Raw genomic sequence first — 114278 nt, 5'->3', positions numbered from 1 at the left:
ATACAGCAAGCGCTATTCGCATTCGTACATGGATGCGCTGCCTGATTTCGTGAAGCTCGCCGAAGCGTACGGCCATGTCGGCATGCGGATCGAAAAGACTTCGGATGTGGAGCCGGCGCTGAAGGAAGCGCTGCGCCTGAAGGACCGCACCGTGTTTCTCGACTTCCAGACCGATCCGACCGAAAACGTCTGGCCGATGGTACAGGCCGGCAAGGGCATCACCGAGATGCTGCTCGGATCGGAAGATCTGTAACGGCGCGACGCGCGCCCGGCCCGAGGCGGCCGCCTTCACGAAGGGCGGTGCGGCACGCGGCGGCGCGCGGCGCGAGTGAATCGACACGGCACATTCTGGAAGAAGCGAACATGAGACACATCATTTCCGTCCTGCTGGAGAACGAACCGGGCGCGCTGTCGCGCGTGGTCGGTCTGTTTTCCGCACGCGGCTACAACATCGAAACCTTGACGGTGGCGCCGACCGAAGACCAATCGCTGTCGCGGCTCACCATCGTTTCCATCGGCTCCGACGACGTGATCGAACAGATCACGAAGCATCTGAACCGCCTGATCGAGGTGGTGAAAGTGGTGGACCTGACCGACGGTGCACACATCGAACGCGAGCTGATGCTGATCAAGGTACGTGCAGTGGGCAAGGAGCGCGAAGAAATGAAGCGGATGGCGGACATTTTCCGCGGCCGCATCATCGACGTGACCGAAAAGACCTACACGATCGAATTGACGGGCGCGAGCGACAAGCTCGACGCATTCATCCAGGGGCTGGACGCGGGCGCGATCCTAGAGACCGTGCGCACCGGCAGCTCCGGCATCGGACGCGGCGAGCGCATCCTGAAGGTGTGATGCCAGACAGGCACGCCGGGTGCGCCGTCATGTCCCGGCCCGCAGTACTCCATTTGAACGAATTGTTGAATTTTTGAATTAGCGAAGGAACCCATCATGAACGTTTTCTACGACAAAGACGCTGACCTCTCCCTCATCAAGGGCAAGCAAGTCACGATCATCGGCTACGGCTCGCAAGGCCATGCACACGCGCTGAACCTGAAGGACAGCGGCGTGAACGTGACGGTCGGCCTGCGCAAGGGCGGCGCGTCGTGGAGCAAGGCCGAAAACGCCGGCCTGTCGGTCAAGGAAGTCGCGGAAGCGGTGAAGGGCGCCGACGTCGTGATGATGCTGCTGCCGGACGAGCAGATCGCCGACGTGTACGCGAAGGAAGTGCACGAGAACATCAAGCAGGGTTCGGCACTGGCATTCGCACACGGCTTCAACGTCCACTACGGCGCGGTGATCCCGCGCGCCGACCTGGACGTGATCATGATCGCGCCGAAGGCACCGGGCCACACCGTGCGCGGCACGTACTCGCAAGGTGGCGGCGTGCCGCACCTGATCGCGGTTGCGCAGAACAAGTCGGGCGCGGCACGCGACATCGCGCTGTCGTACGCGGCGGCGAACGGCGGCGGCCGTGCGGGCATCATCGAAACCAACTTCCGTGAAGAAACCGAAACCGACCTGTTCGGCGAGCAGGCCGTGCTGTGCGGCGGTACCGTCGAGCTGATCAAGGCAGGTTTCGAGACGCTGGTCGAAGCGGGCTACGCGCCGGAAATGGCGTACTTCGAGTGCCTGCACGAACTGAAGCTGATCGTCGACCTGATCTACGAAGGCGGCATCGCGAACATGAACTACTCGATCTCGAACAACGCCGAGTACGGCGAGTACGTGACGGGTCCGCGTATCGTCACGGAAGAGACGAAGAAGGCGATGAAGCAGTGCCTGACCGACATCCAGACGGGCGAGTACGCGAAGAGCTTCATCCTCGAGAACAAGGCAGGCGCGCCGACGCTGCAGTCGCGCCGCCGCCTGACGGCCGAGCACCAGATCGAGCAGGTCGGTGCGAAGCTGCGCGCGATGATGCCGTGGATCGCGAAGAACAAGCTCGTCGACCAGACGAAGAACTAAGCACCGCGTGCTGTTCCGGCCCTTCGAGTGGAGGGTCGGCATCAAAAAGCCGTCCGAAGGCAGCAGTGCCCCGGGCGGCTTTTGTTATGCTACGGGCTTTGCAATTCACCGAACACAGAACGAATCCATGAACTATCCTCATCCGATCATCGCGCGCGAAGGCTGGCCGTTCATCGCGATTGCAGCCGTCATCGCGTTGTTGATCCATGCCGTCGGGGGCTTCGGCTTCGCGTGGCCGTTCTGGCTGCTGCTCGTCTTCGTCGTCCAGTTCTTCCGCGATCCGCAGCGCCCGATTCCGGCGCAGCCGAACGCGGTGCTGTGCCCGGCGGACGGCCGCATCGTCGCGGTCGAGACCGCGCAGGACCCGTACGCGAACCGCGAAGCGCTGAAGATCAGCGTGTTCATGAATGTCTTCAACGTCCATTCGCAGCGTTCGCCGGTCGACGGCGCGATCTCCAAGGTCGAATACTTCCCGGGCGCGTTCCTGAACGCGGCGATCGACAAGGCGTCGACCGAGAACGAACGCAATGCGGTCGTGATCCAGACGGCGAGCGGCAAGACCGTGACCGCCGTGCAGATCGCAGGCCTCGTCGCACGCCGGATTCTCTGCTACGTGCGCGCCGGCGAGCCGCTGTCGCGCGGCCAGCGTTACGGTTTCATCCGCTTCGGTTCGCGCGTCGACGTGTACCTGCCGCTCGGCAGCCGCGCGAAGGTGTCGATCGGCGAGAAGGTCTACGCGTCGTCGACGATCCTCGCCGAACTCGAACAGTAAGCGGCGAGGCGCACGATGGCCGCATTCAAACCGCGTCGGCCGCGCAACGGCGCCGGCCAGACGCCACGCCCGTTCCGCCGCAACAAGGTGATGGCGTCCGATCAGGCACCGCTCGAGAGCCGCCGCGCCGCGCGCCAGCGGTTCCTGAAGACGCGCGGCATCTACCTGCTGCCGAACGCGTTTACGACCGCCGCGCTGTTCTGCGGCTTCTTCGCGGTCGTGCAGGCGATGAACGTCCGCTTCGAGATCGCCGCGATCGCGATTTTCGTCGCGATGGTGCTCGATGGCATGGACGGGCGCGTCGCGCGCATGACGCACACGCAGAGCGCGTTCGGCGAGCAGTTCGACAGCCTGTCGGACATGGTTTCGTTCGGCGTCGCGCCCGCGCTCGTGATGTACGAGTGGGTGCTGAAGGATCTCGGCCGCTGGGGCTGGCTCGCCGCGTTCGTCTACTGCTCGGGCGCCGCGCTGCGCCTCGCGCGCTTCAACACGAACATCGGCGTGGTCGACAAGCGCTTCTTTCAGGGGCTGCCGAGCCCGGCCGCCGCCGCGCTGATCGCCGGCTTCGTGTGGCTCGCCACCGACAACCGCGTGCCGATGAAGCTCGGCTGGCTGCCGTGGGTCGCGTTCGTGCTGACGATCTATGCGGGCGTGACGATGGTGTCGAATGCGCCGTTCTACAGCGGCAAGGCGCTCGACGTGCGTCACCGCGTGCCGTTCGCGGCGATCCTGCTGGTCGTCGTCGCGTTCGTGCTGGTGTCGTCCGACCCGCCGTTGATGCTGTTCTGCCTGTTCGTGCTGTACGGGCTGTCCGGCTACGTGTTCTGGGCCTACATGGCCATCCGCGGGCGCGCGAATCCGGCGCGCTCGTCGCAGCGCGATCACTGACGCGCGTTTTTTTGCCCGGAAACGGCGGCCTGCGGGCCGCCGTTTTCATGTGTCCCCGGTTCGAGCCGGGCCGCCGGAAACCCGGGCGCCGTCCGATTGCGCACCCAGCGGAATGCCGCTATAGTCACCGGCATGACCGCATCGTCCCGCCTCTCCCTCCTTCTAGCCGGCGCGCCGCTACGTGCGCTAGCTTCGGCGCGCCTGCCGCGCTGACCGTTCCCGCCCTCCGTCAAGCCTCGTCTGTTGTTGAGCGTCGCCAGCGGTGGCGCGATCTCGTTACGTTTGACTTCCGTATAAAAAGCCCTGGAGCCCCCCATGACAGACAAGCTGATCATTTTCGATACGACGTTGCGCGACGGCGAACAATCGCCCGGCGCGTCGATGACGAAGGAAGAGAAAATCCGCATCGCGAAGCATCTCGAGCGGATGAAGGTCGACGTGATCGAGGCCGGCTTCGCGGCCAGCTCGAACGGCGATTTCGACGCGATCCACACGATCGCCGGTCTCGTGAAGGACAGCACGATCTGCTCGCTGGCGCGCGCCAACGACAAGGACATCCAGCGTGCAGCCGATGCGCTGAAGCCGGCCGAAAGCTTCCGGATTCACACGTTCATCGCGACGTCGCCGCTGCACATGGAAAAGAAGCTGCGGATGACGCCCGACCAGGTGTTCGAGCAGGCGCGCCTCGCGGTGCGCTTCGCGCGCAAGTTCACCGACAACGTCGAATTCTCGCCGGAAGACGGCAGCCGCTCCGACATGGATTTCCTCTGCCGCGTGCTGGAAGCCGTGATCGCAGAAGGCGCGACGACGATCAACATCGCCGACACGGTCGGCTACGGCGTGCCGGAGCTGTACGGCAACCTCGTGAAGACGCTGCGCGAGCGCATTCCGAACTCGGACAAGGCGATCTTCTCGGTGCACTGCCACAACGACCTCGGGATGGCGGTGGCGAACTCGCTCGCCGGCGTGAAGATCGGCGGTGCGCGTCAGGTCGAATGCACGATCAACGGTCTCGGCGAGCGCGCGGGCAACACGTCGCTCGAAGAAATCGTGATGGCCGTGAAGACGCGCAAGGACTACTTCGGTCTCGACGTCGGTGTCGACACGTCGCAGATCGTGCCGACGTCGAAGCTCGTGTCGCAGATCACCGGTTTCGTCGTGCAGCCGAACAAGGCGGTGGTCGGCGCGAACGCGTTCGCGCACGCGTCGGGCATCCACCAGGACGGCGTGCTGAAGGCGCGCGACACCTACGAGATCATGCGCGCGGAAGACGTGGGCTGGACCGCGAACAAGATCGTGCTCGGCAAGCTGTCGGGCCGTAATGCGTTCAAGCAGCGCCTGCAGGAGCTCGGCGTGTCGCTCGACAGCGAGACCGAACTGAACACCGCGTTCATGCGCTTCAAGGATCTGGCCGACCGCAAGGCCGAGATCTTCGACGAGGACATCATCGCGATCGTGTCCGAGGAATCGGCGTTCGCGCACGAGCAGGAGCACTTCAAGTTCGTGTCGCTGTCGCAGCACTCGGAAACGGGCGAGCAGCCGCACGCGAAGGTCGTGTTCGGGGTCGAAGGCAAGGAAGTGACCGGCGAGGCGCGCGGCAACGGTCCGGTCGATGCGACGTTCAATGCGATCGAGAGCGAAGTCGGCAGCGGTTCCGAGCTGCTGCTGTACTCGGTGAACGCGATCACGACCGGTACGCAGGCGCAGGGCGAAGTGACCGTCCGGCTGTCGAAGAGCGGGCGGATCGTCAACGGCGTCGGCACCGATCCGGACATCGTCGCCGCATCCGCGAAGGCGTACATCTCCGCGCTGAACAAGCTGCATTCGAAGGACGACAAGCTCAACCCGCAGCGCTCGTAAGCGCCGCGCGCCGCGCAGTAACGAAACGCCCCGTGCGGCCTTGCGCCGCCGGGGCGTTTTTTCATTCGGCGCTCATCCGCCGCTCATTCGGCGGCCGGTGCACGGAACAGCCACCGGCGCGTAGCGGGGCGCGGCGCCGGGCTGCGTCGGCGGAACTCGACCGCGATCCCGCGCCGCGGCGCATCGGCGACGAACGCGTCGAGCAGTTCGAGTACGTCGTGATCGATGTAGTCGGCGCGCGTCGCGTCGATGATCACCGCCGCGCGGTCCGGAATGTGCCGCAGGTGATGCTTCACCTGCACCTTGCCGAGAAACGACACGTCCTTGCGGAACGACAGCAGGAAGTGGTCGTCGTGCTGCGCGAGCGTGACGGGGCTCTTCAGGTTCGCGACGGCGACGGCCAGCACGCTGCATGCGAGGCCCAGCGCGATGCCGAACAGCAGGTCGACCGAGAGCACGCCGATGATCGTCGCGGCGAACGGCACGAAGGCGGCCGGCCCCTGTTTCATCACCGAGCGGAACAGCGCCGGTTTCGCGAGCTTGAAGCCGGTGTGGATCAGGATCGCGGCCAGGCTCGCGAGCGGGATCAGGTTGATCAGGCCGGTGAGCGCGAACACGCTCGCGAGCAGCAGCATCCCGTGCACGATCGCCGACATCCGGCTTTGCGCGCCCGCATGGACGTTCACCGAGCTGCGCACGATCACCGACGTGATCGGCAGCCCGCCGACCGCACCCGCGACCAGATTGCCGACGCCCTGGGCCTTGAGTTCGCGATCGGGCTGGGTCGGCCGGCGCTTCGGGTCGATCTGCTCGACCGCTTCGAGGCTCAGCAGCGTTTCGAGGCTGGCGACGACCGCGAGCGTGATCGCGACGCGCCACACGTCCGGATTGACGAGCTGCGCGAAGTTCGGGCCCAGCTCCGCATGCTTGAGCGACGCCGCGAAGGCCGCGAACGAGCCGAGTTCGGGCAGCGTCACGCGATGGGCGGCACCCGGCGCGACCGACGGTGCGACGGCGCTCAGCACGAGCGTGGCGCCGATGCCGAGCACGACCACCGCGAGCGGCGCCGGCACGGCGCGCACCAGTGCGAAGCGGCGCAGCGCGGGCGTGTCCCATGCGACCAGCAGCGCGAGCGAGGCGAGCGCGACGGCCGTCGCGGCCCACGCGACCGGCAGGCCCGGCCAGTTCGCAAACGATTGCGCGGCCGCGCCGCCGATCCCGAACGCGAACGGAATCTGCTTCACGATCAGCAGCAGGCCGATCGCGGCGAGCATGCCCTTGATGACGGGCGACGGCACATACGCGGCGAAGCGGCCGGCGCGCAGCATGCCGAATCCGAACTGCAGCACGCCGGACAGCAGGACCGCGAGCAGGAACGCGGAGAAGCTGCCGAGTTGCGCGATCCCTTCGACGACGATCACGACGAGGCCGGCGGCCGGCCCGCTGACGGACAACGACGAGCCGCTCAGCAGCGCGACGACGATGCCGCCGACGATGCCCGACACGAGCCCGGCGAACGGTTCGACGCCGGAGGCGTTGGCGATGCCGAGACAGAGCGGCAGCGCGACGAGAAAGACGACGACGCCGGCGACGATGTCGCGCGGCAGGGTGGACAGGCGCGGGTTCAGTTTCATGGTTGGGGCGATTTCATTGGCGTTGGGGCGGGGATGAATCAGCCGAGCGCGGCGGCGATTGCGGCCGGCGCCGGTTCGACGTCGGCGGACTGCGCCGCGTAGCCGGAATCGAGTTCCAGCAGGCGGCCGTCGGCGAGCGAAAAGATCCAGCCGTGCACGAGCGGCGGCCGTTCGCGGCCGCGCACGATCGGCGATGCGCGCAGCAGTCGTACTTGCTCGAGTACGTTCAGCTCGGCGAGGCGGTCGGCGGCGGCCGTGTCGTCTAGCCCGTCGAGCGTGTCGCGATGGCGGCGCGCGAGTGCGCAGAGCGGCGCGATGCGGCGCGCGACGTGCGGCAGGTCGGACGGCGGCGGCAGCAGCGACGCGCGCACGCCGCCGCACCCGTAGTGCCCGCACACGATCACGTGATCGACCTTCAGCACGCGCACCGCGTACTCGAGCACGCTGGCGGAATTGTCGTCATCGGGATGGAACAGGTTCGCGATGTTGCGATGGACGAACAGTTCGCCGGGCGCGCAATGCGTGATGGTTTCGGCCGGCACGCGGCTGTCGGCGCAGCCGATCCACAGCACGCGCGGGTTCTGGCCGCGCGCGAGCGCGTCGAAGAAGCCGGGCGTGTGTTCGCGCGTTTCGCGGGCCCAGGCGATGTTGGCAACCAGCATGCTCTTGGGGCGATTCATGAGGACTCCTTTTTGATAAAACCAAACGAATCTCGGTGGAAATGACGCGATGTTATGCTTTCTAAATTGAAAGGTTCGATTTCGACTGATATTAGGGGTATGCCCTAGCGCTTCGGGTATGCTGAAACAAATTGTTTCAAATTGGCTTCGCGCAGTGCATTGCATGCACCAATTCGCCGCATGACATGCATCGCGCATGCCTGTTTCCGCGCGCAGGCCCGCATGACGGGGATGTCAGCGGAATGCCATCGGCAAGTTAACGATCGGAAAAGATTTCCGTCGTATTCGCCGAACGATTGGAAAATCGGAAAAAAGGAAAATGGCCATTCACGCAATGATGTGTGAATGGCCATCGTGATAATTGCGTGTAAATGCGTAATGGGTCAGAACAGGTTGCGGCGATCGGGGTCATGCAGCGGGTCCGGCGTTTTCTGCGTGATGCGCAGGATGCCCTGCGGATCGAAGTAGAAGCTGTACATCATGTACCAGACGTTGTCCTCGAGATACCGGTAGGTCCACACCTCGCGCTTCATCAGCGGGAAGTAGGACGTCTCGACGGGGCGTCCGAAGTTGACGAGCACGTCGGTCTTCGTCCATTTGCCGATCTCCGCGCGATAGAACTCGCTCGGCTGCAGCACCTGGCGCACGTTGACGATCTTGTGGGCCGCGTCGACGTCGGCCGCGACGGTGATTTCGCCCATCGGCTGGGTCGGCCACATCAGGCGCTTGCCGCCGCCGGGCAGGTCGTAGATCTCGCGCGGCGGGCCCATGCGAGCGACGATCGCCGACTCGTCCTGGCCGGCCTGGTATTGCTGCCACGGTTGCGCGCAACCGGCCAGCAGCGCGGCGGCGCCGGCGGCCAGCACCGGCAGGTGCGCGGAAATGCGAATGCGCATGGGATTCTCCAGAACACGGAAACAGGTCCCGTTTTATCACGGACGGCGCGTGCTCGCGCGCCGTCCGGAAAAAATCGGTGCGGATCGCCGGCGCGCTCGCGCTTGCGGGCGGCGGGGGCGCCGGCCTATGATCCGCGCTTCTCGGGCAGATTGAAGGGCAGGTGGCCGATGCAGGGGTGGAAGCGGTGCGCGCTCGCGTTGAGCGCGGGGTGGATGCTGGTGTCGTCCGCGTTTGCCGGCGGCGAGCCGGTGCGGATCGCGCTGATCGAAGGGATGTCGGGCCCGTTCGCGAATGCGGGCGCGGCGGTCGAGCGCAACCTGCGCTTCGGCGTCGAGCAGGTCAACGCCGCGGGCGGCGTGAAACTGCGCGACGGCGCGCATCCGCTCGAACTGGTGGTGCTCGACAGCAAGGGCAGCCCCGAGGAGGCGCTCGTGCAGCTGCGCGCGGCCGCGGACCGCCATGTCGGGTTCGTCACGCAGGGCAACAGCTCGGCCGTCGCGGCCGCGCTCGTCGCGGCGCTCGACAAGCTGAACGCGCGCGATCCGGACAACCGGTTGCTGTTCCTCAACTATTCGGCCGACGATCCGGCGCTGACCGGCGCGCGCTGCAGTTTCTGGCATTTCCGTTTCGATGCGCATGCGGGCATGCGGATGGCCGCACTCGCGGACGTGATGGCGCGCGATCGCGCGCTGCGCAAGGTGTACCTGCTGAACCAGGACTACAGCTTCGGCCACGACGTCAGCACGCTGGCGCGCCAGGCGCTGGCCGCGCGGCGCCCGGACGTGACGATCGCGGGCGACGAATTCCACCCGATCGGCCGGATCAAGGATTTCTCGCCGTACATCGCGAAGATCCGCGCGAGCGGCGCCGACGCCGTCGTGACCGGCAACTGGGGCAACGATCTCACGTTGCTCGTGAAGGCGGCGCGCGAGCAGGGGCTGAACACAACGTTCTACACGTTCTACGGCAACAGCCTCGGCGCGCCGGCGGCACTCGGCGATGCCGGTGTCGGGCGGGTCGTGGCCGTGGCGGACTGGCACCCGAACGCGGGCGGCGCGAAATCCGACGCGTTCTACCGTGCGTTCCGGAACCGTTTTCCGGCCGCGCAGGACGACTATCCGGTGCGGCGGATGAGCCTGATGGTCGAAATGCTGGCCGCGGCGATGAACCGCGCGGGTTCGGCCGACCCCGTCGCGGTCGCGCGTGCGCTCGAGGGCCTGTCGTTCGACGACGGCTTCCACGCGTCGCGGATGCGCGCGCAGGATCATCAGCTGATCCAGCCCCTTTACGTGATGGAGATGGACAAGGTCGGCACGCCGGGCGTGCGCTTCGACAACGAAGGGTCGGGCTACGGCTTCCGCACGGTGCTCGCGGTGCCGGCGCGGCGCACGGAGATGCCGTCCACGTGCTCGATGACGCGCCCGTGACAGGGGCGGCAAGAACGGCGCGGAGTTGTGCTACAATGCGCGCCGGTTGTAAGTCACGGCACGGCCATTCTTCCGTGTCCGCCTGTTCAGTTAGCAAGTAGGAATCAAAGGAAATCACATGTCTGTTGCAGATATCAAGAAGTCGGAAGTCGTTGCTCAGTTCGCCCGCGGTACCAACGACACGGGGTCGCCCGAAGTCCAGGTCGCACTGCTGACCGCACGTATCGTCGAACTGACGGGTCACTTCAAGACCCACGCGAAGGATCACCACAGCCGCCGCGGCCTGCTGCGCATGGTGAGCCGCCGCCGCAAGCTGCTCGACTACCTCAAGGGCAAGGATGCCGACCGTTACCGCGCACTGATCGAGAAGCTGGGTCTGCGTAAGTAATCGAGGCGATTGCCGCCAGCAAGATGCCTGTGTCAGTCCGCTGATACAGGCATTTTGTTTTTGCGCGGTGCGTAGCGTCACACGCACCGCAGGCTGTCCGGCACGTACGTGCGGGGCCGCCGCAACGACTGATACCGGGGTGGGGTTTGTGTCATTCCAGCGCGACGCTGCACGAGCGCTGCGCTGGAATGGCATAAAAAACACACCTTGCTCCGGGTGATTCGGTCGGGACGCCGCCGCGCGGGATGGCCGGCGCGGCGAATGAAATGCATGAATTCAAAGGAGCAACCATGTCCATGTTCAACAAGGTCGTGAAGGAATTCCAGTGGGGCCAGCACAAGGTGCGCCTCGAAACCGGTGAAGTCGCCCGCCAGGCAAGCGGCGCCGTGATCGTCGACGTCGAAGACACCGTCGTGCTGGCAACCGTCGTCGGCGCGAAGTCGGCGAAGCCGGGCCAGGATTTCTTCCCGCTGACCGTCGACTACCTCGAGAAGACCTATTCGGCCGGCAAGATCCCGGGCGGCTTCTTCCGCCGTGAAGGCCGTCCGTCCGAGCACGAGACGCTGACGTCGCGCCTGATCGACCGTCCGCTGCGCCCGCTGTTCCCGGAAGGCTTCTACAACGAAGTCCAGGTCGTGATCCACGTGCTGTCCGTGAACCCGGAAATCCCGGCGGACATCCCCGCGCTGATCGGCGCATCGGCTGCGCTCGCCGTGTCGGGCCTGCCGTTCAACGGCCCGGTCGGTGCCGCGCGCGTGGCGTACATCGACAACGCGTACGTGCTGAACCCGACGCGTGACCAGATCAAGGCATCGAGCCTCGACCTCGTCGTCGCCGGTACGGAACGTGCGGTGCTGATGGTCGAGTCGGAAGCCGACCAGCTGTCGGAAGAGGTGATGCTGGGCGCCGTGGTGTTCGGCCACGAGCAGATGCAGGTCGCGATCGACGCGATCCACGAACTGGTGCGCGAAGGCGGCAAGCCCGAGTGGGACTGGCAGCCGGCGCCGAAGAACGAAGCGCTGATCGCGCGCGTGACCGAGCTGGCGCAGAACGACCTGCTCGCCGCTTACCAGCTGCGCGACAAGCAGGCGCGTTCGGCGAAGCTGAAGGAAGTGTACGCAGCGACGTCGGCGAAGCTCGAGGAAGACGCGCTGGCGGCCGGTACGGCTGCGGCTGACAAGGCCACTGTCGGCAACGTGCTGTTCGACATCGAAGCGAAGATCGTCCGTTCGCAGATCCTGAACGGCGAGCCGCGTATCGACGGCCGAGACACGCGCACCGTGCGCCCGATCGAGATCCGCACCGGCGTGCTGCCGCGTACCCACGGCTCGGCGCTGTTCACGCGCGGCGAGACGCAGGCGCTGGTTGTCGCGACGCTCGGCACGAAGGGTGACGAGCAGATCATCGACGCGCTCGAAGGCGAATACCGCGAGCGCTTCATGCTCCACTACAACATGCCCCCGTTCGCGACCGGCGAAACGGGCCGCGTCGGTTCGCCGAAGCGCCGCGAAATCGGCCACGGCCGCCTCGCGAAGCGCGCACTGGTCAAGTGCCTGCCGAGCGCCGACGAATTCGGCTACTCGATCCGCGTCGTGTCGGAAATCACCGAGTCGAACGGTTCGTCGTCGATGGCATCGGTGTGCGGCGGCTGCCTCGCGCTGATGGACGCCGGCGTGCCGATGAAGGCACACGTCGCGGGTATCGCGATGGGCCTGATCCTCGAAGGCAACAAGTTCGCGGTGCTGACCGACATCCTCGGCGACGAAGATCACCTCGGCGACATGGACTTCAAGGTGGCCGGCACGGAGCAGGGCGTGACGGCGCTGCAGATGGACATCAAGATCCAGGGCATCACGAAGGAAATCATGCAGGTCGCGCTCGCGCAGGCGAAGGAAGGCCGCATGCACATCCTCGGCAAGATGACGTCGGCGGTTTCGGGTGCGAACACGCAGCTGTCGGAGTTCGCGCCGCGCATGATCACGATCAAGATCAACCCGGAAAAGATCCGCGACGTGATCGGCAAGGGCGGTTCGGTGATCCGCGCGCTGACGGAAGAAACCGGCACGACGATCGACATCTCGGACGACGGCGTCGTGACGATTGCAAGCACGAGCAGCGAGGGCATGGCCGAAGCGAAGAAGCGTATCGAGAACATCACGGCGGAAATCGAAGTCGGCCAGGTGTACGAAGGCACGGTTCTGAAGCTGCTCGATTTCGGTGCGATCGTGAACCTGATTCCGGGCAAGGACGGTCTGCTGCACATCTCGGAAATCGTCAACGAGCGTGTGAAGGACATCAACGACTACCTGAAGGAAGGCCAGCAAGTGAAGGTCAAGGTCATCCAGACGGACGAAAAGGGTCGCGTGCGTCTGTCGGCGAAGGCGCTGCTGAATGAAGCAGCGGCGACGTCGCAGTCGGACACGCCGCCGCAGCAGTAAGCGGACAGGCGTGAAAACGGCCGGCAGTGCGAAAGCGTGCCGGCCGTTTTTTCTGTAGCATCGTTGTGCGGCGCAGCAGCGCCGGCCGGGCGCCCGTGCCCCGTGCGGGCGCGCCATCCGATCCCGATTCCGATCCTGGAGCGACCATCACCATGAAAGCCATCGAAATCACCGAATTCGGTGCCCCCGACGTGCTGAAGCTTGCGGAGCGTCCGCGCCCCGAACCGAAGCGCGGCGAAGTGCTGATCAAGGTGGCGGCTTCCGGCGTGAACCGGCCCGACGTATTCCAGCGCAAGGGTGCCTATGCGCCGCCGCCGGGCGCGTCGGATCTGCCGGGCCTCGAGGTGGCGGGCGAGATCGTCGGCGGCGATCTGTCCGACACCGCGCACAATCCGTTCGGGCTGAAGCTCGGCGATCGCGTGTGCGCGCTGCTCGCGGGCGGCGGCTATGCCGAGTATGCGGTCGCACCGCTGCCGCAATGCCTGCCGGTGCCCGACGGGCTTACCGATATCGAGGCCGCGTCGCTGCCCGAAACGTTTTTCACCGTGTGGAGCAACGTGTTCGACCGTGCGCAGCTCGGCGCGGGCGAGGGTGGCGGCCAAGAGACGCTGCTCGTGCAGGGCGGCTCGAGCGGCATCGGCGTGACCGCGATCCAGATCGCGCATGCGCTCGGCTTTCGCGTGTTCGCGACGGCCGGTACCGCCGACAAGTGCCGCGCGTGCGAGGCGCTCGGCGCCGAGCGTGCGATCAACTACAAGACGGAAGACTTCGTCGAGGTCGTGAAGTCGCTGACGCACGATCGCGGCGTCGACGTGATCCTCGACATGGTGGCGGGCTCGTACGTGCCGCGCGAACTGTCCGCGCTCGCGGATGGCGGCCGTCTCGTGCTGATCGCGCTGCTCGGCGGCGCGAAGGCCGACGTCAACCTGAGCGAGATCCTGCGCCGCCGGCTGACGATCACCGGTTCGACGCTGCGCCCGCGTCCGGTCGAATTCAAGGCGCAGATCGCCGCGCAACTGAAGGCGCGCGTGTGGCCGCTGCTCGCCGACGGCCGCATCAAGCCGGTGATCTATCGCGTATTGCCGGCCGCGGAGGCGGCGCAGGCGCATGCGCTGATGGAAAGCAGCGAGCACACCGGCAAGATCGTGCTCGATTGGGGTACGAACGCCTGATGCCCGTGCGGCCGGGCTTGACATGCGCGGTTTGACCGGTTCAAGCCGCGCGCAGTAAAATCGCCGGTTTGCTTCACCAGATCAAACCAGACGGCCGGTTTTCCGGCGCGTCAATGACCAAGCGGTGACGAGACAGACACGATGTCGAAACAAAGAACGAAGCGTGTGATCGGCAACTGGAAGATGCACGGCCGACTGGCCGGCAACCAGACGTTGCTGAACGAAGTGGTGCAGGGCGTGGGCGCGGTGGCGGCCGAAACGTCGGTCGGCGTGTGCGTGCCGTTCCCGTATCTCGCGCAGGTTCAGGCGCAGCTCGACGGCGGCCGTGTCGCCTGGGGTGCGCAGGACGTGTCGGCGCACGAGCAGGGTGCATTTACCGGCGAAGTCGCGGCTGCGATGGTCGCGGAATTTGGCGCACGCTATGCGATCGTCGGCCACTCGGAGCGGCGCGCGTATCACGGCGAGCGCAACGAGACGGTCGCGGCGAAGACGCAGCGCGCGCTCGCGGCGGGGCTCACGCCTGTCGTGTGCGTCGGCGAGACGCTCGACGAGCGCGAAGCGGGTGCGACCGAGCAGGTGGTCGGTGCGCAGCTCGACGCGGTGCTGGCCGTGTTGACCGCACAAGAGGCTGCGCGCATCGTCGTCGCGTACGAGCCGGTCTGGGCGATCGGCACGGGCAAGAGCGCGACGTCGGCGCAGGCGCAGGACGTGCACGCGTTCCTGCGTGCGCGTCTCGCGGCAAAGGGTGCGGCGGACGTGTCCGTGCTGTACGGCGGCAGTGTGAAGCCGGACAACGCGGAAGAGCTGTTCGCGCAGCCGGACATCGACGGTGGCCTGATCGGCGGCGCGTCGCTGAAGGCGGAAGATTTCCTGGCGATCTGCCGGGCCGCGCGCTGAGCGGTCCGCGATCGAATTGAACCATGACGGCGGCCGGTCGGTCCGGTCGCCCGATCCAATCGGGTGGGTGTGATGCTGTTATTCAAGACGCTGATTATTGTGGTGCAGGTGCTGTCTGCACTCGGTGTGATTGGTCTCGTGCTGCTGCAGCACGGCAAGGGTGCCGACATGGGTGCTGCGTTCGGCAGCGGCGCGTCGGGCAGCCTGTTCGGTGCAACGGGCTCGGCGAACTTCCTGTCGCGCACGACGGGCATTCTCGCGACGATCTTCTTCGTCGCGACGCTCGCGCTCACGTACCTCGGTTCGTACAAGTCCACGCCGTCGGCAGGCGTGTTGGGCGCGGTCGCGACCGCGCCGGCATCGGCGCCTGCAGCGTCGGCGCCGGCCGTCGCGGCATCCGCTGCCGCAGGGTCGGCCGCGAGCGCGCCGGGCCAGGATGTCCCGAAATAAAAAGTTAATTTTTTCGCGTTTGTGCGTTGAACAAATCTGGAACTCGGGTTAGAATTTAATTCTTGAAGCGATTCGCGGGAAACAAGCAACACGACCCGAGTTGCATGCAGTGCCGACGTGGTGAAATTGGTAGACACGCTATCTTGAGGGGGTAGTGGCGAAAGCTGTGCGAGTTCGAGTCTCGCCGTCGGCACCAAAGTTACTCAATGCCAGCCGCTTCTAGTGGCTGGCATTTTTCATTTCTGGGGTGTGCTTGCGGTTGTCTTGCGATCGCCTGCACTCCGAAATGATTCCTTCCGCCGGATAGTGGTATTCTCCGGACGCTCAGAACCAACCGATAGAGGATTGCCTTGAACCTCGCAGCCTATTACCCCGTCTTGTTGTTCCTCCTCGTGGGCACTGGTTTAGGTATAGCGCTGGTCAGCATCGGCAAGCTCCTTGGTCCCAACAAGCCGGACGTCGAGAAGAACGCACCGTACGAGTGCGGCTTCGAAGCCTTTGAAGACGCCCGGATGAAATTCGACGTCCGGTACTACCTCGTCGCCATCCTGTTCATCATCTTCGATCTCGAAACCGCATTCCTGTTTCCGTGGGGCGTCGCGCTCCGGGACATCGGCTGGCCGGGTTTCATCGCAATGATGATTTTTCTGCTCGAATTCCTGCTGGGCTTTGCCTATATCTGGAAGAAAGGCGGCCTCGACTGGGAGTGATGGGTTTAATCGCCGGTTTGCATGGGCGGCCACGCTCGGTCGCTCGTCTGGAGTGGAAAGCAAATGAGTATCGAAGGGGTCTTGAAGGAAGGGTTTGTCACCACGACGGCTGACAAGCTGATCAACTGGACGCGTACCGGCTCGCTGTGGCCGATGACGTTCGGGCTCGCATGTTGCGCCGTCGAGATGATGCATGCGGGCGCGGCCCGTTACGATCTGGACCGGTTCGGCGTGGTGTTCCGCCCGAGCCCGCGTCAGTCGGACGTGATGATCGTGGCCGGCACGCTGTGCAACAAGATGGCGCCTGCGCTGCGCCGCGTGTACGACCAGATGGCCGAGCCGCGCTGGGTGATCTCGATGGGGTCGTGTGCGAACGGCGGCGGCTACTACCACTACTCGTACTCGGTGGTTCGCGGCTGCGACCGGATCGTGCCGGTCGACGTCTACGTGCCGGGCTGTCCGCCCACGGCCGAGGCGCTGGTCTACGGCGTGATCCAGCTGCAGGCGAAGATCCGCCGCACCAATACCATCGCCCGTCAATAAAGCCCCGAGCGTCCCCTCAATATGGCAAGCAAAATCGAGACCCTCAAGGCAAACCTCGAAGCCGCGCTCGGCGCGCGCGTGGTGAGCCTCACCGAAGCGATCGGTGAACTGACGCTCGTCGTGAAGGCGAGCGATTACCTCGAAGTCGCAAAGACGCTGCGTGACGATCCGAAGCTCCGTTTCGAGCAGCTGATCGACCTGTGCGGCGTCGACTACCAGACCTTCGGCGACGGCGCCTACGACGGTCCGCGCTTCGCGGCCGTATCGCACCTGCTGTCGGTCACGAACAACTGGCGCCTGCGCCTGCGCACGTTCGCGCCGGACGACGACCTGCCGATCGTGGCGTCGCTGGTCGACATCTGGACCTCCGCGAACTGGTACGAGCGCGAAGCGTTCGACCTGTACGGCATCGTGTTCGAAGGCCACCCCGACCTGCGCCGCATCCTCACCGACTACGGCTTCATCGGTCACCCGTTCCGCAAGGACTTCCCGGTATCGGGCTATGTCGAAATGCGTTACGACCCGGAAGAGAAGCGGGTGGTGTACCAGCCGGTGACGATCGAGCCGCGCGAAATCACGCCGCGCGTGATCCGCGAGGATCGCTATGGCGGTCTGAAACATTAAGGGGGCGTCATGGCAGAAATCAAGAACTACACGCTCAACTTCGGCCCGCAGCACCCGGCAGCGCACGGCGTGCTGCGCCTCGTGCTCGAGCTCGACGGCGAAGTCATCCAGCGCGCCGATCCGCACATCGGCCTGCTGCACCGCGCGACGGAAAAGCTCGCGGAATCCAAAACGTTCATCCAGTCCGTGCCGTACATGGACCGTCTCGACTACGTGTCGATGATGGTCAACGAGCACGGCTACGTGCTCGCGATCGAAAAGCTGCTCGGCATCGAAGTGCCGGAGCGCGCGCAGTACATCCGCGTGCTGTTCGACGAGATCACGCGCGTGCTGAACCACCTGATGTGGATCGGCGCGCACGCGCTCGACGTCGGCGCGATGGCCGTGTTCCTGTACGCATTCCGCGAACGCGAAGACCTGATGGACGTGTACGAAGCGGTGTCCGGCGCCCGGATGCACGCGGCGTACTATCGTCCGGGCGGCGTCTACCGCGATCTGCCTGACGCGATGCCGCAATACAAGGCGTCGAAGATTCGCAACGAGAAGGCGCTCGCGAAGATGAACGAAGCGCGCAGCGGCTCGGTGCTCGACTTCATCGACGATTTCTTCACGCGCTTCCCGAAGTGCGTCGACGAATACGAAACGCTGCTGACCGACAACCGGATCTGGAAGCAGCGCCTGGTCGGGATCGGCGTGGTCAGCCCGGAACGCGCGCTGCAGATGGGCCTGACGGGCCCGATGCTGCGCGGCTCGGGCATCGCGTGGGATCTGCGCAAGAAGCAGCCGTACGAAGTGTACGACCGCATGGATTTCGATGTGCCGGTCGGCGTGAACGGCGACTGCTACGACCGCTATCTGGTGCGCGTCGAAGAAATGCGCCAGTCGGTCCGCATCGCGAAACAGTGTATTGAGTGGCTTCGCAAGAATCCGGGCCCGGTGATGACGGACAATCACAAGGTTGCCCCTCCGTCGCGCGTCGGCATGAAGACCAACATGGAAGACTTGATTCACCACTTCAAGCTCTTCACTGAAGGTTTCCATGTGCCGGAAGGCGAAGCATACGCGGCGGTCGAGCATCCGAAGGGCGAGTTCGGCATCTACCTCGTGTCCGACGGCGCCAACAAGCCGTACCGCCTCAAGATTCGCGCACCGGGTTTCGCGCACCTGGCGTCGCTCGACGAAATGGCGCGCGGTCACATGATCGCCGACGCCGTCACGATCATCGGTACGCAGGACATCGTGTTCGGCGAAATCGATCGTTAATGGTTGCGCCGCCCGCGCGAGCGGGCGGCGAGCGGTAAGTCACACGCGATGCGCGCTGAACCGGCGCGGCTTCGCAAGCTGTCAACAGAGTGAGCGCCAGGTCTGCCGTCCATGCACCCCAGTGTGCGGCAGGTTGTTCGTTCGGTAGGAATTGAAAGAGTCGTGTCTGAAAATGATCTCAGCTGAAGGCCTGAAGGAAATCGATCGAGCGTTGACGAAGTATCCCGCCGATCAGAAACAGTCCGCCGTGATGTCGGCGTTGGCCGTTGCTCAGGAAGAGCACGGCTGGCTGTCGCCCGAACTGATGCAGTTCGTTGCGGACTATCTCGGCATGCCGGCCGTTGCCGTGCAGGAAGTCGCGACGTTCTACACGATGTACGAGCTCAAACCGGTCGGCAAGCACAAGATCACGCTCTGTACGAACCTGCCGTGCCAGCTTGGCCCGCACGGTGGTGCGGAGGCGACCGCCGACTACCTGAAACAGAAGCTGGGCATCGGCTTCGGCGAAACCACGCCCGACGGCAAGTTCACGCTGAAGGAAGGCGAATGCATGGGCTCGTGCGGCGATGCGCCGGTGCTGCTGGTGAACAATCACAGAATGTGCAGCTTCATGAGCCGCGACAAGATCGACCAGCTGCTTGAGGAGCTCTCGAAATGACGTCCCTCCACGACCGTCACATCAAACCGCTGATCCTCGCTGGTCTGAACGGCGAGAACTGGCATCTCGAAGATTACGTTGCGCGCGGCGGCTACAAGCAGCTGCGCCGCATTCTCGAAGAAAAGATTCCGCCCGAGCAGGTGATCGCCGACGTGAAGGCGTCGGGCCTGCGTGGCCGCGGCGGTGCGGGTTTCCCGACCGGCCTGAAGTGGAGCTTCATGCCGCGCCAGTTCCCGGGGCAGAAGTACCTCGTCTGCAACTCGGACGAAGGCGAGCCGGGCACGTTCAAGGATCGCGACATCCTGCGCTGGAACCCGCATGCGCTGATCGAAGGCATGGCCATCGGCGCGTACGCGATGGGCATCACCGTCGGCTACAACTACATCCACGGCGAAATCTTCGAAGTGTATCGACGCTTCGAAGCCGCGCTCGATGAAGCGCGCGCGGCCGGGTTCCTCGGCGACAACATCATGGGCTCGGAATTCTCGTTCCAGTTGCACGCGCACCACGGTTACGGCGCGTACATCTGCGGCGAGGAAACGGCGCTGCTCGAATCGCTCGAAGGCAAGAAGGGCCAGCCGCGCTTCAAGCCGCCGTTCCCGGCGAGCTTCGGCGTGTACGGCAAGCCGACCACGATCAACAACACCGAGACGTTCGCCGCGGTGCCGTTCCTGCTGTCCATCGGGCCGCAGAATTACCTCGAGATCGGCAAGCCGAACAACGGCGGCACGAAGATCTTCTCGGTGTCGGGCGACGTCGAGCGTCCGGGCAACTACGAAGTGCCGCTCGGCACGCCGTTCGCGACGCTGATGGAGCTCGCCGGCGGGATGCGCGGCGGCAAGAAGATCAAGGCCGTGATTCCGGGCGGTTCGTCGGCGCCGGTGATCCCGGGCGACATCATGATGCAGACGGATCTCGACTACGATTCGATCGCGAAGGCGGGTTCGATGCTCGGCTCCGGCGCGGTGATCGTGATGGACGAGACGCGTTGCATGGTGCGCTCGCTGCTGCGCCTGTCGTACTTCTACTACGAGGAATCGTGCGGCCAGTGCACGCCGTGCCGTGAAGGCACCGGCTGGCTGTATCGCGTCGTGAACCGTATCGAGCATGGCGAAGGCCGCCAGGAAGATCTGGACCTGCTGAACTCGGTTGCCGAGAACATCATGGGCCGCACGATCTGCGCGCTCGGCGATGCGGCGGCGATGCCGGTGCGCGGGATGCTCAAGCACTACTGGGACGAATTCGCGTACCACGTCGAACACAAGCACTGCATGGTCGGCGGCCACGCGCACGCGGCGGCAGCCTGAAGCGGACCCGGTTGCGGAATTTGAGCGCACGGTCGGGCGAAGGCGCGAACGGGCGGAAATAGGTTAAGGACCATTCACCATCATGGTTGAACTTGAAATAGACGGCAAGAAGGTCGAGGTGCCCGAAGGCAGCATGGTGATCCAGGCTGCGCACAAGGCGGATACGTACATTCCTCACTTCTGCTATCACAAGAAACTGTCGGTTGCGGCCAACTGCCGGATGTGTCTCGTCGAAGTCGAGAAGATGCCGAAGGCCGTACCTGCCTGCGCGACCCCCGTGTCGGCCGGCATGATCGTCCACACGCAGTCCGACAAGGCCGTGAAGGCGCAGCAGTCGGTGATGGAATTCCTCCTCATCAATCACCCGCTCGACTGCCCGATCTGCGATCAGGGCGGCGAATGCCAGCTGCAGGATCTGGCGGTCGGCTACGGCAAGTCGTCGTCGCGCTACTCGGAAGAAAAGCGCGTGGTGTTCCACAAGAACGTGGGCCCGCTGATCTCGATGGAAGAAATGTCGCGCTGCATCCACTGCACGCGCTGCGTCCGCTTCGGCCAGGAAATCGCCGGCGTGATGGAGTTCGGCATGCTGGGCCGCGGCGAGCATTCGGAAATCACGACGTTCGTCGGCAAGACGGTCGATTCCGAACTGTCGGGCAACATGATCGACCTGTGCCCGGTCGGCGCGCTGACCAGCAAGCCGTTCCGCTACAGCGCCCGGACGTGGGAACTGTCGCGCCGCAAGTCGGTGAGTCCGCACGATTCCGTCGGCGCGAACCTCGTCGTGCAGGTGAAGAACAACCGCGTGATGCGCGTGCTGCCGTTCGAGAACGAATCCATCAACGAATGCTGGATCTCGGACAAGGACCGCTTCTCGTACGAAGGCCTCAACAGCGAAGAGCGCCTGACGAAGCCGATGCTGAAGCAGGGTGGCCAGTGGATCGAAACCGACTGGCAGACCGCGCTCGAATACGTCGCGAAGGGCCTGAAGGGCATCGCCGCGGATCACGGCGCGAACGCGCTGGCGATGCTCGCGAGCGCGCACAGCACCGCCGAAGAGCTGTTCCTCGTGAAGCAGCTCGCGAACGAACTGAAGACGCCGAACGTCGACTTCCGTCTGCGTCAGCAGGATTTCTCGGCGCCGGTCGACGGCGCACCGTGGCTCGGCATGCCGATCGCCGACCTGTCGAACGTGGATGCCGCGTTCGTCGTCGGTTCGTTCCTGCGCCGCGACCACCCGCTGTTCGCCGCCCGACTGCGTCAGGCCGCGAAGAACGGCGCGAAGCTGCATTTCCTGCACGCGACCGGTGACGACGCACTGATCCCGACCGCGCAGCGTATTGTTGCCGCGCCGTCGGCATGGCTCGACCAACTGGCGGGCATCGCCGCGGCCGTCGCGCAACTGCGCGGCGTCGCGCTGCCCGACACGCTCGCGGGCGTCACCGCATCGCCGGCCGCACAGGCTGTCGCGCAGTCGCTCGCGAACGGCGAACGCCGCGCGGTGCTGCTCGGCAACGTCGCGGTCCGTCATCCGGAATTCGCGAAGCTGCACGCGGTCGCCAAGTGGATCGCCGACAACACCGGCGCCACGTTCGGCTTCCTGACCGAAGCGGCGAACACGGTCGGCGCGCACGTCGTCGGCGCACTGCCGGGCGAAGGCGGCCTGAACGCACGCGAAGCGTTCGCGCAGCCGCGCAAGGGCTACGTGCTGCTGAACGTCGAACCGGAATTCGACACGGCCGATCCGGCGCAGGCGCTTGCCGCGCTGAACCAGGCCGAAATGGTCGTCGTGATGTCGCCGTTCAAGCACGGCCTCGACTACGCCGACGTGCTGCTGCCGGTTGCGCCGTTCACCGAAACGGCCGGCACGTACGTGAATGCGGAAGGCACCGTGCAGAGCTTCAACGGCGTCGTGCGCCCGCTCGGCGACACGCGTCCGGGCTGGAAGGTGCTGCGCGTGCTCGGCAGCCTGCTCGGCCTGCCGAACTTCGAATACGAGACCGCGGAAGAAGTGCGTCTCGCCGCGCTCGGCGACGCCGGCGTCGCGAACCGCCTGTCGAACCAGACGTCGGTCGCGCCGGCGCGCGCCGCCGCGAATGCCGCGAACGGCGGCTTCGAGCGCCTGGCCGATGTGCCGATCTATCACGCCGACGCGCTCGTGCGCCGCGCAGGTGCGCTGCACCTGACGGCCGCCGCGAAGGCGGCGAATGCCGCGGCACTGCCGGCCGCGCTGTTCGACAAGCTGGGCTTGAAGGAAGGCGACGCGGTGCGCGTGCGCCAGGGCGAGCGTGCGGTGCAGTTGCCGGCCGTGCGCGACGCGAATCTTGCGGAGACCGTCGTTCGCGTGTCGGCGGCGACGCCTGCCGGCGCAGCGCTCGGCAGCCTGTCCGGTGAACTGGTGGTGGAGAAGGCGTAAATGAGCTTGTTCGATACGATCAACGCGGGCGGGTCCCAGCTTCTCGGCGTCGCATGGCCGACGGTGTGGGCCATCGTGCGCATCCTCGTCGTCTCCGTCGTCATCCTGCTGTGCGTCGCGTACCTGATTCTGTGGGAACGCAAGCTGATCGGCTGGATGCACGTGCGTCTCGGCCCGAACCGCGTCGGCCCCGGCGGCCTGCTGCAGCCGATCGCCGACGTGCTGAAGCTGCTGCTGAAGGAAGTCATTCAGCCGAGCGCCGCCAGCCGCTGGCTGTACCTGATCGCGCCGGTGATGACCGTCGTGCCGGCGTTCGCCGTATGGGCCGTGATCCCGTTCCAGGCCGAAGCGGTCCTCGCGAACGTGAACGCGGGCCTGCTGTACGCGATGGCGATCTCATCGATCGGCGTGTACGCGGTGATTCTCGCGGGCTGGGCATCGAACTCGAAGTACGCGTTCCTCGGCGCGATGCGCGCCGCGGCACAGATGGTGTCGTACGAAATCTCGATGGGCTTCGCGCTGGTGCTGGTGCTGATGACGGCCGGCAGCCTGAACCTGTCGGAAATCGTCGGTTCGCAACAGCACGGCTTCTTCGCGGGCCACGGCGTGAACTTCCTGTCGTGGAACTGGCTGCCGCTGCTGCCAGCGTTCGTCGTGTACTTCATCTCGGGTATCGCCGAAACGAACCGCCACCCGTTCGACGTGGTGGAAGGGGAGTCGGAAATCGTTGCCGGTCACATGATCGATTACTCGGGTATGGCGTTCGCGCTGTTCTTCCTCGCCGAGTACATCAACATGATCGTGATCTCGGCGCTGGCTGCGACGCTGTTCCTCGGTGGCTGGGATGCACCGTTCGAATTCCTGTCGTTCATCCCGGGCATCTTCTGGCTGGTGCTGAAGGTCTTCGCACTGCTGTCGGTGTTCATCTGGGTCCGCGCGACGTTCCCGCGCTACCGTTACGACCAGATCATGCGTCTGGGCTGGAAGGTGTTCCTGCCCGTCACGGTGATCTGGGTGGTCGTGGTCGGCTTCTGGATGATGTCGCCGCTGAACATCTGGGTGAAGTAAAGATCGGACGAAATCATGACGGCTATCCAACACTTCTTTAAGACCTTCTTCCTGACCGAGCTGCTGAAGGGGCTCGCGCTGACCGGGCGTTACACGTTCAAGCGCAAGTTCACCGTGCAGTTCCCGGAAGAGAAGACCCCGATCTCGCCGCGTTTTCGCGGGCTGCATGCACTGCGCCGCTATGAAAACGGCGAAGAGCGCTGCATCGCGTGCAAGCTGTGCGAGGCCGTGTGCCCCGCGCTGGCGATCACGATCGAATCGGAAACGCGCGCGGACAATACGCGCCGCACGACGCGCTACGACATCGACCTGACGAAGTGCATCTTCTGCGGTTTCTGCGAAGAAAGCTGCCCGGTCGATTCGATCGTCGAGACGCAGATTCTCGAGTACCACGGCGAAAAGCGCGGCGATCTGTATTTCACGAAGGAAATGCTGCTCGCGGTGGGCGATCGTTACGAGAAGGACATCGCCGCGGCGAAGGCTGCCGACGCGCCGTATCGTTGATTGTGTTTGCAGTGCCGGCCCGGAGCACGGGCCGAGCCGCCGCGACGGGTGCGGGCGTCCCGCAAGCCGCGCCTGACTATGGCCTAACGATGAACCGGTAATCATGGAATTCACGACCGTACTGTTCTACATCTTCGCGCTGCTCCTGGTGGTATCAGGGCTGAAGGTGATCACTTCGCGCAACCCGGTGGCGTCTGCGCTTTTCCTTGTGCTGGCGTTCTTCAACGCCGCCGCGATCTGGATGCTGCTGGAAGCGGAGTTCCTCGCGATCCTGCTGGTGCTGGTCTACGTGGGCGCCGTGATGGTGCTGTTCCTGTTCGTCGTGATGATGCTGGACATCAACATCGACTACCTGCGCCGCGACTTCAAGCGCTTCGTCCCGATGGCGACCGTGGTCGGCGCGATCATCGTGATCGAAACCGCGCTGATCCTGTGGCGCGGCTACGGCGACACGCAGACGGTGCACGCGATGGCGACGGGCGAGATGGCCAACTGGTCGAACACGCGCCTGATCGGCAAGGTGATCTACACCGACTACATCTTCGCGTTTGAAATCGCCGGCCTCGTGCTGCTGGTCGCGATCATTGCCGCGATCGGGCTGACCGAGCGCAAGGGCAAGGACAGCAAGCGCCAGCGCGTGTCGGATCAGGTCAAGGTGCGTCGCAACGACCGCGTGCGCCTCGTGAAGATGGAAGCGGACAAGCCGCAGCCGGAAACGGCGCAGAGCGAAGCCGGTTCGGGCACCAACGGCTAAGCGGAGGAAAAGAAAACCATGCTGACTCTTGCTCACTACCTTGTGCTCGGCGCGATCCTGTTTGCGATCGCGATCGTCGGGATCTTCCTGAACCGCCGCAACGTCATCATCATCCTGATGTCGATCGAACTGATGCTGCTGGCGGTGAATACCAACTTCGTCGCGTTCTCGCATTACCTCGGCGACGTGCACGGCCAGATCTTCGTGTTCTTCGTCCTGACCGTCGCCGCAGCGGAAGCCGCGATCGGCCTCGCGATTCTGGTGACCCTGTTCCGTAAGCTCGACACGATCAATGTCGAGGATCTCGATCAGCTCAAAGGTTAATTTCAGGCAACGCTGTTATGTCAACGACACTCAATGAAAACCTGCTGCTGGCGATTCCGCTCGCTCCGCTGGCCGGCTCGCTGATTGCGGGGCTGTTCGGGAACGCAGTCGGGCGCAAGGGCGCACACCGGATCACGATCCTCGGCGTAATGATCGCGTTCCTCCTGTCGGCGAAAGTCTTCTTCGACGTGATGGGCGGCGCGAGCTTCAACGCGACCGTCTACGAATGGATGAACGTCGGCTCGCTGAAGCTGGAAGTCGGCTTCCTCGTCGATTCGCTGACCGCGATGATGATGGTCGTCGTGACCTTCGTCTCGCTGATGGTGCACGTGTACACGATCGGCTACATGGCGGAAGAAGACGGCTACCAGCGCTTCTTCTCGTACATCTCGCTGTTCACGTTCTCGATGCTGATGCTCGTGATGAGCAACAACTTCCTGCAACTGTTCTTCGGCTGGGAAGCGGTGGGTCTGGTGTCGTACCTGCTGATCGGCTTCTACTTCACGCGTGAGAGCGCGATCTACGCGAACATGAAGGCGTTCCTCGTGAACCGCGTGGGCGACTTCGGCTTCCTGCTCGGCATCGGCCTGCTGCTCGCGTTCGCCGGGTCGATGAACTACGGCGAAGTGTTTGCGAAGCGCGCGGAACTCGCGAGCCTGCACTTCCCGGGCACCGACTGGGGCCTGCTGACCGTCGCCTGTATCTGCCTGTTCATCGGTGCGATGGGCAAGTCGGCCCAGTTCCCGCTGCACGTGTGGCTGCCGGACTCGATGGAAGGCCCGACCCCGATCTCCGCGCTGATTCACGCGGCGACGATGGTGACCGCCGGCATCTTCATGGTGTCGCGCATGTCGCCGCTGTTCGAGCTGTCGGATACCGCGCTGTCGTTCATCACGGTGATCGGCGCGATCACGGCGCTCTTCATGGGCTTCCTCGGCATCGTCCAGAACGACATCAAGCGCGTGGTCGCGTACTCGACGCTGTCGCAGCTCGGCTACATGACCGTCGCGCTCGGCGTGTCCGCTTACCCGGTCGCCGTGTTCCACCTGATGACGCACGCGTTCTTCAAGGCGCTGCTGTTCCTCGGCGCCGGCTCGGTCATCATGGGCATGCACCACGACCAGGACATGCGCAACATGGGCGGCCTGCGCAAGTACATGCCGATCACGTGGATCACGTCGCTCGTCGGTTCGCTCGCGCTGATCGGTACGCCGTTCTTCTCGGGCTTCTACTCGAAGGATTCGATCATCGACGCGGTGAAGCTGTCGCACCTGCCGGGTTCGGGCTTCGCGTACTTCGCGGTCGTCGCGAGCGTGTTCGTCACGGCGCTGTACTCGTTCCGCATGTACTTCCTGGTGTTCCACGGCGAAGAGCGCTTCCGCCAGCCGAAGCATCCGGAGTCGCCGATGGGCATGGCAGCCGCGCACGGCCACGACGATCACGGCCATGGCCACGGTCACGACGACCACGCGCACGAGCCGCACGAGACCCCGTGGGTCGTGTGGGTGCCGCTGGTCCTGCTGGCGATCCCGTCGGTCATCATCGGTGCGATCGCGATCAGCCCGATGCTGTTCGGCGACTTCTTCCAGCACGGCGTTGCATTCGACAAGGTGATCTTCATCGGTGAAAACCATCCGGCGCTGGCCGAGATGGCCGAAGAGTTCCACGGCTGGGTGGGCATGGGCCTGCACTCGGTGTCGGGCCTGCCGGTCTGGCTCGCACTCGCCGGTGTAGTCGTCGCGTGGTTCCTGTACCTGAAGCGTCCGGAGCTGCCGGCGTCGATCCGCCGAGCGTTCGGCCCGATCTACACGCTGCTCGACAACAAGTACTACATGGACAAGATCAACGAAGTGGTGTTCGCCCGCGGTTCGGTGGCGATCGGCCGCGGCCTGTGGAAGGAGGGTGACGTCGTGGTGATCGACGGCCTCGTCAACGGCAGCGCCCGGTTCATCGGCTGGTTCGCCGGCGTGATCCGCTTCCTCCAATCCGGTTACATCTATCACTACGCGTTCGCCATGATCATCGGCATGCTGGGGCTCCTGACCCTGTTTGTAACGCTCGGCGGCAAATAAGGCGGGGGACAACTTAATGCACGCTTTTCCGATTCTCAGTACCGCGATCTGGCTGCCGATCGTTTTCGGCCTCCTCGTGCTCGCGGTGGGTAACGACAAAAATCCGGGGACGGCCCGCTGGATCGCGCTGATCGGTTCGCTGCTCGGCCTCGCGGTCACGATCCCGCTGATCACCGGCTTCGATTCGAGCACGGCTGCGCTGCAGTTCGTCGAGAAGTCGACCTGGATCGAGCGCTTCGACATCGCGTATCACCTCGGCGTCGACGGCATTTCGATGTGGTTCGTCGTGCTGACCGCGCTGATCACGGTGATCGTCGTGATCGCCGCATGGGAAGTGATCACCGAAAACGTCGCGCAGTACCTCGCGGCGTTCCTGATCCTGTCCGGGATCATGATCGGCGTATTCTCGGCGGCCGACGGCCTGCTGTTCTACGTGTTCTTCGAAGCGACCCTGATCCCGATGTACATCATCATCGGCGTGTGGGGCGGCCCGAACCGCGTGTACGCGGCATTCAAGTTCTTCCTGTACACGCTGGCCGGCTCGCTGCTGATGCTGGTCGCGCTGATCTACCTGTACACGGAAACGCATTCGTTCGACCTCGCGACGTGGCAGAACGCGAAGATCGCGATGACGCCGCAGATACTGTTGTTCATTGCCTTCTTCCTCGCGTTCGCGGTGAAGGTGCCGATGTGGCCGGTGCACACGTGGCTGCCGGACGCGCACGTGGAAGCGCCGACGGGCGGCTCGGTCGTGCTGGCCGCGATCATGCTGAAGCTCGGCGCATACGGTTTCCTGCGCTTCTCGCTGCCGATCACCCCTGACGCGAGCCACTTCCTGGCGCCCGTCGTGATCACGCTGTCGCTGATCGCGGTGATCTACATCGGCCTCGTCGCGATGGTGCAGGCCGACATGAAGAAGCTGGTCGCGTATTCGTCGATCGCGCATATGGGCTTCGTCACGCTCGGCTTCTTCATCTTCAACCAGCTCGGCGTCGAAGGCGCGATCATCCAGATGATCTCGCACGGCTTCGTGTCGGGCGCGATGTTCCTCTGCATCGGCGTGCTGTACGACCGCGTGCACTCGCGCCAGATCGCCGACTACGGTGGCGTCGTCAACGTGATGCCGAAGTTCGCGGCATTCGCGATGCTGTTCTCGATGGCCAACTGCGGCCTGCCGGGTACGTCGGGGTTCGTCGGCGAGTTCATGGTGATTCTCGCTGCCGTCCAGTACAACTTCTGGATCGCATTCGGCGCGGCATTCACGCTGATTCTCGGCGCGGCCTACACGCTGTGGATGTACAAGCGCGTGTACTTCGGCGCGGTCGCGAACGATCACGTCGCCAAGCTGAAGGACATCGGCCGTCGCGAATTCCTGATGCTGGCCGTGCTCGCCGCGTTCACGCTGCTGATGGGCCTGTATCCGAAGCCTTTCACCGACGTGATGCACGTTTCCGTGGAAAACCTCCTCTCCCATGTCGCGCAGTCCAAGCTGCCGCTGGCGCAGTAATCGCGAGCGGAGGAACTCAAGATCATGCAAAACGCTCCTATGAATGTCCTGTTGCCTGACGCGCTGGTGTTGGCCGCCATCGTCGTCGCTTGGCTGAACGACACCTTTACCGGTGCCTCCGGCCGCCGCCTGACCTATCTGATCGCGGTCGTCTCGTCGGTCGTCGCCGGCGTGTGGTTCGCGGTGCAGGCGCTCGACCCGCAGCAGTACTACTTCTTCTCGAAGATGGTCGTCGTCGACTCGTTCGCGAGCATGATGAAGGCCGTCGTGTCGTTCGGTTTCGCGGTCTCGCTCGTCTATTCGCGCAAGTACCTCGAAGATCGCGACATGTTCCGCGGCGACGTGTTCCTGCTCGGCATGTTCTCGCTGCTCGGCCAGCTGGTGATGGTGTCGGGCAACAACTTCCTGACGCTGTACCTCGGTCTCGAACTGATGTCGCTGTCGCTGTACGCGGTCATCGCGCTGCGCCGCGACGCCGCGCAGTCGAGCGAAGCCGCGATGAAGTACTACGTGCTGGGCGCGCTCGCGTCGGGCTTCGTGCTGTACGGCATCTCGATGCTCTACGGTGCGACCGGCTCGCTCGAGCTGGGCGAGGTGTACAAGGCGGTCGGCGGCAACACCGACGCAGCCGTGCTGATGTTCGGCGTGGTCTTTATCGTCGCCGGTATCGCGTTCAAGCTCGGCGCCGTGCCGTTCCACATGTGGGTGCCGGACGTCTACCAGGGCGCACCGACCGCGATGACGCTGTTCGTCGGCGGCGGTCCGAAGGTTGCCGCGTTCGCGTGGGGCCTGCGCTTCCTGGTGATGGGCCTGCTGCCGCTCGCGCAGAACTGGCAGACCGCGCTCGTGATCCTCGCCGCGCTGTCGCTGATCGTCGGCAACATCACCGGTATCGTCCAGCGCAACATCAAGCGGATGCTCGCGTACTCGGCGATCTCGAACATGGGCTTCGTGCTGCTCGGCCTGCTCGCGGGTATCGTGAAGGGCGACGCCGCGGCGCCGGCGAACGCCTACAGCTCGGCGATGTTCTACGCGATCGTCTACCTGATTACGACGCTCGGCTCGTTCGGCGTGGTGATGCTGCTCGCACGCCGCGATTTCGAGGCGGAAACGATCGACGACTTCAAGGGCCTCAACAAGCGCAGCCCGGTGTTCGCGTTCGTGATGATGGTCATGATGTTCTCGCTGGCCGGCATCCCGCCGACCGTCGGCTTCTACGCGAAGCTCGCGGTGCTCGAGGCGACCGTCAATGCGGGCCTCACGTGGCTGGCCGTGCTGGCCGTGATCACGTCGCTGTTCGGCGCGTTCTACTACCTGCGCATCGTGAAGCTGATGTACTTCGATGCCCCGCAGGATGCGACGCCGATCTCGGGCGACTTCTGCAAGCGCACGATCCTCGTGCTGAACGGCCTGGCGGTCGTCGTACTCGGCCTGATCCCGAGCCCGCTGCTGACGGCCTGCCTGCAGGCAATTCGTCACACGCTGCCGCTGTAATGTCGGCAGCCGGCTGGTTTATCGTGCTGTTGGCGCTCGTCTGCGCCAACCTGCCGTTCCTGAACCAACGCCTCTTCGCCGTCGTGCCGTTCGGCGCGGCGAAGAAGAGTGCGTGGGTGCGGATCGGCGAGCTGATCGTGTTGTACTTCATCGTCGGCGCGCTCGGCTTCTGGCTCGAGTCGCGTGCCGGTAACCGCTTCGAACAGGGCTGGCAGTTCTACGCGATCACGTTCAGTCTGTTCGTCGTGTTCGCGTTTCCCGGCTTCACGTTCCAGTATCTCGTCAAACGACGCTGACAGGCCCTTGGCCGTCGCGCTCATTCCCGGAGCCCCCGATGGCCGAACTACCCAATCACGACGCCGCACTGACCGAAACCTGCCTCGAAAGCGAGGCGATCTTCGAAGGCGCGTTCCTCAAGCTCAAGCGCGATACCGTCCGCCTGCCGGACGGCAAGAAGGCCACGCGCGAGTACGTCCAGCATCCGGGCGCGGTGATGGTGATCCCGCTGTTCGACGATGGCCGCGTGCTGATGGAAAGCCAGTTTCGCTACCCGATCGGCAAGGTGATGGCCGAATTCCCGGCCGGCAAGCTCGATCCGGACGAAGGCGCGCTTGCATGCGCGGTGCGCGAGCTGCGCGAGGAAACGGGTTATACGGCGCGCGAATATGTGTTCCTGACCCGCATTCACCCGATCATTTCCTATTCGACCGAATTCATCGACCTCTATCTCGCGCGCGGGCTGACGGCCGGCGAACGCAAGCTCGACGAAGGCGAATTCCTCGAGACCTTCACCGCGACGCAGGCCGACCTGCAGGAGTGGGTGCGCACGGGCCAGATCTCCGACGTGAAGACGATCATCGGCACGATGTGGCTCGACAAGGTGCTGTCCGGCACGTGGCCGCTCGGGCAGGTCCTGACGCCCTGAGCGCGGCGTCAGCGGCGGGTGGGGCACCGCGTTACAATCCGGTGACGCGACGCCTTCGCGCCGCGCGATCAGTATTTAGCACGATCGTTCACAAAACCGCTTTTTGCGCTACACTCGTCACACGCCCTGATTCAGCATGAAGGTCCTCGATTTACAGTGCCCGCACGGTCATCGGTTCGAAGGCTGGTTCGCTTCCGCCGATGAATTCGAAGCGCAGTTGTCCCGCAAGCTGGTCGAATGCCCGGTGTGCGGAACGACCGAGGTCAACCGTCTGCCGTCGGCGCCGCGCCTGAACCTGTCGGGCGCGACGCAGGCGCAGCCGGCCGATCCGCGTGCACTGCAGGCGCAGGTGATGCGTGCGCTGCGCGAGGTGCTGGAGAAAACCGAGAACGTGGGCGAGCGCTTCGCCGAGGAAGCGCGGCGCATCCATTACAACGAGGCGCCGGCGCGCAGCATTCGTGGCGTCACGACGCCCGAAGATGCGCAATCCTTGGCCGAAGAAGGCATCGACGTGATGCCGCTGCCGATTCCTGCCGTGCTGAAAGAACCGCTGCAATGACGTATGCAGTGAGTCCTTGCCGGGCCGGACGGCTGCGGACAGGAGGCACTGCGCATGGATCTGGACTATTCCCCCGCCGACGACGCGTTCCGCGCCGACGTCCGCGCCTGGCTCGAGGCCAATCTGCCTCACGCACTGCGCGCCAAGGTACTCGATCACAAACGACTCGACCGCGAGGATTTCGCGAGCTGGCACCGGATTCTCGGCCAGCGCGGCTGGTCCGCGCCCGCATGGCCGGTCGAATATGGGGGCCCCGGCTGGAACGCGACGCAGCGGCACGTCTGGGACGAGGAGTGCGCGCGGATCGGTGCGCCGACCGTGCTGCCGTTCGGCGTATCGATGGTCGCGCCGGTATTGATGAAATACGGCAGCGTAGCGCAGAAGCGCCACTATCTGCCGCGCATTCTCGACGGCTCGGACTGGTGGTGCCAGGGTTATTCGGAGCCGGGTTCGGGTTCCGACCTCGCATCGTTGCGCACGCGCGCCGAGCGCCAGGGCGACCACTACATCGTCAATGGCCAGAAGACCTGGACGACGCTCGGCCAGTATGCCGACATGATGTTCTGCCTCGTGCGTACCGACCCGGCCGCGAAGAAACAGGAAGGCATTTCGTTCCTGCTGATCGACATGAAGACGCCCGGCATCACGGTGCGCCCGATCGTGATGCTCGACGAGGACCACGAAGTCAACGAGGTGTTCTTCGAGGACGTGAAGGTGCCGGTCGAGAACCTCGTCGGCGACGAGAACCGCGGCTGGACCTACGCGAAATACCTGCTCGGCCATGAGCGCACCGGCATCGCGCGCGTCGGCGCGTCCAAGCGCGAGCTCGCGTTCCTGAAGCGCGTGGCGTCGAACCAGCGCAAGAACGGCAAGCCGTTGCTCGCCGATCCGGTCTTCGCCGCGAAGGTGGCGGCGCTCGAAGTCGAGCTGATGGCGCTCGAGGTGACGGTGCTGCGCGTCGTCAGCCGCGAGACGAGCGGCAAGGGGCCGGGCCCGGAGGCGTCGATGCTGAAGATCAAGGGCACGGAAGTGCAGCAGGCGCTCACCGAGCTGATGGTCGAAGCGATCGGCCCGCTTGCCGCACCGTTCGACGTACCGTTCCTCGACGGCCGGCGCGAGCACAGTATCGCGGGCGACGACGATGCGGCGCCGCTTGCCGCGTACTACTTCAATTACCGGAAGACGTCGATCTACGGCGGTTCGAACGAGATCCAGAAGAACATCATCGCGCAGATGATTCTGGGGCTGTGATCAGGGAACGGAGACAACCATGGATTTCAGCTTTACCGATGAGCAGCAGCAGTTCGCCGACGCGCTGCGCCGTTATCTCGGCGAGCAATACGGCTTCGAAGCGCGCCAGGCGATCGTGCGCAGCGACGCGGGCGTGTCCGCCACGCAATGGAGCGCGTTCGCCGAACTGGGGTTGACCGCGCTGCCCGTGCCGGACGCACAGGGCGGCTTCGGTGGCGGCCCGGTCGACATGCTGGTCGTGATGCAGGAGCTCGGCCGCGCGCTCGTGATCGAGCCGTACTGGGCCACGGCGGTCGGCGTCGAGGCGCTGCGCATCGCCGGCTCCGGCGCGGGCGACGATGCGGCGCTGCTGGAGGCGATCGCGCAGGGGCACAAACGTGTGGCGGTCGCGTTCCACGAGCCGCACGCGCGCTACGACCTGTTCGAACTCGATACGCATGCGCGCGAGCAGGGCGGCACGTACCGGCTGACCGGCACGAAGTCGGTCGTTCAGCACGGCGCGCAGGCGGATGCGTGGATCGTGCCCGCGCGCGTCGACGGCGGCGGCATTGGCCTGTTCGTCGTCGAACGGGATGCCGCGAACGCGAAGGTGGCCGACTACCGGACGATCGACGGCCAGCGTGCCGCGACGATCGGATTCGATGAAACGCCGGCGCGGCTGCTGACGGGTGGCGCGCGCGATGCGGCGGCGCTCGAGCAGGTCGCCGATTACGCGACGTTCCTGCTGTGCGCGGAAGCGGTCGGCGTGCTCGACGAACTCAACCGCGCGACGGTCGAATACACGAAGACGCGCGAACAGTTCGGCGTGCCGATCGCGCGGTTCCAGGCGCTGCAGCACCGGATGGTCGACATGCTGATCCATGCCGAACAGGCGCGTTCGCTGACCTACCTCGCAGCCGTACGCTACGCGAGCGGCGATGCCGATGCGCGGCGCAAGGCCGTGTCGGCCGCGAAAGCGCGCGTCGGCGCCGCCGCGCGCTTCGTCGGCCAGCAGGCCATTCAACTGCACGGCGGCATGGGCGTGACCAACGAGGTTGCCGCCGCGCACCTGTTCAAGCGGTTGACGATCATCGAGACGACGCTCGGCGACACCGATCATCATCTTGCCCGCATCGCGGCGCTGCCCGATTTCGCGCAGGCCGACGCGGCATGACGGCGACGCGCGAGCGCGCCTGACAAGGAGACACACAGTGGGCATCAGTTACGAAGACCTGGTGGTGGGCAGCACCACCGAAATCGGCCGCTACACGTTCGAGCCCGACGACATCAAGGCGTTCGCGCAACGCTACGACCCGCAGCCGTTCCATCTCGACGAAGAAGCCGGCAAGGCATCGCATTTCGGCGGGCTCGTCGCGAGCGGCTGGCATACGTGTTCGGTGTTCATGGGCCTGCTCATCAAGAAGCTCGGCCGGGACTCGACCAGCATGGGTTCGCCGGGCATCGACTCGATCCGCTGGCTCAAGCCGGTGCGCGCCGGCGATACGATCACGATGTATCAGAAGGTGCACGACAAGCGCGTGTCGGAGAGCAAGCCCGACCGCGGCATCGTGTCGACGGAGTGGGTCGGCGTGAACGGCGCCGGCGAGACGGTGATCACCGTGCATACCAAGGTGATCTTCGGGCTGCGCGATCCGGGAGGCACGCACGCATGACCGACGTGACGTTGCCGCTGATCGCATCGGCCCAGGCGCTGCAGGCGCGGGTCGGCGCGGAGCCGCTCGCGAGCGGCTGGATCGTGATCGACCAGCGTCGTGTCGACGGCTTCGCCGACGCGACCGGCGATCGTCAATGGATTCACGTCGATCCCGAACGCGCGCGGCGCGAGTCGCCGTTCGGCGGCCCGATCGCGCACGGGTTCTTGACGCTGTCGCTGATTCCGGCGTTGATGGACGACGCGATGCGGGTCGAGCAGAAGATGGGCGTGAACTACGGGCTGAACCGCGTACGGTTCCTGAAGCCGGTGCCGGTCGGCGCGCGCGTGCGTGCGCTGTTCGCGGTAAAGGAAACCGCCGAGGCCGCACGGGGCGGTGTGCAGGTGACGTGGTCGGTGACGATGCAGGTCGAGGGGCCCGATGCGCCGGTGCCGGTCTGTGCGGCGGAATTCATCACGCTGCATTACTTCTGACGCGGGGAGCGGCATGCACGGATGCCGCTCCGCCCGTCACGTGCGCGTCAGTGCTTCGTGTATTGCGTCGCGCCGAACAGCACCTCGCGCGCCTTGTCGTCCTGCAGCGCCTTGCGCATCGATGCGAGCACTTCGACGCCGCGCTGCACGGCCGGTCGCGCGGCGATCGCGTCGTACCAGCGCTTCACGTTCGGCAATTCGTCGAGCACGATGCCCTGGTTCTGCCACGAACGCGTCCACGGGAACGTCGCGATGTCGGCGATCGTGTACGCGTCGCCGGCGAGATATTCGGATTCGCCGAGACGCTTGTCCATCACGTTGTACAGGCGCTTCGCCTCGTTCGTGTAGCGGTTGACCGCATACTCGATCTTCTCCGGCGCATACAGGCGGAAATGATGCGCCTGCCCGAGCATCGGGCCGACACCGCCCATCTGGAACATCAGCCATTCGAGCGTCGCATAGCGTGCGGCCGGATCGGTCGGCAGGAACTTGCCGGTCTTCTCCGCAAGATAGATCAGGATCGCACCCGATTCGAACAGCGAGATCGGCTGGCCGCCGGGGCCGTCCGGGTCGACGATCGCGGGGATCTTGTTGTTCGGGCTGATCTTCAGGAATTCCGGCTTGAACTGGTCGCCCGCGCCGATATCGACCGGATGGACGCGATAGGCGAGGCCCGTTTCCTCGAGCATGATGTGCACCTTGTGGCCGTTCGGGGTCGCCCAGCTATAGACGTCGATCATCGTGAACTCCTTCGTTGCATGCGCGAAAACGGCGCCCGCAGCGCCGCGACAGGCGGTCATTAGAGCATGGATCGACGCGGTTCGCTGGCGACCGAAACGTGCGTGCCGACGCCGGTGCGCGAGTGTGTGCGTGTCGGGTCGCGGGGCGTCGGGAGCGATCTCGAGTCGTCGGGATCGGAAGCGTCGCCGTGCAGCATCGGGGCGCTGCGATGGCGACGCGTCGATTCGACGGCAGGCGCGGCGGATCAGCGCTTGTAGCGGGCCGGGCGTTTCTCGAGAAAGGCGGTGATGCCTTCGAGCGCGTCCGCATGATGCAGCGATGCGACGAAGTGATCGCGCTCGGTGCCGAGATGCGCGTCGAGCGGTTGCATCGTCGCGTCGTCGAGCAGCGATTTGATGCGCGCGAGTGCGTTCGGCGAGATGCCGGCGAGCGCATCGGCCCATGCCAGCGCGTCGGTGAGCGCTGCGCCGGGCGCGGCGAGCCGGTTGACGACGCCGAGCGCGTGCAGACGTTCGGCCGCGACGGGTTTGCCTTCGAACAGGATCTCGGCCGCGATCGGACGTGGCAGCGCGCGCGCGATGAACCACGAACCGCCGCCATCGGGCGTCAGGCCGACACGCGCATACGACATCACGAACTTCGCATCGTGCGCGGCGACGATCAGGTCGCATGCGAGCGCGAGCGAGAAACCCGCGCCGGCCGCGGCGCCTTCGACCGCTGCGATCACCGGCTTCGTCGACGCGTGGATCGCCGTCACCCACGCGGCAAGCTGATCGATGCTGTCGGCCTGGTAGGACGGATCCTTCGAGCGGTTGTCGAGCAGCCGGTTCAGGTTGCCGCCCGCGCAGAAGAAGCGATCGGCGCCGGTAAGCACGACCGCGCGAATCCCGGGATCGCGTTCGGCGGTGGCGAGCGCTTCGACGCCGGCCGCATACATGTCGGGGTGCAGCGCGTTGCGTGCGCCGGGATTGGATAGCGTGAGGACGAGCGTCGATTCGCTCTCGGGCGGACGCGAGGCCAGCAGTTCAGCACTCATGCGAGCGTGTCTCCATCGGATGGCGGGGCTGCGGCACCGTGCGGGTTGCGCGTACTGATGCGACCGACGCCGCAGCGGATGTAATGTTGTCGTGACGAACGAACGCAAAACTTGCTTTAGACTAGCACGAACGTGCTTTTCAGCACGACGAATCCCGATGCGGCCGGTATCGTTGCGGCCGCGCTTCAGCAAGGAAGGAGACCCGATGCTACAGCTGTGCGGTATTCCGTTGTCCAACTACTACAACAAGGTGAAGTTCGTCCTGCTCGAATACGATATTCCGTTCGAGGAGTCGGTGTGCGGTTTGCCGATCAGCGATCCGGCGCATCTCGCCGATTCGCCGCTCGGCAAGATTCCGTTCCTGAAGACCGAAGAAGGCGCGCTGTTCGAGTCGCAGGTGATCATCGAGTACCTGGCGGCGCGCTATCCGGAGAAGGGGATTTTCCCGGCGAGCCCGTTCGCGGCCGCGAAGGTGCGCGAACTGGTCGAGACGCTCGAGCTGTATCTCGAATGGACGGCGCGCGAGGTCTATACGGAGGCGTTTTTCGGCGGCAAGGTCAGCGATGGGACGAAGGCGCACGTCGAGAAGCGCCTGCCGCGCGCGATCGATGCATTCAAGCGGATGACGCAGTTTTCGCCGTATGTGCTCGGCGCGTCGTTCGGCCTGGCGGACATCGCCGCCTCGGTCCATCTGCCGGTCGTCGGCATGGCGACGAAAGCCCTATTCGGACACGATTTCTTGCTCGACGCAGGCATCGACTGGAAAGCCCATGCAAAACAGGTGGGCGAGCGGCCCGCCGCGCAGCGCGTGGCGGCCGAGCGCAAGGCGTATGTCGAAGCGACGAGCGCCGCGCGTTCGTAAGCGCAACTCCCGCGGGGCGGCGTGTAGCCGCCCGTGCGGGGCTTACAGGCGGGCGAGCCGTTCGAGCGCGGATGCGAGCGTACTTTCCCGCTTCGCGAAGCAGAATCGGACGACGCCCGATTCGTGCGGCGCGTGATAGAACGCCGATACCGGAATGGCGGCCACGCCGATCTCCGACGTGAGCCACTTCGAGAATTCGGCTTCGGGCAGGTCGCTGATCGCCGAATAATCGACGCACTGGAAGTACGTGCCCGTGCAGGGCAGCAGCTTGAAGCGCGTGCCCGCGAGGCCGGCGCGGAAGAAGTCGCGCTTCTTCTGGTAGAAGTCGGCAAGCGTCAGGTACGGCGCCGGGTCGCGCAGGTAGTCGGCGAGCCCGATCTGCATCGGCGTGTTCACCGTGAACACGTTGAACTGATGGACCTTGCGGAATTCCGCGGTCAGCGCGGCAGGCGCGGCGACGTAGCCGACCTTCCAGCCCGTCACGTGATAGGTCTTGCCGAAGCTCGACACGATGAAGCTGCGCGCGGCGAGCTCCGGATAGCGCGCGACGCTCTCGTGGCGCGCGCCGTCATAGACCATGTGTTCGTAGACCTCGTCGGACAGGATCAGTACGCGGGTGCCGCGCACGATCTCCTCGAGCTTGCGCATGTCCGCCTCGCGCCACACGGTTCCTGTCGGGTTGTGCGGCGTGTTGATCAGGATCATGCGCGTTTTCGGCGTGATCGCGGCTGCCAGACGGTCGAACGGGATCGCATAGTCGGGCGCTTCCAGCGTGACGAACACCGGTTTGCCGCCCGCGAGTTCGATCGACGGCAGGTAGCTGTCGTAGGTCGGTTCGATGACGATCACTTCATCGCCCGGATGCACCGCGCACTGGATCGCCGTCAACAGCGCCTGCGTCGCACCGGCCGTGACGGTGATTTCGGTCGCCGGATCGTAACGCCGGCCGTAGACCTGCGCGATCTTGTCCGCGATCGCTTCGCGCAGCGGTGCGACCCCGGCCATCGGCGGATACTGGTTGTGCCCGTTGCGCATCGCAGCGGCAACCGCATCGACGATGCGCGGGTCGCAGTCGAAATCCGGAAAGCCCTGGCCGAGGTTCACGGCGCCTTTTTCTGCGGCAAGCGCGCTCATGACCGTGAAGATCGTCGTGCCCACGTTCGGCAGGCGCGAAGGAAAAACGGGAGTCGTTGGCATGTCTGAAGGAGCGTTCATCGATACGGTCGAAGTCGGGTGAGGTTGCGTGCGTCAGGCCGGCGTGGCGTCGAGCGCGCAGGCCTCGGCAAAGGGGGCCGGTTGCGCGATCCGGAAGCCGAAGTCGCGTGCGGTTCGCTTGGCGAGCTTGAGCAGCGCGCGGTCTTTCGACACGAGCCACTCGGCCTGCGCGGCGCGGGCGAGTTCGAGAAACTTCTGGTCGTCGCGGTCCTTGCATTTCGGCAGCGGCGGCGCGTCGGCGTCGGCGGCCGGCGGCTCGACGAGGCTCGTCAGGCGGGCGACGGTCGCGAGCGCGGCCGCCTTGTCGATCGCGCGGGACTGGAACTGCGGATAATCCAGCACGTACTCGAGTTCGGTCAGGCAGCGGGCGTCGATCACGGCGGCAAGCGTGCCGCGTTCCAGCGCGGCACGGATCGGGCGCGTGGCGGGGTCGTCGAATACGAGAATGTCGATCCAGACGTTCGAGTCGAGCACGACGCGATGCGCGGCATGCGGGGCGAGAGAGCGGGTCATTCGTTACAATCGGTGGTTTTCGTCTGACCGCAAGGCACGGCGTGCCAGCGAGCCTCTATGATAATCGTTCTCTCTCCCGCCAAATCCCTCGACTACGATACGCCCGCGCACGTCCAGTCTTACACGAAGCCTGCATTCGTCGACGACGCGTCCGAGCTGATCGACGGCCTGCGCAAGCTTTCGCCGCAGGACATCGCAACGCTGATGGATATCTCCGATCCGCTCGCGCGCCTGAATTTCCAGCGCTATGCGGACTGGTCGCCGACCTTTACGCCGGCCAACGCGAAGCAGGCCGTGCTGGCGTTCAACGGCGACGTATATGAAGGATTCGACGCCAGATCGCTGTCGTCCGCCGATCTCGACTATGCGCAGCAGCACGTGCGCGTGCTGTCGGGCCTGTACGGGCTGTTGCGTCCGCTCGACCTGCTGCAGCCGTACCGTCTCGAGATGGGTACGCGCTTCGCGAACGCGCGCGGCAAGGATCTGTACGCGTTCTGGGGCGACCGCATCACGCGGGCGCTGAACGAACAGCTCGAAACGCGCAGCGGTGCGGCGCGCGTGCTGGTCAACTGCGCGTCGACCGAATACTTCAAGTCGGTCAAGCCGAAACTGCTGGCCGCGCCCGTCATCACGCCGGTGTTCGAGGACTGGAAGGGCGGCCGCTACAAGATCATCAGCTTCCATGCGAAGCGTGCGCGCGGCCTGATGGCGCGTTTCATCGTCGAGAACCGGATTGCCGACCCGAAGGCGCTGAAGGATTTTGCACTGGAAGGCTATGCGTTCGATTCGGCTGCATCGAACGATTCCACTTACGTATATCGCCGGCGAGTCGGCGAGTGACCCTGCCGGCCGTTCACGAGACGGCCGGCGCATGCATGAGGCCGGGCCGGCGCTACACCGCCTGTTCCGGTCGCCCAAGGAGAGACAGATGGCCCTTTCGATCACCAGCAATTTCGACGCGGGCGCAATCGACGTCGTGTCATGCGACAGCCCTGACGCGATTCGTCTGCGCGTGCGGGGCGACAACCGCTCGGAATTCGCGCAATGGTTCTATTACCGCCTGACGGGCGCGCGCGGCGAGCGCTGCGTGATGACGTTCGAGAATGCTGCCGAATGTGCGTATCCGTCGGGCTGGCGCAATTACAACGCGGTGGCGAGCTATGACCGGGTCGACTGGTTCCGGGTGCCGACGACGTTCGACGGCAAGACGATGACCATCGACCATACGCCGGAATTCGACAGCATCTACTACGCGTATTTCGAACCGTACTCGGAAGAGCGTCACGCGGCATTTCTCGGCGCGGTCCAGCAGTTGCCGCAGGCGAGCGTGACCGAACTCGGCCGTACGGTCGAAGGCCGTCCGATGTCGCTGTTGACGCTCGGTACGCCGGAGACCGACGGTGCGCCGAAGAAGAAGGTGTGGATCATCGCGCGCCAGCATCCGGGCGAATCGATGGCCGAATGGTTCGTCGAGGGCCTCGTCAAGCGGCTGGCCGGATGGGGTGACTGGGCCGGCGATCCGGTCGCGCGCAAGCTGTACGACCGCGTGACGTTCCACATCGTCCCGAACATGAACCCGGACGGCAGCGTGCATGGCAACCTGCGCACCAATGCGGCAGGCGCGAACCTGAACCGCGAGTGGATGGCGCCCGATGCCGAGCGCAGCCCCGAGGTGCTGGCCGTGCGCGATGCGATTCATGCGATCGGCTGCGACATGTTCTTCGACATTCACGGCGACGAGGATCTGCCGTACGTGTTCGTTGCCGGATCGGAGATGCTGCCGAGCTTTACCGAACAGCAGGGCAAGGAGCAAACCGCGTTCATCGAAGCGTTCAAGGTCGCGAGCCCCGACTTCCAGACCGAACACGGCTATGCGGCGAGCAAGTACAAGGAAGACGCGCTCAAGCTCGCGTCGAAGTACATCGGCCATCAGTTCGGTTGCCTGTCGCTGACGCTCGAGATGCCGTTCAAGGACAACGCAAACCTGCCCGACGAGCGAGTCGGCTGGAACGGCGAGCGTAGCGCGGCGCTTGGCGCGGCGATGCTGGCGGCGATCCTGGTGCACGTCGACACGTTTGCGTAAGCCACGGGTCGCCGTATGAAAAAAGCCGGAGCATCTCAGGATGCGCCGGCTTTTTTGCTTCTGTCGATGCCGCTTCGTCGTATCAGGACTTCTTCGCGGATTTCTTCTTCACGGCCTTCTTCGGGCTGCTCGATTTTTTCGTCGCGACGGCTTTCTTGCTGCCGGTGCGGCCCGAAGCGTTTGCCTTGCCCTTGCCGCGGTGCGACTTGCCCTTGAATTTCTTCGTCGAGGACGAGGAGCGTTCGACGCGCGGCTTCAGCGGCGGAACCGGGTCGTTCCAGCTGAACGCGAGCATTTGCTGACCGACATAGCCGCATCGGAATTTCAGCGGCGTCGGGTCGCTGCCGTTGCTGTGGATGCCGAGTCCGTCGACCGTGACGATATTGTCGACCTTCACGCGCTGCTTGCCCTGGTCGAACGAGTCGTTCCACGGCGTGATCGTCGCGTTGCCGCTGTCGAATGCATTTGGCGCGAAGTCGACGTGGTCGAAGGCCGACGACGTGCTGGCGATGAAGCTGCCGTGCGCTGCACAATCGGCGGCGAGCGGATCGGCATGCATTTCGTTGACGAATTTGTTGATCAGTTCGGAGCGCTGGTCGAGCAGGTCGGCGAATGCCGGTGTCGGAAGCGCAAGTGACAGGCCTGCAATACAGGCTGCCAGCTTGCCGAGCGCCCGGATAATCCGGAGCGACGCAGGAGAGCTGTCCATCTGGTTATTGGTGAGGAGCGAATGAGACATCGGGCACATATAGATGCCCGATGAAGAACCGGAGTTCAATCTTAGCGTAAAAAAGTCGCCCGGCAGTAGACGCCGCATTCTGCCGTACTGCCTGAGCGGCCGCCGGCACGGGATGACGGCGCCGCCGCAAGAAGGCCATTCAGGCGCGCGGGCCGCCGAGGCGATAGCGCCGGACGTCGAAGGTCGTCACCCATGCGGGACGATAGACGGCGATGAGTGCCGTCGCCATCCCGGTGAACCACGCTTCGCCGAGAGCGAGCAGTGCGGTGTTCAGCAGATAGCCGGCGGGAATCACGACGGGAACGCCATCCGCGAGCGCGAGCTGGACACCGGCCGCGGCGGCTGCGACAGCGAGGATTGCGATGGCGGGCGACAGGAATCCCTGGCCGGTGATGAACGACGCGAGATTGTGCGGCAACCATGCAAGCGCAGCGCGCTGCAGCAATGCAGACACGCCGACCGGCAGCGCGCCGTAGACCAGATAGGTCAGGCCGATGCCCTGCCAGGGCGCGTCGAAGATGATCGCCGCAACTGCCGTGATCGCCCCCATCGCGATCAGTGCGAGGGTCCAGTCGAACAGTGTGACGAGCAGCGTCGCGCCGAGCAGGTGCATGACGATGCCATCTTCGAGCCACGCATTCGACGCCCAGAGGACGGCAATGGCGGTGACGAGCGCGAGCCACACGTGCTGGAGCGTGGCGTCCTGCAGGCGTACGAAGGGACGATTCCAGATCGCGAGCGCGAGCAGGGCCACGGCGGCGATCCAGCCGCCGATGCCAACCCAGAGCGGAAGCGGTGTGAAAAGAAAACCCATGCGTCCATATTACTCGTTGAGCATGAAAGGTGGGAATCCGCACACGCCGACCGTCGCAATATCGAGACTGTTTGCCTAGCGTTCGCGCCGGAACCGCGCCGGCGGCTCGGCGGCGACCGGCAGGTCCTGCGCGCCGTCGATCGAGGCCGGCAACGGGTACGGACGATCGTTCCGTTGCGCACGCAGCGGAACCGGGCCGCGTTCGCCGATGGTGGGCTTGCGCAGGCGGTTGCGGTTCGCCAGCAGCATCTCGAGATGGGGCGACAGCCAGCCGTTGTAGATCGCGACCGCGGCGGCGCGGTTGGTGGCGCCGAGCTGCTGGAAGATGCTGGCGAGGTGGATCTTCACGGTGCCTTCGCTGATGCCGAGCGTACGGGCGATCATCTTGTTGGTGCTGCCCATGTGGACGAAGCGCATGATCTGCGCTTGCCGCGGCGACAGGAGACTGCCCAGCGGTCGGCGGGGAAGGGTTTCGGCGAGCGTCTGGAAATGGGCATCGTAGCGCGCCGCAGCAGTGGATGGCAGCAGACGGAGCGCGATCGGCGGGATGTAGTGCCCGCCCAGCAACACGATTTCGAGCGCCCGCACGATCAGGTGCGGCCGCGTGGAATGCGGGATCACCCCCGAGACGCCGTAGTTGAAGAAGCGCTGAATGGCTTCCGGCGAGGTTTCGTCGACCAGGACGGCGACAGGTGTCGGCGAGCATGCGCTGCAGAGCGCCTGGAGTTCGCTGAGCCGGCCGACGTCGAGCCAGTCGATCGCGACCAGGTCGAAACGTTGATTGCGCAGCAGACTGCGCGCCTGGAAACTGTCGGCCGCATCGTTGACGCTGGCGTGACGGTCGATCTGTCGCAACAGGGCCTTCAGTCCGTCACGCCGCTCGGCGTCTGAATTGAGCATCAGGAACCGCATATTCAACCTCCATCATGTGAGCCATTGATCTGCCGTCTGGCATGCGTTGGGTTTGATAATGACAAAGACCTTACACGATGTCTGCTTGTCTGAAAGGCTTAGGAAAAGTATGAAATTTCGGGCGGCTGGATGACGGGCAAGAAAAAAGCCGCTCCGGCGGGAACCGTGAGCGGCTTCGGACCGGCAGGACGTGGGGCCTGCGGTGCGGGGGTCAGTGGAAGTGCGGCTGCGCGGGTGACGCGTCTTCCGGCATTTCCGCGTGGACGATTTCGCCGAGCGGATCGGCATAGAGCGGCACGCCGCAGTCATCGCAATATTCGGGTTCGAAACGGCCCGCGTGCCGCCGGACGTCGGTTACACCGCATTCCTTCAGCAAGTTCACGATTTCTTCGAGCGGTCCTTCGATCGGTGCTTCGCCCTCGAGCGTCGCGCTGTCGGTCGACACGTCGCCGTTTTCGCGGCCGTAGAGCGGCCATACGACGCCGTAAATGACGTCGTTGCTGGCGCGTCGTGTGAAGCCGACACGGTACTCGTCGATACGTCGTTCGCCGAAGCCCGCGACCACCGCGCGCAGCTCTTGCGGTGCCGCACCAAGTGTGTCGAAAAGATAACGAATGGCCGTTCTTACCGTGTGCGGACGGATGCGTTCGTCCGCATCCCGGCAGGCCGAGTAGTACGCGTCCGGAAGCAGGCATTCGAACTCGCAGCCGGGCAGGGCGATCGACAGGTTCGGACCGCCCTGGGCCGTCCATTGCTCGAGGCACTGGCCACGTTCGATTCGGCTGCCGTTTTCTTCTTCCTGCCAGCGGAACAGCGGTGCGCCGACGGGGGCGGCGACGACGGCGAGCAGAAAGCGCGGGTCGGCCAGGATCGGCGAAGTTTCGGGCAGGTCGCCGAAGCCGAGCTTGGGCGTGTGCTGGCCGATCGCCGCATGCGCGAGTTGCTGGGCCAGTCGGTAGGTTTCGACGTGGTGTCGCGGCAGCTGGTCGATGCTGTAGAGGAACGGGGCAAGCCCGACGAGGGTGCCGTTCGCGAGGACGTGAGCCTGCAGGTGGGTTCGCAGCGCTTCGGCGACATCTCCCTTGAGCGGGCCCGACGGGATCATGTAGCGCGTCCATGCGAGAACCGGGACGGCGACCAGCAGCGCATCGAACGGTTGGCCGTCGTGCTCGATCACCATCGACTCGCTGTGCGTCTCGGCCATGTCGGCGAGCGCGCCATAGGCGTCGGGATGATTCTGCTGAAGATGGTCGAGCGCGGCGTCGAGCGTGGTCTGGTTGCCGTTGCGGACAATCTTCGCGAGTAGCGCGTCGAGCTTCGCTTCCCAGAAGCGATCCTCGATGCGGCTGCCCGAGGCGAAGAGCGCGAGCGACAGACCGACCAGTTTGTCGGCATCGGGGGGGAGGCGTTTGGCGATTCGCTGGCGCATATTAAAGACGTATATAGAAAGAGGCGAAGAACCTCACATTCTAGTCCGTTCTTTGCGCGATAAGCGGTCTCGTGCCGAGGCATGGACGGTCGGCCAAATCGCGGCTTTTGTGAAAAAGTTACGCCAACCCCTTGCGCGAATGCCGCGAGCTACCTACAATCACGCCTCTTTCGCGCGAACGGAAACGCGGCGCGGAAGAGGGAAGCAGGGTGGGTGGAGCGCTGGAGTCTGGAGCGCACGGCTGGCCTGGAAGTTGAGCCCCGCAGTCGCAACGATCTGATGTAAAAAGTTGTTGACGCGCTGCGAAACACGGTTCATAATCTCGCTTCTCTGCTGCTGAAAACGCAGCGCTGCTGAGAAACTTCAGGTTTCTCGCAGAAATGCTCTTTAAAAATTAACAGCCGATAAGTGTGGGCGCTTGATGAAAGCGAGCTGATCTTCGGATCAGATAGCGAAAGTATCAAGAGTCTCACACTAAAGTAAGTCAGGTTTATGAAGCAATTCATATTCCTGTCAGCTTTGAGTGAGCGACCGGTTCTTAACCGAACCGAAAACAGTAACAGGTTTAAACTGAAGAGTTTGATCCTGGCTCAGATTGAACGCTGGCGGCATGCCTTACACATGCAAGTCGAACGGCAGCACGGGTGCTTGCACCTGGTGGCGAGTGGCGAACGGGTGAGTAATACATCGGAACATGTCCTGTAGTGGGGGATAGCCCGGCGAAAGCCGGATTAATACCGCATACGATCTACGGATGAAAGCGGGGGACCTTCGGGCCTCGCGCTATAGGGTTGGCCGATGGCTGATTAGCTAGTTGGTGGGGTAAAGGCCTACCAAGGCGACGATCAGTAGCTGGTCTGAGAGGACGACCAGCCACACTGGGACTGAGACACGGCCCAGACTCCTACGGGAGGCAGCAGTGGGGAATTTTGGACAATGGGCGAAAGCCTGATCCAGCAATGCCGCGTGTGTGAAGAAGGCCTTCGGGTTGTAAAGCACTTTTGTCCGGAAAGAAATCCTTGGCTCTAATACAGTCGGGGGATGACGGTACCGGAAGAATAAGCACCGGCTAACTACGTGCCAGCAGCCGCGGTAATACGTAGGGTGCGAGCGTTAATCGGAATTACTGGGCGTAAAGCGTGCGCAGGCGGTTTGCTAAGACCGATGTGAAATCCCCGGGCTCAACCTGGGAACTGCATTGGTGACTGGCAGGCTAGAGTATGGCAGAGGGGGGTAGAATTCCACGTGTAGCAGTGAAATGCGTAGAGATGTGGAGGAATACCGATGGCGAAGGCAGCCCCCTGGGCCAATACTGACGCTCATGCACGAAAGCGTGGGGAGCAAACAGGATTAGATACCCTGGTAGTCCACGCCCTAAACGATGTCAACTAGTTGTTGGGGATTCATTTCCTTAGTAACGTAGCTAACGCGTGAAGTTGACCGCCTGGGGAGTACGGTCGCAAGATTAAAACTCAAAGGAATTGACGGGGACCCGCACAAGCGGTGGATGATGTGGATTAATTCGATGCAACGCGAAAAACCTTACCTACCCTTGACATGGTCGGAATCCTGCTGAGAGGCGGGAGTGCTCGAAAGAGAACCGGCGCACAGGTGCTGCATGGCTGTCGTCAGCTCGTGTCGTGAGATGTTGGGTTAAGTCCCGCAACGAGCGCAACCCTTGTCCTTAGTTGCTACGCAAGAGCACTCTAAGGAGACTGCCGGTGACAAACCGGAGGAAGGTGGGGATGACGTCAAGTCCTCATGGCCCTTATGGGTAGGGCTTCACACGTCATACAATGGTCGGAACAGAGGGTTGCCAACCCGCGAGGGGGAGCTAATCCCAGAAAACCGATCGTAGTCCGGATTGCACTCTGCAACTCGAGTGCATGAAGCTGGAATCGCTAGTAATCGCGGATCAGCATGCCGCGGTGAATACGTTCCCGGGTCTTGTACACACCGCCCGTCACACCATGGGAGTGGGTTTTACCAGAAGTGACTAGTCTAACCGCAAGGAGGACGGTCACCACGGTAGGATTCATGACTGGGGTGAAGTCGTAACAAGGTAGCCGTATCGGAAGGTGCGGCTGGATCACCTCCTTTCCAGAGCTTCTCGCAAAGTTGAGCGCTCACGCTTATCGGCTGTAAATTTAAAGACAGACTCAGGGGTCTGTAGCTCAGTCGGTTAGAGCACCGTCTTGATAAGGCGGGGGTCGTTGGTTCGAATCCAACCAGACCCACCATTGTCTGGCGGTAGTACCCTGAAGTTCTCTGTACATGGGGGCATAGCTCAGCTGGGAGAGCACCTGCTTTGCAAGCAGGGGGTCGTCGGTTCGATCCCGTCTGCCTCCACCAATCACCAACGCTAAGGGCTTGGTTCAGACATTGAACCGAGAATTTTGCATTGGCGATTGAGCCAGTCAGAGTGATACGTAGTACGTATCGGCTGTCGTTCTTTAACAATCTGGAAGAAGTAAGTAATTTGGATAGCGGAAGCGTCTTGAGATGGACGTGGAAACTATCCGGGTTGTGATTGTATCGATGTATCTCAAGATGATTCGAACTCTATGTTTGACTCAATTTGGAATACGGCACAACGCGAGAACTCAACCTGTAGCGGCTGTCGAGAGACAGACTCGTTATAGGGTCAAGCGAACAAGTGCATGTGGTGGATGCCTTGGCGATCACAGGCGATGAAGGACGCGGTAGCCTGCGAAAAGCTACGGGGAGCTGGCAAACGAGCTTTGATCCGTAGATGTCCGAATGGGGAAACCCACTCCTTTTGGAGTATCCATGGCTGAATACATAGGCCATGTGAAGCGAACGCGGTGAACTGAAACATCTAAGTAACCGCAGGAAAAGAAATCAACCGAGATTCCCAAAGTAGTGGCGAGCGAAATGGGATGAGCCTTGCACTCTTTATTTGTATTGTTAGCCGAACGCTCTGGAAAGTGCGGCCATAGCAGGTGATAGCCCTGTAGGCGAAAACAGTATGAAAGAACTAGGTGTGCGACAAGTAGGGCGGGACACGTGAAATCCTGTCTGAAGATGGGGGGACCATCCTCCAAGGCTAAATACTCGTGATCGACCGATAGTGAACCAGTACCGTGAGGGAAAGGCGAAAAGAACCCCGGGAGGGGAGTGAAATAGATCCTGAAACCGCATGCATACAAACAGTCGGAGCCTCGTAAGGGGTGACGGCGTACCTTTTGTATAATGGGTCAGCGACTTACGTTCAGTAGCAAGCTTAACCGTATAGGGCAGGCGTAGCGAAAGCGAGTCCGAATAGGGCGTTCAGTTGCTGGGCGTAGACCCGAAACCAGGTGATCTATCCATGGCCAGGATGAAGGTGCGGTAACACGTACTGGAGGTCCGAACCCACTAACGTTGAAAAGTTAGGGGATGAGCTGTGGATAGGGGTGAAAGGCTAAACAAACCTGGAAATAGCTGGTTCTCTCCGAAAACTATTTAGGTAGTGCCTCGTGTCTCACCTTCGGGGGTAGAGCACTGTCATGGTTGGGGGGTCTATTGCAGATTACCCCGCCATAGCAAACTCCGAATACCGAAGAGTGCAATCACGGGAGACAGACATCGGGTGCTAACGTCCGGTGTCAAGAGGGAAACAACCCAGACCGCCAGCTAAGGTCCCCAAATATAGCTAAGTGGGAAACGAAGTGGGAAGGCTAAAACAGTCAGGAGGTTGGCTTAGAAGCAGCCACCCTTTAAAGAAAGCGTAATAGCTCACTGATCGAGTCGTCCTGCGCGGAAGATGTAACGGGGCTAAGCTATATACCGAAGCTGCGGATGCGAGCTTTGCTCGCATGGTAGGAGAGCGTTCCGTAAGCCTGCGAAGGTGCCTTGTAAAGGGTGCTGGAGGTATCGGAAGTGCGAATGCTGACATGAGTAGCGATAAAGGGGGTGAAAGGCCCCCTCGCCGTAAGCCCAAGGTTTCCTACGCAACGTTCATCGGCGTAGGGTGAGTCGGCCCCTAAGGCGAGGCAGAAATGCGTAGCTGATGGGAAGCAGGTCAATATTCCTGCACCATTGTTAGATGCGATGGGGGGACGGATCGCGGAAGGTTGTCCGGGTGTTGGAAGTCCCGGTCGCTGCATTGGAGAAGGCACTTAGGCAAATCCGGGTGCGTAATTCAAGGGTGTGGCGCGAGCTCCTTCGGGAGCGAAGCAATTGGAAGTGGTTCCAAGAAAAGCCTCTAAGCTTCAGTCTAACGATGACCGTACCGCAAACCGACACAGGTGGGCGAGATGAGTATTCTAAGGCGCTTGAGAGAACTCGGGAGAAGGAACTCGGCAAATTGGTACCGTAACTTCGGGATAAGGTACGCCCTTGTAGCTTGACCAGCCTGCGCTGGGAGGGTGAAGGGGTTGCAATAAACTGGTGGCTGCGACTGTTTAATAAAAACACAGCACTCTGCAAACACGAAAGTGGACGTATAGGGTGTGACGCCTGCCCGGTGCCGGAAGATTAAATGATGGGGTGCAAGCTCTTGATTGAAGTCCCGGTAAACGGCGGCCGTAACTATAACGGTCCTAAGGTAGCGAAATTCCTTGTCGGGTAAGTTCCGACCTGCACGAATGGCGTAACGATGGCCACACTGTCTCCTCCCGAGACTCAGCGAAGTTGAAGTGTTTGTGATGATGCAATCTACCCGCGGCTAGACGGAAAGACCCCATGAACCTTTACTGTAGCTTTGCATTGGACTTTGAACCGATCTGTGTAGGATAGGTGGGAGGCTATGAAACCGGAACGCTAGTTTCGGTGGAGCCGTCCTTGAAATACCACCCTGGTTTGTTTGAGGTTCTAACCTTGGCCCGTGATCCGGGTCGGGGACAGTGCATGGTAGGCAGTTTGACTGGGGCGGTCTCCTCCCAAAGCGTAACGGAGGAGTACGAAGGTACGCTAGGTACGGTCGGAAATCGTGCTGATAGTGCAATGGCATAAGCGTGCTTAACTGCGAGACCGACAAGTCGAGCAGGTGCGAAAGCAGGTCATAGTGATCCGGTGGTTCTGTATGGAAGGGCCATCGCTCAACGGATAAAAGGTACTCTGGGGATAACAGGCTGATACCGCCCAAGAGTTCATATCGACGGCGGTGTTTGGCACCTCGATGTCGGCTCATCTCATCCTGGGGCTGTAGCCGGTCCCAAGGGTATGGCTGTTCGCCATTTAAAGAGGTACGTGAGCTGGGTTTAAAACGTCGTGAGACAGTTTGGTCCCTATCTGCCGTGGGCGTTGGATATTTGAAGGGGGCTGCTCCTAGTACGAGAGGACCGGAGTGGACGAACCTCTGGTGTACCGGTTGTCACGCCAGTGGCATCGCCGGGTAGCTATGTTCGGAAGAGATAACCGCTGAAAGCATCTAAGCGGGAAACTCGCCTTAAGATGAGATATCCCTGGGGACTAGATCCCCTTGAAGGGTCGTTCGAGACCAGGACGTTGATAGGTCAGGTGTGTAAGCGCAGTAATGCGTTCAGCTAACTGATACTAATTGCCCGTAAGGCTTGATCCTATAACAAGTCTGTCTCGCGCTGATTACAGCGCGTCGGACTGGTTGGATTCTCGTGTGTGATACACACAACTCAAAATTACTGCTTCTTCCCAGATTGGTTCTGTTGGCCAAGCCAGCAGAACAACCCTCTTTGCCTGATGACCATAGCGAGTCGGTCCCACCCCTTCCCATCCCGAACAGGACCGTGAAACGACTCTACGCCGATGATAGTGCGGATTCCCGTGTGAAAGTAGGTAATCGTCAGGCTCCCTAAGCCAGAAACCCCCGCCCGAAAGGCGGGGGTTTTTGCATTTGCGCGGCAGAAATGCATGCGCGAGCGAGAAGGGTGCCCATTCATCATGTCTCTCCGGCACATATGCCGGATCACTCGACTGCAATTCTGCAGTCAAACCTCACCCGGAACGAGAAACCGGGCGATTTGATACGATCGAAGTGCCATCGGCGATTGCACGCGTCGACGTGCAAGTTCGAAATCAGGGCTTGATGGAGAGAGCGGGAATGAATATCGGCGACGCGTCGCGCGAATCCGGGGTCAGCGCAAAAATGATCCGGTACTACGAACAGGTCGGCCTGCTTGCACCGAGCAAACGTACCGACGCCGGCTACCGGATCTACGGCGCGGATGAAATCCATATCCTGCGCTTCATCCGTCAGGCGCGACGCCTCGGCTTTCTCGTCGAAGACATCCGCAAGCTGCTGACGCTCTGGCAAGACCGTTCCCGGGCGAGTGCCGAAGTGAAGGCGATTGCCCTCGAGCACGTGGCCGAACTCGACAAACGCATCGCCGAACTGAGCGACATGCGCGACACGCTGGCCAATCTCGCTGCGCACTGCCATGGTGACGGGCGGCCGGAATGCCCGATTTTGGCGCGCCTGTCCGACCCCGTCGGCGAACCAAATTAGTGCGTATGCTCGAGGCCCGAAACAGGCCTCAATTCGATTTCCATAAAAATCAAAGGCTTACGCGATATCGGCGCTCGGTCATTCCGATTGGGAATGGTTGCCATGCAAGTATTTCACTAGCATCTTGGTGCGGCATCGCTATAATTCGGGATAACCCTATACGGGAAATCCCTGAATACCGATTCACCAGGGGTCCCCCTTCCTTGGAGAACGTCATGATCGCCTACATCGTCGAAAAGCTGAGCAACTGGTTTGAATCCGCAGAACGTGAACGTCGCGAGGCCTACCTGGCCACGTCGTCGGACATCGTCCAGCTCGAAAGCCGCATCCGCTCGCTGGAAACCAACGGCTACTCGCTGTAATCGGAGTCGCCGTCAGGTGCCGCGTGGTACCGAACGATAAGCAAGCCCCGTATTGACGGGGCTTTGTTTTTTTGTGCGCCGGATCTGGCGCAATCATCAGGGCAGCGCTATGGTATCGACCTGCTTTTCACCTTGAAGGACACGATCATGCGTTTGCGTCTTGATGTGCGTCGTAGTGCCCGCGCGCGTCTCGTTCTGGGCGCGGCGGTGCTTGTCCATGGACTCGCGGCCGTAGCCGCGACGTCGTCCAAACCGCTGGTTCTCGATACGCAACGGGGTATCCAGGACGGCAAGGGCGGGCTGGTGCTGCAGACCGCACCGTTGTCATCCGAGCCGATCGTCGAGCCGGCGGGCATGCGGGCTCCGGCAGGGCAGGTGCCGAACACGTCGGTTCCGCTGTTCGTCGCGCCGTATATCAATGTCCCCGCGTGGGGTGGGCAGCCGTCCAGCCCGCCGAGGCTCGCGCCGAGACTTCAGCCGTAAGGGCTCGTCGCCCGATCAGTTGCCGCGGTGCTCGATCTGGTAGCGGGCGCCGCTGTCCTGTCCGAGCTTCTCGACCAGGTAGGGCAGTGCCTCGTTCATGCTCTGCGCGAGCGTATACGGCGGATTCAGGATGAACATCCCGCTGCCGTAGAGACCCAGCCCGTCAGTCGGCGGATTCGACACCGTCAGCGTCAGATGCAGCCAGTTGTTCGGTTGCAGGCGCTTCAACTGCTCGGGAAAACGCTGCGATTCCGTCCGGGTCACCTGCGGGTACCAGACCGCATAGCAGCCCGTCGCGAAACGCTTCAGACACTCCGTCAAGCACGTGACCGTGCGCGCGTAATCCTTCTTGTCCTCATAGGACGGGTCGATCAGCACGAGCGCGCGGCGCGGCGGCGGAGGCAGCAGCGCCTTGATGCCTTCGAAACCGTCGCCTGCGAAGATCATTGCGCGTCGCCCCGCATCGCGGAAATTGTGGCGCAGCACGTCGATTTCCGTCGTGTGCATTTCGAACAGGCGCATGCGGTCCTGCTCGCGCATCGATCGCCATGCGATGTACGGGGAACCGGGGTAGAAGCGCAGTTCGCCGTCGTCGTTCAGTGCGCGGACTTCGTCGACATAGTCGCCCAGCGCTTCCGGCAAATTCTTTTCGTTCCACAGCCGGCCGATGCCGGTGTCGAATTCCGACGTCTTCGCCGCGTAGCCGTCGCGCAGCGAGTACACGCCGGCACCGGCATGCGTGTCGACGTACCAGTACGACTTGTCTTTCTTGTTCAGGTAGCGCAGCAGCTGGACGACGACGGCGTGCTTGAGCACGTCCGCGTGGTTGCCTGCGTGAAAACCGTGACGATAACTGAGCATGGCGGGCTGCCTGAAACGAAAGGTGAATCGATGAATGCGGTCGATCGTGCACGGCCGTCAGGTCGGGCGCCGATGCGGGCCGCGTATTGTACGCGAGTGGCCGCGCATCGCCTTACTCGTACGCATCGCCGACCACCTCCTCGATGCGTTGCTTCACCTCCGGCGTCAGTTTGGCGGCAACGTCGAGCGCGCGCATGTTGTCGCCGATCTGCTCGATCCGCGACGCGCCCGTGATGACCGAACTCACCCGCGGATTCGCGAGCACCCACGCGATCGCGAGCTGGGCCGTGCTGCAGCCGAGCTCGGCTGCGATTTCGCCGAGTCGTTCGACGATATCGTTGGCGGCCTGATCGGTCAGGCGCTCGCGCATCCAGTCGTAACCCTGCAACTGCGCCCGGCTGCCGGGCGGCACGCCGTTACGGTACTTGCCGGTGAGCAGGCCCGATGCCAGCGGGCTCCAGGTCGTGAGGCCGAGGCCGTAGTCGTCGTAGAGCCGCGCATATTCCTGCTCGACCCGCGTACGGTGGAACAGGTTGTACTGCGGCTGCTCGACGACCGGCTTGTGCAGGTGATGCCGTTCGGCGATCTCGCAAGCGGCACGAATTTCGTCGGCGCGCCATTCCGACGTGCCCCAGTACAGCGCCTTGCCGCGCACGATCATGTCGCTCATCGCCCAGACGGTTTCCTCGATCGGCGTGTTCGGATCGGGGCGATGGCAATAGACGAGATCGACGTAATCGAGCTGCAGCCGGCGCAGCGAGCCGTCGATCGCGTTCAACAGGTATTTACGGTTCAGCGTGTGATACTGGTTGGGTGCTTCGGCGAGCCCCCAGAAGAACTTCGTGGACACGATGTAGCTGACGCGCGGCCAGTCGAGCGACTTGAGCGCGTGACCCATGATTTCCTCGGATTTGCCGCCGGCGTACACCTCGGCATTGTCGAAGAAATTGACGCCCGCGTCGCGTGCCGCGGCGAGGCATTCGCGGGCGACCCGCTGGTCGACCTGATTGCCGTACGTCACCCATGAACCGAGCGAAAGCGCGCTGATCTGCAGGCCGGAGCGGCCTAGCCGTCGATAGTGCATGCGAATCTCCTGCGTGACGGAACCGACCTTAAGCTTAGACGTTTTGCGCGCGAACCGCGGGGCCGATCGTGCACAATGGCGGCTGGCCCGCCGCCACGATCGCGAGATGGCAGCGGAGGCGGCGGGCGCTCGTTTTATCGATCCGACAACGGGAGGAGACGGACATGGCAGCAGATCTGAACGGCAAGACCGCAGTCGTCACGGGTGCCGCGAGCGGCATCGGCAAGGAAATCGCACTCGAGCTCGCGAAAGCGGGCGCGGCCGTCGCGATCGCCGACCTGAACCAGGACGGCGCCAATGCGGTCGCCGACGAGATCGTCAAGGCCGGCGGCAAGGCGATCGGCGTCGCGATGGACGTGACCAACGAGGATGCCGTGAACAGCGGCATCGACAAGGTGGCCGCCACGTTCGGCTCGGTCGACATCCTCGTGTCGAACGCGGGCATCCAGATCGTCAACCCGATCGAGAACTACTCGTTCTCCGACTGGAAGAAGATGCAGGCGATCCACGTCGACGGCGCGTTCCTGACGACCAAGGCCGCGCTCAAGCACATGTACAAGGACGATCGCGGCGGCGTCGTGATCTACATGGGTTCGGTGCACTCGCACGAAGCGTCGCCGCTGAAGTCGGCATACGTGACGGCCAAGCACGGCCTGCTGGGTCTCGCCCGCGTGCTGGCGAAGGAAGGCGCGAAGCACAACGTGCGCTCGCACGTGGTGTGTCCGGGCTTCGTGCGCACGCCGCTGGTCGACAAGCAGATTCCGGAGCAGGCGAAGGAGCTCGGGATCAGCGAAGAGGAAGTGGTGAAGAAGGTGATGCTCGGCAATACGGTGGACGGCGTGTTCACGACGGTGCAGGACGTCGCGCAGACGGTGCTGTTCCTGTCGGCGTTCCCGAGCGCGGCGCTCACGGGCCAGTCGTTCGTCGTCAGCCACGGCTGGTTCATGCAGTGACGCGACTGCGGGCGGTGTCGCCGCCCGCTGTGCCGAACGGCAAAAAAACGCGCTCCGGGGAGCGCGTTTTTCATGTCGGCAGGGGCAGCGCCGTGATGGCGACTGCCTGGCGTCGCTTTACTTCAGGACGGCTGCGACCGCATTGGCGACTGCGTCGAGGTTGCGCGTGTTCAGCGCGGCGACGCAGATCCGGCCCGTGCCGACCGCGTAGATGCCGAACTCGTCGCGCAGGCGGTCGACTTGCGCCGAGGTCAGGCCCGAATACGAGAACATCCCGCGTTGTGCGTTGATGAAGCTGAAGTCGCGATCGACGCCGCTTGCCTTCAGGCGCTCGACGAGACCGTTGCGCATCGCGCGGATGCGATCGCGCATTTCGCCCAGTTCCTGCACCCACGCAGCGTGCAGTTCCGGCGACGCGAGCACTGCCGCGACCACGGCGCCGCCATGGGTCGGCGGGTTCGAGTAGTTCGTGCGGATCACGCGCTTCAGTTGCGACAGCACGCGCGTCGCTTCTTCCTTGCTCGACGTGATGATCGACAGTGCGCCGACGCGCTCGCCGTACAGCGAGAACGACTTCGAGAACGACGACGACACGAATGCGTTCAGGTCGGCCGCGGCGAACAGGCGCACGGCGGCGGCATCGGCCTCGATGTTCTCGCCGAAGCCCTGGTAGGCCATGTCGAGGAACGGCACGAGGTTGCGCGCCTTCACGACGTCGACGACCTGTTGCCATTGGGCTTCGGTCAGGTCCACGCCGGTGGGGTTGTGGCAGCACGCGTGCAGCACGACGACCGTGCCTGCCGCATAGCCGTTCAGCGCCGACAGCATGCCTTCGAAGTTCACGCCGTTGGTGGCGGCGTCGTAGTACGGGTAGGCAACGACTTCGAAGCCGGCTGCTTCGAACAGCGCGCGGTGGTTTTCCCAGCTCGGATCGCTGATCGCGACCTTCACGTTCGGGTTCACGGTGCGCAGGAAATCGGCGCCGATCTTCAGCGCGCCCGTGCCGCCCAGCGCCTGGGCCGTGACCACGCGACCTGCCGCGATCAGCGGCGAGTCGTTGCCGAGCAGCAGCTTCTGCACGGCCGCATCGTAAGCGGCGATCCCGTCGATCGGCAGGTAGCCGCGCGGCAGGCCGGCCTCGACACGCGCCTTCTCCGCTTCGCGAACCGCGCGCAGCAGCGGAATCTTGCCTTCTTCGTTCGTGTACACACCGACGCCGAGGTTGACCTTGGTCGGACGCGCATCGGCGTTGAAGGCTTCGTTCAGGCCCAGGATCGGGTCGCGGGGAGCAAGCTGGACAGCGGAGAAGAGCGACATGATGATTCGGCAGTAGTGAAAAGAGGGTCAGGCTTTCAACGGGCGGGGCGGGCGCGGAGCGCGCCGCGCGCGGGCAGGCACGACACCGGAAAGCGCAGCAGCCTGACATTGTAGCGAATTCGCGCTGGCCGGGGCGGCGTTTCGGCGGCGAAATTGGGCCGGGAACCGCGATCGCGGACGGCCGCCGCGCGTCAGGAGCCGACAGCAGTTCGCGACGCCGCGAAGCGCTAGAATGCTTTCTTTGCCCTCGCTCCGGCCGCATTCCATGTCCGAACATCACGCCGAAACCGGCGACGCGCTCGACGAATCGAAATTCGTGACCTTCGAAGGGTCGCCGTTCCAGCTCTACCAGCCGTATCCACCCGCAGGCGACCAGCCGACCGCCATCGACACGCTCGTCGAAGGGGTCGAGGACGGCCTGTCGTTTCAGACGCTGCTCGGCGTAACGGGCTCGGGCAAGACCTTCACGATGGCGAACACGATCGCGCGGCTCGGCCGCCCGGCCATCGTGTTCGCGCCGAACAAGACGCTCGCGGCCCAGCTTTATGCAGAGTTCCGCGAGTTCTTTCCGCGCAACGCGGTCGAGTATTTCGTCTCGTACTACGACTACTACCAGCCGGAAGCGTACGTGCCGCAGCGCGACCTGTTCATCGAGAAGGACTCGTCGATCAACGAGCACATCGAGCAGATGCGGCTGTCGGCGACGAAGAGCCTGATGGAGCGCCGCGACGTCGTGATCGTCGCGACGGTCTCGGCGATCTACGGTATCGGCAACCCGTCCGAATACCACCAGATGATCCTGACGCTGCGCACCGGCGACAAGCTCGGCCAGCGTGACGTGATCGCGCGGCTGATCGCGATGCAGTACACGCGCAACGAGCAGGATTTCCAACGTGGCACGTTCCGCGTGCGCGGCGACACGATCGACATCTTCCCGGCCGAACACGCGGAAATGGCCGTGCGTGTCGAGCTGTTCGACGACGAAGTGGAGACGCTGCACCTGTTCGACCCGCTGACGGGGCGCGTGCGGCAGAAGATTCCGCGCTTCACCGTGTATCCGTCGTCGCACTACGTGACGCCGCGCGACACCGTGATGCGCGCGGTCGAAACGATCAAGGACGAACTGCGCGAGCGGCTCGAGTTCTTTCACAGCAACGGCAAGCTCGTCGAGGCGCAGCGCCTCGAGCAGCGCACGCGCTTCGATCTCGAAATGCTGCAGGAGCTCGGCTTCTGCAAGGGCATCGAGAACTACTCGCGGCATTTCTCGGGCGCCGCGCCCGGCGATCCGCCGCCGACGCTCGTCGACTACCTGCCGCCCGATGCGCTGATGCTGCTCGACGAATCGCACGTACTGATCGGCCAGTTGAACGGCATGTACAACGGCGACCGCGCGCGCAAGGAAAACCTCGTCAATTACGGGTTCCGGCTGCCGTCGGCGCTCGACAACCGGCCGCTGAAGTTCCCCGAGTTCGAGCGCAAGATGCGCCAGGTCGTGTTCGTGTCGGCCACGCCGGCCGACTACGAGAAGCGCGTGACGGGGCAGATCGCCGAACAGGTCGTGCGGCCGACGGGGCTCGTCGACCCGGAAATCGAAGTCCGGCCGGCGAGCTCGCAGGTCGACGACGTGCTGGCCGAGATCAACGCGCGCGTGAAGGCCGAGGAGCGCGTGCTGATCACCGTGCTGACCAAACGCATGGCCGAGCAGCTCACGGAGTTTCTCGCCGATCACGGTGTCAAGGTGCGTTACCTGCACAGCGACATCGACACGGTCGAGCGCGTCGAGATCATCCGCGACCTGCGGCTCGGCACGTTCGACGTGCTGGTCGGGATCAACCTGCTGCGCGAAGGGCTCGACATTCCCGAGGTGTCGCTCGTCGCGATCCTCGACGCGGACAAGGAAGGCTTCCTGCGCGCGGAGCGCTCGCTGATCCAGACGATCGGCCGTGCCGCGCGGAACGTGAACGGCAAGGCGATCCTCTACGCGGACAACATGACCGAGTCGATGAAGCGCGCGATCGGCGAGACCGAGCGGCGCCGCGCGAAGCAGATCGCCTACAACGAGCAGATGGGCATCACGCCGCGCGGCGTGGTGAAGCGGATCAAGGACATCATCGACGGCGTCTACAACGCCGACGAGGCGCGCGCGGAGCTGAAGGAAGCGCAGGCGCGCGCGAAATTCGAGGACATGTCGGAAAAACAACTCGCGAAGGAAATCAAGCGCCTCGAGAAGCAGATGGCCGACTACGCGAAGAACCTCGAATTCGAGAAGGCCGCCGCGACCCGCGACCAGCTTGCGGTATTGCGCGAGCGCGTGTTCGGCGCGAATGTCGGCGACCACATCAGCGGCGGCCGGTAAATCTTTCCAAACGTCACAGAAATCGATTGGTAACGAGCCTGTAAGCCTTGTCGGATCAGGGGTTTACACGGGTCTTCGTTTGTTCCGAGACAGGTTCGGTGCTAAACTTCGCAATTATTGAGAATAGTTCGCATTAACGTTCTTCGTCGCGTTAGTGTTTCCAGCGGGCGGCCCCGGCGGCGGTCCGCATGTCGTCAAGATAGTCAGACAAATAACAAGGAGTGTCCATGTTGGGTTCTTCGTTCATCCGCACGACGGTTGCGGTAGCGGCGGCGCTCGCCGCGATGTCGGCCTCGGCTGCCGAGTATCCGATCGGCAAGCAGCAGATCCAGGGCGGCATGGAAATCGGCGCGGTGTACCTGCAGCCGATCACGATGGACCCGGAAGGGATGATGCGCAAGGCGTCGGATTCCGACATCCACCTCGAGGCCGATATCCATGCGGTCAAGAACAACCCGACGGGTTTCGCTGAAGGCGACTGGATGCCGTACCTGCAGGTCACGTACAAGCTGACGAAGCAGGGCGATACGAAGTGGAAGGCTGAAGGCGACCTGATGGGCATGGTCGCGAGCGACGGCCCGCACTACGGCGACAACGTGAAGCTGGCCGGCCCGGGCAAGTACCACCTGACGATGACCGTCAAGCCGCCGATGCAGTCGGGCCACATGGCGTTCGGCCGCCACGTCGACAAGGAAACGGGCGTGGGCCCGTGGTTCAAGCCCATCACGCTCGAATACGACTTCCCGTTCGCCGGTATCGGCAAGAAGGGCGGGTACTGATCGGTGGCATGACGGACGGCGCGCTTCGGCGCGCCGTCGGCGTAGAGAATCCAGAATGCAAATTCCCCAGAAAATCGTTGCCGCAGCCGCTGCGCTGTGGCTTGCCGGCGCGGCGTACGCTGCCGATCTGCCGACGTTCAAGCTCGAGATGACGGACGGCAAGCTGAATCCCGCCCGCATCGAAGTGCCGGCCGGCCAGCGTTTCAAGATCGAGATCAAGAACACCGGCAAGGGTGCCGCCGAATTCGAGAGCGTGCAGCTGCGCAAGGAGAAGGTGCTCGCACCGGGCGCCGATTCGTTCGTGGTCGTCGCCCCGCTGTCGCCGGGCGAGTACAAGTTTTTCGACGATTTCCACCAGCAGGCACAGGGCGTGATCGTCGCGAAGTAACGCGTTTTATCTGCGCGCGGGCGCACAAGCCCCTTGCCCCGCGCGTCCGGAGGTATCGATGGGTCAGATCTTGTTCATCGTCTGGCGGGAGAGCGTCGAAGCGCTGCTCGTCGTCGGCATTCTCTATGCATGGCTGAAAAACGGCGACGACGACGCGCGCCGCGGCCTGCCGTTTCTCTGGGCCGGCGTCGGCGTCGGCCTGCTGATGGCCGTCGGCCTCGGTGCCGCGCTCGTGGGTTTCACCGAAGTGCTGTCCGGCGACGCGCAGGACTACTTCCAGACCGCCATGGTGCTGATCGCATGCGTGCTGATCGTGCAGATGGTGCTGTGGATGCGCCGGCACGGCCGCACGCTGAAGCGCGACATGGAGCAATCGCTGCAGCAGAGCACGCGCGATTCGAACTGGTGGGGCGTCGCGGTGCTGGTCGCGCTCGCGATCGCGCGCGAAGGCAGCGAGACGGTGATCTTCCTGTACGGCCTCGGTTTCGGCCAGTCGGGCCACGTCGACGGCAGCCAGATGCTCGCGGTCGTGATCGGCCTCGGCCTGGCGTTTTTCACGTTCTATCTGCTGCAGCTCGGCGGCAAGTATTTCTCGTGGCGGCATTTCTTCCGCGTCACCGAAGTGATGCTGCTGTTCCTCGGCGCGGGCCTGTTCCAGACCGGCGTCGACAAGCTGATCGACAAGGAAATCCTGCCGCTTGGCATCTCACAGGTGTGGGATACGTCGGCGATCCTCGATGACTCGGGTACGTTCGGCTCGCTCGTCGCGACGCTGACCGGCTATCGCGCGCACCCCGCACTGACCAACCTGGTTGCCTATGCGGTGTACTGGGCGGTGGTCTGGCTGTTGATGAAGCGCGCGAGCCGTCGTCCGGCCGTTGCCGCGGGCCGCGCGGCATGAGCGTCGTCGCCGCAGCCAAGCCGGGCCGGCTTGCACAGGCCGGGCAGTGGATGCAGCGCCACGGTGCGCTGATCCGCGGGATCCAGTGGATCGTCGTCGCGGTCTACGCGTTCCTGATCATCGTGCCGGCAGTATTGCCGCTGCCGGACGATTCCGCGCATCTGTGGAACAACCTCACGCTCATCGCCCAGTTCGCGTTCTGGGGCATCTGGTGGCCGTTCGTACTGCTGTCGATGGTGATGCTCGGCCGGGTCTGGTGCGGGGTGCTGTGCCCGGAAGGTGCGCTCACCGAATTCGCGAGCAAGTTCGGCCGCGGGGGGGCGATCCCGCGCTGGATGCGGTGGGGCGGCTGGCCGTTCGTCGCATTCGGGCTCACGACGATCTACGGGCAGATGGTGAGCGTGTACCAGTACCCGCTCGCGGTGCTGTTCGTGCTCGGCGGCTCGACCGTCGGTGCGATCGTGATCGGCGTGCTGTACGGCCGCGAGAAGCGCGTGTGGTGCAAGTACCTGTGCCCGGTCAACGGCGTGTTCGGGCTGCTCGCGCGGCTCGCGCCGATGCGCTACAAGGTCGACGAGGACGCATGGCGCCGTTCGTACAAGAACGGCGAGCATGGCCATCGCGTGATTCCGATCAACTGCGCGCCGCTCGTGCCGTTGCGCAACATGAAGGGCGCGGCGGACTGCCACATGTGCGGCCGCTGCAGCGGGCATCGCGATGCGATCTCGCTGTCGCTGCGCTCGCCGTCCGACGAAGTCGTGAACCTCGGTGCGCAGCAGGCGAACCCGTGGGATACCGCGCTGATCCTGTACGGCTTGCTTGGCGTCGCGATCGGCGCGTTCCACTGGACCGTCAGTCCGTGGTTCGTGCAAATCAAGCAATGGCTCGCGGGCTGGTTGATCGACCACGACATCACGTGGCCGCTCGAGACCAATGCGCCGTGGTTCCTGCTCACGCACTATCCGGATCGCAACGACGTGTTCTCCTGGCTCGATGGCGGGCTGGTCGTCAGCTACATCGTCGGGACGGGGCTCGTGTACGGCACCGCGTTGCTGGTGCTGCTGGCGGGCGCCACGCTGATGCTCGGCCGCTTCGATCGCGTGCGGCTGCATCATCTCGCGCAGGCGCTGATCCCGATCGCGGGTGCCGGCGTGTTCCTCGGGCTGTCGGCCACGACGCTGTCGCTGCTGCGCGCCGAACATGTCCCGCTCGGCTGGGCGACCGACGTGCGCATCGCGATCCTGGTCGGCGCCAACGCATGGAGTGCGTGGCTCGCGTGGAAAGTGACGGGGCGCTATGCGGCGTGGCCGCGCCGGATCGCGGCATTCGCGTGGTTCGCCGTCGGGCTTGCCGTCGTCGACAGCGCATGGTGGTTGATGTTCTGGGGTTTCTGACGTTTCTGATGCGGCTTGCGGGCCGCACCGACGATCATGTATCGACGCGGTAACGAACCCGGGCGGCGCGCTTGACGAATGGGCCGCCCAAACAAAAAGCGGCACGTCCATCGACGTGCCGCTTTTTTTCTACCTTGTGCGAGAACCAAAAAAAGTGGCTTGGCTTGCTGCAACGGCTGCTTGAGTGTGTTGCACGAAGGGGTCTAGATCTCGCGTGCACGCCGTTACGCTGGCTACTGCCCAACACCTCTCAGGGAGGTGGTCCCCACAATACGCTGTCGTTACTTCGTCAGGATCAGCTTGCCGAGCCGCGTGGCGCGCAACTGATAAGTCTCTCCGTTATGCGCGATGCTGATATGGCTCTGGCCTTGCAACAGCGAGTCGCTATTGACGACCCGCGTGCCTGCATCGCGGTTGCCGGCAGGTTTCGCCGGCGTGGTGACCGCTGCCGTCTTCTGGCGGCTGCTGGCCGCGGTGCCGGTCGTGCGGCGCAGGGTCAGCGTGGTCGGGCGCATGGTGTCGGTCATTCGGTTTGATCGGTGACTGTCGATACGATGGAATGAATTCTAAATGATAACTATTCCCATTTACAAAAACTCTTTATCGATCGAAGTGTCGAACTTGATAGCTTGAGTCAAAGGGGCGGCCCGCAGGCCGCCGGGGATCAGTGCAGCGGATCGGGGTCTTTGCGGCCCTGCGCGTACTCGCGGATCAGGCGGACGGTATCGATGTCCGACGTGCGGTACGCCTCCTTGACGATCCCGTGTGTCTGGCGCGCGTCTTCGCTGTCGTCCGTGACGACGAGCGTCGTCTGGTATTCGAAACGCAGGAACAGCGCGTGATCGTCGCGTTCTTCGATCGTCATCGTCAGCGAGCCGCCGATCTCGCCGTCGGCGGCGCGGATGTCGTAGCGGACCTGCTGGTTCGGTGTGAACGTGACGTGATCGCGCACGGTCGCGTGACCGTAGTGCAGCTCACGCTCGAGCGTCGTATCCGTGCGCTCGAGGACGACGCAACTGTCGAGACCGAGCACGAACAGTTGCGGCTGTTCGGCACGCAACACGAGACCTTCCCAGAGCTGGTCGCGGGTGAGGGGCGGCACGGCCGGATCGTCGGAGTTGATCTGGATCAGGTGTTCGAAGTTCAAGGGGACGGGTTCCTTCTGATGGCGAGCGGCCACGTGGTTCAAGAAGTTATTGTGACGCAAAACGGGCGGTTTCGCGGCACGTGCGCGCCCGTCCGTGCGTCATGCTTCGATGCAGCCCATGCGACCGGTCTGGTAGTCCACGACCGCCTGCCGGATCTCTTCCTCGGTATTCATCACGAACGGGCCGTAGCGGACGATCGGCTCGTTGAGCGGAACGCCACCGATCAGCAGCAGGTCGAGCGGCGCGTCGCCGGCGGCGAACGCGACCGTATCGCCGTCGTCGCAGTACACGACCATGTGCCGTGCATCCACCGCCTGCCTGTCGGGCCCGTAGAGGCCCGTTCCGTCGATCGGATAGGCGAACACGCGATAGCCGGCCGGCACGCTCTGCGTGACCGTTGCACCCGGCTGCAGCGTGAAATGCTGATAGAGGATCGGCGTGCGCGTCTCGATCGCCGCCCGGACGCCGAATGCTTCCCCGGCGATGACGCGTACGCGCGCGCGGCCGTCCGGCGACGTCGCGGTCGGAATGCGGTCGGACGGGATCTCCTGGTAGCGCGGCGCGATCAGCTTGTCGCGGCGCGGCAGGTTGACCCACAGCTGGAAGCCATGAGAGCGGCCGCCCGTGCGCGCGAATTCCGGATCCGGCATCTCGCTGTGCACGACGCCGGCGCCCGCCGTCATCCATTGCACGTCGCCCGGGCCGAGCGTGCCGGCATGGCCGGACGAGTCGCGATGGCGAAAGCGTCCGTCGAGTGCGTAGGTCACGGTCTCGAAACCGCGATGCGGGTGGTCGGGGGCGCCCTTGGCTTCGCCGGGCGCGTAGTCGACGGGGCCCATTTCATCGAGCAGCAGGAATGGATCGAAATCCATCAGCAGCCGCGTCGGGAACGGGCGATGAACCACGAAGCCGCCGCCTTCGGTGGTACGAAGGGCGGGATACGTGCGGTCAAGCGAGCGAGCGGTCGTCATGCGGATACCCTCGAAATGAACGGAATAGCGTTATTTTTGAAACATGGCGCTATTATATTGGGCGTTTTACCGCTCGATTCGCGACGGTTCGCAATGGATTGTTCTGAAATTGGAACGATGAGATGAATATCGATGCACATAACCTGAACGACCTCATGTACTTTTCGCAGGTCGTCGAACATGGCGGTTTCTCGGCCGCAGAGCGCGTGCTGGGCATCTCGAAATCGCGCCTGTCGCGGCGCCTGACCGAACTCGAGGCGGCGCTCGGCGTGCGCCTGCTGCAGCGCTCCACACGCAAGCTCGCGCTGACCGAGGCAGGGGAACTGTTCTACCAGCATTGCCAGGCGATGCTGGCCGAAGCGCAGGCGGCGATGAACGCGGTCCAGCAGTTGCGTTCGTCGCCGCGCGGCTCGGTGCGCGTCAGCGTGCCCGTCACGCTATCGCAGACGATGCTGTCGCGCATCCTGCCCGAATTCCTGCGCCGCTACCCCGAGGTGAAGGTGCACGTGCGCGTGACGAATCGCGTGATCGACCTGTTCGAGGATTCGGTCGACGTGGCGCTGCGCGTGCGCTCGGAGCCGCCGCAGAATGCGAACATCGTCGTGCGGCCGCTGTGGCGCACCGAGCAGTTGCTGGTCGGGGCGCCGAGCCTGCTGAGCCAGAATGCGCCGCCGCTGGTACCGGACGACCTGAGCGGATTCGAAACGCTCGATACGCCGAGCGTCGACGGGCGGCACGTGTTCAACCTGATCGCGCCGGACGGTACGCGGCACGTGCACGAACACGACCCGCGGCTCGTGACGGCCGACCTGATGACGATCCGCGAAGCCGTGCTCGATGGCCTCGGCATCGCGGCACTGCCGGAGATGATGTATGGCAACGCGCTGCGCGCGGGGCAACTGTCGCCCGTGATGCCGGGCTGGACGCTGCCGGTGCCGCAACTGTATGCGGTGTTCGTGTCGCGGCAGGGCATGCCGCCTGCGGTGCGTGCGTTCGTCGACTATCTGGTCGAGAAGCTCGATCACGGCGCGTACAAGGAGCCGGGTTGCCCGGAGCGTGCGAAGAAGGAAGCGGCGGCCGATGCTTCGGCGACCTGAACACGTCGCACGCGACGAGGCAAATTTGTTTTGTCATTGAAGCGTCGCCTGCAATCGCAAGTTTCAATCGCCGGAACCTTGAATGCGTGCGCGGGCGGGCCTATATTGAAATCCCATTTCGTGAAGGAAGTTCTGAGCGAAATCAGGTGGCCGCATATATTGTGAGCCAGATAGGGCAGAACGCGCAGTCCGTGCAGACCACGGCAGAGTCGCATTTGCGTTGCTCGAGGCGCAACCGATACCGCCAAAGAGCCCGCCGCCCGAAGGCGCCCGCGTGCGCATGAAAAAAGGCCTTCATCTGGCGATGAAGGCCTTTTACTTTGCATGGGGCCGCAGGTGCGGCCTGCGCGTCGGATCGCGTTCGTTACTTCGCTTTCGCGGCCGGTTCCGTCACGAAGCCGAGCTTCGTGAGGCCGCCTGCCTGCGCATCCGACATTACTTCCGCGACGTGCTCGTAGGCAACCTTGCGGTCCGCGCGCAGGTGCAACTCCGGCTGCGGCGTGCGTTTCGCGGCTTCCGCGATGCGTGCCTGCAGTTGTTCGCGCGTGACCGTGTGGTCGTCCCACAGGATCGTGCCGTCGCCCTGGATCGCGACGTCGACCGTCTGCGGCTTTTCGTCGACGGGCTGACTGCTGGCGTGCGGCAGGTCGATCTTCACCGCATGCTGCATCGCCGGGATCGTCACGAGGAAAATGATCAGGAGTACGAGCATGACGTCGACGAGCGGCGTCATGTTGATCTCGCTCATCACTGCATCGTCGTCATCGTCGCTGAAACCGGTGTTCATGGCCATGGTTCACCTCGTCTCAGCTGGCGCGCGTCGCGAGACGCAGGCCGTCGCGCGTCGACGACGACGCGAGGCTTGCGCCCGTCACGAAGTAGGCATGCAGGCCGTGCGCGAAACGGCGCAGCTTGCTGACGACACCCTTGTTCGCACGGGTCAGCGCGTTGTAGCCGAGCACGGCCGGGATCGCGACGAACAGGCCGAAGGCCGTCATGATCAGCGATTCGCCGACCGGGCCCGCGACCTGGTCGATCGACGTCTGGCCGGTTGCACCGATCGCGAGCAGTGCGTGGTAGATCCCCCACACGGTACCGAACAGGCCGACGAACGGCGCCGTGCTGCCGACCGACGCGAGGATCGCGAGGCCGCTCTGCATGCGCGAGATGCCTTCGTCCATCGTGTCCTTCAGGCAGCGCGTGACCCAGTCGGACACGTCCATGCGGTCGTGCAGGTGCGGCTGCGTCTGATGGTGGTGATCGGCGGCTTCCTTGCCCGACAGCGCGAGCGCGAGGAACGGGTTGTCGTTCGGCGTCGATGCGGCGAGCCCGAGCTTCTTGATGCCGTCGTCGAAGTTGTCCGAATGCCAGAACGCCTGTTCGGCGTTCTTCGTCAGGCGGTTCAGGCGGATCACGTTCCAGCCCTTGATGACGATCACGATCCACGACAGGACGGACATCACGAGCAGCGTGATCGCAATGGCGCGCGTGACGAAATCACCTTGCGCCCAGACGTGCGCGATACCGTAGCTTTGCATTTTCTTGTTTCCTTTGAATCTACCGAATTTGACGGGTTAGTCGTCAAGCGTGAAGTTGAAGGGCAGCGTATGGGCGGCGCGGATCGCCTGACCGTTCTCGATATACGGCGGGCAGGTGCTGGCGCGCGTCGCCTCGAGCGCGGCTTCATCGAGACGCGGATAGCCGCTGCTCTTCTGCAGCTGGACGCTTTCGATCTTGCCCGTCACGCCGATGATGAAGTGAACGTAGGCCGTGCCCGTTTCGCCGCGACGGCGCGACATCGACGGATAGGTGGGCTTCACGAAATTGCAGGTGAGCGCCGATACGTTCTTCGGTGCGCCGACCTGCATCGTCTCGCGAGCCGGACCGGGTGCTGCAGCTGGCGCAGGCGCCGGCGCGGCGGGGGCCGGTGTCGGTGCGACGGCCGCCGGCGCGGGTGTCGGCGACGGTTCCGGCGAGACCGGCTGAGGCGTCGGGACCGCTTTCTGCACCGGCTTCGGCTCGACCTTCGGCTTCACGCGCGGCGCGGGCTTCGGCGGCGTGGGCTGTTGCGCAGCCGACTGGACGGCGACCGGCTGCGCAGGAGGGGCAGGCGGAATGAGCTGGGCGGTGATCGATTGAACTTCGATCTCCTTCGGAGGCGGCGGCGCGTTGCGATGGAGCCAGGCGGCCGTCAGCATGATCGCGTGTGCTGCAAGCACACCGACCGCGACGACGATCACTCGGGGATTCATACGTGGTGCAACCGGCAAGACGCCGGCAGGAGCGGAATGCGAAGCCTGCATGTTAGCTTGAAAGAACGATGTCGCACCCGGGGCGCGGCGGGTGAATCGGCATCACTTGCGGAAGATCAGCAGCGAGATGCAAACGGTGGTCACAAATCCGATCAGCAATTCCATGACTGGCTCCTTGGCAGGTAAGCCGCTGGCTCGCGCAGACGGTGGCTTGCTGACGGTCAAAACAAAAAATGCGGCCTGGGCCGCATGCGCACACTCGGTGCCGGTCAGGCCGCCTTGCGTTCGTAAAACGTGACCGGGATCGGATGAGCGTGATGCTCGACACCGCACCGGCTCGCGCAGACGCCTTGCTCGGCCATGAGGTCGCGTACGGACTCCTCGCACTTGCCGCAGCACGTGGCCACGCCGAGTTCGAACTGGAGTTCATCGAAAGAGTTCACGCCCTCTGCGAGGGACGCGCGAATCTTGCGATCGGAAACAGACTTGCACACGCAGACGATCATGATGAGTTGCGATAGCTAACGTTAATGCGAATTATTATCATTAATTTTGTGGGCGTTGACAAGCCTGGGTCGGGCTTTTTTTAAGGTCATCGGACCCTTGAAACGGCGACGGGCGGGAGCGGCACGCGGAAGACAGCGTGCCGGGCCGTATCAGACGCTCGCGCAGGCGCGCGCGCTCGGAGAGGGGATGGTGACGGATTCGACCGGCGCAGCTAAGCCGAGCAGCGTCGACGCGAGCGCCTGGAGCTGACGTCCGTCGCTGGTCGAGCAGAAGCGGGGCGCCGCGGCGCGCGTGCCGGCCGGCGCGCGCAGGTTGCGTTCGTCGAGCACCCGCATGAGCTGGCGCGCGATCGCATCGCTGGTGTCGACGAGCGTCAGGCGGTCGCCGACAAGGTTACGAATCGTTTCTGTGAAGAACGGGTAATGCGTGCAGCCGAGGACCAGCGTGTCGGCGCCGGCGTCGAGCATCGGCTGCAGATAGCTGTCGAGCAGCGCACGCAATGCGGGCGAATCCGTGTCGCCGCGCTCGATGGCTTCGACGAGCCCGTGGCCGGGCTGGCAGATGAAGCGGCGGCCGGCGCCGTAGCGGTCGAGCAGCGCCTGGAAGCGCGGGCTGTTCAGCGTCGACTGGGTGGCGAGGACGCCCGCGACGCCGCTCGCGGACACGGCCGCAGCCGGCTTGATGCCGGGCTCGACGCCGACGAGCGGCATCGACAGGTGTTCGCGGGTCGCTGCGATCGCGCGCGCGGTCGCGGTGTTGCACGCGATGACGAGCGCTTTCGCCCCTTCGCGGGCCAGCCACTCGCCGATCGCCAGCGTGCGCTCCGTAATGAATGCCTCGTCGCGCGGACCATACGGCGCATGATGCGAATCGGCGACGTAGATGAACGATTCGTCGGGCAATTGCGTGCGCACGGCGCGCAGCACCGACAGGCCGCCCAGCCCGGAATCGAAGATGCCGATGGGGGCAACCGTCGAGGCCGTCGCAGCGAGAACGGACGATGTCGACATGAACGGGCGGGACGCGATGGCGGGAAGGGCGGAGCGCTTACTCCGGCGAACCCATCATCGTTTGCTGGTAGTTCTGCAGGCCGACCTTGCCAATCAGGTCGATCTGCGTTTCCAGCCAGTCGATGTGCTCTTCGGTGTCGTCGAGGATCTTTTCGAAGATCTCGCGCGACACGTAGTCACGCACCGATTCGCAGTAGGCGATCGCTTCCTTGCAGGTGGACTGCGAGATCTGCTCGAGCTTCAGGTCGCACTTCAGGATCTCTTCGGTTTCCTCGCCGACCAGCAGCTTGTGCAGGTCCTGCAGGTTCGGCAGGCCGTCGAGCATGAACACGCGCTCGATCAGCCAGTCGGCGTGCTTCATTTCGCCGATCGACTCGTCGTACTCGTGCTTGCCGAGCTTGTCGAGGCCCCAGTGCTTGTACATGCGTGCATGCAGGAAGTACTGGTTGATCGCCGTGAGTTCATTCTTCAACTGCGCGTTCAGATATTCGATGACCTTCTTGTCGCCTTGCATGGCTTGATCCTTGTTCAGTGGGGCTTCAGAAACCGAACGATAATCGCTCGAACGCGAAAAGCCAAGCGTCAAAGCCTTGTCGGGCCTGCCTTTTGCGTGTAATGAGAATCAGCCTTGAATAACCGGCTGGACACAATAATGAGAATGAGAAGTAAAAAGGCCGGACTCCCGTCCGGCCTTTCGTTCGATCGCGCTTAAGCGGCTGCGACCGGGATCTTGCCGATCTTTGCCTGCCACTCTTTCGGACCGGTCTGGTGCACCGACGTGCCCGACGAATCGACGGCCACCGTCACCGGCATGTCCTGCACGTCGAACTCGTAAATGGCTTCCATGCCGAGGTCTTCGAATGCGAGCACCTTCGCGCCGCGGATCGCCTTCGACACGAGGTAAGCGGCACCGCCGACGGCCATCAGGTAGGCCGCCTTGTGCTTCTTGATCGCCTCGATCGCGACCGGACCGCGCTCGGCCTTGCCGACCATCGAGATCAGGCCGGTTTGCGCGAGCATCGTCTCGGTGAACTTGTCCATGCGGGTGGCCGTCGTCGGGCCTGCCGGGCCGACCACTTCGTCGCGCACCGGATCGACCGGGCCGACGTAGTAGATCACGCGGTTCGTGAAGTCGACCGGCAGCTTCTCGCCCTTCGCGAGCATGTCGGCGATACGCTTGTGCGCGGCGTCGCGGCCGGTGAGCATCTTGCCCGACAGCAGCAGCGTCTGGCCCGGCGCCCAGCTCGCGACTTCTTCCGGCGTCAGCGTGTTCAGGTCGACACGCTTGCTGGTTTCGGTATTCGGTTCCCAGTTGACCTTCGGCCATGCGTCGAGCGACGGCGCTTCAAGCTTGGCCGGGCCCGAGCCGTCGAGCACGAAGTGCGCGTGGCGCGTTGCCGCGCAGTTCGGGATCAGCGCGACGGGCTTCGACGCCGCGTGCGTCGGTGCCGCCATGATCTTCACGTCGAGCACGGTTGCGAGGCCGCCGAGGCCCTGTGCGCCGATGCCGAGTGCGTTGACCTTCTCGTGCAGCTCGACGCGCAGTTCCTCGACCCAGTCCTTCGGGCCGCGCGCGATGATTTCCTGGATGTCGATCGGCTCCATCAGCGATTCCTTCGCCATCAGCATCGCCTTCTCGGCGGTGCCGCCGATGCCGATGCCGAGCATGCCCGGCGGGCACCAGCCGGCGCCCATCGTCGGGACCGTCTTCAGCACCCAGTCGACGATCGAGTCGGACGGGTTCAGCATCACGAACTTCGACTTGTTCTCCGAGCCGCCGCCCTTCGCCGCGACCTGCACGTCGACCTTGTCGCCCGGCACGATCTCGTAGTGGATCACGGCCGGCGTGTTGTCCTTCGTGTTCTTGCGGGCGCCTTCCGGCGGATTGACGATCGACGCGCGCAGCACGTTGTCCGGGTGCGTGTAACCGCGGCGCACGCCTTCGTTGATCATGTCGGTGAGGCCCATCGTCGCGCCGTCCCAGCGCACGTCCATGCCGACCTTCACGAAGATCGTGACGATGCCGGTGTCCTGGCAGATCGGGCGACGGCCTTCCGCGCACATGCGGCTGTTCGTGAGGATCTGCGCGATCGCGTCCTTCGCGGCCGGGCTCTCTTCCAGCTCGTACGCGCGGCCGAGGGCCTGGATGTAGTCGAGCGGATGGTAGTAGCTGATGTACTGCAGCGAATCCGCGATGCTCTGGATCAGGTCTTCCTGTTTGATGACGGTCATGGCTGAGACTCTGTGGGGACTGTGGGGAATGCGTTCAGGCGTTTGCGGCTGCTTCGGCCGGCTTGCGCGACACGGTCGCCGCGGGCGCATGCGCGTTCGCGTCATGGGCGTGCGGCTCGTGGAAATGAGCAGGATGCGTGTGCGTCGTCAGGCGGTCGACCCACGCCATCACGAGCGCCGACACGAGGAACGACACGTGGATGATCACCTGCCACATGATCGCGTGCATCGTGTGCTGATCGGGGTTGATGAACGTCTTCAGCAGGTGGATCGACGAAATGCTGATCAGCGCCATCGACAGCTTGACCTTCAGCACGCCCGCGTTCACGTGGTCGAGCCACTCGGGCTCGTCGGGATGGCCCTCGATGCCCAGGCGCGACACGAACGTTTCGTAACCGCCGACGATCACCATGATCAGCAGGTTCGAGATCATCACCACGTCGATCAGGCCGAGCACGGCGAGCATCACGCTGATTTCGTCGAGGCTCGTCGCATGCGACAGCAGGTGCCACACTTCCTTCAGGAACAGGAACACGTAGATGGCCTGCGCAACGATCAGGCCGAGGTAAAGCGGAACCTGGAGCCAGCGGCTCATGAAAATCAGCGCCGGAAGCGGGCGAAGCGGGCGACGCGCGGGGCGGCCGGGCGAATGCGGGGCAGACATGGTGGACAGTCGGGGCGCGGTGCGCAGGTATCGGGGACAATCTTGAAAAAGGCGCGCTATTGTAACGCGTCGGCCGGCGCGACTGCAGCGACGCGCCGGCAGTGCCGGGGACGGATCAGGAAGCGGCAGCCGGCACGCGTTTGCCGCGCAGGCTCGCGAGCACGATACCGGTGACGACGCACGCGAGCGCGATGCCGTGCGCGAGCGTCGGGCGCTCGCCGAGGAACGCGATGCCATACGCGGCGGCGGCAACGGGCAGCACTGCGCTGAACACGCCGGCGAGGCTGCCCGGCACGTGCCGGATGCCCTTCATCCACAGCCAGAACGAGAAGATGCTGGCCGACAGCCCGTACCAGATGACGAGCGCCCAGGTGCCGGCCGGCACGCTCGCGTAATCGAAATGCCACATGGCCGTCGCGCCGAGCGGCAGCATCAGGCACAGGCCGAACAGGTGCGTGTACGCGCAGATGTCGATCGGCGCGAGCGTCTGCGTGAGGCGGCGCGACAGGATCACGTAGATCGATTCGCAGCACACCGCGCCGAGGATCAGCAGGTTGCCGGCGAGCGACGACGTGCCGTGCCCGGCCGCGTTGCCGTTCGCGAGGTTGATCGTCACGACGCCGGCGATCGCGAGCGCGATCGACACGAGTGCTCGACCGTTCGGTTTTTCACGCAGGATCAGCCACGCGAACAGCGCGACGATCGCCGGGATCGTGCTCGTGATCACCCCGGCCGCGACCGCGCTCGTGCGCTGCACGCCGTTCAACATCAGCAGCGTGAACATGAAGGTGCCGAAGAATGCCTGCAGGAACAGGTTCAGCCATTCTCCGCGCTTGACGGCGCGCATCTTTACGGGGCTGAACAGCGGCCACAGCACGGTGATCGCGATCACGAAGCGCAGCGTGGCGAGGATGGCGACGGGAACGAAGACGACGATCGATTTGCCGATACCGACATTGCTGCCGACGAACAGCATCGACAGCACGAGAAAGAAAGCGTAGCGATTCAAGCTGGAATCCGGAAGGCGAGTTCAGTTAGGATTGTAGGGTCGCGCTCGTTGCAGCGCAAAGCCGCAAGCGGCGCCGTCCGGTGGGCGAATCGGCCGTGCCGCGTAAGTGACGGGTAAGTTGGAGCGCTTATTGTGGAAACTGCCGGGCCGGCCGGTCGCCATCGTGCGGCGTGGTGCGGCGCAGCATCGCGCCGAGGCTTTCGGGCCGTGCGTGATGGGTGGGTAGGAGACAGCGGCGCGCATGCGCCGGCCAAGACGCGCGGCGCGCACGATCGCGCCGCCATGCAGAGGATTCATGTTCACCAAGGGGTTGTCGATGTCTGCGATTGAATCGGTTCTTCACGAAACCCGTCAGTTCGCGCCGCCCGCGGCGCTCGAACAGGCGGCGACCATTTCCGGCATGCCGGCCTATCGTGCGCTCGCCGCCGAGGCCGAGAACGATTACGAAGGCTTCTGGGCGCGCCTCGCGCGCGAGGGCCTCGCGTGGCACAAGCCGTTCACGAAGGTGCTCGACGAGTCGAACGCACCGTTCTACAAGTGGTTCGACGACGGCGAGCTGAACGCGTCGTACAACTGCCTCGACCGTCACGTCGAAGCCGGCAACGGCGAGCGCGTCGCGGTGATCTTCGAAGCCGACGACGGCACCGTCACGCGCGTCACCTATGCGGATCTCCTCGCGCGCGTGTCGCGTTTCGCGAATGCGCTGAAGAAACGCGGAATCGGCAAGGGAGACCGCGTCGTCATCTATATCCCGATGTCGATCGAAGGCATCGTCGCGATGCAGGCGTGCGCGCGTATCGGTGCGACGCACTCGGTCGTGTTCGGCGGCTTCTCCGCGAAGTCGTTGAACGAGCGGCTCGTCGACGTCGGCGCGACGACGCTCGTCACGGCCGACGAGCAGGCGCGCGGCGGCAAGACGCTGCCGCTGAAGAGCATCGCCGACGAAGCGCTCGCGCTGGGCGGCTGCGAAGCCGTGAAGAGCGTGATCGTCTATCGCCGCACCGGCGGCAAGATCGACTGGCACGCCGGGCGCGACCTGTGGATGCACGAACTGACGGACGGCGAATCCGACCAGTGCGAGCCGGAATGGGTCGGCGCCGAGCATCCGCTGTTCATCCTGTATACGTCGGGCTCGACCGGCAAGCCGAAGGGCGTGCAGCACAGCACGGGCGGCTACCTGCTGTGGGCCGCGCAGACGATGAAGTGGACCTTCGACTGGAAGCCCACCGACGTGTTCTGGTGCACGGCCGACATCGGCTGGGTCACGGGCCATACATACATCACCTACGGCCCGCTCGCGTGCGGCGGCACGCAGGTCGTGTTCGAGGGCGTGCCGACCTACCCGGACGCCGGCCGTTTCTGGAAGATGATCGGCGACCACAAGGTCACCGTGTTCTACACGGCGCCGACCGCGATCCGCTCGCTGATCAAGGCGGCCGAGGCCGACGACAAGGTGCATCCGAAGAGCTACGACCTGTCGAGCCTGCGCATCATCGGCACGGTCGGCGAGCCGATCAATCCGGAAGCGTGGATGTGGTATCACAAGCACGTCGGCCAGGAGCGCTGCCCGATCGTCGACACGTGGTGGCAGACCGAGACGGGCGGCCACATGATCACGCCGCTGCCGGGCGCGACGCCCACCGTGCCCGGTTCGTGCACGCTGCCGCTGCCGGGCATCATGGCCGCGGTGGTCGACGAAACCGGCCAGGACGTGCCGAACGGGCAGGGCGGCATCCTCGTCGTCAAGCGCCCGTGGCCGGCGATGATCCGCACGATCTGGGGCGACCCGGAGCGCTTCAAGAAGAGCTACTACCCCGAGGAGCTCGGCGGCCGGCTGTATCTGGCCGGCGACGGCACCGTGCGCGACAAGGACACCGGCTACTTCACGATCATGGGCCGGATCGACGACGTGCTGAACGTGTCGGGCCACCGGCTCGGCACGATGGAAATCGAATCGGCGCTGGTCTCGCATGAGCTGGTGGCCGAAGCCGCGGTGGTCGGCCGTCCGGACGATACGACCGGCGAGGCGGTGGTTGCGTTCGTGGTGCTGAAGCGCTCGCGTCCGGAAGGCGAGGAAGCGGCGGCGCTCGCGAAGACGCTGCGCGACTGGGTCGGCAAGCAGATCGGGCCGATCGCGAAGCCGAAGGACATCCGCTTCGGCGACAACCTGCCGAAGACGCGCTCGGGCAAGATCATGCGGCGCCTGCTGCGTTCGCTCGCGAAGGGCGAGGCGATCACGCAGGACACGTCCACGCTCGAGAACCCGGCCATCCTCGAGCAACTCGCCGAAGTGCGCTGATCGTACCGGTTGCGCATCGCGCGCACGAGCCCCTGCGCGGCAATCCCGATTGCCCGCGCAGGGGCTTTTTGTTACATAACGGCATGACCGTTCCGACCCGTCCCGCGCCTGCCGCGCCGCCTCCCGTTCCCGAGCCGCTCGCGCGGGCCCACGCGCGCTATTGGCGCTTCAACGTCGCGCTGATCGCGGTGCTGATGGTGATCGGCTTTTCGGTATCGTTCATCGTGCCGTTCTTCGCGCCGGCCCTTGCCGGTATCCGTTTCGCCGGGTTCAGCCTGCCGTTCTACGTCGGCGCGCAGGGCGCGATTCTCGTGTATCTCGTGCTGATCGTCGTCTACATCGGACTGATGCAACGCGCGGACCGCACGCTGCGCCGTGCGTACGACGAGCATGCGGCACGCGCCGGCCTTGCGAACGGCGGGCGCTGATTCATGCTGACGCGCCGACTGATCCGCGCCTACGCGCTCTACACGCTGGGGTTTCTCGGGTTCGTGCTGCTGATGTGGCGCATCGAGCGCGCGGCCGGCTCCGGCGTCTGGATCGGCTATGTGTTCCTGTTCGTGCCGATCGCCGTGTATGCGGTGATCGGGCTGCTGTCGCGCACGTCCGATCTCGTCGAATACTACGTGGCCGGGCGGCGCGTGCCGTCCGCGTTCAACGGGATGGCGACGGCGGCCGACTGGCTGTCGGCCGCGTCGTTCATCGGCTTGGCCGGCTCGCTCTACGCGACCGGCTACGACGCGCTCGCGTACGTGATGGGCTGGACGGGCGGGTTCTGCCTCGTCGCGTTCCTGCTCGCCCCTTATGTGCGCAAGCTGGCGCGCTACACGATTCCCGATTTTCTCGGCACGCGCTTTTCGAGCACGGCCGTGCGCGCGCTGGCGGCCGGCGCGGCGATCCTGTGTTCGTTCGTGTATCTGGTCGCGCAGATCCAGGGCATCGGCCTGATCGCGACGCGCTTCATCGGCGTCGATTTCGCGATCGGGATTTTCTGCGGGCTCGCGGGCATTCTCGTGTGTTCGTTTCTCGGCGGGATGCGTGCGGTCACGTGGACGCAGGTCGCGCAGTACATCATCCTGATCAGTGCCATCCTGATTCCGGTGTCGCTGATCGCGATGAAGAACGGGCTCGGCCCCGTGCCGCAGTTCAATTACGGCAAGCTGATGGAGCGGGTCGCGGCGCGCGAGGCGCAGGTGCGCGATGCGTTCGACGAGCAGGAGGTGCGCGACGCGTATCGCAAGCAAGCCGCGGATATCCAGACGCGGCTCGACCGGCTGCCCGCATCCTATGCGGATGCGCGCCGGCATCTCGCCGACCAGTTGGCCGATTTGCGGCGCCACAACGGGCCGCTGCGCGAGATCAGCCAGCGCGAGCGCGAACTGGCCGACTTCCCGCGCGATCCGGCGGCAGCGCGGGTCGCGTGGACCCAGGCGCGCGACGATCTGCTCGCCCGGGCCGAGCCGCCCGTGCCGATGCACGAGCCGTTTCCCGCCGCGAGCGACGACGAACGCAAGCCGCGCGAACGGAATTTCCTCGCGCTGCTGCTGTGCCTGTCGCTCGGCACCGCGAGCCTGCCGCACATCCTGACGCGCTACAACACGACCACGTCGGTCGCGTCGGCGCGGCGCTCGGTCGGCTGGACGTTGTTCTTCATTGCGCTGTTCTACCTGAGCGTGCCGGTGCTCGCGGTGCTGATCAAGTACGAGATCCTCGCGAACCTCGTCGGGCGCCCGTTCGCCGAATTGCCGGCGTGGGTCACGCAATGGCATCACTTCGAACCCGACCTGATCAGCGTCGTCGAGGTGATTCGCGACGGCATCGTGCACTGGTCGGAAATCCAGATGCAGCCGGACATGGTCGTGCTGGCCGCGCCGGAGATCGCCGGGCTGCCGTATGTCGTGTCGGGGTTGATCGCGGCCGGGGCGCTCGCCGCGGCGCTGTCGACCGCGGACGGGTTGCTGCTGACGATCGCGAACGCGCTGTCGCACGACGTCTACTACTGCATGGTCGCGCCCGATGCATCGAGCCAGCGGCGCGTGACGATCTCGAAGGTGCTGCTGCTCGGTGTCGCGCTGTTCGCGTCGTATGTTGCGTCGCTCAATACGGGGAAGATCCTGTTTCTCGTCGGCGCCGCGTTCTCGCTGGCGGCCTCGAGCTTCTTTCCGGTGCTGGTGCTCGGCGTGTTCTGGAAGCGTACGACGACGCGTGGTGCCATCGCGGGGATGGTGACCGGGCTCGCCGTGTGCGTGTACTACATCGTGTCGACCTATCCGTACTTCACGCAGTTGACGGGGTTCGCGGGACGCACGTGGTTCGGGATCGAGCCGATCAGTTCAGGCGTGTTCGGGGTGCCGGCGGGGTTCGCGGTGGCGATCGTCGTGAGTCTGTGCGACAAGCGGCCGGATGAGTACACGCTGGCGCTGGTGGATTACATCCGGCATCCGTGACGCGAGTGTCGTTCGGCATTGCTCAAGTGCCGCCCCGTCCGTGTCGGCGCCTTGACGGGTGGGTCAGAGCGCTGAAATGCCGAGTTCGGCTCCCTTGGTCGTCCGCACCCGGCTGAAATCACAGCTTCCATCCGTCACGCCTTTGGCGTTCGGGATGGCGACGCAGACGTAGGCACGGATGCCATGCGGCAAGGCCACGTGGCGGAACTCGCCAACCTTGATCGTCGCGACCCGATCGACGGCAAATTGGTCGTTGATCGGCGTTACGCCCGACGGGATCGACATGGTCACTTCCGACGTGGCGTTCCCGGCTTGCGATGTCAGCGTCTGGCTGCTGCCGATTTCTCCGTTGACCGAGAAGCGGATCGCTGCCTGCCCCTCGGACACGCGCTGGACCGTGACCGCGAGGGTCGGCTTGGCAATTCCCGCTGCGCATTTGCCGGCGGCGCATTCGCGAACGGAAAGAAGCGTGCGAAATTGGGATGCAGGCTGACCGATGACCGACAGGTCGGTCGACGATCCGCCGTCGCGCAGCGATTTCTCGAGCGGTGGGGGAGCGGTCACCGCGATGGTGGTGCTGATCGACGCGGGCGAAAATGCCGTCGCGCAAGCTGACAGCATCGTCGCAGCAATAGCCATCATGGCGAACCGTGGACTCAATCGCATGGATCTGACTCGCGGTGATGAAACCCTGGATATCGTCAGGAGAATACACATCTTCAGCGTGTGGTGTTCGCGATTTGCTGCCCGTCGCAGGCTCGGCCCAAACGAGGAAGCGGACCGTCCGCGCTGAGTTGCCGGGTTCGGTTCGCTTCCTGGTAATCAGTTCAAACCGAACTTGTCGATCGGCAGATTGACTGCGCTCAGCTTCCAGGACCAGAGGCCGTCACGCTTGAGGATGAATGTCACCTCGTCGTCCGTTCCTTTTCGCGCAGTTGCGGTGACGGTCGACCAGTTCTTGTAGCCGACCGAATAGTCGGCCTTCGGCTTGCTGCTCGTTGTTTGCGGTGCGGCGTCACTTCCGGACCCCGCATGGGCCGTTTCCGATGGTTCGGGAGAGGACGCCGGCACGCTGACGTGCGCGGGCTTGGCCGGTCCCTGGGCCATCATGGTCATGACTCCCGCCGGCGTAACCATCGTGTCGATGGCCTGATTCACGAAACCCATCGCCATCACCATTCCCAGATCGGCGAATGGATTACCGTTCATCTCGGGGGAGTTCGCCATTTTCGCGTGCATCATGGTTATGAGTTGCGCACGGAGGCTTTCTCGCATCGATGGAAAATCGACATGGGAAGAAAAAGAGTCGGCATCGTTGTCGGCCAGGGCCGATCGCATCTGATACAGGGTGATGTACGGGCTCGCATAACTGGACGCCACGCCCGCGGCTATTGCGATTCCGGCGATCGCCATACGTTTTTTATTTTTCATGGTCTCTACACGCGTTCATATTGTTTATCGGGACGTCATTTTAACGGTCGCATGCCGGAGAATTTGAGTTTCCGAGAAACTGCGGCGCGGATATGCGATCGCTATTCCATTCCGAATGACGGATGGGTTGGAACGTTTTCAGGCTGAGCAAGACAAACGAGCGATCAAAATGCTTTGAATTGCATGACCCGCGCCCGCGCCCGCGCTCGATGCAGGGTGGCGGAAATCGATGCGAAGCGTGCGATGGCGGGCGAGTTTGCGCTGGACGGGGGGATCGACGCTGCAAGAGCGCATCATGGGCGCCGCCAACGGTCGCCGCACTCGCGATCGACGGACGCTTTGGCGGGCAGACATGAAAAACGGGCCGAGCGGCCCGTTTTTGCTGATGTCCCGGCGGAGGAAGGGTGATTCGTCGACACGAGCGCGGGCCGCGGATTCGCTTGCGAGAGAATCCCTTCGAATCCCCCGCGCAATCCGAACTATCGGCCTGCCTCTCTCCGGAAACGAAAATGCCCGCTGGCGCGGGCATTTTTGAATACTGGCGGAGAGAGGGGGATTCGAACCCCCGATAGGCGATTAACCTATACACGCTTTCCAGGCGTGCGACTTAAACCACTCATCCATCTCTCCGGAAGACCGAGAGTATAGCAAACTCTGGGGGCGGTCCGCCACCCCGTCCGACGAGCCATGCAAATCGGACGGGGCGCGAGGTCGGCGGCCCGCCAGACAACCGTCGAGCGGACGGTCGCGCCATCATGCGATCATGTTCAGTCCGCCTGCATTTTCCAGCCCTTCGTTCAACAGGAACGCCCCGCCATGTCGCTGTCCGCCTTGCTCGCTTTTGCCGTGATCCTGTCCGTCGGCGTCGCGACGCCCGGCCCGACGGTGTTGCTCGCGATGAGCAACGGCTCGCGGTACGGATTGCGTCACGCGATGGTTGGCATGCTGGGGGCTGTCACGGCCGATGTCGTGCTCGTTGCGCTGGTCGGGTGCGGTCTCGGGATGCTGCTCGACGCGTCGGAAACGGCATTCGTCACGCTGAAGCTGGCCGGTGCGGCGTGGCTCGCCTATGTCGGCGTGCGGATGCTGCTGTCTTCCGGCGGTTCCACCGCTGCGCAGGCGCTCGATCACGCGACGCCCGATCGCCGGACCGCGTTCCTGAAGAGCTTTTTCGTCGCGATGAGCAACCCGAAGTACTACCTGTTCATGTCCGCGCTGCTGCCGCAGTTCGTCGACCGGTCGCGTGCGATCGCGCCGCAGTACGCGATCCTTGCGGCGACGATCGTCGCGATCGACGTCGTCGGGATGACCGGCTATGCACTGCTCGGCGTGCATTCGGTGCGCGTGTGGAAGGCCGCGGGGGAGAAGTGGCTGAACCGTGTCAGCGGGTCGCTGCTGTTGATGCTCGCGGGCTACGTCGCGCTGTATCGCAAGGCCGCGAGCTGACGCGGCGATGCATCGGGAACCAGACCTTCACCAACTGGCTCGACGATGAAGCCGATCGAGCGCTTCACGCTCGAAACGCACGACGGTCCGTATGAAACGTGGCCGTCGCGCACGCACGTGCTCGTGAACGGCGAACGTTGCGGCCTCACCGTTTCCGGCTATGTGCTGCTTCGCCAGTTCGAGACGCCGGACGCCTATCTGCTCGTCACCGACTACGACTGCCTGTTCGAGGAGGCCGTCACGTTCACGCTCCTGTCGAAGAATCCGTTGAAGGAACTCGCGCGGCGCACGGTCGGCGCGATGTACGCGTCGTGCCATCTGGACGACATGACGTGGGCCGACGACCGCCATTTCAGCGCGACGTTCGTGGACATCGAAGGACGGTGGGATTTCACGATTCGTGACCGATCGGTGCCGTTCGTGCTGCCACGGCTAGGTATGCGGCAAGTGCCTGCCGGCGCGGCGTCATGACGACGATCGGGTGTCGCCGGACGAGGCGTGATCAATTCGAAAGATTGTGAAATTTTAAATCTGGTTAGAAGCATTGTACAAAGCGCTCTAAATCCTTTCAAAATTTCGTCACTCGGCTGACAAATTTGATATGCTCGCGAAAAAACAGGCGGGTGGCACTCCCAGGACGGACCAGCGGGCGTGATTTCCCGACGAACAACGAAGTAAAACAAAATCCTGAGAGTCATGCTGTGAATACAGCCGAATTGCTACGCGCATTTGCGTCCGGGGTGGTCGATCAGAACAATCGGCCGGTTCGCATGAACTGGGGGCCAGCCCAGAAGACGCTCGAGCAGGTGCTCGCGCTTCAGTATGCCGATATCCGGGAAGGGTTGATGACGGGCATCGAGGGGCATCTGACCTGCGTGTCCGCTCGGGCCGATCTCCCGATCCGCAGCTTCATCGGGCTACCGGTTTCCGTGGAGATGACGACCGATCGCGGGCGTCTCCATACCATCAACGGCATCGTCACCGACGTCCGCACCGGACAGTCGGACGGTTCGCTCACCTGCTACCAGTTGACGATTCGCGACGTGCTGTCGGTGATGGAGCGGCGAACCAATTCGCGATTGTTCCGCACCAAGAACCTGCCCGACATCCTCGGCGTGCTGCTCCAGGAGTGGCGCCAGCGCAGCTCGGCGCTGGCGGGCGCATTTGAATTCGACCTGTCCGGCCTGCAAGGCGAACGTTACCCGGCGCGCGAACTCACGCGGCAGGTCAACGAGTCGGACGCGCACTTCATCCGACGGCTGCTGCGGCGCGACGGTGCGACCGTCTTCGTCAAGGCAGGCAAGGCCGGTGAGCGGGCGAACGGCAACGCGAACGACACGCCGGTTCATACGCTGGTCTTTGCCGACGACTCGATGAAGTTGCCCGAGACGGTTGCCGGTACCGTTCGCTATCACCGTGATGCCGCCACCGAAGAGCGCGACTCGATCACGCTGTGGGCGACGAGCCGCAGCCTGATTCCGGGCAAGATCGTCCGGCCGACATGGGATTACAAGACCGGCCGGATGTCGCAAACCGAACAGGCGACGATCGTCGACCAGGGCGACGGCGGCAACGATCTCGGGCATTTGCTGGCCGACAGCGTCATCGATATTCCGCACGCGGGAAATTCGTCGGCCGATCTCGACCGGATCGGCAAGGACCGCATGCTTGCGCACGAACTGCGCGCGGAATCCGTCGACGGCGTGAGCAATGTGCGCGACCTGGCCGTCGGCCACTGGTTTGCGCTTGCCGAGCATCCGCAGCTCGACACATTGCCGGCCGAGCAGCGGCAGTTCGTCGTCACGTCGCTTCATCACCGTGTACGGAACAACCTGCCGAAGGAACTGAACGAGCGCGCACAGTCGTTGTTCGCGGCAAGCCGCGTGCTGTTCAACGCGGTGCCGACCGACGTAAGCAGCACGCCGGGCGATGAAAACGACAGGCGCTACGAGAACACGTTCTCGTGCGTGCGGCGCGGTGTGCCGCTGACCCCGGCTTACGATCCCCATGTCGACCTGCCGGCCGTGCATCCGATGACGGCCGTCGTCGTCGGACCCGACGGGGAAGAAGTGTTCTGCGATGAAATGGGCCGCATCCGGGTGCAGATCCAGGGGCTGAACGCGGGCGATCACGCGCATGCGCAGGGCGCCGGCACGAGCGGCACGCCGACCGACAGCGCGCCGGTGCGTGTCGCTTGCGCGCTCGCCGGGCCGAGCTTTGGCGCGAATACTTTGCCGCGCGTCGGCATGGAGGTGCTGATCGGCCATATCGGCGGCGACCCTGACCGGCTCGTCGTGATGGGCGTGCTGGCCAACGGGCCGAACATGCCGGCGACCTTCAGTCACACCGGCGCGCTGCCGGGCAACCGTTACCTGTCCGGTACGAAGACGAAGGAAATCAAGGGGCAGCGGTACAACCAGATCCGCTTCGACGATACGCCGGGGCAGATCAGCAGCCAGCTGGCGAGCGAGCATGCGCATAGCCAGCTGAACCTCGGCTATCTGACGCAGCCGCGCGACAACGGCCAGGGTACGGGGCGCGGCGAGGGCGCCGAGTTGCGCAGCGATGCGCACGTGGCGATTCGCAGCGGCAAGGCGATGCTGATTTCGGCCTGGGAACGGCTGCGTGCGAGCGACGGCCACCTGGCGCGGGACGAGTATCTGCAACTGATGCAGGAATGCGTCGAACTGTTCAAGAGCCTCGGGGACTATGCAGGCCAGCATCAGGGCGTGGCGCCCGATACGCAGCCGCACGACACGCTCATGACTACAGTGAAAGGCTGGCCGAATGGAGAACCGTCCGGCGGCGGCGACTCCTCGGGCGCATCGATGGCGGCGATCGGGATCACCGCGCCGGCCGGCATCAGCATGGCGACGCCGAAGACGGTCACGACCCATGCGGGCGGCAACGTCGATGTCGTTGCGCAGAATCATCTTCAGTACACGAGCGGGCAGCGGATCAACCTTCAGGCCGGGCACGGCGTGGCGATGTTCGCGCACAGCGAAGGCGTTTCGGCGATCGCCAACCAGGGGAAGGTGGCGCTGCAGAGCCAGAACGACGATACGCAGATCGATTCCGCGAAAAACATCCAGATGACGGCGGCGGGCGGCAAGCTCGCGGGCATGGCCAGCGAGCAGGTCGTGTTCGTGACGTCGGGCGGCGCGTATTTGAAGCTGCATGGCGGGGATATCGAGCTCGGATGTCCGGGAAGTTTCACCGTCAAGTCCGCATCGCATACGTGGGCCGGCCCGGCGAGCATGAGCACCGATTTCCCGAAGTTTGATCAAGGTTCGCTGGGACGGGTGCCGAAGCTGGTCAGGGCTACCGACGGGCAACCGGTCGAAGGGATGGAAGCCGAGGTGCGCAAGGCATCGGGCGAATTGATCAAGGGGAATACCGACGCGGAAGGCAAGCTGGCGCCGGTCAGCAGCGATCAGTTCGAGCAACTGGCGGTTCGCTTCTTCAAGTCGCGAACCTGAGCTGAGTCTTCAAGAAAAACAACATGTTCAACTACAACTTTTCGCAGAACCCGGGCGGACAGACGTCGACGGATGACCCGTCGCAGATGGCGGTGGGCGGTGGAGCGGGGACGACGCTGTTCAATCGCAACGATCTCCAATGCGTGATGCAGATGCCGCTGCCGGGTGTCGTCATTTTCGTTCACGGGGTGAATTCCGAAGGGGAATGGTTCAAGGACGCCGAGGAAGGGCTGTGCGCTGGATTGAACCGGCGCATGGGACGGTATGACGACCAGCTGTTCCAGCATGGGCCGGTGGCCGGGCAGATGACGCCGGTCAGCTACATTGACAGCCTGACGCCTGACGGATTTCTGAATCCGGAAATGTCCTCGCAGACGTATATCAAGCCCGATCCGTCCTTTTCGCCCGTCATTCATTTCCGGTGGGGCTATTCCGCGAATGCTGAGGAGTTGAAGGAGTATGGCGACAAGATCATGCTCAACGAGAACAATTATTGGGGTGGCGGGCCGTTCGCGGGCGGGTGTACAAGTCTGCCGGATCTATGGAACGACGGGTTGAACGACCGACTTTTTTTGTGGTTGACCGTCCAGCATATGAACTCCATCGGCAATCGCAAGATCTATTCGACACCGTCACGCGCCTACGGCGTGCTCGGTGCACTGCGACTTGCGCGCCTGGTCGAATCGATCCGCAAGCGGCAGGCCGACGTGCCGATCACGATCGTGTGCCACAGCCAGGGAAACATGATCGGGCTCGCCGCTGCATTCCTTGGTGACCGGTTGCCCGAGGTGACGGATCAGTGGGGCAAGAAAGGACGCTGCGTCGCAGACACTTACGTTCTTGCCAATCCCCCGTACAGCCTCGTGGAGAGCAACTTCACCGATACCTGGGCACAGCGCGGGGTACGCGACAAGAACGGGCATGTGGGGCGCGAGACCTATGTCGCACGCAAGGAGACGCTGAGGGAGTACTTCGATATCCTGCGCGCTCGGGCCGATCTGGAGATGCCAGCGGAGGATCTCGATCGCGCGATGGAAAACGCAAGACCGTCGAAGTGTGGGGGGAAGCCGTATAGCGCAGCCAAGGACCGGGAGGCGCACGGATTGTATGGAACAAACACCTACGGAAGAGTAACGCTGTACTGCTGCCCGCATGATCAGGTCATCTCAGCCCTGACCGTTCAAGGGATCGGCTGGCGCGGCATGAGTATCGAAGAGATCAGTGCGACAAATGCGTGGGGTGTTTTCTCGCAACGTGTGTTCGCGTCGAATTTCGAAGTCGGCGGTGACAACAAGCTATACCGGTATTGGGAGGATGACTGGCGTAGCAGCACGAACAAAACGGAGGGTTTCTGGTATCCGCCATCACCGCCCGCGCGGTACGGGTTTGCGCGAGGCATGCATTCCAATGAAGGGTGGATCGCGAAGTTTTTCACGTTTGTAACGAGCCCGGCCCTTTACCTGTTCAACTTGTCGGACATGGAGGTTAATGCCCTGCCGCCGGAAAAATGGGAAATTCCGATTACAGCACCGATGCTCGACAAGGAAACGCGCTTCTTTCCAAAGGCGTTGCGCTTTGGCAAGCCATCGGGCGCATGCGCTGCGGACGGGAAACGGCTCGAAGAAGGAGCCTTCAACGAGGGCTACGATCCGCCATCGGCTGGGCTCGATGCCAACAAGGAGAACAAGCGAGATGACGATCCATACGACACCTTCGACAAAAAGTCAGAAAAATTCGCGACTCCCGAGGGCGACGCGCTGAAAGCGCAGGGCGACGCAGCATCCGAGGCTGCGCAGCGATACGAGGATCATTCCATTCTCCGGATGGAAGCGCGGAGATCAGGGAATCGCCACTGGGTCGACGAGGCAGGTAAAGTGATCGGAGAGGACAATCCGGCCGCCGCGAGCGCTGACTACACCGAGTGGAGAAACAAGGAGATCTTCGCAATTCTGAACGGAGGGGACAAGAATAACCCCACCAACCATTCGACCATCATGACCAACAAGGAGCATGCTGAAAAGGCACTGGCCTATGATGTGGCGATTGGCCTTTGTTATCTGACCGAAGATGACTTTGAGGACGCAAGAATTCAAGCTGATTGGCGATTTGCCAGTGATGCAGATAAGAATGGTCCGAATTCTAATTTGGCTGATTATATAAACACCGGAAAATGTGGCGGCTTTTATTTGCATGAATGGGCAAAAAAAGACGAGCACGCAAAGATGCCATCAAAGATACATGATGAACGAGATGGCGGGCTTTTCCTGAAGCTGGCGAGGAAATTATGAGAGCGGTCATTGCAACTTGGCCGCGCCGTGTCGGGGTTGCTGGTCTTGCATTGTTCCTTGCTTTAGGAGCATCGTTTTTGATATTGATTTCGTCCGGCAAGCCGGCGGGAGAGTTATTAAGTATGGGTAATCTGATGAAACGACTGGTGCTCATCCCCGGGCTCGTGGCAATCATGGTGTTCGCATTTGCTACGTTGATTGCAACCCCACGCGCGGTCGCCGCGTCGTCGACCGATAAGGCAGCTTCGATCGCTGGAGCGGGCTTGTCCAAGCCCTTCGTTGCGCAGGTCGTAGGGCTAGGGTGGATGAATCCACTTCAACGCAGGGATTATCCAACGGAGTGGCAAATATTGTGGACGCTCGGACTGGTCAAGCCGAATATCAACGATGATATGCTTCGAACGAATCCGAATAAATATTCAACGTTGCAGTCAATTTCTATCATTGCAGACGGTCGTCGCGGACGCGAATCGTTTTCCGGTTTTTACGAGAAATATGTCGATAAACTGCTGCTACTTTTCCGGGTGCCGTATTTTACTGGGGAAGGTTATTTTTATACCGTCAGCCCGAACGAGCAACGGAAGTGGCGAGAGTTGGCCGGAATGCATGTCGAGCTGGCAGTCCCTTCTGGTCGAATTGATTCTGAGTTGGCCGGGTCCTATCTTCGGGATCGCATCGTCAACATCTTTGAAATCGGTAACCCGTCCGCGAAAAATCTTTCGAGCCACGATACGCCACCCGATGTTCACGTGACGTCGGGGCAAGGTAACGCCGGCTTTACGTCGCTCAACGCGGCGTTGGATTATCTGGCGACGCACCCTGACAAAAGCGTTTGGGTGATGAACTGGGACGCGCCTAATTTTCCGCCGAAGGACGGACAGATCAACGAAAACATGGTGGTGCTGTTCCTCGCTGGCCCTGATCTGAAGACCGAGCGTGAGCCGCTTGCCTGGATCGGCAAAGCTGCACGAAGCAACGTCAAGGATTTCGAGGCGAAGCAAGGCGCGAGCCGTGCGGTGCAGGCATGGAAGTCGACGATCGAAACGGCGGCGAGCAACGCAGGCGTGTCAGCCTCGTCGGTGAATTACATCGTGCACGACGCGGGCAAGGGCAGCGACGCTGCATCGACACGGATCGCCTCGCTGTCGCAGACGCTGACGGAAGTACTGCCGGAATACGATTTCCGTACGCAGACCTTCAATACATCGGCGTTGCTTGGTGACATGGGCGCCGGCGCAGCGCTGACCGATGTGGCGCTGGCGATCGGCCGAGCGAATCACCTCGGCGGAAACGTGCTCGTAGCAGGAACGACCGACGCGGAGCACCCGACAGCGGTAGTGGTGGTCGCGCCTTCGAAGCTGACGCCGATCGATGCAAGCAAGGACTGGTTCCGCGCTCGCGGCGGAAACAACGCGTACTTGCCTTGGTGGGGCCGGCGTCTCGACGCGCGTCCGACGTCGCAAGGCTATTCGGAATAAGGAGCGCGCGTGCGCGGAATCATTCGGGTCGGCGATGCGACGAGCCACGGCGGCCAGGTTGTGACCGGTAGTGCGGTCAGTGAGGTGATGGGGCGGCCGGTCGCTCGGCTCGGCGATACCTGTGTCTGCCCGATCTCGGGACATCAGGCCTGCTTTATCGCGGAAGGCGATCCGCAGGTGATCGTCGACGGCAAGCCCGCCGCATTCGATGGTCACAAGACATCGTGTGGCGCGACGCTGATTTCGAGTCTGGTGTCGTCCGGGCGGGAATGAGTTGCCGGGCCGGTTGCCGCGAGGGCCTTTCCATCTGGAATGAAGACGGCGCTCCGGTTCCGACGGGCTCCGGTGCCGCGGGATCGGCAGCCAACGCTTTGCCGATCGGCTCGATTAGGAATCTTCATGTCCCGTTTTACGCTTGTCAGACGCGCCGGGTCCGTTGTGATCGCGGCGGCGACCATCCTGTTGGCCTTGCCGGTACGTGCGGAGATGAACACCACATCAGCGCACGCCGTCGACGGGGCATCCGCCGTGCCGTTCGTTGCCCAGGTTGTGGGCCTTGAATGGCTCAATCCGCTGCAGCGCCGTGATTATCCGACTGAGTGGCAGTTGCTTTGGACGCTCGGGCTGGTCAAGCCGAACAGCAACGACGATATGGTTCGGACGAACCCCCAAAAATATTCGTCGTTGCAAGCAATTTCCATTGTGGCGGACGGACAGCGGGGCAGTGAGTCGTTTGCGGGGTTTTATAAGAAGTATATTCGTAAGCTTCTTGTGTTGTTTCGTACGCATTACGTGACAAGCTCGGATTATTTTTATACGGTTAAATCTGATAATAAAAATGAATGGCGGGAGTTGGCTGGTATTCGCGTCGAGCTTGCCATTCCGAATGCTCGTCTGGATCCGGCGCTTGCTGGAACGTTTTTGCGCGATGAAATGGTCAATGCTTACGAGATCGGGAATCCATCCGCAAAAGATCTTTGGAGCCGCGATACGCCACCCGATATACACGTGACATCGGGACACGGCAATGCCGGCTTCACGTCATTGAATGCTGCGCTGGATTACCTGGCTACACACCCCGACAAAAGCGTCTGGGTGATGAACTGGGACGCACCCAGTTTCCCGCCGAGTGACGGACAGATCAACGAGAACATGGTGGTGCTGTTCCTCGCCGGCCCGGATCTGAAGACCGAACGTGAGCCGCTGGCATGGATCGGCAAAGCTGCACGCAGCAACGTCGACGATTTCGAGACGAAGCAAGGCACGAGCCGCGCGGTGCAGGCATGGGTCTCGACGATCGACGCGGCGGCGAGCAATGCCGGCGTGGCTGTCTCGTCGCTGAACTACGTCATTCACGATGCAGGGAAGGGCAGCGATGCCGCGTCGACAAAGGTCGCCGCGCTGTCGCAATCACTGACGCAGTTACGGCCGGAATACGACTTCCACGCACAGACCTTCAATACGTCGGCACTGCTTGGCGACATGGGGGCCGGCGCGGCGTTGACCGATGTCGCGCTGGCGATTGGCCGCGTTAGTCACCTCGGCGGAAACGTGCTCGTGGCGGGAACGGCCGACACCGAGCATCCAACGGCGGTGGTAGTCGTCGCACCGTCGAAGCTGACGCCGATCGATGCAAGCAAGGACTGGTTCCGCGCTCGCGGCGGAAACAACGCGTACTTGCCGTGGTGGGGCCGTCGTCTCGACGCGCGTCCGACGTCGCAAGGCTATTCGGAGTAGATCCCGTCACCAGACGATCGTCGCAACGTGTCATAGGTCCGCGTGGCCGGAATCCATGGATTCGCCGCCGCCTGACATATCGCGACAATCGCGTTTGCCGCGTTAAGCAATCTGTAACAATCAGCGGAATAGCAAAAGCTGAAATCTTTCAAAATACTTTCGCGCGCTCGCTGCCTGCGTTTCCCGCGAAGTCCGGATTCACGCTCCATCAAGGCATTTATCCTTACGTCACCCGGAGCGGTACCGAGATTTCCATCACACACATTACAAAGTGTATGGATTTTGAAAGATCCGCATCTCTTGACGCACCGCATCGTCGCCCTTTATTGTCCGTCTGCCGCCCGTGAGAGAGCACGGTGGCAACCGCGGATGCGCGCGTCGCGCGCATGACAACACGCAGCAGAAAGCAGAAAAAGGAAACGTGGTAGCCACATGAAGCCGCTATTCGACGACAAGAACGCCCATGCGGTCAGCGATCGTCCTTCCGCCCCGTCTTCGTCTCCCATCGCCACGCCCGCCGCCGCCGTTGCCGTACAGGTAGCGCGCCCGGTCGAAAACGTCCGCCTGATCACCGTCGACGAGATCGACCAGCTCGGCGCGACGCAGGGCACGCGGATCGCCGCCTTCTCTCAGCAGATTCTCGCGAGCGTGCGCGCATCGGATGCCGACCAGTTCGGCGACAAGCTCAACGAACTGATCGCGACCGCGAAGGGGCTCGACCCGCGCGGCGCCGACAAGGGCGGGCTGCTCACGCAGGTCACGCGGCTGTTCCGCTCGACCAAGGAGAAGCTGCTGTCGCAATACGAGTCGGTGAGCAAGCGGATGGATACGCTCGTCGTCGAGCTCGAAACCCATGCGCAGCGCCAGAAGGCAGGCATCGACGAACTCGAGCGGATGTACAACGACAACTACGCGCTGCACCAGGAGCTCGCGCAGTCGAAGGCGCACGGCGAAACGGCGCTCGCGACGCTGCGCGCGCATCTCGCGGCCGGCCAGCAGCCGGCGGACGACGCGTTCGCCGCGCAGCGGCTGCTCGACGTGAAGCGCAAGGTCGACGCGCTCGAAAGCAAGCTCGACGACCTCGACCGCGCGATGCTGATGTCGAAGCAGCTCGCGCCGCAGATCCGGATGGAGCAGGACCAGAAACGCACGCTGACGTCGAAGTTCATGACGATCAAGACCGTGCTGATCCCCGCGTGGACCAACGCGTTCGCGCTCTACCTCGAGCAGCTCAGCACGAAGCGCGCGGCGGCGCTCGCGAACGCGACGTACGACGCGGCCGACGAGGCGATCCGCGCGCAGGCCGACCTGAATCGCCAGAACGCGCAGGAAGTCGCGAAGCTCGGCCAGCGTCCGGTGATCTCGACCGATACGTTCGAATACGCGCAGCAGCAGCTGTTCGGCGCGTTCGACGACATCACGCAGATCATCGCCGACGGCAAGCGCCAGCGCGAACAGGACGCGCCGCGCCTGCGCCAGCTCGAACAGGACCTGATCACCCGATTCGCTCCGAAGCACAACTGAAAGAACCGAGAGAACACCGCATGATTACGCTTGAGAAGCGCGCGGCGAAGGTCGCGATCGTCCTCGAAAAACGCCAGATCTTGAAGCCGCCCGTCGTGCGCGTCGGCGCGGCGCTCGACATCTCCGGCTCCGCGAAGCCGCTGTACCAGTCGGGCGTGATCCAGGACACGCACGACCGGATTCTCGGCATCGCGCTGAAGTTCGACGACAACGGCGAAGTCGACACGTGGACCTTCACCGAAGGCTACGACCGCCTGCCGACCGCGACGCCGGACAACTACGGTTCGTACATCTCCGATCACGTGCTCAACGCGCGGATCGACAAGTGGGGCGGCACGCAGTACGCGCCAGTGATGAACGACATCGTCGACTTCTTCTTCCGTGCGCCTGAGCCGAAGCGCGAGGAAAAGCGCGGCTTCCTGAGCCGGCTGTTCGGCGGCGCGGACGCCACGCCCGCGCCGGTAGCCGCCGCGCCGGTGAACGGCCATCTGCCCGCGTGGGTGCTGTTCGTCACCGACGGGCAGAACCCGACGAACGACCGCAAGCGCGTGCGCCAGCTGCTGGCCGAGTCGCAGCATTTCCCGCTGTACTGGTCGCTCGTCGGCGTGGGCGATCCGAGCGAATTCGGTTTCCTCGCGGAAGTCGCGGACGAGATGCCGAACGTCGGCTTCCTGCATCTCGAATCGCTCGACCTCAGCGACGAACAGATCTACGAACACCTGATCACGCAGGAATTCTGCGACTGGGTGCGCGCGAAGTAAGCGCGTCCCGCCTGCTCATTTTTCTGAACTCGGTTACCCCATCATGTTGAAAGACTTCAAGATCCCGTTGTCGCTCACGGTGCTCGCGCTCGTCGCGGCCTATTTCCTCGGCGGCGTGAAGGACATGCTGATCGTCGCGGTCCTGTGCGTGCTCGAAATTTCGCTGTCGCTGGACAACGCGGTCGTCAACGCATCGGTGCTCAAGAACTGGTCGGAGAAGTGGCGCAACCGCTTCATGGTCTTCGGCCTGCCGGTCGCGGTGTTCGGCATGCGGCTCGTGTTCCCGCTGCTGATCGTCGCTGTGATCGGCCATATCGGCCTGTGGGACGCGCTGACGCTCGCGATCGAATCGCCGGACAAGTACGCGGCGGTGCTGACGTCCGCGCATCACGAAGTGTCGGCGTTCGGCGGCGCGTTCCTGCTGATGGTGTTCTTCAAGTTCATGCTCGACACCGAGAAGGACGAGCACTGGATCGGCTTCCTCGAAGGCCCGATGCGCCATCTCGGCCGCATCACCGCGCTGGAAGTGGCGCTGACGCTCGCAATCGTGATCGTCGCGTCGTTCTACGTGCCGGCAGCCGAGCAGGTCAGCTTCCTGCTCGCCGGCGCATTCGGCGTGATCGGCTTCGTGATCGCGCACGGCGTGGGCGATCTGGTCGGCGGCGAGGACACGGGCACGCGCGTGGTGCGCGAAGGTGTCGCGGGTTTCATGTACCTCGAAGTGCTCGATTCGTCGTTCAGCTTCGACGGCGTGATCGGCGCGTTCGCGCTGTCGAACAACATCTTCCTGATCGCACTCGGCCTCGGCGTCGGCGCGGCCTACATCCGGGAAATGACGCTCGTGCTGCTGAAGAAGGGCACGCTCGCGCAGTACCGCTTCCTCGAGCACGGCGCGTTCTGGGCGATCGGCGCGCTCGCGACGATCATGTTCCTCGGCGTGAAGTTCGAGGTGCCGGAAGTCGTCACGGGCCTGATCGGCGCGGCGATGATCGCGGCGGCCGTGTGGTCGTCGATCGTCGTGCAGCGCAGGGAAGACCGCGCCGTGGTGGCGGGCAAGTAAGAAGCGCGCGTCACGCGGCGCGAACATCATCAACGAAGAGGCCGCACCGTGCGGCCCGGCATTGCCGCCGGCGCAACGGCGGTTCCAGCAGAAGAGGTTCAGATGATCAATTTGTCGAAAGGCGGTCGCGTCAACCTGTCGAAGGAAGCGCCCGGCACGCAGAAATTCCGCATCGGTCTCGGTTGGGACGCGAACGCGACGGACACGGGCACGGATTTCGATCTCGACGTGTCGGTGTTCCTGTGCAAGTACGACGCGCAGAGCAATCCGAAGCTGATTTCCGATCAGCACTTCGTGTTCTACAACAGCGAAGTGCGCACGATGGAGCGCAAGGAAACCTTCATCCAGCCGGGCGACGATTTCCCGAAGCGCGGGATGCCCGCGTCGAAGTGCCTGGGCGTCGTGCACAGCGGCGACAACCGCACGGGCAGCGGCGACGGCGACGACGAAGTGATCTTCATCGACGTGACGAAGCTCGCGGCCGACGTCGAGGAAATCTCGGTGGTCGTGACGATCGACCAGGCCGAAGCGCGTCGCCAGAATTTCGGGCAGGTTCGCAACAGCTACATCCAGATCGCCGACGAGGTATCGGGCGCGGTGATCGCGAAGTACACGCTCGAGGAGGACTTCTCGATGGAGACGTCGGTGCAGGTCGGCAGCTTCTATCGCCGCGACGGCCACTTCATGTTCAAGGCGGTCGGTGCCGGCTACAACCGCGGCCTCGGCGACTTCGTGCGCGCGTACGGCGGCGCGGTCTGACTGGCGGCAGTCCGGCGTGCGGAACACCACCGTCGCGCCGGGCAGGAAGCAGCGATGACGAATCCGTCCGACGAGCCCAAGCGGCTCGAGTTCGATACGACGCCCGAGCGCACGCCCGGGCGTCTTGCGTTCGACACACCGCCCGCGGCGGCCGCGCCGGTCGTGCCGGCGTCGCGCGCGCCCGAGCGGCCGGCGCCGCAGGCGCTCGATTTCGGGCCGACGCCCGCGCCCGACCGGGCCGTGCGCGCGGCGCCCGCCGACGCGATCGGTCGCGCGGTGTTCGGCGAATCGAACCACCCGCAGCTCGAAGCGTGCTTCCGCGCCGCACAGGCCCGCTTCCCGAATCTCTATCCCGACTACGCGCCGCGCATCGAGCGGCACATCCGGCAACTGGTGCCGCTCAAGCTCGCGACGGTCGCGACGATCGGCGACGGCGCGCTGGAGACGGCGGGCAACCTCGTCGAAGCCGTCGCGGCGACGACGCGCGAATTCAACGAACTTGGAGCCGCCGACATGATGGCCGGGATGCTCGCGCAGGCAACGCGCAAGGCGGGCATGTTCGAGCGCTGGTTCGGCGCGGCGTCGGCGCACGTCGACTACCGGGCCGCGCTCGGCGCGCTCAAGCAGTCGCTCGGCTTCTTCCCGCGCCGTACCGAGGAACTCGCCGCGAAGGTTCGCCATGCGGAAGAAAACCTCGTGGTCGTGCTCGCGGCGCTGAGCGCGGTGTCGGACGTCGTGCGCGCACCGGACGATGCCGGTGTCGAGCGCACGCTGTTCGACCGCCGCAACATCGTCGGGCAGGCGGTGCAGCAGATCCGCATGCAGCCGGCCCAACTGCGCGGGCTCGACGAGCGCGTGACCGATCTGCTGTCGCGCGCCGATCACCTGATGAACGTCGTGCTGCCGGCGGCCCTGGCGGCGCGGCCGCCGCGCTGAGCGAACGGCACGAGGGGCGCGAACGCATGCGCTGTGGCCGCGCGTGCGTTCGCTGCACTGGCCGCGCTGCTTCACGTCATTTCGCGTGCACCGGCGCGAGTCTGCTATCTTCCCGGGCATCTCATCGCTTTCCCGCCGATTCTCCATGACCGACCGCATCGTTGCCGCATTCGATTTCGACGGCACCATCACGACGACCGACAGCTTTCGCCATTTCGTCCGCTATGCGGTCGGCACGCCGCGCTTCGCGTGGGCCGGGCTTCGCGCACTGCCGTGGATCGTCGCGATGAAGGCCGGGCTGCTGTCGCGCGGCGACGCGAAAGCGACCTTCGCGAAGTTCGCGTTCGGGCCGGTGCGCGAGGACGCGCTCGATGCGCAGGCGCGTACGTTCGTCGACACCTATCTGCCGAGCCTCGTGCGTCCGGACATGCTCGAACGCATTCGCGAGCATCGGGCGCGCGGGCATGAAGTCGTGCTGGTGAGCGCATCGCCGTCGCTGTACCTGGAGAAGTGGGCGAAGACGGCCGGCTTCGACGCGGTGCTCGCGACACGGCTCGCGTTCGAGCGCGGCGTGTTCGCCGGGCGGCTCGACGGCGAGAACTGCTGGGGGCCGCAGAAGGTCGTGCGGCTGCGCGGGTGGTGGGGCGACCGGCCGCCGAAGCAGCTGTTCGCGTACGGCGACAGCCGCGGCGACAAGGAAATGGCCGAGCTCGCGAACTGGTCGTGGATCCGCGGGCAGGGGCCGATGCCGCCGATCGGCGACTGATGGCGACCGATCCGGTGCGCGGCCGGCGTTACGCGTCGGCCTGCGCGTTGCGCGTGCCGCGCGACGGGCGATAGCCGCCCCAGCGGTTCGCGCGCGCGAACGTGCCGACGTCGTTGAAGCGCACGCCGACTTCACGCAGCGCCGCATGCGCGGTGCGCGCGGTCAACTGGCGAATGTAGAACGGATCGCGCACCACGAAGTGATGGATCGCGTGCGTGCTGCCGAAGTTGAAGCAGAACAACTGGAACGGCAGCATCCACCACGGGTTGAGTACCTGCGTCTGCTGGATCACGTTGCGCGAATCGATGTCGCCGAAGTAATGCATGTTCGAGCTGACGAAGTTGATGCAGAAGCTGCGCACGAAGTTCGGCCCGAGCCACACCACGGCCAGGAAGTCGACCACGCTCATCGCGCGTTCGACGACGGCCGGCACCGTCACCGCGACGCCGAACGCATGCAGCGCGAACAGGCCGACGTGATAGACGATGAACGCATGCCACAGCACGTAATACACGTGACCGACCGGCATGTACGACGATACCTGCTCGACGCGCAACTGCAGGCGCTCCGCCGGATCCTGCACCGGCTGCGCCGCCACGTACTGCTTCACCTTGCGGCGCATCGCGGCCGGCCGCAGCACGATGGCGAGCATGCCGTCGGCGATCATCAGCAGGCGCTTCACGCCCCAGCGCTCGCCGTTGGTGATGCCGAATTCCTCGAGATCCGATTCGCCGCCCGACACCTTGTGGTGGTGCAGGTGCATCCGCCGCCGCGTCCACGGATTGATCGTGCCGGGCCGCGTGAGCCAGCACAGCGCCATCATCAGGTGATAGGCCCACGGCGTCTTCTTGAAGTACATCAGGTGGATCAGGTCGTGCTCGAGCTCGTGGATCAGCGACGTGACGAACGCGGCGAGCGGCAGCGCGACGTACCACGCGATCGCGCCGCGCGCGTACAGCCACGCGATCGCGAGCATCGCGCTCACCGATACCGCCATCACGGTCGCGCCGACGAGGTTCTGGTTGTCGAGCAGCGGAAAGCGCGCGCGGATCGCGTCGCTCGCGGCGTTGACCTCGCGGCGGACGTACGCGACCTTGTCCGCGTCGTGGCGAAAGGCGGTTCGTGCGGGTTGGCTCATCGACCGGTGTCCTGCGGAAAGAGTGGGGCGCAATGCCGATGGGACAAGCATAGGCGCGCGCCGGGCCGCGCGCGAGGGCCGTGGGTGCCAATGGTGGTGTCATTTCGGGCCGCGATGGCCGGCCCGCGCGGCTAGAGTCGCGCCCCGGTGTCATTGCGGGCCAGCGGCGCTACAATCCGCCGAAACCGCTCCGGAGTCCGCCGCATGGCCCAGTCCGCCCCGGATGCCGCGCGCCAGCTGAACAAGGCGACGGTATCGTCCGCGTATGCGTTGTTCATGCTGATGCTGGCCGAGGAGCGCGGCATCGACGGCGGCCGCATTCTCGCCGGCTCGGGCGTCGAGCGCGAGCGGCTCGCGCAGCCCGATGCGCGCATCACGCCGCTGCAGCAGGCGGTGATCGTCTTCAACCTGCTCGATGCGACGGGCGATCCGTCGATCGCGATCGAGATCGGCCTGCGCAGCAGCCTGACGAAAGCGGGGCTGATCGGCTTCGGGCTGATGAGCTGCGCGACGCTCGGCGAGGCGATCGCGCTCGGCATCCGCTACCTGCCGACCCGCGTGCCGTTCTTTTCGGTGCGGCTCGCGCAGCTCGACGGAATCGTCGACATCGACGTGCTCGAAGCGTTTCCGCTCGGCCGGCTGCGCCAGTTCGCGGTCGAGAACTTCCTGGTCGAGACGGCGATCCTGTTCAATTCGCTGCTGTATCCGGTGCCGGGGCGCACGCTGCGCTCGCGTGCCGAACTCCATTTCGAATGGCCCGAGCCCCCGTGGTTCGAGCGCTATCGCGCGCGGCTGCCGCGCTGCCATTTCGATGCGAGCGCGAACCGCATCCGCTGTGACGCCGCGCTGCTCGACGAACCGATCGGCACCGCGAACGCGCACACCGCACAGATGATCGTCCAGCAGTGCGAGGCCGAACTCGCGCGGCTCGGCTATGCGGAGAGCATCGTCGAGCGCGTGCGCAACCTGCTGATCTGCGGCGAGCGCGGTTATCCGTCGGTCGACGACGTCGCACGCGAGCTGCACGTATCGGCGCGCACGCTCAAGCGCAAGCTCGCCGAGTACGGCGCGACCTATTCGGCGCTGCTCGATGAGATCCGGCTGCGCGACGCGCTGCGATTGCTCGAAGGCACGCGGCTGCCGGTCGACGAGATCGCAGCGCGCGTCGGCTATACGGATCGTGCCAATTTCACGCGTGCGTTCAAGCGCTGGACGGGCGTCGCGCCGAGCGAGCGGCGCTGAACGCGGGCCTGCACCGGCCCACATGATGTGCCGGCGGGATCATCCCGCACGTGCCGCTGCGTCAGACGATCGCGACCCAGTTCGCCCCGCGTCCGCCCCGCACGCGCGCGTGCGGCGTCAGCGTGCCGTCGTCCGGCGCGATCGCGTACACCGACACGTATTCCGACTGTTCGCCGCAGGCGACGAGCCAGCGTCCCGACGGGTCGATCGCGAATCCGCGCGGCTGCGTCTCGGTGGCGGTCGCGTGCGCGGGTTCGAACGTGCCGTCTTCGCCGCGGCGATAGCAGAGCAGGCGGCTCGACGTTCGCTCGCTGACGTAGGCGAAACGTTCGTCGGGCGTCAGGTGCAGGTCGGCGGCCCAGACGGACGGCTCGGCGGGCGCGGGCGGCCGCGCATGGCCGCGCGCGAGTTCGGCGACGGCCGGATGGCGTGCGCTCACATGGGCATCGCCGAGCCGGCCGGTGTCGGTGTCGCGCGCGAACGTCGCGAGCGTGCCGTCGAATTCGCTGACGACGACGAGCGCGCGGCCGTCGCGCGCGAATCGCAGGTGACGCGGCCCGAACCCGGCCGGCACGCGCGTTTCGCCATGTTCGAGCGCGCGCACGCCGGCCGCATCCTCGACGAGCGCGAAGCTGAACACGCGATCCGAACCGAGCGAGCTGACGTACGCGAAACGGTTGTCCGGCGACACGATCACCGCATGCGCATTCGCGATGCCGGGCGCGACCTGCAGCGGCGTGCCGTCGCCGTCGCGCACGCGCGCGGCGTCGTAGAGGCTCAGCGAATTCCCGCCGTACGACGCGCCGAGCAGCCAGCGGCCGCTGCGGTCGAGCGACAGGTACGCATGGCTCGCGTCGATCGCGGTCGCGCCTATACGCACGAGCGCGCCGGTGGCCGGTACGACGCGGAACGCGACGATCGTCGGCTGTTCGCCGCGCGTCGCGACGTAGAGGCGCGTGCGGTCGGCCTGCACGGCGATCGGCATCGCGACGTCGGCCGCGGCATGGCGGGCGAGCGGCGCGAGCGTGCCGTCGCCGGCGAGGGAGAACGTGGCGAGGTCGCCGTCGGCGGCATTCGAGACGACGACGGTCAGGCGGTCAGTGGTCGGCATGGCGGAGCATCGAAGCGTTCGTGAAAGAGGCGTCGGCCGGCAGGCCGCGCGGCGGGTCGCTGCGCCGGTGGGTGCGCGCGAACAGCGCGGCGACCGCGGCGACGAGCGAAGCGATCGCGAGCGCATACAGGCCGCCCGTGATCGAACCCGTATGTTGCTTCAGATAGCCGAAGGCCGTCGGCGCGACGAAGCCGCCGAGGTTGCCGACCGAGTTGATCAGCGCGATCACGGCCGCGGCCACGCGCGTGTCGAGATAGCCCTGCGGGATCGGCCAGAACAGCGACGACGCGGCCTTGAAGCCGAGCGCGGCGAAGCAGATCGACGCGAACGACCAGACCGGGTCATGCGACGTCGACGCGAACAGCCCGCATGCGGCAAGCACGAGTGCACACGCGAGCCAGCGCTGCGGATGCTTCCACTTCGACGACAGCACCGCGAAGCCGTACATCGCGCCGATCGCGATCATCCACGGAATCGTGTTGTACAGGCCGACCTGGAAATCGGTGAGGCCGCCCATCTTGCGGATGATCGTCGGCAGCCAGAACGTGGCCGCGTAGATCGTCAGCTGGATCGAGAAGTACAGGAAGCAGAACAGCATGATCTGCGGATCGCGCAGCAGCGCGGTGGCGCGCACCGGCACGTTCGAGCGGACGTCGCGGGTCGCGCGTTCGTCGTCGAGCGCGTTCTGGAGCGCCGTGCGTTCTTCGGCCGTGAGCCACGTCGCGTCGCGGATGTGCGATTTCAGCAGCAGCCAGCTCGCGCCGCACAGCGCGACCGAGAACAGCCCTTCGATCAGGAACATCCATTGCCAGCCTTCGAGGCCGAAGCCGCGGATCGACAGCAGCGCGCCGGTCACGGGCCCGGACAGCACCGACGCGAACGCGGAGCCGCCGAGGAAGATCGCCATCGCCTTGCCGCGCTCCTGCGGCGGCAGCCATTGCGACAGGTACAGCACGACGCCGGGGAAGAAGCCGGCCTCGGCCGCCCCGAGCAGGAAGCGCAGCGCGTAGAACGACGTGTCGTTCCACACGAACGCCATCGCGGCCGCGACGATGCCCCACGTCGCCATGATCCGGGCGAGCCAGACGCGCGCGCCGTAGCGCTGCATCAGCAGGTTCGACGGCACTTCGAACAGCGCATAGCCGACGAAGAACAGGCCGGCGCCGAGCCCGTACGCGGCCGCGCCGATGCCGATCGACGCTTCGAGGTGGCGATCGACGAAGCCGACGTTCACGCGATCGATGTAGTTCGCGATGAACATGATCAGCACGAGCGGCAGCACGTGCCATTTCACTTTCGAGACGGCGGAAGCGAGCGGGTCGCGTCCGGGCAGGGCGGGCGAGGGCGGGTTCAAGCGTGTCTCCGGTCGGGCGTCGGCGGACGGGGCGGTGGCGCGCGTCAGCGTCGGGGTGGCGATTTATGTAGTATGTCGTCGTACGACATGGTACGCCTGAGCGTTGGCGGATGCGTCACGGGTTTACCCGGAATTTACCCAGATATCGGGGAATTCATGTGATATGTGGCTACACCATTCATGTCTGATGACGTATGACATGAAATGTGTGTCGCGATCCGCCCGCATGGTGAGGCATCGGTCGTTGCGCAGCCCGTCCGGCGGCGGCCGTCGTCGCGATGCGCTATGCCATCGACACGACGCTGTTGAGCAGCGTCTTCACGAGCACGGCCTGCCGCGTCGCGCCCGTCTTGGCGAAGATGCCGCGCAGGTGCGCGCGCGCGGTGTTCTTCGTGATACCGGTCGCGGCGGCGGCCTCGTCGAGCGTGAGCCCGTCGACGAGCAGCAGCGCGATTTCGGTTTCCATCGGCGTGAGCCGGAACAGTCGATGCAGCATGTCGCGCGACGTCTGCGGCGACGACGCCGGATCGCGGACGAATACCGCGACGGCCGGCCGGTGCCGGCGGTCCTCGGCGCCGCGGTAGGGCGCGAGCGGGCGCAGCAGCACGCTCAGCGGCATCGCGCCGCCGGGGCGCGACAGCGTGGTGGCTTCGATGCGCGCGAGCGCGCCCGCGCGGAAATGCTCGAGCGTGGCCTGCAGCGCCTTCTGCAGCCGGCGCTCGTCGAGCGGGCACGACGCATGGAGCCGCTCCTGACGCACGCACAGCCCGTCCTGCTGCGCGATCAGCCGCTCGGCGATGCGGTTGCGCTTGATCACGCGGCCGTCCTCGTCGACGATCGCGGTGCCGACATCGAGCCGGTCGACGGTGCCCGCGTACAACGCACGTTCGGCATCGAGCACGTCGAACGCCGCGTGCAGTTCGACCGCGCGCTGCAGGTGCGGCAGCAGCGTCGCGACCCGCGCGCGTTCGGCCGCGTCGAAATCGCGGCCGCCGTGCGCGCGGCTCACGAAGAACGCGCATTCGACGCCGCGTTCGCCGCGCAGGTTCGCGCCGAGGATGTAGCGCAGGTCGAGCGGCTGCAGGTACTGCCGGTAGAAATCGTGCTCGCGCCACGCGGTTTCGCCGAACAGCCGATCGGCCGTGAAGACGCGGCCGGGCGGCTGGTCGAGAAACGGGCACAGCGCGTAGAACTGCTGGCTGTACGACGGCTCGCCGGGCAGCAGCGGGCCGTGTGCCGACGCGTTGATGATGAGCCCGTGCCGGGCGCCGCCCGGATTGCGCAGCACGAGCGTCGTGAAGCGCGCGTCGAGCCGCTCGCGTACCGCTTCGAGGAAGCCGGCCCATGGCGTCGCTTCCGACGGGCCCTGATAGACGAGCCCGAGCCACGCGCTGAGTTCGCGCGCCGTCCATGCGGCGTCGTCGAAACCGTCGTGCGCGGCCGGCTCGCCGGGTGCCAGCGCGATGGGCATGCTGGTGCTCTCCTGGATCGGGATGAAGGGTTCCCGAGCCAGCATACCGGCCGGCCGGCGGCCCGCGTCATCCGAACGGAGTAGGCGACGCGGGCAGGCGGGCAGGTGGGCAACGGCCGGGCTGCCCGCCTGCGGCGCTTACGCCGCGCGCTCGCGCATGAGGTACGCGACGATGCGCTCCGCCGCTTCCTCGGGCGACTCGGCGACCGTGTCGACGCGCAGTTCGGGCTGCGCGGGCGGCTCGTACGGCGAGTCGATGCCGGTGAAGTGCTTCAGCTCGCCGCGCCGCGCCTTCTTGTACAGACCCTTCGGATCGCGCTCCTCGGCGACCGCGAGCGGCGTGTCGACGAATACTTCGACGAACTCGTCGGGGCCGACGAGCGCGCGCGCCATGTCGCGTTCCGCGCGGAACGGCGAGATGAACGACACGAGCGTGATGAGCCCGGCGTCGAGCATCAGCCGCGCGACTTCGGCGACGCGCCGGATGTTCTCCACGCGATCGGCCTCGGTGAAGCCGAGATCGCGATTGAGCCCGTGCCGCACGTTGTCGCCGTCGAGCAGGTACGTGTGCTTGCCGAGCGCGTGCAGCCGCTTCTCGACGAGGTTCGCGATGGTCGACTTGCCGGCGCCCGACAGCCCCGTCAGCCATACGATGCGCGGTGTCTGCGCCTTCTGCGCGGCGCGCGCGTCGCGGTCGACGTCGACCGCCTGCCAATGAACGTTGTGCGCGCGGCGCAGCGCGAAGTGCAGCATCCCGGCGCCGACCGTGTCGTTGGTCAGCCGGTCGATCACGATGAAGCCGCCCGTCTGGCGGTTGCGCGCGTACGGATCGAACGCGACGGGCCGGTCGAAGCTCAGGTTGCACACGCCGATCTCGTTGAGCGCGAGCGTGCGTGCCGCGAGATGCTCGCGCGTGTTCACGTCGATCTTGTACTTCGGCGTCGCGCAGGTCGCGCCGACCGTCTGCGTGCCGAGCTTCACGAGATACGGGCGGCCGGGCAGCAGCGGCGCGTCGTGCATCCATACGAGTGTCGCCTCGAACTGGTCGGCGACTTCGGGCGGCGCATCCGCGCGCGCGATCAGGTCGCCGCGGCTGATGTCGATCTCGTCGGCGAGCGTGAGCGTCACCGCATCGCCGGCGCGCGCGACGTCGCCTTCGCCGCGCGGCGTGATCACCGACGCGACGCGGCTCTCCTTGCCGGACGGCAGCACGCGCACGCGTTCGCCGACGCGGATCTCGCCCGATGCGATGCTGCCCGCGTAGCCGCGGAAGTTCAGGTGCGGGCGGTTGACCCACTGCACCGGCAGCCGGAACGGCTCGTCGCGCGTGACGCGCGCGGAGAGCGGCAGCGTGTCGAGATGCTGCATCAGCGTCGGGCCCGCGTACCACGGCATGCGCGTGCTCGATGCAATCACGTTGTCGCCGCGCAGCGCCGACATCGGGATGCTGACGATCTCCGCGAGCCCGAGCTCGGCCGCGAACGCGCGATAGTCGGCGTCGATGCGCTCGAACACCGCGCGGTCGTAGTCGACGAGGTCCATCTTGTTGATCGCGACCACCACGCGCCGGATACCGATCAGCGCGACGAGATGGCTGTGGCGGCGCGTCTGCGTGAGCACGCCCTTGCGCGCGTCGATCAGGATCACCGCGAGATCGGCGGTCGATGCGCCGGTGATCATGTTGCGCGTGTACTGTTCGTGGCCGGGCGTGTCGGCGACGATGAACTTGCGCCGCGCGGTCGCGAAGAAGCGGTACGCGACGTCGATCGTGATGCCCTGCTCGCGCTCGGCCGACAGGCCGTCGACGAGCAGCGCGAAATCGAGTTCACCGCCTTGCGTGCCGACCTTCCTCGAATCGGCTTCGAGCTGCGTGAGCTGGTCGTCGAACAGCAGGTTCGATTCGTAGAGCAGGCGGCCGATCAGTGTGCTCTTGCCGTCGTCGACGCTGCCGCACGTGATGAAGCGCAGCAGGTCCTGGGGTGGCGTGTGCGCGTCGTCGGCAGCGCGCGTATCGGGAGTGGGGCGCGCGAGCGTGTCGGGCGCGGTGAGAACGTGTGCCATCAGAAATATCCCTCCTGTTTCTTCTTTTCCATCGAGCCGGCCGAATCGCTGTCGATCAGCCGTCCTTGCCGTTCGGACGTGCGCGTCTCGCGCATCTCCCGCAGGATGTCGTCGAGCGACGTCGCGTCGCTGTCGATGGCGCCCGTCAGCGGATAGCAGCCGAGCGTGCGAAAGCGCACCTTGCGCATCTGCGGCACTTCGCCTGCGCGCAGCGGCAGGCGATCGTCGTCGACCATGATCAGCGCGCCGTCGCGTTCGACCACGGGCCGCTCCTTCGCGAAGTAGAGCGGCACGATCGGGATGTCGTGAAGCCGGATGTACTGCCAGATGTCGAGCTCGGTCCAGTTCGAGATCGGGAACACGCGCAGGCTTTCGCCCTGGCGCTTGCGCGCGTTGTACAGCGACCAGAGCTCGGGGCGCTGGCGCTTCGGGTCCCAGCGGTGCTGCGCCGAGCGCAGCGACACGATGCGCTCCTTCGCGCGCGATTTCTCCTCGTCGCGGCGCGCGCCGCCGAACGCGGCGTCGAAGCCGTAGTGATCGAGCGCCTGCTTGAGCCCCTGCGTCTTCCACACGTCGGTGTGCACGGCCGAGCCGTGCGTGAACGGCTCGATGCCGTTCGCGATGCCGTCGGGGTTGACGTGCACGCGCAGGTCGAGGCCGAGCCGCGCGGCCGTGTCGTCGCGAAACGCGATCATCTCGCGGAATTTCCACGTCGTATCGACGTGCAGCAGCGGAAAGGGCGGCTTCGCCGGGTAGAACGCCTTCATCGCGAGATGCAGCATGACCGAGCTGTCCTTGCCGATCGAATACAGCATCACCGGGTTCTCGCTCTCGGCGACCACCTCGCGCATGATGTGGATGCTTTCGGCCTCCAGCCGCTCCAAGTGGGTCAACATCGTTCGTCTCCTTGTTTCATGCCGGCGCCGCGCGACATGTGCGGCGTTTCGTGCATGACACCGACGGTATCGAGCGGGTGGCATGCCGCTCTTCGTCCGGGTGGACTAAACCGCGGCACGGCGGCGGGGCGGATCTTTCCTTAGTCCACCCGGACGAAGTGGCGCGCGGCGGCGGCGCTTAAGGTGAGCGCTCGACCATCGGCGGAGACGACACATGACGGACGACACACGTGCGACGCAGCTGCTTTCGGGCCAGACCTGGGCCGACTTCTGCGACACCCTGAAACGCAGCGGACAACAGATCCTGCGCACCGAGGCGCCGGACGATCCGCTCACGCGCGCGGAAGGATTCCGCTACCTGAGCCGGCTGATGCGCATCGCGCTCGACATGCACGTCGAGTTCGCGGACGGCGCATGGCCCGGCTTTTTCTCGCCGTCGCACGAGACCGCGAAGATCGGTGCCGACAACCCCGACAACCTGTACCAGTACGCACGCGTCGACGGCCGCTGCGAATATCGCGTGACGGGGCGGCGCGGCACGGTCGCCTATCTGAGCTTCGGCACGCAGAAGGGCGGCTACGAGACCGACGGCAAGATGCTGCAGACCGGCTTTCTCGACGCGAAGCAGCTCGAGATCGCGGCGGACGGCAGCTTCGAGATCGTGCTGAGCGAGACGCCGCGCGCGGGCAACTGGGTGCGCATGGAGCCGGGCACGAACGCGCTGCTGGTGCGCCAGACGTTCCTCGACCGGCGCGCGGAAACCCCCGCGCAACTGAAGATCGAGCGCATCGGCGCGCACGCGTGCCCGGCGCCGCTCGATCCGCTCGTGCTGCAAGGCGGCCTCATGCGCGCCGCGCAATTCGTCGAGCAGACGTCGAAGCTGTTCGCCGACTGGGCCGCGAGCTACCGGTCGCACGTGAACGCGCTGCCGCCCGCCGATCAGGCGCTGTGCCAGTCGGTCGGCGGCGATCCGAACATCTACTACTACCACTCGTGCTGGTCGCTGGCCGACGACGAAGCGCTCGTGATCGACGTGGATGCGGTGCCCGATTGCGATTTCTGGAACGTGCAGCTCAACAACTACTGGATGGAGTCGCTCGATTACCGCTACTTCGACATCTGCGTGAACAAGCACCGCGCGCGGCTGAATGCGAACGGCGGCGTGACGGTGGTCGTCGCGGCCGCGCGGCCGGGCGACGCGAACTGGCTCGATACGGCCGGCCATCGCACCGGCACGATCTGCTGGCGCTGGGTCGGTGCCGCGCAACCGGTGCATCCGCGCACGCGGGTGGTGAAGCTCGCGACGCTCAAGGAGACCGCATGAACGCGCCGCTCGACAGGACTCGCACGCGGCTCGCCGCCGACGGGTTGATCGCCGAAGCCGTGTCGCGCGCGAACGGGCTGAGCGCGTTCGGCGACGGGCCGTATCGCGAGGCGCTCGACGTGATGTGCGCGTCGCTGATCGACGAAGCGAACCTGTCCGCGCGCGGCGCCGACATGATGCGCGAGAAACTCGTCGGCCAGCTCGTGAACCGGCTCGTCGTCGAGGACTACTTTCGGCGTCATCCGGAGATCGAAGAAATCGAAATCGACGATCCGCTCGTGATCGTCGGCCTGCCGCGCACGGGCACGACGCTGCTGCAGCGTCTGCTGGCCGTCGATCCGCGTTTTCATTCGGCCGCGTGGTGGGAAACCCGCTACCCGGCGCCGCTCGCGGGCGAGACGCTGGCCGAGCCGACGGTGCGCATCGCGCGCGCGCAAGCCGAGGTCGCGACGATGATCGACTGCATTCCGCAGATCCTGACGATCCATCCGCTCGATGCGATGCTCGCCGACGAGGAGTTCATGCTGATGGAGCATGCGTTCGTGTGCGCGATGGATTCGTACGCGAACGTGCCGCGCTACACGGCGTGGCTTGCGCGGCAGGATCTCACGCCGGTCTATGCGTACCTGAAGCGGATGCTGCAGTTCCTGCAGTGGCAGAAGGCGCGTCGCGGCGTTGCGCCGGCCGCGCGCTGGCTGTTGAAGACACCGCAGCACCTGCATGCGCTCGACGTGCTGTGCCGCGTGTTTCCGCGCGCGCAGGTCGTGCTCACGCACCGCGACCCGGCGCAGACGATACCGTCGATGGCGAGCATGGCGCACACGCTGTGGCGGATGTATGCGGACGATCCCGATCCGCTCGCCGTCGGCGCGCAGTGGAACGCGGGCATGGCGCGCGCGATCGCCGCGGCGATGGCCGCGCGCGACGCGCTGCCGGCCGAGCGGTTTCTCGACGTGCGTTTCGAAGACACGGTGTCGAATCCGCTCGGCGTCGCCGAGGCCGTGTACGCGTTCGCGGGCATGTCGCTCGATGCGCGGCAGCGCGCGGCGATGGCGGACTGGCTGGCGCGCAACGGCCGCGACAGGCGCGCCGCGCACGACTATTCGATCGCGCGCTTCGGGTTCACCGATGCGCAGCTCGCGCGCGACTTCGCCGCGTATCGCGCGCGGCATCTGCGGGCGGCCGGCTGACGGCCGCGCCCGCGAGACGAACGACAAACAGGAGACACCCCATGTTGCTGAAAGACAAGATCGTCGTGATATCCGGAATCGGGCCGGGGCTCGGCGTGAAGCTCGCCGTCGAGGCCGCGCGCGAGGGCGCGCGCGGTGTGGTCGTCGCGGCGCGTACGATGGAAAAGCTCGACGACGCCGAAACACGGATCCGCGCACTCTGCGTCGACTGCGACGTGCTGAAGGTGCGAACCGACATCACCGACCGCGCGCAATGCCGGCAGCTCGCGACGCAGGCCGTCGAGCGCTTCGGCCGGATCGATGCGCTCGTGAACAGCGCATTCGTGCACGGTACGTTCCCGGAACCGGTGGAGGACGCGGACCTCGACGGCTGGCGCGCGGTGTTCGACACCAACGTGTTCGGCACGATGGCGCTCACGCAGGAAGTCGTGCCGCACATGAAGCGGCGCAGGCGCGGCGCGATCGTGATGATCAACACGCAGGCGACCCGCAAGCCGTTTGCAGGGGAAGGCGGCTACGCTGTTTCGAAGGGCGCGCTCGCGGTTGCGGCAAAATACCTGGCGCGCGAACTCGGCGTGCACGGCATTCGCGCGAACAGCATCCACATGGGGTGGATGTGGGGCGTGCCGACGCAGGCGTATTTCCGGCAGGCGGCCGCCGAGTACGGGGTGACGGAAGAACAGGTCGTCGCGCCGATCGCGGCGAACCTCGCGCTCGCGAAGCTGCCGACCGACGACGATTGCGCGCGCGCGGCGCTGTTCCTCGCGTCGGACTACGCGAACGCGGTGACGGGCGCGACGCTCGACGCGAACGGCGGCGATTTCATGCCCTGACGACGGAGCAAAGGATCATGCAGGACAACGACAACGCACGACATTTCTTTGCGTTCAACGGCGACGCGGACGGGCTGTGCGCGCTTCAGCAACTGCGGCTCGCGGAGGGCGTGCACGGCACGCTCGTGACCGGCGTGAAGCGCGACATCAAGCTGCTCGAGCGGATTGACGCGCGGGCGGCCGACTTCGTCACCGTGCTCGACGTGTCGCACGACCAGAATCGCGACGCGTGCGCACGGCTGCTGCGCGACGGCGCGACGGTCCGCTACTTCGACCATCACTTCGCGGGCGCGCTGCCCGACGATCCGCGCTTCGACGCGCATATTGATACCGCGGCCGACGTTTGCACTAGCGCGATCGTAAACCGTTATCTCGGCGGCCGGCACGTGCGCTGGGCGATCGTCGCGGCGTTCGGCGACGAACTGCCGGCGCTCGGCGATGCGCTCGCGCGCGAGCATGGCATCGACGAAGCGGAGCGCGGCACGCTCGCCGAACTCGGCCTCTACCTGAACTACAACGCGTACGGCGAGTGTGTCGGCGATCTGCATTTCGACCCGGCGGCGCTCGCCGACGCGATGCTGCCCTGTGTCGATCCGCTCGATTTCGTGCGCGGGACGCGCGTGTTCGCCGCGCTGCGCGACGGCTACCGCGACGACATGGCGTGTGCATGCGCGCTCGCACCGCTGCGCGAGGTGCCCGGTGCGACCTTGGTGCGGATGCCCGACCATCCGTGGGCGCGGCGCGCGACGGGCATGCTCGCGAACGAGCGGATGCGCAACGCGCCGCATGCGGCGCTCGCGGTGCTGTCGCCGCGCGCGGACGGCGGGCTCGTCGTCAGCGTGCGCGTGCCCGACGGCCGGGCGCTCGGCGCCGACGAATTCTGTCGCGGTTTTCCGACCGGCGGCGGGCGCAAGCGCGCGGGCGGCATCAACCATCTGCCGGAAACCGAGTTCGACGCGTTCGTCGAGCGCTTCGAGGCGGCGTTCCGGCTCGATTGACGTCGCCGCCCGCGTGGCGCGCCGGGCGGCCTTCGCACGGCGCGCGCATCGTGGCGGATCAACCGGTCGCGCCCGCGAGCGCGGCCGGCACGTTGTGGCCGTAAGCGCGTTCCTCGACGCGTTCGGCGATACGCCAGCGGTGCGCACGAACCGGTCGACGTACCACAGCCCGAGAAACATCACCTGCGTGCCGCCGTCCGGCAGCACGACTTCCATCGGATTGAAGCAGATCGTGCGGCCGTGCGCGCGGTCGCCGTCGAGCCGGATCGACAGGTTGCCGACCAGGTGCTGGTAGTGCGGGAACCGTGGCAGCACGGTGCGCAGCCACGCCTTCACCGCCGGATAGCGGCCGGCGATGCCGCCCATCGCGCGATAGTCGATCGCCGCATCGGGCATGAAGACGCCGTCGAGCGCAGTCGAATACGCGACGATCGGCTCGCGGAGGTCGTGATGGTCGGACAGCGTTTGCAGATCGGGCATCGTCGGCGCCCGGTCACGCGCGATTGCGCCGGCGTGCCGCATGGAGCGTTTCGGCGCGCTGCTTCACATCGCGTGCGCACTGGTCGAAGCCCTGTTTCACCCACGCGCCGTGGTTCCGCATGATCGTGTCCGCGTTGATGCCGAGGAACTGGTCGGTCGTGAAATAGCGGCAGCGCTGCGCGTCGATCGCATCGATGTACTGGTCGCGGCGTGCCGCGTCCTTGTTGTCGTCGGTCGGGCGCTGCTCCCACGACAGCAGGCGTTCGGGTTCGTACGCGACGAGGATCTCGCTGACGGGAATCACGGTTTCCGTGCCGGGAATGCGCACCTGCATGTGCACGAAATCGCCGAGCTTGCCGGTCGTTTCGAAGCCGACGCAGAACGTGTTCCATTCGCCGTAGCGCGGGAAGTCGGTCAGCACTTCCCAGACGACGGCGGCCGGCGCGTCGATGTCGACGACGATCGAGGTGACGAGATTCGAGGGTTTGGTCATGGCGGCGTATCGGGTGAAGCCGCGCGTACCCGGGTGGCGGGTGCGTCGCGGCGGTCGGAAGGAGCCGCGCCGGTATCGGCCGGCGCGCGTGGCGGGTGCGGATCGGCACGCGCGGGGCGTTCGATGCCCGTTCGTGCCGCGCAGTGCGGCGCACCCGACAACGAGCGTAGGCCGGCGTACGCGGCGAAGAATCGTCGATATGGACTAAGGCGTTTCACCGGGGCGGCAGGGCGGTGCGACCGTCGTGAGCGTCCGACGTCGACACCGTGCGGCGCAGCCGCGACAATACGCGTCTTCCCGTTTGCGTCATCGAGGTGCCCGTGTCTGCGAATTCGTCCGTTGCTCCCGCGATCGTCTGGTTCCGCGACGATCTGCGCGTGACCGATCAGTCCGCGCTGACGCGTGCGGTGGCGTCGGGCCGGCCGCTCGTCTGCGTGTTCGTCGACGACACGGGCGACGGCGCCGGGCGGCCGCCCGGCGGCGCGGCGCGCTGGTGGCTGCACGGGTCGCTGGCCGGGCTCGATGCGACGCTCGCGCGTCACGGCGGCCGCCTGCTGCTGTTGCGCGGCGACGCGCCGCGCGAGATCGAGCGCGTCGTGCACGACACCGGGGCGCAGGCCGTGTACTGGAACCGCCGCTATGCGCAGCCGCAGCGCGATGCGGACGCGGCGCTGAAGGCATCGCTCAAGGCGCGCGGCGTCACGGTCGAGAGCAGCAACGGCAGCCTGCTGAACGAGCCGTGGGAGGTGCTGACCGGCAGCGGCGGCCCGTACCAGGTGTTCACCGCGTACTGGCGCGCGGCGCGCCGCGATCGCACGGTCGCCGCGCCGCTGCCGGCGCCCGAACGGATCGGGTTTCATCCGTGGCCGAAGGTCGTGCGCGAGCGCGCGCTGGCGCTCGACGCGCTTGCGTTGCGTCCGCCGGTGCCGGACTGGGCCGGCGGCTTGCGCGACGCGTGGCTCGCGCCCGACGAAGCCGGCGCGCACGCGCAGCTCGACGCGTTCCTGACGACGGCGCTTGCCGGCTATGCGGATGCGCGCGACCGTCCCGACCGGCCCGCGACGAGCCGGCTGTCGCCGTTCCTGCGCTTCGGCAACGTGTCGCCGCGACAGGTGTGGCACGCGGTGCAGGGCGCCGCGAACGCGGGCGGCGCGGCGTATGCCGCACACGCCGACAAGTTCCTGAGCGAACTCGGCTGGCGCGAGTTCAGCTACATGCTGCTGTATCACTTCCCGGCGCTCGCGACCGACAACTTCCGTTCGCAGTTCGATGCGATGCCGTGGCGCGACGACCCCGCCGCGTTACGTGCATGGCAGCGCGGGCGCACCGGTTATCCGCTCGTCGATGCGGGCTTGCGCGAACTGTGGACGACCGGCTGGATGCACAACCGTGTGCGGATGGTCGTCGCGTCGTTCCTGATCAAGCACCTGCTGGTCGACTGGCGCGCGGGCGAAGCGTGGTTCTGGGACACGCTGGTCGATGCCGATCCCGCGAACAACGCGGCGAGCTGGCAGTGGGTGGCCGGCTGCGGCGCCGACGCCGCGCCGTATTTCCGCATCTTCAATCCGGTCGCGCAAGGGCGCAAGTTCGACCCGGACGGCGCGTACGTGCGGCGCTGGCTGCCCGAGCTCGCCGGCCTCGACAATGCATCGATCCATGCACCGTGGGAAGCGTCGCCGCTGGAACTCGACGCGGCGGGCGTACGGCTCGGCGTCGACTATCCGGAACCGCTCGTCGAGCACGCGGCCGCGCGCGCCCGCGCGCTCGATGCGCTGGCTGCATTGCCCAAGCGCCGCTGAGCGCGCGCGCAGGGTGGCCGCATCAATTGCAGAACGAGACGTGTTCGAGCAGCGCGTACGCGACACCGGCGCTGAAATAGGCCGCGCCGCACCACGCGACGAACGCGAGCGCGGCGGCGGCCAGCGCCGCGCGGATCATGCCCACGCCGGGTTGCCCGCTGCGGGGCGCGCGACGCGCGTGTCGTCGATCGGCAGGTGCAGCAGCGCCGCGAGGACGCCGAGCGCGATCGAGCCGATCCACAGCGGCATGTACGAATGCGTCGCGTCGTACACGAGCGCACCGAGCCAGACGCCGAAGAAGCTGCCGAGCTGGTGCCCGAAGAACACGAAGCCGAACAGCGTCGCGATGTAGCGCACGCCGAACACCTGCGAGATCACGCCGTTCGTCAGCGGCACGGTGCCGAGCCACGTGAATCCCATCACGGCGGCGAAACCGTAGACGCTCGCGGGCGACAGCGGCGCGGCGACGAAGACCGCCATCGTGAGCGCACGCACGAGGTACAGCACCGACAGCACGTACTTGCGCCGCAGCAGCCCGCCGAGATGGCCGCACGCATAGGTGCCGGCCACGTTGGTCAGTGCGATCAGCGCGAGCGCGATGCTCGCGTGGCGCGCCGGCAGCCCGTGGTCGAGCAGGTATGCGGGCAGGTGGGTCGCGATGAAGGCGAGCTGGAAGCCGCACGCGAAGAAGCCCGCGTTCAGCAGCCAGAAGCCACGATGCGCGAACGCCTCGCGCACGGCTTCGCCGATCGACTGGTCGGGGCCGGCGGCGGCGGCGGCCGCCTGCGCGGGCCGGTCGCGCAGCAGCACGGCGAGCGGAGCAAGCAGTGCCGCGACGAGCGCGAGCGCGATGAACGCGTGCCGCCAGCCGATGCCGCCGATCAGCGTCTGCGCGACGGGCACCATGCAGAACTGGCCGAGCCCGCCGATCGCGCCCGCGACGCCGAGCGCCCAGCCGCGCCGGTCCGGCGGAAACAGGCGGCTCAGCGCGCCGTAGATCGACGCGAACGCGGAACCCGACAACGCGATGCCGATCACAAGCCCGGCGCCGACCGTGAACAGGCCGGTCGACGCCGCATGCGCCATCGTGACGAGCCCGGCTGCATACAGCAGCATCCCGGCGACGATCACGCGCAGCGAGCCGAAGCGGTCGGCGACCATGCCCGTGAACGGCTGCGCGACGCCCCAGATCAGGTTCTGCAGCGCCAGCGCGAGCCCGAACGCTTCGCGCGACCAGCCGTGGTCGAGCGACACCGGTGCGAGGAACAGGCCCTGCACGTGCCGGATGCCGAGCGCGACGCCCATGATCAGGCCGCCGGCCAGTACGGGCAGCCAGCGGCGGCGGACTTCCTGTTCGATCGGGGTC

The 114278-nt window shown here is 64.6% G+C and carries 105 protein-coding genes, 4 tRNA genes, 3 rRNA genes and 1 pseudogene (2 of these 113 running past the window's edge); 74 read left to right on the top strand and 39 right to left on the bottom strand.

What is annotated here, in order from left to right; translation table 11 throughout:
* The 6 genes from WJ16_RS11785 to WJ16_RS11760 all read left to right on the top strand — a co-directional run.
* A protein-coding gene (locus WJ16_RS11785) for an acetolactate synthase 3 catalytic subunit (protein WP_069257195.1) crosses the window boundary here: on the top strand, positions 1–253 show its final stretch. It extends 1511 nt beyond the left edge of the window; the window shows 253 of its 1764 coding nt (coding positions 1512–1764); its start codon lies off the left edge, out of view; it ends in the stop codon at positions 251–253.
* A gap of 110 nt (positions 254–363) precedes the next feature.
* Entirely contained in the window at positions 364–855 is a 492-nt protein-coding gene (ilvN, locus tag WJ16_RS11780) for an acetolactate synthase small subunit (protein WP_011352712.1), read from the top strand.
* 96 nt (positions 856–951) lie between these two features.
* Entirely contained in the window at positions 952–1968 is a 1017-nt protein-coding gene (gene ilvC, locus WJ16_RS11775; protein ID WP_021162800.1) for a ketol-acid reductoisomerase, read from the top strand.
* Positions 1969–2095: 127 nt separating this feature from the next.
* On the top strand, positions 2096–2740 hold the full coding sequence (locus tag WJ16_RS11770) for a phosphatidylserine decarboxylase (RefSeq protein WP_011352710.1): 645 nt from the start codon (positions 2096–2098) through the stop codon (positions 2738–2740).
* 15 nt (positions 2741–2755) lie between these two features.
* On the top strand, positions 2756–3628 hold the full coding sequence (pssA, locus tag WJ16_RS11765; protein ID WP_069257194.1) for a CDP-diacylglycerol--serine O-phosphatidyltransferase: 873 nt from the start codon (positions 2756–2758) through the stop codon (positions 3626–3628).
* Between the two features lie 315 nt (positions 3629–3943).
* On the top strand, positions 3944–5488 hold the full coding sequence (locus WJ16_RS11760; protein ID WP_069257193.1) for a 2-isopropylmalate synthase: 1545 nt from the start codon (positions 3944–3946) through the stop codon (positions 5486–5488).
* A gap of 83 nt (positions 5489–5571) precedes the next feature.
* On the opposite strand, the gene WJ16_RS11755 is transcribed toward WJ16_RS11760, so the two are convergent.
* The 3 genes from WJ16_RS11755 to WJ16_RS11745 all read right to left on the bottom strand — a co-directional run bounded on the left by WJ16_RS11755 (position 5572) and on the right by WJ16_RS11745 (position 8698).
* Entirely contained in the window at positions 5572–7122 is a 1551-nt protein-coding gene (locus WJ16_RS11755; RefSeq protein WP_069257192.1) for a SulP family inorganic anion transporter, read from the bottom strand.
* A gap of 38 nt (positions 7123–7160) precedes the next feature.
* Positions 7161–7802, bottom strand: a complete 642-nt coding sequence (locus WJ16_RS11750; protein ID WP_069257191.1) for a carbonic anhydrase — start codon at positions 7800–7802, stop codon at positions 7161–7163.
* Between the two features lie 383 nt (positions 7803–8185).
* Positions 8186–8698 carry a hypothetical protein gene (locus WJ16_RS11745; RefSeq protein WP_069257190.1) on the bottom strand — a complete coding sequence of 171 codons (513 nt, stop codon included), beginning with the start codon at positions 8696–8698 and terminating at the stop codon, positions 8186–8188.
* 168 nt (positions 8699–8866) lie between these two features.
* Between WJ16_RS11745 and WJ16_RS11740 the strand changes: the two genes are divergently transcribed.
* The 28 genes from WJ16_RS11740 (at position 8867) to WJ16_RS11605 (ending at position 35572) form a co-directional block, all read left to right on the top strand.
* Entirely contained in the window at positions 8867–10126 is a 1260-nt protein-coding gene (locus WJ16_RS11740) for a branched-chain amino acid ABC transporter substrate-binding protein (RefSeq protein ID WP_069257189.1), read from the top strand.
* Between the two features lie 118 nt (positions 10127–10244).
* The gene (gene rpsO / locus WJ16_RS11735; protein WP_006398792.1) at positions 10245–10514 is read left to right on the top strand and encodes a 30S ribosomal protein S15; all 270 of its coding nucleotides are present in this window, start codon (positions 10245–10247) and stop codon (positions 10512–10514) included.
* 290 nt (positions 10515–10804) lie between these two features.
* Positions 10805–12952 (top strand): polyribonucleotide nucleotidyltransferase, encoded by a 2148-nt coding sequence (gene pnp / locus WJ16_RS11730; protein ID WP_069258040.1) that lies wholly within the window; start codon positions 10805–10807, stop codon positions 12950–12952.
* Between the two features lie 152 nt (positions 12953–13104).
* Entirely contained in the window at positions 13105–14124 is a 1020-nt protein-coding gene (locus tag WJ16_RS11725) for an NAD(P)H-quinone oxidoreductase (RefSeq protein WP_069257188.1), read from the top strand.
* Between the two features lie 141 nt (positions 14125–14265).
* Positions 14266–15021, top strand: a complete 756-nt coding sequence (tpiA, locus tag WJ16_RS11720; RefSeq protein ID WP_069257187.1) for a triose-phosphate isomerase — start codon at positions 14266–14268, stop codon at positions 15019–15021.
* A gap of 72 nt (positions 15022–15093) precedes the next feature.
* Positions 15094–15471 carry a preprotein translocase subunit SecG gene (gene secG / locus WJ16_RS11715; protein WP_031401913.1) on the top strand — a complete coding sequence of 126 codons (378 nt, stop codon included), beginning with the start codon at positions 15094–15096 and terminating at the stop codon, positions 15469–15471.
* A gap of 111 nt (positions 15472–15582) precedes the next feature.
* Positions 15583–15667: transfer RNA gene (locus WJ16_RS11710), tRNA-Leu, on the top strand.
* A 154-nt stretch (positions 15668–15821) separates the two neighbouring features.
* A complete protein-coding gene (locus tag WJ16_RS11705) occupies positions 15822–16181 on the top strand; it encodes an NADH-quinone oxidoreductase subunit A (RefSeq protein ID WP_006398798.1) in 360 nt (119 codons plus the stop codon).
* A gap of 63 nt (positions 16182–16244) precedes the next feature.
* Entirely contained in the window at positions 16245–16724 is a 480-nt protein-coding gene (locus WJ16_RS11700) for a NuoB/complex I 20 kDa subunit family protein (RefSeq protein WP_006398799.1), read from the top strand.
* A gap of 21 nt (positions 16725–16745) precedes the next feature.
* A complete protein-coding gene (locus WJ16_RS11695; protein WP_039370593.1) occupies positions 16746–17348 on the top strand; it encodes an NADH-quinone oxidoreductase subunit C in 603 nt (200 codons plus the stop codon).
* 9 nt (positions 17349–17357) lie between these two features.
* Entirely contained in the window at positions 17358–18611 is a 1254-nt protein-coding gene (locus WJ16_RS11690) for an NADH-quinone oxidoreductase subunit D (RefSeq protein ID WP_069257186.1), read from the top strand.
* A gap of 172 nt (positions 18612–18783) precedes the next feature.
* Positions 18784–19269 (top strand): NADH-quinone oxidoreductase subunit NuoE, encoded by a 486-nt coding sequence (nuoE, locus tag WJ16_RS11685; RefSeq protein ID WP_069257185.1) that lies wholly within the window; start codon positions 18784–18786, stop codon positions 19267–19269.
* On the top strand, positions 19266–20576 hold the full coding sequence (gene nuoF, locus WJ16_RS11680; protein ID WP_006478267.1) for an NADH-quinone oxidoreductase subunit NuoF: 1311 nt from the start codon (positions 19266–19268) through the stop codon (positions 20574–20576). Before nuoE ends, nuoF begins: the two co-directional genes overlap by 4 nt.
* 82 nt (positions 20577–20658) lie before the next feature.
* Positions 20659–22989 carry an NADH-quinone oxidoreductase subunit NuoG gene (gene nuoG, locus WJ16_RS11675; protein WP_069257184.1) on the top strand — a complete coding sequence of 777 codons (2331 nt, stop codon included), beginning with the start codon at positions 20659–20661 and terminating at the stop codon, positions 22987–22989.
* The gene (gene nuoH / locus WJ16_RS11670) at positions 22990–24057 is read left to right on the top strand and encodes an NADH-quinone oxidoreductase subunit NuoH (RefSeq protein WP_069257183.1); all 1068 of its coding nucleotides are present in this window, start codon (positions 22990–22992) and stop codon (positions 24055–24057) included. It begins immediately after the preceding gene.
* Positions 24058–24072: 15 nt separating this feature from the next.
* On the top strand, positions 24073–24561 hold the full coding sequence (nuoI, locus tag WJ16_RS11665; RefSeq protein WP_006478270.1) for an NADH-quinone oxidoreductase subunit NuoI: 489 nt from the start codon (positions 24073–24075) through the stop codon (positions 24559–24561).
* A gap of 103 nt (positions 24562–24664) precedes the next feature.
* Positions 24665–25315: an NADH-quinone oxidoreductase subunit J gene (locus WJ16_RS11660; protein WP_021162815.1), complete on the top strand. Its 651-nt coding sequence runs from the start codon at positions 24665–24667 to the stop codon at positions 25313–25315.
* Between the two features lie 18 nt (positions 25316–25333).
* On the top strand, positions 25334–25639 hold the full coding sequence (gene nuoK, locus WJ16_RS11655) for an NADH-quinone oxidoreductase subunit NuoK (protein WP_006478272.1): 306 nt from the start codon (positions 25334–25336) through the stop codon (positions 25637–25639).
* Between the two features lie 17 nt (positions 25640–25656).
* The gene (gene nuoL, locus WJ16_RS11650) at positions 25657–27711 is read left to right on the top strand and encodes an NADH-quinone oxidoreductase subunit L (protein ID WP_069257182.1); all 2055 of its coding nucleotides are present in this window, start codon (positions 25657–25659) and stop codon (positions 27709–27711) included.
* A gap of 16 nt (positions 27712–27727) precedes the next feature.
* A complete protein-coding gene (locus WJ16_RS11645) occupies positions 27728–29218 on the top strand; it encodes an NADH-quinone oxidoreductase subunit M (protein ID WP_021162817.1) in 1491 nt (496 codons plus the stop codon).
* Positions 29219–29257: 39 nt separating this feature from the next.
* Positions 29258–30712, top strand: coding sequence for an NADH-quinone oxidoreductase subunit NuoN (gene nuoN, locus WJ16_RS11640; protein ID WP_069257181.1), 1455 nt, complete (start codon positions 29258–29260; stop codon positions 30710–30712).
* On the top strand, positions 30712–31008 hold the full coding sequence (locus WJ16_RS11635) for a DUF2818 family protein (RefSeq protein ID WP_034190810.1): 297 nt from the start codon (positions 30712–30714) through the stop codon (positions 31006–31008). The genes nuoN and WJ16_RS11635 overlap by 1 nt, the downstream gene beginning before the upstream one ends.
* A gap of 38 nt (positions 31009–31046) precedes the next feature.
* Complete coding sequence (locus tag WJ16_RS11630; protein WP_069257180.1) at positions 31047–31637, top strand: NUDIX domain-containing protein; 591 nt, start codon at positions 31047–31049, stop codon at positions 31635–31637.
* A 136-nt stretch (positions 31638–31773) separates the two neighbouring features.
* Complete coding sequence (locus WJ16_RS11625) at positions 31774–32196, top strand: DUF1178 family protein (RefSeq protein WP_069257179.1); 423 nt, start codon at positions 31774–31776, stop codon at positions 32194–32196.
* 54 nt (positions 32197–32250) lie between these two features.
* Positions 32251–33447 carry an acyl-CoA dehydrogenase family protein gene (locus tag WJ16_RS11620; RefSeq protein WP_069257178.1) on the top strand — a complete coding sequence of 399 codons (1197 nt, stop codon included), beginning with the start codon at positions 32251–32253 and terminating at the stop codon, positions 33445–33447.
* 19 nt (positions 33448–33466) lie between these two features.
* Positions 33467–34600, top strand: coding sequence for an acyl-CoA dehydrogenase family protein (locus WJ16_RS11615; protein ID WP_069257177.1), 1134 nt, complete (start codon positions 33467–33469; stop codon positions 34598–34600).
* A gap of 37 nt (positions 34601–34637) precedes the next feature.
* Complete coding sequence (locus WJ16_RS11610) at positions 34638–35099, top strand: MaoC family dehydratase (protein WP_069257176.1); 462 nt, start codon at positions 34638–34640, stop codon at positions 35097–35099.
* Complete coding sequence (locus tag WJ16_RS11605; protein ID WP_069257175.1) at positions 35096–35572, top strand: MaoC family dehydratase; 477 nt, start codon at positions 35096–35098, stop codon at positions 35570–35572. Before WJ16_RS11610 ends, WJ16_RS11605 begins: the two co-directional genes overlap by 4 nt.
* Positions 35573–35619: 47 nt before the next feature.
* Here WJ16_RS11605 and WJ16_RS11600 read toward each other — a convergent pair whose 3' ends face one another.
* On the bottom strand, positions 35620–36312 hold the full coding sequence (locus tag WJ16_RS11600; protein WP_069258039.1) for a glutathione binding-like protein: 693 nt from the start codon (positions 36310–36312) through the stop codon (positions 35620–35622).
* Positions 36313–36557: 245 nt separating this feature from the next.
* Positions 36558–37349 carry an oxepin-CoA hydrolase, alternative type gene (locus WJ16_RS11590; protein ID WP_069257173.1) on the bottom strand — a complete coding sequence of 264 codons (792 nt, stop codon included), beginning with the start codon at positions 37347–37349 and terminating at the stop codon, positions 36558–36560.
* A 205-nt stretch (positions 37350–37554) separates the two neighbouring features.
* Here WJ16_RS11590 and WJ16_RS11585 point away from each other — a divergent pair, with 205 nt between their 5' ends.
* On the top strand, positions 37555–38211 hold the full coding sequence (locus WJ16_RS11585) for a glutathione S-transferase family protein (protein ID WP_069258038.1): 657 nt from the start codon (positions 37555–37557) through the stop codon (positions 38209–38211).
* Between the two features lie 42 nt (positions 38212–38253).
* Here the strand turns inward: WJ16_RS11585 and WJ16_RS11580 are convergent, their stop codons facing one another.
* Positions 38254–39369, bottom strand: a complete 1116-nt coding sequence (locus WJ16_RS11580; RefSeq protein ID WP_236858212.1) for a pyridoxal phosphate-dependent aminotransferase — start codon at positions 39367–39369, stop codon at positions 38254–38256.
* 90 nt (positions 39370–39459) lie between these two features.
* Positions 39460–39939, bottom strand: a complete 480-nt coding sequence (locus tag WJ16_RS11575) for a putative toxin-antitoxin system toxin component, PIN family (protein ID WP_069257171.1) — start codon at positions 39937–39939, stop codon at positions 39460–39462.
* Between the two features lie 57 nt (positions 39940–39996).
* Between WJ16_RS11575 and yaaA the strand changes: the two genes are divergently transcribed.
* Together yaaA and WJ16_RS11565 are read left to right on the top strand one after the other, a co-directional pair.
* Complete coding sequence (yaaA, locus tag WJ16_RS11570; protein ID WP_069257170.1) at positions 39997–40779, top strand: peroxide stress protein YaaA; 783 nt, start codon at positions 39997–39999, stop codon at positions 40777–40779.
* Between the two features lie 88 nt (positions 40780–40867).
* Complete coding sequence (locus WJ16_RS11565; protein WP_069257169.1) at positions 40868–42022, top strand: M14 family metallopeptidase; 1155 nt, start codon at positions 40868–40870, stop codon at positions 42020–42022.
* An 82-nt stretch (positions 42023–42104) separates the two neighbouring features.
* Here WJ16_RS11565 and WJ16_RS11560 read toward each other — a convergent pair whose 3' ends face one another.
* From WJ16_RS11560 to WJ16_RS11545, 4 genes are all read right to left on the bottom strand, one after another.
* Positions 42105–42761 carry a BspC domain-containing protein gene (locus tag WJ16_RS11560; RefSeq protein WP_069257168.1) on the bottom strand — a complete coding sequence of 219 codons (657 nt, stop codon included), beginning with the start codon at positions 42759–42761 and terminating at the stop codon, positions 42105–42107.
* A 139-nt stretch (positions 42762–42900) separates the two neighbouring features.
* Positions 42901–43575 carry an energy-coupling factor ABC transporter permease gene (locus WJ16_RS11555; protein ID WP_069257167.1) on the bottom strand — a complete coding sequence of 225 codons (675 nt, stop codon included), beginning with the start codon at positions 43573–43575 and terminating at the stop codon, positions 42901–42903.
* Positions 43576–43650: 75 nt separating this feature from the next.
* The gene (locus WJ16_RS11550; RefSeq protein ID WP_069257166.1) at positions 43651–44487 is read right to left on the bottom strand and encodes a response regulator transcription factor; all 837 of its coding nucleotides are present in this window, start codon (positions 44485–44487) and stop codon (positions 43651–43653) included.
* A 211-nt stretch (positions 44488–44698) separates the two neighbouring features.
* Positions 44699–45916, bottom strand: a complete 1218-nt coding sequence (locus WJ16_RS11545) for a DUF2863 family protein (protein ID WP_069257165.1) — start codon at positions 45914–45916, stop codon at positions 44699–44701.
* Between the two features lie 567 nt (positions 45917–46483).
* Here WJ16_RS11545 and WJ16_RS11540 point away from each other — a divergent pair.
* The 8 genes from WJ16_RS11540 to WJ16_RS11510 all read left to right on the top strand — a co-directional run bounded on the left by WJ16_RS11540 (position 46484) and on the right by WJ16_RS11510 (position 53188).
* Positions 46484–48016: ribosomal RNA gene (locus tag WJ16_RS11540) — 16S ribosomal RNA — on the top strand.
* Positions 48017–48079: 63 nt separating this feature from the next.
* Positions 48080–48156, top strand: a tRNA-Ile gene (locus tag WJ16_RS11535).
* A gap of 36 nt (positions 48157–48192) precedes the next feature.
* Positions 48193–48268: transfer RNA gene (locus WJ16_RS11530), tRNA-Ala, on the top strand.
* Positions 48269–48558: 290 nt separating this feature from the next.
* Positions 48559–51440: ribosomal RNA gene (locus WJ16_RS11525) — 23S ribosomal RNA — on the top strand.
* Between the two features lie 133 nt (positions 51441–51573).
* A 5S ribosomal RNA gene (gene rrf / locus WJ16_RS11520) occupies positions 51574–51686 on the top strand.
* Together the 16S, 23S and 5S rRNA genes with 2 tRNA genes alongside form the textbook arrangement of a ribosomal RNA operon.
* Before the next feature lie 252 nt (positions 51687–51938).
* The gene (cueR, locus tag WJ16_RS11515) at positions 51939–52343 is read left to right on the top strand and encodes a Cu(I)-responsive transcriptional regulator (RefSeq protein WP_069257164.1); all 405 of its coding nucleotides are present in this window, start codon (positions 51939–51941) and stop codon (positions 52341–52343) included.
* 215 nt (positions 52344–52558) lie between these two features.
* Positions 52559–52705, top strand: coding sequence for a DUF3563 family protein (locus WJ16_RS33160; RefSeq protein WP_006478295.1), 147 nt, complete (start codon positions 52559–52561; stop codon positions 52703–52705).
* A 147-nt stretch (positions 52706–52852) separates the two neighbouring features.
* On the top strand, positions 52853–53188 hold the full coding sequence (locus WJ16_RS11510; protein WP_069258037.1) for a hypothetical protein: 336 nt from the start codon (positions 52853–52855) through the stop codon (positions 53186–53188).
* A gap of 15 nt (positions 53189–53203) precedes the next feature.
* On the opposite strand, the gene WJ16_RS11505 is transcribed toward WJ16_RS11510, so the two are convergent.
* Together WJ16_RS11505 and WJ16_RS11500 are read right to left on the bottom strand one after the other, a co-directional pair.
* Positions 53204–54049 (bottom strand): 23S rRNA (adenine(2030)-N(6))-methyltransferase RlmJ, encoded by an 846-nt coding sequence (locus WJ16_RS11505; protein WP_069257163.1) that lies wholly within the window; start codon positions 54047–54049, stop codon positions 53204–53206.
* Between the two features lie 112 nt (positions 54050–54161).
* Entirely contained in the window at positions 54162–55133 is a 972-nt protein-coding gene (locus WJ16_RS11500; protein WP_069257162.1) for a potassium channel beta subunit family protein, read from the bottom strand.
* Between the two features lie 164 nt (positions 55134–55297).
* Here WJ16_RS11500 and WJ16_RS11495 point away from each other — a divergent pair, with 164 nt between their 5' ends.
* A complete protein-coding gene (locus WJ16_RS11495; protein WP_069257161.1) occupies positions 55298–56086 on the top strand; it encodes a 3-hydroxybutyrate dehydrogenase in 789 nt (262 codons plus the stop codon).
* 117 nt (positions 56087–56203) lie between these two features.
* Here the strand turns inward: WJ16_RS11495 and WJ16_RS11490 are convergent, their stop codons facing one another.
* Positions 56204–57403, bottom strand: a complete 1200-nt coding sequence (locus tag WJ16_RS11490) for an amino acid aminotransferase (protein WP_069257160.1) — start codon at positions 57401–57403, stop codon at positions 56204–56206.
* Between the two features lie 265 nt (positions 57404–57668).
* Between WJ16_RS11490 and uvrB the strand changes: the two genes are divergently transcribed.
* The 5 genes from uvrB to WJ16_RS11465 all read left to right on the top strand — a co-directional run bounded on the left by uvrB (position 57669) and on the right by WJ16_RS11465 (position 63221).
* Positions 57669–59759 carry an excinuclease ABC subunit UvrB gene (uvrB, locus tag WJ16_RS11485; protein ID WP_069257159.1) on the top strand — a complete coding sequence of 697 codons (2091 nt, stop codon included), beginning with the start codon at positions 57669–57671 and terminating at the stop codon, positions 59757–59759.
* Between the two features lie 227 nt (positions 59760–59986).
* Complete coding sequence (locus WJ16_RS11480; protein WP_069257158.1) at positions 59987–60538, top strand: iron transporter; 552 nt, start codon at positions 59987–59989, stop codon at positions 60536–60538.
* Between the two features lie 55 nt (positions 60539–60593).
* Positions 60594–60926: a cupredoxin domain-containing protein gene (locus WJ16_RS11475; protein ID WP_069257157.1), complete on the top strand. Its 333-nt coding sequence runs from the start codon at positions 60594–60596 to the stop codon at positions 60924–60926.
* Between the two features lie 58 nt (positions 60927–60984).
* Positions 60985–61827, top strand: a complete 843-nt coding sequence (locus WJ16_RS11470) for an FTR1 family iron permease (RefSeq protein WP_021163415.1) — start codon at positions 60985–60987, stop codon at positions 61825–61827.
* Positions 61824–63221, top strand: coding sequence for a 4Fe-4S binding protein (locus tag WJ16_RS11465; RefSeq protein ID WP_069257156.1), 1398 nt, complete (start codon positions 61824–61826; stop codon positions 63219–63221). The genes WJ16_RS11470 and WJ16_RS11465 overlap by 4 nt, the downstream gene beginning before the upstream one ends.
* A 281-nt stretch (positions 63222–63502) precedes the next feature.
* Here the strand turns inward: WJ16_RS11465 and hemP are convergent, their stop codons facing one another.
* The 3 genes from hemP to WJ16_RS11450 all read right to left on the bottom strand — a co-directional run bounded on the left by hemP (position 63503) and on the right by WJ16_RS11450 (position 65340).
* Entirely contained in the window at positions 63503–63748 is a 246-nt protein-coding gene (gene hemP / locus WJ16_RS11460) for a hemin uptake protein HemP (protein WP_069257155.1), read from the bottom strand.
* Positions 63749–63885: 137 nt separating this feature from the next.
* Positions 63886–64368, bottom strand: a complete 483-nt coding sequence (locus WJ16_RS11455; RefSeq protein WP_069257154.1) for an SRPBCC family protein — start codon at positions 64366–64368, stop codon at positions 63886–63888.
* Between the two features lie 99 nt (positions 64369–64467).
* Positions 64468–65340, bottom strand: a complete 873-nt coding sequence (locus WJ16_RS11450) for a pirin family protein (protein ID WP_069257153.1) — start codon at positions 65338–65340, stop codon at positions 64468–64470.
* Between the two features lie 122 nt (positions 65341–65462).
* Between WJ16_RS11450 and WJ16_RS11445 the strand changes: the two genes are divergently transcribed.
* Positions 65463–66437 carry a LysR family transcriptional regulator gene (locus WJ16_RS11445; protein WP_069257152.1) on the top strand — a complete coding sequence of 325 codons (975 nt, stop codon included), beginning with the start codon at positions 65463–65465 and terminating at the stop codon, positions 66435–66437.
* 364 nt (positions 66438–66801) lie between these two features.
* Here the strand turns inward: WJ16_RS11445 and WJ16_RS11440 are convergent, their stop codons facing one another.
* The 9 genes from WJ16_RS11440 to WJ16_RS11400 all read right to left on the bottom strand — a co-directional run bounded on the left by WJ16_RS11440 (position 66802) and on the right by WJ16_RS11400 (position 74111).
* Positions 66802–67230: an ExbD/TolR family protein gene (locus WJ16_RS11440; RefSeq protein ID WP_069257151.1), complete on the bottom strand. Its 429-nt coding sequence runs from the start codon at positions 67228–67230 to the stop codon at positions 66802–66804.
* A gap of 13 nt (positions 67231–67243) precedes the next feature.
* Entirely contained in the window at positions 67244–67975 is a 732-nt protein-coding gene (locus WJ16_RS11435; protein WP_043188744.1) for a MotA/TolQ/ExbB proton channel family protein, read from the bottom strand.
* Between the two features lie 36 nt (positions 67976–68011).
* Positions 68012–68740: an energy transducer TonB gene (locus WJ16_RS11430; protein WP_069257150.1), complete on the bottom strand. Its 729-nt coding sequence runs from the start codon at positions 68738–68740 to the stop codon at positions 68012–68014.
* A gap of 218 nt (positions 68741–68958) precedes the next feature.
* Positions 68959–69195, bottom strand: a complete 237-nt coding sequence (locus WJ16_RS11425) for a (2Fe-2S)-binding protein (RefSeq protein WP_039370093.1) — start codon at positions 69193–69195, stop codon at positions 68959–68961.
* Between the two features lie 150 nt (positions 69196–69345).
* Positions 69346–70206, bottom strand: coding sequence for a glutamate racemase (gene murI / locus WJ16_RS11420; protein WP_069257149.1), 861 nt, complete (start codon positions 70204–70206; stop codon positions 69346–69348).
* A gap of 37 nt (positions 70207–70243) precedes the next feature.
* Entirely contained in the window at positions 70244–70720 is a 477-nt protein-coding gene (gene bfr, locus WJ16_RS11415; protein WP_006482753.1) for a bacterioferritin, read from the bottom strand.
* Between the two features lie 194 nt (positions 70721–70914).
* The gene (locus WJ16_RS11410) at positions 70915–72438 is read right to left on the bottom strand and encodes a fumarate hydratase (RefSeq protein ID WP_069257148.1); all 1524 of its coding nucleotides are present in this window, start codon (positions 72436–72438) and stop codon (positions 70915–70917) included.
* Between the two features lie 34 nt (positions 72439–72472).
* Entirely contained in the window at positions 72473–73102 is a 630-nt protein-coding gene (locus WJ16_RS11405; protein ID WP_069257147.1) for a TIGR00645 family protein, read from the bottom strand.
* Positions 73103–73217: 115 nt separating this feature from the next.
* Positions 73218–74111, bottom strand: a complete 894-nt coding sequence (locus WJ16_RS11400) for a DMT family transporter (RefSeq protein WP_069257146.1) — start codon at positions 74109–74111, stop codon at positions 73218–73220.
* 316 nt (positions 74112–74427) lie between these two features.
* Here WJ16_RS11400 and acs point away from each other — a divergent pair, with 316 nt between their 5' ends.
* The 3 genes from acs to WJ16_RS11385 all read left to right on the top strand — a co-directional run bounded on the left by acs (position 74428) and on the right by WJ16_RS11385 (position 78857).
* Positions 74428–76410, top strand: a complete 1983-nt coding sequence (gene acs / locus WJ16_RS11395) for an acetate--CoA ligase (RefSeq protein ID WP_069258036.1) — start codon at positions 74428–74430, stop codon at positions 76408–76410.
* A gap of 83 nt (positions 76411–76493) precedes the next feature.
* A complete protein-coding gene (locus WJ16_RS11390; RefSeq protein ID WP_069257145.1) occupies positions 76494–76838 on the top strand; it encodes a DUF4212 domain-containing protein in 345 nt (114 codons plus the stop codon).
* A gap of 3 nt (positions 76839–76841) precedes the next feature.
* Positions 76842–78857 carry a sodium:solute symporter family protein gene (locus tag WJ16_RS11385; protein ID WP_069257144.1) on the top strand — a complete coding sequence of 672 codons (2016 nt, stop codon included), beginning with the start codon at positions 76842–76844 and terminating at the stop codon, positions 78855–78857.
* Positions 78858–78920: 63 nt separating this feature from the next.
* Here WJ16_RS11385 and WJ16_RS11380 read toward each other — a convergent pair whose 3' ends face one another.
* The 3 genes from WJ16_RS11380 to WJ16_RS11370 form a co-directional block, all read right to left on the bottom strand.
* Entirely contained in the window at positions 78921–79499 is a 579-nt protein-coding gene (locus WJ16_RS11380) for a hypothetical protein (RefSeq protein ID WP_236858154.1), read from the bottom strand.
* A gap of 180 nt (positions 79500–79679) precedes the next feature.
* Positions 79680–80288 carry a DUF2939 domain-containing protein gene (locus WJ16_RS11375; protein WP_069257142.1) on the bottom strand — a complete coding sequence of 203 codons (609 nt, stop codon included), beginning with the start codon at positions 80286–80288 and terminating at the stop codon, positions 79680–79682.
* Positions 80289–80827: 539 nt separating this feature from the next.
* A tRNA-Ser gene (locus WJ16_RS11370) sits at positions 80828–80918 on the bottom strand.
* A gap of 186 nt (positions 80919–81104) precedes the next feature.
* On the opposite strand from WJ16_RS11370, the gene WJ16_RS11365 reads away from it, so the two are divergent.
* The 13 genes from WJ16_RS11365 to WJ16_RS11305 all read left to right on the top strand — a co-directional run bounded on the left by WJ16_RS11365 (position 81105) and on the right by WJ16_RS11305 (position 96522).
* Positions 81105–81734, top strand: a complete 630-nt coding sequence (locus WJ16_RS11365; RefSeq protein ID WP_069257141.1) for a LysE family translocator — start codon at positions 81105–81107, stop codon at positions 81732–81734.
* A gap of 45 nt (positions 81735–81779) precedes the next feature.
* Positions 81780–82205 carry a hypothetical protein gene (locus tag WJ16_RS11360; RefSeq protein WP_069257140.1) on the top strand — a complete coding sequence of 142 codons (426 nt, stop codon included), beginning with the start codon at positions 81780–81782 and terminating at the stop codon, positions 82203–82205.
* A gap of 230 nt (positions 82206–82435) precedes the next feature.
* A complete protein-coding gene (locus WJ16_RS11355; RefSeq protein ID WP_069257139.1) occupies positions 82436–85213 on the top strand; it encodes a type VI secretion system Vgr family protein in 2778 nt (925 codons plus the stop codon).
* Between the two features lie 23 nt (positions 85214–85236).
* Entirely contained in the window at positions 85237–87501 is a 2265-nt protein-coding gene (locus tag WJ16_RS11350; RefSeq protein ID WP_069257138.1) for a T6SS effector phospholipase Tle3 domain-containing protein, read from the top strand.
* Entirely contained in the window at positions 87498–88979 is a 1482-nt protein-coding gene (locus WJ16_RS11345; protein WP_084636026.1) for a virulence factor, read from the top strand. Before WJ16_RS11350 ends, WJ16_RS11345 begins: the two co-directional genes overlap by 4 nt.
* Before the next feature lie 9 nt (positions 88980–88988).
* Positions 88989–89252, top strand: a complete 264-nt coding sequence (locus tag WJ16_RS11340) for a PAAR domain-containing protein (RefSeq protein ID WP_069257136.1) — start codon at positions 88989–88991, stop codon at positions 89250–89252.
* A 126-nt stretch (positions 89253–89378) separates the two neighbouring features.
* On the top strand, positions 89379–90716 hold the full coding sequence (locus WJ16_RS11335; protein ID WP_069257135.1) for a virulence factor: 1338 nt from the start codon (positions 89379–89381) through the stop codon (positions 90714–90716).
* 432 nt (positions 90717–91148) lie between these two features.
* Positions 91149–92240 carry a toxic anion resistance protein gene (locus WJ16_RS11330; protein WP_069257134.1) on the top strand — a complete coding sequence of 364 codons (1092 nt, stop codon included), beginning with the start codon at positions 91149–91151 and terminating at the stop codon, positions 92238–92240.
* 20 nt (positions 92241–92260) lie between these two features.
* Complete coding sequence (locus tag WJ16_RS11325; RefSeq protein ID WP_069257133.1) at positions 92261–93001, top strand: VWA domain-containing protein; 741 nt, start codon at positions 92261–92263, stop codon at positions 92999–93001.
* 43 nt (positions 93002–93044) lie between these two features.
* Entirely contained in the window at positions 93045–94061 is a 1017-nt protein-coding gene (locus tag WJ16_RS11320; RefSeq protein WP_069257132.1) for a DUF475 domain-containing protein, read from the top strand.
* A 102-nt stretch (positions 94062–94163) separates the two neighbouring features.
* A complete protein-coding gene (locus tag WJ16_RS11315) occupies positions 94164–94820 on the top strand; it encodes a TerD family protein (RefSeq protein WP_069257131.1) in 657 nt (218 codons plus the stop codon).
* Between the two features lie 54 nt (positions 94821–94874).
* Positions 94875–95756 carry a hypothetical protein gene (locus tag WJ16_RS11310; RefSeq protein WP_069257130.1) on the top strand — a complete coding sequence of 294 codons (882 nt, stop codon included), beginning with the start codon at positions 94875–94877 and terminating at the stop codon, positions 95754–95756.
* 145 nt (positions 95757–95901) lie between these two features.
* Positions 95902–96522 carry an HAD family hydrolase gene (locus WJ16_RS11305; protein WP_069257129.1) on the top strand — a complete coding sequence of 207 codons (621 nt, stop codon included), beginning with the start codon at positions 95902–95904 and terminating at the stop codon, positions 96520–96522.
* 28 nt (positions 96523–96550) lie between these two features.
* Here WJ16_RS11305 and WJ16_RS11300 read toward each other — a convergent pair whose 3' ends face one another.
* Entirely contained in the window at positions 96551–97660 is a 1110-nt protein-coding gene (locus tag WJ16_RS11300) for a fatty acid desaturase (protein WP_069257128.1), read from the bottom strand.
* Between the two features lie 204 nt (positions 97661–97864).
* Here WJ16_RS11300 and WJ16_RS11295 point away from each other — a divergent pair, with 204 nt between their 5' ends.
* On the top strand, positions 97865–98902 hold the full coding sequence (locus WJ16_RS11295) for an AraC family transcriptional regulator (protein WP_069257127.1): 1038 nt from the start codon (positions 97865–97867) through the stop codon (positions 98900–98902).
* Between the two features lie 61 nt (positions 98903–98963).
* Here WJ16_RS11295 and WJ16_RS11290 read toward each other — a convergent pair whose 3' ends face one another.
* From WJ16_RS11290 to cysD, 5 genes are all read right to left on the bottom strand, one after another.
* The gene (locus WJ16_RS11290) at positions 98964–100013 is read right to left on the bottom strand and encodes a lactonase family protein (protein WP_069257126.1); all 1050 of its coding nucleotides are present in this window, start codon (positions 100011–100013) and stop codon (positions 98964–98966) included.
* A complete protein-coding gene (locus tag WJ16_RS11285) occupies positions 100000–101367 on the bottom strand; it encodes an MFS transporter (protein WP_069257125.1) in 1368 nt (455 codons plus the stop codon). Before WJ16_RS11285 ends, WJ16_RS11290 begins: the two co-directional genes overlap by 14 nt.
* Positions 101368–101650: 283 nt before the next feature.
* A complete protein-coding gene (locus WJ16_RS11280) occupies positions 101651–102838 on the bottom strand; it encodes a helix-turn-helix transcriptional regulator (RefSeq protein ID WP_069257124.1) in 1188 nt (395 codons plus the stop codon).
* A 138-nt stretch (positions 102839–102976) separates the two neighbouring features.
* Positions 102977–104899, bottom strand: coding sequence for a sulfate adenylyltransferase subunit CysN (cysN, locus tag WJ16_RS11275; RefSeq protein ID WP_069257123.1), 1923 nt, complete (start codon positions 104897–104899; stop codon positions 102977–102979).
* On the bottom strand, positions 104899–105795 hold the full coding sequence (gene cysD / locus WJ16_RS11270) for a sulfate adenylyltransferase subunit CysD (protein ID WP_069257122.1): 897 nt from the start codon (positions 105793–105795) through the stop codon (positions 104899–104901). The genes cysN and cysD overlap by 1 nt, the downstream gene beginning before the upstream one ends.
* Before the next feature lie 214 nt (positions 105796–106009).
* Here cysD and WJ16_RS11265 point away from each other — a divergent pair, with 214 nt between their 5' ends.
* From WJ16_RS11265 to WJ16_RS11250, 4 genes are read left to right on the top strand one after another with little or no spacing between them, the layout of a single operon-like run.
* Complete coding sequence (locus WJ16_RS11265) at positions 106010–107119, top strand: DUF1214 domain-containing protein (RefSeq protein ID WP_069257121.1); 1110 nt, start codon at positions 106010–106012, stop codon at positions 107117–107119.
* Positions 107116–108309: a sulfotransferase family protein gene (locus tag WJ16_RS11260; protein ID WP_069257120.1), complete on the top strand. Its 1194-nt coding sequence runs from the start codon at positions 107116–107118 to the stop codon at positions 108307–108309. The genes WJ16_RS11265 and WJ16_RS11260 overlap by 4 nt, the downstream gene beginning before the upstream one ends.
* 41 nt (positions 108310–108350) lie before the next feature.
* Entirely contained in the window at positions 108351–109142 is a 792-nt protein-coding gene (locus tag WJ16_RS11255; protein ID WP_069257119.1) for an SDR family oxidoreductase, read from the top strand.
* Between the two features lie 17 nt (positions 109143–109159).
* Entirely contained in the window at positions 109160–110140 is a 981-nt protein-coding gene (locus WJ16_RS11250) for an acetyltransferase (RefSeq protein ID WP_069257118.1), read from the top strand.
* 192 nt (positions 110141–110332) lie between these two features.
* On the opposite strand, the pseudogene WJ16_RS35525 reads toward WJ16_RS11250, so the two are convergent.
* Positions 110333–110506, bottom strand: a pseudogene (locus tag WJ16_RS35525) (nuclear transport factor 2 family protein); the annotation flags it as partial.
* A 127-nt stretch (positions 110507–110633) separates the two neighbouring features.
* Positions 110634–111113 (bottom strand): SRPBCC domain-containing protein, encoded by a 480-nt coding sequence (locus WJ16_RS11245; protein WP_069257117.1) that lies wholly within the window; start codon positions 111111–111113, stop codon positions 110634–110636.
* 320 nt (positions 111114–111433) lie between these two features.
* Here WJ16_RS11245 and WJ16_RS11240 point away from each other — a divergent pair, with 320 nt between their 5' ends.
* Positions 111434–112912 carry a cryptochrome/photolyase family protein gene (locus WJ16_RS11240; RefSeq protein ID WP_208606985.1) on the top strand — a complete coding sequence of 493 codons (1479 nt, stop codon included), beginning with the start codon at positions 111434–111436 and terminating at the stop codon, positions 112910–112912.
* 22 nt (positions 112913–112934) lie between these two features.
* On the opposite strand, the gene WJ16_RS35760 is transcribed toward WJ16_RS11240, so the two are convergent.
* On the bottom strand, positions 112935–113057 hold the full coding sequence (locus WJ16_RS35760; RefSeq protein ID WP_257785861.1) for a hypothetical protein: 123 nt from the start codon (positions 113055–113057) through the stop codon (positions 112935–112937).
* On the bottom strand, positions 113048–114278 hold the 3' portion of the coding sequence (locus WJ16_RS11235; protein ID WP_069257115.1) for an MFS transporter. Its footprint extends 2 nt past the window's final position; only the last 1231 of its 1233 coding nucleotides appear in the window; its start codon straddles the right edge of the window (only 1 of its three bases is visible, at position 114278); its stop codon occupies positions 113048–113050. The genes WJ16_RS35760 and WJ16_RS11235 overlap by 10 nt, the downstream gene beginning before the upstream one ends.

Origin of the sequence: Burkholderia metallica (genome assembly GCF_001718555.1) — a bacterium.
Taxonomy (GTDB): Bacteria; Pseudomonadota; Gammaproteobacteria; order Burkholderiales; family Burkholderiaceae; genus Burkholderia; species Burkholderia metallica.
This window is presented reverse-complemented; position numbering and strand designations above follow the sequence as displayed.

Excerpts from the sequence above, each read along its gene's own strand:
- ilvN (WP_011352712.1), top strand. The coding sequence starts at position 364 with ATGAGACACATCATTTCCGTCCTGCTGGAGAACGAACCGGGCGCGCTG.
- ilvC (WP_021162800.1), top strand. The coding sequence starts at position 952 with ATGAACGTTTTCTACGACAAAGACGCTGACCTCTCCCTCATCAAGGGC.
- WJ16_RS11770 (WP_011352710.1), top strand. The coding sequence starts at position 2,096 with ATGAACTATCCTCATCCGATCATCGCGCGCGAAGGCTGGCCGTTCATC.
- pssA (WP_069257194.1), top strand. The coding sequence starts at position 2,756 with ATGGCCGCATTCAAACCGCGTCGGCCGCGCAACGGCGCCGGCCAGACG.
- WJ16_RS11760 (WP_069257193.1), top strand. The coding sequence starts at position 3,944 with ATGACAGACAAGCTGATCATTTTCGATACGACGTTGCGCGACGGCGAA.
- WJ16_RS11755 (WP_069257192.1), bottom strand. The coding sequence starts at position 7,122 with ATGAAACTGAACCCGCGCCTGTCCACCCTGCCGCGCGACATCGTCGCC.
- WJ16_RS11750 (WP_069257191.1), bottom strand. The coding sequence starts at position 7,802 with ATGAATCGCCCCAAGAGCATGCTGGTTGCCAACATCGCCTGGGCCCGC.
- WJ16_RS11745 (WP_069257190.1), bottom strand. The coding sequence starts at position 8,698 with ATGCGCATTCGCATTTCCGCGCACCTGCCGGTGCTGGCCGCCGGCGCC.
- WJ16_RS11740 (WP_069257189.1), top strand. The coding sequence starts at position 8,867 with ATGCAGGGGTGGAAGCGGTGCGCGCTCGCGTTGAGCGCGGGGTGGATG.
- rpsO (WP_006398792.1), top strand. The coding sequence starts at position 10,245 with ATGTCTGTTGCAGATATCAAGAAGTCGGAAGTCGTTGCTCAGTTCGCC.
- pnp (WP_069258040.1), top strand. The coding sequence starts at position 10,805 with ATGTCCATGTTCAACAAGGTCGTGAAGGAATTCCAGTGGGGCCAGCAC.
- WJ16_RS11725 (WP_069257188.1), top strand. The coding sequence starts at position 13,105 with ATGAAAGCCATCGAAATCACCGAATTCGGTGCCCCCGACGTGCTGAAG.
- tpiA (WP_069257187.1), top strand. The coding sequence starts at position 14,266 with ATGTCGAAACAAAGAACGAAGCGTGTGATCGGCAACTGGAAGATGCAC.
- secG (WP_031401913.1), top strand. The coding sequence starts at position 15,094 with ATGCTGTTATTCAAGACGCTGATTATTGTGGTGCAGGTGCTGTCTGCA.
- WJ16_RS11700 (WP_006398799.1), top strand. The coding sequence starts at position 16,245 with ATGAGTATCGAAGGGGTCTTGAAGGAAGGGTTTGTCACCACGACGGCT.
- WJ16_RS11695 (WP_039370593.1), top strand. The coding sequence starts at position 16,746 with ATGGCAAGCAAAATCGAGACCCTCAAGGCAAACCTCGAAGCCGCGCTC.
- WJ16_RS11690 (WP_069257186.1), top strand. The coding sequence starts at position 17,358 with ATGGCAGAAATCAAGAACTACACGCTCAACTTCGGCCCGCAGCACCCG.
- nuoE (WP_069257185.1), top strand. The coding sequence starts at position 18,784 with ATGATCTCAGCTGAAGGCCTGAAGGAAATCGATCGAGCGTTGACGAAG.
- nuoF (WP_006478267.1), top strand. The coding sequence starts at position 19,266 with ATGACGTCCCTCCACGACCGTCACATCAAACCGCTGATCCTCGCTGGT.
- nuoG (WP_069257184.1), top strand. The coding sequence starts at position 20,659 with ATGGTTGAACTTGAAATAGACGGCAAGAAGGTCGAGGTGCCCGAAGGC.
- nuoH (WP_069257183.1), top strand. The coding sequence starts at position 22,990 with ATGAGCTTGTTCGATACGATCAACGCGGGCGGGTCCCAGCTTCTCGGC.
- nuoI (WP_006478270.1), top strand. The coding sequence starts at position 24,073 with ATGACGGCTATCCAACACTTCTTTAAGACCTTCTTCCTGACCGAGCTG.
- WJ16_RS11660 (WP_021162815.1), top strand. The coding sequence starts at position 24,665 with ATGGAATTCACGACCGTACTGTTCTACATCTTCGCGCTGCTCCTGGTG.
- nuoK (WP_006478272.1), top strand. The coding sequence starts at position 25,334 with ATGCTGACTCTTGCTCACTACCTTGTGCTCGGCGCGATCCTGTTTGCG.
- nuoL (WP_069257182.1), top strand. The coding sequence starts at position 25,657 with ATGTCAACGACACTCAATGAAAACCTGCTGCTGGCGATTCCGCTCGCT.
- WJ16_RS11645 (WP_021162817.1), top strand. The coding sequence starts at position 27,728 with ATGCACGCTTTTCCGATTCTCAGTACCGCGATCTGGCTGCCGATCGTT.
- nuoN (WP_069257181.1), top strand. The coding sequence starts at position 29,258 with ATGAATGTCCTGTTGCCTGACGCGCTGGTGTTGGCCGCCATCGTCGTC.
- WJ16_RS11635 (WP_034190810.1), top strand. The coding sequence starts at position 30,712 with ATGTCGGCAGCCGGCTGGTTTATCGTGCTGTTGGCGCTCGTCTGCGCC.
- WJ16_RS11630 (WP_069257180.1), top strand. The coding sequence starts at position 31,047 with ATGGCCGAACTACCCAATCACGACGCCGCACTGACCGAAACCTGCCTC.
- WJ16_RS11625 (WP_069257179.1), top strand. The coding sequence starts at position 31,774 with ATGAAGGTCCTCGATTTACAGTGCCCGCACGGTCATCGGTTCGAAGGC.
- WJ16_RS11620 (WP_069257178.1), top strand. The coding sequence starts at position 32,251 with ATGGATCTGGACTATTCCCCCGCCGACGACGCGTTCCGCGCCGACGTC.
- WJ16_RS11615 (WP_069257177.1), top strand. The coding sequence starts at position 33,467 with ATGGATTTCAGCTTTACCGATGAGCAGCAGCAGTTCGCCGACGCGCTG.
- WJ16_RS11605 (WP_069257175.1), top strand. The coding sequence starts at position 35,096 with ATGACCGACGTGACGTTGCCGCTGATCGCATCGGCCCAGGCGCTGCAG.
- WJ16_RS11600 (WP_069258039.1), bottom strand. The coding sequence starts at position 36,312 with ATGATCGACGTCTATAGCTGGGCGACCCCGAACGGCCACAAGGTGCAC.
- WJ16_RS11590 (WP_069257173.1), bottom strand. The coding sequence starts at position 37,349 with ATGAGTGCTGAACTGCTGGCCTCGCGTCCGCCCGAGAGCGAATCGACG.
- WJ16_RS11585 (WP_069258038.1), top strand. The coding sequence starts at position 37,555 with ATGCTACAGCTGTGCGGTATTCCGTTGTCCAACTACTACAACAAGGTG.
- WJ16_RS11575 (WP_069257171.1), bottom strand. The coding sequence starts at position 39,939 with ATGACCCGCTCTCTCGCCCCGCATGCCGCGCATCGCGTCGTGCTCGAC.
- yaaA (WP_069257170.1), top strand. The coding sequence starts at position 39,997 with ATGATAATCGTTCTCTCTCCCGCCAAATCCCTCGACTACGATACGCCC.
- WJ16_RS11565 (WP_069257169.1), top strand. The coding sequence starts at position 40,868 with ATGGCCCTTTCGATCACCAGCAATTTCGACGCGGGCGCAATCGACGTC.
- WJ16_RS11560 (WP_069257168.1), bottom strand. The coding sequence starts at position 42,761 with ATGTCTCATTCGCTCCTCACCAATAACCAGATGGACAGCTCTCCTGCG.
- WJ16_RS11555 (WP_069257167.1), bottom strand. The coding sequence starts at position 43,575 with ATGGGTTTTCTTTTCACACCGCTTCCGCTCTGGGTTGGCATCGGCGGC.
- WJ16_RS11550 (WP_069257166.1), bottom strand. The coding sequence starts at position 44,487 with ATGCGGTTCCTGATGCTCAATTCAGACGCCGAGCGGCGTGACGGACTG.
- WJ16_RS11545 (WP_069257165.1), bottom strand. The coding sequence starts at position 45,916 with ATGCGCCAGCGAATCGCCAAACGCCTCCCCCCCGATGCCGACAAACTG.
- cueR (WP_069257164.1), top strand. The coding sequence starts at position 51,939 with ATGAATATCGGCGACGCGTCGCGCGAATCCGGGGTCAGCGCAAAAATG.
- WJ16_RS33160 (WP_006478295.1), top strand. The coding sequence starts at position 52,559 with ATGATCGCCTACATCGTCGAAAAGCTGAGCAACTGGTTTGAATCCGCA.
- WJ16_RS11510 (WP_069258037.1), top strand. The coding sequence starts at position 52,853 with ATGCGTTTGCGTCTTGATGTGCGTCGTAGTGCCCGCGCGCGTCTCGTT.
- WJ16_RS11505 (WP_069257163.1), bottom strand. The coding sequence starts at position 54,049 with ATGCTCAGTTATCGTCACGGTTTTCACGCAGGCAACCACGCGGACGTG.
- WJ16_RS11500 (WP_069257162.1), bottom strand. The coding sequence starts at position 55,133 with ATGCACTATCGACGGCTAGGCCGCTCCGGCCTGCAGATCAGCGCGCTT.
- WJ16_RS11495 (WP_069257161.1), top strand. The coding sequence starts at position 55,298 with ATGGCAGCAGATCTGAACGGCAAGACCGCAGTCGTCACGGGTGCCGCG.
- WJ16_RS11490 (WP_069257160.1), bottom strand. The coding sequence starts at position 57,403 with ATGTCGCTCTTCTCCGCTGTCCAGCTTGCTCCCCGCGACCCGATCCTG.
- uvrB (WP_069257159.1), top strand. The coding sequence starts at position 57,669 with ATGTCCGAACATCACGCCGAAACCGGCGACGCGCTCGACGAATCGAAA.
- WJ16_RS11480 (WP_069257158.1), top strand. The coding sequence starts at position 59,987 with ATGTTGGGTTCTTCGTTCATCCGCACGACGGTTGCGGTAGCGGCGGCG.
- WJ16_RS11475 (WP_069257157.1), top strand. The coding sequence starts at position 60,594 with ATGCAAATTCCCCAGAAAATCGTTGCCGCAGCCGCTGCGCTGTGGCTT.
- WJ16_RS11470 (WP_021163415.1), top strand. The coding sequence starts at position 60,985 with ATGGGTCAGATCTTGTTCATCGTCTGGCGGGAGAGCGTCGAAGCGCTG.
- WJ16_RS11465 (WP_069257156.1), top strand. The coding sequence starts at position 61,824 with ATGAGCGTCGTCGCCGCAGCCAAGCCGGGCCGGCTTGCACAGGCCGGG.
- hemP (WP_069257155.1), bottom strand. The coding sequence starts at position 63,748 with ATGACCGACACCATGCGCCCGACCACGCTGACCCTGCGCCGCACGACC.
- WJ16_RS11450 (WP_069257153.1), bottom strand. The coding sequence starts at position 65,340 with ATGACGACCGCTCGCTCGCTTGACCGCACGTATCCCGCCCTTCGTACC.
- WJ16_RS11445 (WP_069257152.1), top strand. The coding sequence starts at position 65,463 with ATGAATATCGATGCACATAACCTGAACGACCTCATGTACTTTTCGCAG.
- WJ16_RS11440 (WP_069257151.1), bottom strand. The coding sequence starts at position 67,230 with ATGGCCATGAACACCGGTTTCAGCGACGATGACGACGATGCAGTGATG.
- WJ16_RS11435 (WP_043188744.1), bottom strand. The coding sequence starts at position 67,975 with ATGCAAAGCTACGGTATCGCGCACGTCTGGGCGCAAGGTGATTTCGTC.
- WJ16_RS11430 (WP_069257150.1), bottom strand. The coding sequence starts at position 68,740 with ATGCAGGCTTCGCATTCCGCTCCTGCCGGCGTCTTGCCGGTTGCACCA.
- WJ16_RS11425 (WP_039370093.1), bottom strand. The coding sequence starts at position 69,195 with ATGATCGTCTGCGTGTGCAAGTCTGTTTCCGATCGCAAGATTCGCGCG.
- murI (WP_069257149.1), bottom strand. The coding sequence starts at position 70,206 with ATGTCGACATCGTCCGTTCTCGCTGCGACGGCCTCGACGGTTGCCCCC.
- bfr (WP_006482753.1), bottom strand. The coding sequence starts at position 70,720 with ATGCAAGGCGACAAGAAGGTCATCGAATATCTGAACGCGCAGTTGAAG.
- WJ16_RS11410 (WP_069257148.1), bottom strand. The coding sequence starts at position 72,438 with ATGACCGTCATCAAACAGGAAGACCTGATCCAGAGCATCGCGGATTCG.
- WJ16_RS11405 (WP_069257147.1), bottom strand. The coding sequence starts at position 73,102 with ATGTCTGCCCCGCATTCGCCCGGCCGCCCCGCGCGTCGCCCGCTTCGC.
- acs (WP_069258036.1), top strand. The coding sequence starts at position 74,428 with ATGTCTGCGATTGAATCGGTTCTTCACGAAACCCGTCAGTTCGCGCCG.
- WJ16_RS11390 (WP_069257145.1), top strand. The coding sequence starts at position 76,494 with ATGACCGTTCCGACCCGTCCCGCGCCTGCCGCGCCGCCTCCCGTTCCC.
- WJ16_RS11385 (WP_069257144.1), top strand. The coding sequence starts at position 76,842 with ATGCTGACGCGCCGACTGATCCGCGCCTACGCGCTCTACACGCTGGGG.
- WJ16_RS11380 (WP_236858154.1), bottom strand. The coding sequence starts at position 79,499 with ATGATGGCTATTGCTGCGACGATGCTGTCAGCTTGCGCGACGGCATTT.
- WJ16_RS11375 (WP_069257142.1), bottom strand. The coding sequence starts at position 80,288 with ATGAAAAATAAAAAACGTATGGCGATCGCCGGAATCGCAATAGCCGCG.
- WJ16_RS11365 (WP_069257141.1), top strand. The coding sequence starts at position 81,105 with ATGTCGCTGTCCGCCTTGCTCGCTTTTGCCGTGATCCTGTCCGTCGGC.
- WJ16_RS11360 (WP_069257140.1), top strand. The coding sequence starts at position 81,780 with ATGAAGCCGATCGAGCGCTTCACGCTCGAAACGCACGACGGTCCGTAT.
- WJ16_RS11350 (WP_069257138.1), top strand. The coding sequence starts at position 85,237 with ATGTTCAACTACAACTTTTCGCAGAACCCGGGCGGACAGACGTCGACG.
- WJ16_RS11345 (WP_084636026.1), top strand. The coding sequence starts at position 87,498 with ATGAGAGCGGTCATTGCAACTTGGCCGCGCCGTGTCGGGGTTGCTGGT.
- WJ16_RS11335 (WP_069257135.1), top strand. The coding sequence starts at position 89,379 with ATGTCCCGTTTTACGCTTGTCAGACGCGCCGGGTCCGTTGTGATCGCG.
- WJ16_RS11330 (WP_069257134.1), top strand. The coding sequence starts at position 91,149 with ATGAAGCCGCTATTCGACGACAAGAACGCCCATGCGGTCAGCGATCGT.
- WJ16_RS11325 (WP_069257133.1), top strand. The coding sequence starts at position 92,261 with ATGATTACGCTTGAGAAGCGCGCGGCGAAGGTCGCGATCGTCCTCGAA.
- WJ16_RS11320 (WP_069257132.1), top strand. The coding sequence starts at position 93,045 with ATGTTGAAAGACTTCAAGATCCCGTTGTCGCTCACGGTGCTCGCGCTC.
- WJ16_RS11315 (WP_069257131.1), top strand. The coding sequence starts at position 94,164 with ATGATCAATTTGTCGAAAGGCGGTCGCGTCAACCTGTCGAAGGAAGCG.
- WJ16_RS11310 (WP_069257130.1), top strand. The coding sequence starts at position 94,875 with ATGACGAATCCGTCCGACGAGCCCAAGCGGCTCGAGTTCGATACGACG.
- WJ16_RS11305 (WP_069257129.1), top strand. The coding sequence starts at position 95,902 with ATGACCGACCGCATCGTTGCCGCATTCGATTTCGACGGCACCATCACG.
- WJ16_RS11300 (WP_069257128.1), bottom strand. The coding sequence starts at position 97,660 with ATGAGCCAACCCGCACGAACCGCCTTTCGCCACGACGCGGACAAGGTC.
- WJ16_RS11295 (WP_069257127.1), top strand. The coding sequence starts at position 97,865 with ATGGCCCAGTCCGCCCCGGATGCCGCGCGCCAGCTGAACAAGGCGACG.
- WJ16_RS11290 (WP_069257126.1), bottom strand. The coding sequence starts at position 100,013 with ATGCCGACCACTGACCGCCTGACCGTCGTCGTCTCGAATGCCGCCGAC.
- WJ16_RS11280 (WP_069257124.1), bottom strand. The coding sequence starts at position 102,838 with ATGCCCATCGCGCTGGCACCCGGCGAGCCGGCCGCGCACGACGGTTTC.
- cysN (WP_069257123.1), bottom strand. The coding sequence starts at position 104,899 with ATGGCACACGTTCTCACCGCGCCCGACACGCTCGCGCGCCCCACTCCC.
- cysD (WP_069257122.1), bottom strand. The coding sequence starts at position 105,795 with ATGTTGACCCACTTGGAGCGGCTGGAGGCCGAAAGCATCCACATCATG.
- WJ16_RS11265 (WP_069257121.1), top strand. The coding sequence starts at position 106,010 with ATGACGGACGACACACGTGCGACGCAGCTGCTTTCGGGCCAGACCTGG.
- WJ16_RS11260 (WP_069257120.1), top strand. The coding sequence starts at position 107,116 with ATGAACGCGCCGCTCGACAGGACTCGCACGCGGCTCGCCGCCGACGGG.
- WJ16_RS11255 (WP_069257119.1), top strand. The coding sequence starts at position 108,351 with ATGTTGCTGAAAGACAAGATCGTCGTGATATCCGGAATCGGGCCGGGG.
- WJ16_RS11250 (WP_069257118.1), top strand. The coding sequence starts at position 109,160 with ATGCAGGACAACGACAACGCACGACATTTCTTTGCGTTCAACGGCGAC.
- WJ16_RS11245 (WP_069257117.1), bottom strand. The coding sequence starts at position 111,113 with ATGACCAAACCCTCGAATCTCGTCACCTCGATCGTCGTCGACATCGAC.